At 54.2% G+C, this 115,343-nt stretch carries 112 protein-coding genes (2 of these 112 only partly in view); 24 read left to right on the top strand and 88 right to left on the bottom strand.

The window, feature by feature from the left end; genetic code table 11:
- Positions 1–386: the beginning of a CoA-acylating methylmalonate-semialdehyde dehydrogenase gene (locus ACFSO0_RS16170; protein WP_376881908.1), read on the bottom strand. It extends 1,123 nt beyond the left edge of the window; the window shows 386 of its 1,509 coding nt (coding positions 1–386); its start codon is at positions 384–386; its stop codon lies off the left edge, out of view.
- 162 nt (positions 387–548) lie between these two features.
- On the opposite strand from ACFSO0_RS16170, the gene ACFSO0_RS16165 reads away from it, so the two are divergent.
- Positions 549–2,231 carry a PucR family transcriptional regulator gene (locus tag ACFSO0_RS16165; protein ID WP_376881907.1) on the top strand — a complete coding sequence of 561 codons (1,683 nt, stop codon included), beginning with the start codon at positions 549–551 and terminating at the stop codon, positions 2,229–2,231.
- Positions 2,232–2,292: 61 nt separating this feature from the next.
- Here ACFSO0_RS16165 and ACFSO0_RS16160 read toward each other — a convergent pair whose 3' ends face one another.
- From ACFSO0_RS16160 to ACFSO0_RS16105, 12 genes are all read right to left on the bottom strand, one after another.
- Complete coding sequence (locus ACFSO0_RS16160) at positions 2,293–4,551, bottom strand: S8 family serine peptidase (RefSeq protein WP_376881906.1); 2,259 nt, start codon at positions 4,549–4,551, stop codon at positions 2,293–2,295.
- A gap of 96 nt (positions 4,552–4,647) precedes the next feature.
- Positions 4,648–7,077 carry an AAA family ATPase gene (locus ACFSO0_RS16155; protein WP_376881904.1) on the bottom strand — a complete coding sequence of 810 codons (2,430 nt, stop codon included), beginning with the start codon at positions 7,075–7,077 and terminating at the stop codon, positions 4,648–4,650.
- 197 nt (positions 7,078–7,274) lie between these two features.
- The gene (locus ACFSO0_RS16150) at positions 7,275–7,478 is read right to left on the bottom strand and encodes a hypothetical protein (RefSeq protein WP_376881902.1); all 204 of its coding nucleotides are present in this window, start codon (positions 7,476–7,478) and stop codon (positions 7,275–7,277) included.
- A 42-nt stretch (positions 7,479–7,520) separates the two neighbouring features.
- Positions 7,521–8,579, bottom strand: coding sequence for a Gfo/Idh/MocA family protein (locus ACFSO0_RS16145; protein WP_376881901.1), 1,059 nt, complete (start codon positions 8,577–8,579; stop codon positions 7,521–7,523).
- A 24-nt stretch (positions 8,580–8,603) separates the two neighbouring features.
- The gene (locus tag ACFSO0_RS16140; protein WP_376881900.1) at positions 8,604–9,593 is read right to left on the bottom strand and encodes an ABC transporter permease; all 990 of its coding nucleotides are present in this window, start codon (positions 9,591–9,593) and stop codon (positions 8,604–8,606) included.
- Positions 9,590–11,095: a sugar ABC transporter ATP-binding protein gene (locus tag ACFSO0_RS16135; RefSeq protein WP_376881898.1), complete on the bottom strand. Its 1,506-nt coding sequence runs from the start codon at positions 11,093–11,095 to the stop codon at positions 9,590–9,592. The genes ACFSO0_RS16140 and ACFSO0_RS16135 overlap by 4 nt, the downstream gene beginning before the upstream one ends.
- Before the next feature lie 102 nt (positions 11,096–11,197).
- Positions 11,198–12,211, bottom strand: coding sequence for a substrate-binding domain-containing protein (locus ACFSO0_RS16130; RefSeq protein WP_376881897.1), 1,014 nt, complete (start codon positions 12,209–12,211; stop codon positions 11,198–11,200).
- A 98-nt stretch (positions 12,212–12,309) separates the two neighbouring features.
- Positions 12,310–13,302, bottom strand: coding sequence for a LacI family DNA-binding transcriptional regulator (locus tag ACFSO0_RS16125; RefSeq protein WP_376881896.1), 993 nt, complete (start codon positions 13,300–13,302; stop codon positions 12,310–12,312).
- 210 nt (positions 13,303–13,512) lie between these two features.
- Positions 13,513–14,193, bottom strand: coding sequence for a metallophosphoesterase family protein (locus ACFSO0_RS16120; RefSeq protein ID WP_376881894.1), 681 nt, complete (start codon positions 14,191–14,193; stop codon positions 13,513–13,515).
- A 135-nt stretch (positions 14,194–14,328) separates the two neighbouring features.
- On the bottom strand, positions 14,329–14,655 hold the full coding sequence (locus tag ACFSO0_RS16115) for a hypothetical protein (RefSeq protein ID WP_376881893.1): 327 nt from the start codon (positions 14,653–14,655) through the stop codon (positions 14,329–14,331).
- Positions 14,656–14,662: 7 nt separating this feature from the next.
- Complete coding sequence (gene parC / locus ACFSO0_RS16110; protein WP_376881892.1) at positions 14,663–17,218, bottom strand: DNA topoisomerase IV subunit A; 2,556 nt, start codon at positions 17,216–17,218, stop codon at positions 14,663–14,665.
- A 2-nt stretch (positions 17,219–17,220) separates the two neighbouring features.
- A complete protein-coding gene (locus tag ACFSO0_RS16105) occupies positions 17,221–19,194 on the bottom strand; it encodes a DNA gyrase/topoisomerase IV subunit B (RefSeq protein WP_376881890.1) in 1,974 nt (657 codons plus the stop codon).
- Positions 19,195–19,614: 420 nt separating this feature from the next.
- On the opposite strand from ACFSO0_RS16105, the gene ACFSO0_RS16100 reads away from it, so the two are divergent.
- Complete coding sequence (locus tag ACFSO0_RS16100) at positions 19,615–19,992, top strand: YflT domain-containing protein (protein WP_376881888.1); 378 nt, start codon at positions 19,615–19,617, stop codon at positions 19,990–19,992.
- A gap of 53 nt (positions 19,993–20,045) precedes the next feature.
- Here the strand turns inward: ACFSO0_RS16100 and ACFSO0_RS16095 are convergent, their stop codons facing one another.
- The 5 genes from ACFSO0_RS16095 to ACFSO0_RS16075 all read right to left on the bottom strand — a co-directional run bounded on the left by ACFSO0_RS16095 (position 20,046) and on the right by ACFSO0_RS16075 (position 23,707).
- Entirely contained in the window at positions 20,046–20,348 is a 303-nt protein-coding gene (locus ACFSO0_RS16095; protein ID WP_376881887.1) for a DUF1292 domain-containing protein, read from the bottom strand.
- A 167-nt stretch (positions 20,349–20,515) separates the two neighbouring features.
- Positions 20,516–20,686, bottom strand: a complete 171-nt coding sequence (locus tag ACFSO0_RS16090) for a hypothetical protein (protein ID WP_376881886.1) — start codon at positions 20,684–20,686, stop codon at positions 20,516–20,518.
- A 101-nt stretch (positions 20,687–20,787) separates the two neighbouring features.
- Positions 20,788–21,861, bottom strand: a complete 1,074-nt coding sequence (locus ACFSO0_RS16085) for a TolB family protein (RefSeq protein ID WP_376881884.1) — start codon at positions 21,859–21,861, stop codon at positions 20,788–20,790.
- Positions 21,858–22,421 carry an RNA polymerase sigma factor gene (locus tag ACFSO0_RS16080; protein WP_376881882.1) on the bottom strand — a complete coding sequence of 188 codons (564 nt, stop codon included), beginning with the start codon at positions 22,419–22,421 and terminating at the stop codon, positions 21,858–21,860. The genes ACFSO0_RS16085 and ACFSO0_RS16080 overlap by 4 nt, the downstream gene beginning before the upstream one ends.
- Before the next feature lie 137 nt (positions 22,422–22,558).
- Positions 22,559–23,707 (bottom strand): trans-sulfuration enzyme family protein, encoded by a 1,149-nt coding sequence (locus tag ACFSO0_RS16075; protein WP_376881881.1) that lies wholly within the window; start codon positions 23,705–23,707, stop codon positions 22,559–22,561.
- Between the two features lie 139 nt (positions 23,708–23,846).
- On the opposite strand from ACFSO0_RS16075, the gene ACFSO0_RS16070 reads away from it, so the two are divergent.
- Positions 23,847–24,548, top strand: a complete 702-nt coding sequence (locus ACFSO0_RS16070) for a peptidylprolyl isomerase (protein WP_376881879.1) — start codon at positions 23,847–23,849, stop codon at positions 24,546–24,548.
- Between the two features lie 231 nt (positions 24,549–24,779).
- Positions 24,780–25,409 (top strand): cell wall hydrolase, encoded by a 630-nt coding sequence (locus ACFSO0_RS16065; protein WP_376881878.1) that lies wholly within the window; start codon positions 24,780–24,782, stop codon positions 25,407–25,409.
- Between the two features lie 562 nt (positions 25,410–25,971).
- Here ACFSO0_RS16065 and ACFSO0_RS16060 read toward each other — a convergent pair.
- Entirely contained in the window at positions 25,972–26,736 is a 765-nt protein-coding gene (locus ACFSO0_RS16060; protein WP_376881877.1) for an SDR family NAD(P)-dependent oxidoreductase, read from the bottom strand.
- 104 nt (positions 26,737–26,840) lie between these two features.
- Here ACFSO0_RS16060 and ACFSO0_RS16055 point away from each other — a divergent pair, with 104 nt between their 5' ends.
- Positions 26,841–27,152: a YfhH family protein gene (locus tag ACFSO0_RS16055; protein ID WP_376881876.1), complete on the top strand. Its 312-nt coding sequence runs from the start codon at positions 26,841–26,843 to the stop codon at positions 27,150–27,152.
- Between the two features lie 121 nt (positions 27,153–27,273).
- Positions 27,274–27,723 (top strand): DUF441 domain-containing protein, encoded by a 450-nt coding sequence (locus ACFSO0_RS16050; protein ID WP_376881874.1) that lies wholly within the window; start codon positions 27,274–27,276, stop codon positions 27,721–27,723.
- A 10-nt stretch (positions 27,724–27,733) separates the two neighbouring features.
- Here the strand turns inward: ACFSO0_RS16050 and ACFSO0_RS16045 are convergent, their stop codons facing one another.
- Entirely contained in the window at positions 27,734–28,060 is a 327-nt protein-coding gene (locus ACFSO0_RS16045; protein WP_376881873.1) for an iron-sulfur cluster biosynthesis family protein, read from the bottom strand.
- A 92-nt stretch (positions 28,061–28,152) separates the two neighbouring features.
- Between ACFSO0_RS16045 and ACFSO0_RS16040 the strand changes: the two genes are divergently transcribed.
- The 4 genes from ACFSO0_RS16040 to ACFSO0_RS16025 all read left to right on the top strand — a co-directional run bounded on the left by ACFSO0_RS16040 (position 28,153) and on the right by ACFSO0_RS16025 (position 31,043).
- Positions 28,153–28,293, top strand: coding sequence for a hypothetical protein (locus ACFSO0_RS16040; RefSeq protein ID WP_376881872.1), 141 nt, complete (start codon positions 28,153–28,155; stop codon positions 28,291–28,293).
- Positions 28,294–28,364: 71 nt separating this feature from the next.
- A complete protein-coding gene (locus ACFSO0_RS16035; RefSeq protein ID WP_376881870.1) occupies positions 28,365–29,432 on the top strand; it encodes a DUF2515 family protein in 1,068 nt (355 codons plus the stop codon).
- Between the two features lie 30 nt (positions 29,433–29,462).
- Positions 29,463–30,407 carry a hypothetical protein gene (locus tag ACFSO0_RS16030; protein WP_376881869.1) on the top strand — a complete coding sequence of 315 codons (945 nt, stop codon included), beginning with the start codon at positions 29,463–29,465 and terminating at the stop codon, positions 30,405–30,407.
- A gap of 84 nt (positions 30,408–30,491) precedes the next feature.
- A complete protein-coding gene (locus ACFSO0_RS16025) occupies positions 30,492–31,043 on the top strand; it encodes an MOSC domain-containing protein (protein ID WP_376881868.1) in 552 nt (183 codons plus the stop codon).
- 48 nt (positions 31,044–31,091) lie between these two features.
- On the opposite strand, the gene ACFSO0_RS16020 is transcribed toward ACFSO0_RS16025, so the two are convergent.
- Positions 31,092–31,724: a DUF1444 family protein gene (locus ACFSO0_RS16020; protein ID WP_376881866.1), complete on the bottom strand. Its 633-nt coding sequence runs from the start codon at positions 31,722–31,724 to the stop codon at positions 31,092–31,094.
- Between the two features lie 16 nt (positions 31,725–31,740).
- Positions 31,741–32,856, bottom strand: coding sequence for a DUF3900 domain-containing protein (locus tag ACFSO0_RS16015; RefSeq protein WP_376881865.1), 1,116 nt, complete (start codon positions 32,854–32,856; stop codon positions 31,741–31,743).
- A 112-nt stretch (positions 32,857–32,968) separates the two neighbouring features.
- Here ACFSO0_RS16015 and ACFSO0_RS16010 point away from each other — a divergent pair, with 112 nt between their 5' ends.
- Positions 32,969–33,835, top strand: coding sequence for a serine/threonine protein kinase (locus ACFSO0_RS16010; protein WP_376881863.1), 867 nt, complete (start codon positions 32,969–32,971; stop codon positions 33,833–33,835).
- A 59-nt stretch (positions 33,836–33,894) separates the two neighbouring features.
- Here ACFSO0_RS16010 and ACFSO0_RS16005 read toward each other — a convergent pair whose 3' ends face one another.
- The 3 genes from ACFSO0_RS16005 to ACFSO0_RS15995 all read right to left on the bottom strand — a co-directional run bounded on the left by ACFSO0_RS16005 (position 33,895) and on the right by ACFSO0_RS15995 (position 35,695).
- The gene (locus tag ACFSO0_RS16005) at positions 33,895–34,050 is read right to left on the bottom strand and encodes a hypothetical protein (RefSeq protein ID WP_376881862.1); all 156 of its coding nucleotides are present in this window, start codon (positions 34,048–34,050) and stop codon (positions 33,895–33,897) included.
- Positions 34,051–34,114: 64 nt separating this feature from the next.
- A complete protein-coding gene (locus ACFSO0_RS16000; protein WP_376881860.1) occupies positions 34,115–35,425 on the bottom strand; it encodes a DEAD/DEAH box helicase in 1,311 nt (436 codons plus the stop codon).
- A 126-nt stretch (positions 35,426–35,551) separates the two neighbouring features.
- Complete coding sequence (locus ACFSO0_RS15995; RefSeq protein WP_376881859.1) at positions 35,552–35,695, bottom strand: hypothetical protein; 144 nt, start codon at positions 35,693–35,695, stop codon at positions 35,552–35,554.
- A 123-nt stretch (positions 35,696–35,818) separates the two neighbouring features.
- On the opposite strand from ACFSO0_RS15995, the gene ACFSO0_RS15990 reads away from it, so the two are divergent.
- Positions 35,819–36,877 carry a phosphodiester glycosidase family protein gene (locus ACFSO0_RS15990; protein ID WP_376881858.1) on the top strand — a complete coding sequence of 353 codons (1,059 nt, stop codon included), beginning with the start codon at positions 35,819–35,821 and terminating at the stop codon, positions 36,875–36,877.
- Between the two features lie 115 nt (positions 36,878–36,992).
- Here the strand turns inward: ACFSO0_RS15990 and ACFSO0_RS15985 are convergent, their stop codons facing one another.
- Together ACFSO0_RS15985 and ACFSO0_RS15980 are read right to left on the bottom strand one after the other, a co-directional pair.
- Entirely contained in the window at positions 36,993–38,564 is a 1,572-nt protein-coding gene (locus ACFSO0_RS15985; protein ID WP_376881856.1) for an ABC-F family ATP-binding cassette domain-containing protein, read from the bottom strand.
- 33 nt (positions 38,565–38,597) lie between these two features.
- Positions 38,598–39,455, bottom strand: coding sequence for a hypothetical protein (locus tag ACFSO0_RS15980; RefSeq protein ID WP_376881855.1), 858 nt, complete (start codon positions 39,453–39,455; stop codon positions 38,598–38,600).
- A gap of 215 nt (positions 39,456–39,670) precedes the next feature.
- Between ACFSO0_RS15980 and ACFSO0_RS15975 the strand changes: the two genes are divergently transcribed.
- A complete protein-coding gene (locus ACFSO0_RS15975) occupies positions 39,671–39,820 on the top strand; it encodes a small acid-soluble spore protein P (protein ID WP_376881853.1) in 150 nt (49 codons plus the stop codon).
- Positions 39,821–39,952: 132 nt separating this feature from the next.
- Complete coding sequence (locus ACFSO0_RS15970) at positions 39,953–40,705, top strand: DUF5937 family protein (RefSeq protein WP_376881851.1); 753 nt, start codon at positions 39,953–39,955, stop codon at positions 40,703–40,705.
- Here ACFSO0_RS15970 and ACFSO0_RS15965 read toward each other — a convergent pair.
- The 5 genes from ACFSO0_RS15965 to pdhA all read right to left on the bottom strand — a co-directional run bounded on the left by ACFSO0_RS15965 (position 40,700) and on the right by pdhA (position 45,961).
- Positions 40,700–40,861: a Spo0E family sporulation regulatory protein-aspartic acid phosphatase gene (locus ACFSO0_RS15965; protein ID WP_376881849.1), complete on the bottom strand. Its 162-nt coding sequence runs from the start codon at positions 40,859–40,861 to the stop codon at positions 40,700–40,702. The two genes, ACFSO0_RS15970 and ACFSO0_RS15965, sit on opposite strands and share 6 nt — an antisense overlap.
- Before the next feature lie 129 nt (positions 40,862–40,990).
- Positions 40,991–42,400 carry a dihydrolipoyl dehydrogenase gene (gene lpdA / locus ACFSO0_RS15960; RefSeq protein WP_376881848.1) on the bottom strand — a complete coding sequence of 470 codons (1,410 nt, stop codon included), beginning with the start codon at positions 42,398–42,400 and terminating at the stop codon, positions 40,991–40,993.
- Between the two features lie 6 nt (positions 42,401–42,406).
- Positions 42,407–43,804, bottom strand: a complete 1,398-nt coding sequence (locus tag ACFSO0_RS15955) for a dihydrolipoamide acetyltransferase family protein (protein WP_376881847.1) — start codon at positions 43,802–43,804, stop codon at positions 42,407–42,409.
- An 87-nt stretch (positions 43,805–43,891) separates the two neighbouring features.
- On the bottom strand, positions 43,892–44,872 hold the full coding sequence (locus tag ACFSO0_RS15950) for an alpha-ketoacid dehydrogenase subunit beta (RefSeq protein WP_376881846.1): 981 nt from the start codon (positions 44,870–44,872) through the stop codon (positions 43,892–43,894).
- 3 nt (positions 44,873–44,875) lie between these two features.
- Positions 44,876–45,961, bottom strand: coding sequence for a pyruvate dehydrogenase (acetyl-transferring) E1 component subunit alpha (gene pdhA / locus ACFSO0_RS15945; protein WP_376881844.1), 1,086 nt, complete (start codon positions 45,959–45,961; stop codon positions 44,876–44,878).
- A 314-nt stretch (positions 45,962–46,275) separates the two neighbouring features.
- Between pdhA and ACFSO0_RS15940 the strand changes: the two genes are divergently transcribed.
- Entirely contained in the window at positions 46,276–47,010 is a 735-nt protein-coding gene (locus ACFSO0_RS15940) for an alpha/beta hydrolase (RefSeq protein ID WP_376881842.1), read from the top strand.
- A 4-nt stretch (positions 47,011–47,014) separates the two neighbouring features.
- On the opposite strand, the gene ACFSO0_RS15935 is transcribed toward ACFSO0_RS15940, so the two are convergent.
- Together ACFSO0_RS15935 and ltaE are read right to left on the bottom strand one after the other, a co-directional pair.
- On the bottom strand, positions 47,015–47,206 hold the full coding sequence (locus ACFSO0_RS15935; protein WP_376881841.1) for a hypothetical protein: 192 nt from the start codon (positions 47,204–47,206) through the stop codon (positions 47,015–47,017).
- A 191-nt stretch (positions 47,207–47,397) separates the two neighbouring features.
- Complete coding sequence (ltaE, locus tag ACFSO0_RS15930; protein ID WP_376881840.1) at positions 47,398–48,432, bottom strand: low-specificity L-threonine aldolase; 1,035 nt, start codon at positions 48,430–48,432, stop codon at positions 47,398–47,400.
- A gap of 112 nt (positions 48,433–48,544) precedes the next feature.
- Here ltaE and ACFSO0_RS15925 point away from each other — a divergent pair, with 112 nt between their 5' ends.
- Positions 48,545–48,847: a HesB/IscA family protein gene (locus ACFSO0_RS15925; RefSeq protein ID WP_376881838.1), complete on the top strand. Its 303-nt coding sequence runs from the start codon at positions 48,545–48,547 to the stop codon at positions 48,845–48,847.
- Between the two features lie 52 nt (positions 48,848–48,899).
- Here the strand turns inward: ACFSO0_RS15925 and ACFSO0_RS15920 are convergent, their stop codons facing one another.
- The 3 genes from ACFSO0_RS15920 to yneA form a co-directional block, all read right to left on the bottom strand.
- On the bottom strand, positions 48,900–51,140 hold the full coding sequence (locus tag ACFSO0_RS15920; protein ID WP_376881837.1) for a HelD family protein: 2,241 nt from the start codon (positions 51,138–51,140) through the stop codon (positions 48,900–48,902).
- Between the two features lie 147 nt (positions 51,141–51,287).
- Entirely contained in the window at positions 51,288–51,485 is a 198-nt protein-coding gene (locus tag ACFSO0_RS15915) for a DUF896 domain-containing protein (protein WP_376881836.1), read from the bottom strand.
- Between the two features lie 84 nt (positions 51,486–51,569).
- Positions 51,570–51,923: a cell division suppressor protein YneA gene (yneA, locus tag ACFSO0_RS15910; RefSeq protein ID WP_376883223.1), complete on the bottom strand. Its 354-nt coding sequence runs from the start codon at positions 51,921–51,923 to the stop codon at positions 51,570–51,572.
- Positions 51,924–52,089: 166 nt separating this feature from the next.
- Between yneA and lexA the strand changes: the two genes are divergently transcribed.
- Entirely contained in the window at positions 52,090–52,713 is a 624-nt protein-coding gene (gene lexA / locus ACFSO0_RS15905) for a transcriptional repressor LexA (protein ID WP_376881835.1), read from the top strand.
- A gap of 201 nt (positions 52,714–52,914) precedes the next feature.
- Here lexA and ACFSO0_RS15900 read toward each other — a convergent pair whose 3' ends face one another.
- Positions 52,915–53,400 (bottom strand): DUF456 domain-containing protein, encoded by a 486-nt coding sequence (locus ACFSO0_RS15900; protein ID WP_376881833.1) that lies wholly within the window; start codon positions 53,398–53,400, stop codon positions 52,915–52,917.
- Positions 53,401–53,686: 286 nt separating this feature from the next.
- Here ACFSO0_RS15900 and ACFSO0_RS15895 point away from each other — a divergent pair, with 286 nt between their 5' ends.
- A complete protein-coding gene (locus tag ACFSO0_RS15895; protein WP_376881831.1) occupies positions 53,687–54,349 on the top strand; it encodes a hypothetical protein in 663 nt (220 codons plus the stop codon).
- A 254-nt stretch (positions 54,350–54,603) separates the two neighbouring features.
- Here the strand turns inward: ACFSO0_RS15895 and glnA are convergent, their stop codons facing one another.
- From glnA to miaB, 14 genes are all read right to left on the bottom strand, one after another.
- On the bottom strand, positions 54,604–55,938 hold the full coding sequence (glnA, locus tag ACFSO0_RS15890; protein WP_376881830.1) for a type I glutamate--ammonia ligase: 1,335 nt from the start codon (positions 55,936–55,938) through the stop codon (positions 54,604–54,606).
- 36 nt (positions 55,939–55,974) lie between these two features.
- Entirely contained in the window at positions 55,975–56,385 is a 411-nt protein-coding gene (locus tag ACFSO0_RS15885) for a MerR family transcriptional regulator (RefSeq protein WP_376881828.1), read from the bottom strand.
- 152 nt (positions 56,386–56,537) lie between these two features.
- Complete coding sequence (locus ACFSO0_RS15880) at positions 56,538–57,818, bottom strand: methionine gamma-lyase family protein (RefSeq protein WP_376881826.1); 1,281 nt, start codon at positions 57,816–57,818, stop codon at positions 56,538–56,540.
- An 8-nt stretch (positions 57,819–57,826) separates the two neighbouring features.
- Positions 57,827–59,119 carry a GTPase HflX gene (hflX, locus tag ACFSO0_RS15875; RefSeq protein WP_376883221.1) on the bottom strand — a complete coding sequence of 431 codons (1,293 nt, stop codon included), beginning with the start codon at positions 59,117–59,119 and terminating at the stop codon, positions 57,827–57,829.
- Between the two features lie 47 nt (positions 59,120–59,166).
- The gene (locus ACFSO0_RS15870) at positions 59,167–60,123 is read right to left on the bottom strand and encodes an AAA family ATPase (RefSeq protein WP_376881824.1); all 957 of its coding nucleotides are present in this window, start codon (positions 60,121–60,123) and stop codon (positions 59,167–59,169) included.
- Between the two features lie 186 nt (positions 60,124–60,309).
- Positions 60,310–60,549, bottom strand: coding sequence for an RNA chaperone Hfq (gene hfq, locus ACFSO0_RS15865; protein ID WP_007719110.1), 240 nt, complete (start codon positions 60,547–60,549; stop codon positions 60,310–60,312).
- Positions 60,550–60,578: 29 nt separating this feature from the next.
- A complete protein-coding gene (gene miaA, locus ACFSO0_RS15860; protein ID WP_376881823.1) occupies positions 60,579–61,538 on the bottom strand; it encodes a tRNA (adenosine(37)-N6)-dimethylallyltransferase MiaA in 960 nt (319 codons plus the stop codon).
- On the bottom strand, positions 61,535–62,320 hold the full coding sequence (locus tag ACFSO0_RS15855; RefSeq protein ID WP_376881822.1) for a class I SAM-dependent methyltransferase: 786 nt from the start codon (positions 62,318–62,320) through the stop codon (positions 61,535–61,537). Before ACFSO0_RS15855 ends, miaA begins: the two co-directional genes overlap by 4 nt.
- A gap of 166 nt (positions 62,321–62,486) precedes the next feature.
- On the bottom strand, positions 62,487–64,631 hold the full coding sequence (mutL, locus tag ACFSO0_RS15850; RefSeq protein ID WP_376881821.1) for a DNA mismatch repair endonuclease MutL: 2,145 nt from the start codon (positions 64,629–64,631) through the stop codon (positions 62,487–62,489).
- Between the two features lie 9 nt (positions 64,632–64,640).
- Positions 64,641–67,232 (bottom strand): DNA mismatch repair protein MutS, encoded by a 2,592-nt coding sequence (gene mutS / locus ACFSO0_RS15845; RefSeq protein ID WP_376881820.1) that lies wholly within the window; start codon positions 67,230–67,232, stop codon positions 64,641–64,643.
- A 77-nt stretch (positions 67,233–67,309) separates the two neighbouring features.
- A complete protein-coding gene (locus ACFSO0_RS15840; protein WP_376881819.1) occupies positions 67,310–68,578 on the bottom strand; it encodes a putative amidoligase domain-containing protein in 1,269 nt (422 codons plus the stop codon).
- Between the two features lie 123 nt (positions 68,579–68,701).
- Complete coding sequence (cotE, locus tag ACFSO0_RS15835; protein ID WP_376881817.1) at positions 68,702–69,262, bottom strand: outer spore coat protein CotE; 561 nt, start codon at positions 69,260–69,262, stop codon at positions 68,702–68,704.
- Positions 69,263–69,397: 135 nt separating this feature from the next.
- Positions 69,398–69,841, bottom strand: a complete 444-nt coding sequence (locus ACFSO0_RS15830) for a YlbF/YmcA family competence regulator (RefSeq protein WP_376881815.1) — start codon at positions 69,839–69,841, stop codon at positions 69,398–69,400.
- A 6-nt stretch (positions 69,842–69,847) separates the two neighbouring features.
- Positions 69,848–71,359: a tRNA (N6-isopentenyl adenosine(37)-C2)-methylthiotransferase MiaB gene (gene miaB, locus ACFSO0_RS15825; protein ID WP_376881814.1), complete on the bottom strand. Its 1,512-nt coding sequence runs from the start codon at positions 71,357–71,359 to the stop codon at positions 69,848–69,850.
- Between the two features lie 360 nt (positions 71,360–71,719).
- Here miaB and ACFSO0_RS15820 point away from each other — a divergent pair, with 360 nt between their 5' ends.
- From ACFSO0_RS15820 to cbpB, 4 genes are all read left to right on the top strand, one after another.
- Positions 71,720–72,952: an S-layer homology domain-containing protein gene (locus ACFSO0_RS15820; RefSeq protein WP_376881812.1), complete on the top strand. Its 1,233-nt coding sequence runs from the start codon at positions 71,720–71,722 to the stop codon at positions 72,950–72,952.
- 168 nt (positions 72,953–73,120) lie between these two features.
- A complete protein-coding gene (locus tag ACFSO0_RS15815; RefSeq protein WP_376881810.1) occupies positions 73,121–73,963 on the top strand; it encodes a lipoate--protein ligase family protein in 843 nt (280 codons plus the stop codon).
- Positions 73,964–74,037: 74 nt separating this feature from the next.
- Positions 74,038–75,174 carry an acyltransferase gene (locus ACFSO0_RS15810; protein WP_376881808.1) on the top strand — a complete coding sequence of 379 codons (1,137 nt, stop codon included), beginning with the start codon at positions 74,038–74,040 and terminating at the stop codon, positions 75,172–75,174.
- Between the two features lie 281 nt (positions 75,175–75,455).
- On the top strand, positions 75,456–75,890 hold the full coding sequence (gene cbpB, locus ACFSO0_RS15805; protein WP_376881806.1) for a cyclic-di-AMP-binding protein CbpB: 435 nt from the start codon (positions 75,456–75,458) through the stop codon (positions 75,888–75,890).
- A 184-nt stretch (positions 75,891–76,074) separates the two neighbouring features.
- On the opposite strand, the gene ACFSO0_RS15800 is transcribed toward cbpB, so the two are convergent.
- Positions 76,075–77,154, bottom strand: a complete 1,080-nt coding sequence (locus ACFSO0_RS15800) for a YheC/YheD family endospore coat-associated protein (RefSeq protein ID WP_376881805.1) — start codon at positions 77,152–77,154, stop codon at positions 76,075–76,077.
- Between the two features lie 57 nt (positions 77,155–77,211).
- Between ACFSO0_RS15800 and ACFSO0_RS15795 the strand changes: the two genes are divergently transcribed.
- On the top strand, positions 77,212–77,361 hold the full coding sequence (locus ACFSO0_RS15795) for a hypothetical protein (RefSeq protein ID WP_376881803.1): 150 nt from the start codon (positions 77,212–77,214) through the stop codon (positions 77,359–77,361).
- Positions 77,362–77,405: 44 nt separating this feature from the next.
- On the opposite strand, the gene mnmM is transcribed toward ACFSO0_RS15795, so the two are convergent.
- Positions 77,406–77,966: a tRNA 5-(aminomethyl)-2-thiouridylate-methyltransferase MnmM gene (mnmM, locus tag ACFSO0_RS15790; protein ID WP_376881802.1), complete on the bottom strand. Its 561-nt coding sequence runs from the start codon at positions 77,964–77,966 to the stop codon at positions 77,406–77,408.
- A gap of 112 nt (positions 77,967–78,078) precedes the next feature.
- Complete coding sequence (locus ACFSO0_RS15785) at positions 78,079–78,255, bottom strand: MBL fold metallo-hydrolase (protein ID WP_376881800.1); 177 nt, start codon at positions 78,253–78,255, stop codon at positions 78,079–78,081.
- 53 nt (positions 78,256–78,308) lie between these two features.
- Between ACFSO0_RS15785 and ACFSO0_RS15780 the strand changes: the two genes are divergently transcribed.
- The gene (locus ACFSO0_RS15780; RefSeq protein ID WP_376881799.1) at positions 78,309–79,349 is read left to right on the top strand and encodes a YkvI family membrane protein; all 1,041 of its coding nucleotides are present in this window, start codon (positions 78,309–78,311) and stop codon (positions 79,347–79,349) included.
- 49 nt (positions 79,350–79,398) lie between these two features.
- Here ACFSO0_RS15780 and ACFSO0_RS15775 read toward each other — a convergent pair whose 3' ends face one another.
- The 33 genes from ACFSO0_RS15775 to dpsA all read right to left on the bottom strand — a co-directional run.
- Positions 79,399–80,265 carry a 2-oxoacid:ferredoxin oxidoreductase subunit beta gene (locus ACFSO0_RS15775; protein WP_376881798.1) on the bottom strand — a complete coding sequence of 289 codons (867 nt, stop codon included), beginning with the start codon at positions 80,263–80,265 and terminating at the stop codon, positions 79,399–79,401.
- Positions 80,237–82,015 carry a 2-oxoacid:acceptor oxidoreductase subunit alpha gene (locus ACFSO0_RS15770; protein WP_376881797.1) on the bottom strand — a complete coding sequence of 593 codons (1,779 nt, stop codon included), beginning with the start codon at positions 82,013–82,015 and terminating at the stop codon, positions 80,237–80,239. Before ACFSO0_RS15770 ends, ACFSO0_RS15775 begins: the two co-directional genes overlap by 29 nt.
- 714 nt (positions 82,016–82,729) lie before the next feature.
- The gene (gene spoVS / locus ACFSO0_RS15765; RefSeq protein ID WP_003385776.1) at positions 82,730–82,990 is read right to left on the bottom strand and encodes a stage V sporulation protein SpoVS; all 261 of its coding nucleotides are present in this window, start codon (positions 82,988–82,990) and stop codon (positions 82,730–82,732) included.
- Between the two features lie 118 nt (positions 82,991–83,108).
- On the bottom strand, positions 83,109–83,903 hold the full coding sequence (locus ACFSO0_RS15760) for a TIGR00282 family metallophosphoesterase (RefSeq protein WP_376881795.1): 795 nt from the start codon (positions 83,901–83,903) through the stop codon (positions 83,109–83,111).
- Between the two features lie 140 nt (positions 83,904–84,043).
- Entirely contained in the window at positions 84,044–85,585 is a 1,542-nt protein-coding gene (gene rny / locus ACFSO0_RS15755; protein WP_376881794.1) for a ribonuclease Y, read from the bottom strand.
- Positions 85,586–85,859: 274 nt separating this feature from the next.
- On the bottom strand, positions 85,860–86,507 hold the full coding sequence (locus ACFSO0_RS15750; protein WP_376881793.1) for a RecX family transcriptional regulator: 648 nt from the start codon (positions 86,505–86,507) through the stop codon (positions 85,860–85,862).
- 118 nt (positions 86,508–86,625) lie between these two features.
- The gene (gene recA, locus ACFSO0_RS15745; RefSeq protein WP_376881791.1) at positions 86,626–87,684 is read right to left on the bottom strand and encodes a recombinase RecA; all 1,059 of its coding nucleotides are present in this window, start codon (positions 87,682–87,684) and stop codon (positions 86,626–86,628) included.
- Between the two features lie 170 nt (positions 87,685–87,854).
- Positions 87,855–89,444 carry a DEAD/DEAH box helicase gene (locus ACFSO0_RS15740; RefSeq protein ID WP_376881789.1) on the bottom strand — a complete coding sequence of 530 codons (1,590 nt, stop codon included), beginning with the start codon at positions 89,442–89,444 and terminating at the stop codon, positions 87,855–87,857.
- Positions 89,445–89,451: 7 nt separating this feature from the next.
- A complete protein-coding gene (locus tag ACFSO0_RS15735; protein ID WP_376881787.1) occupies positions 89,452–90,696 on the bottom strand; it encodes a competence/damage-inducible protein A in 1,245 nt (414 codons plus the stop codon).
- Between the two features lie 107 nt (positions 90,697–90,803).
- Positions 90,804–91,379: a CDP-diacylglycerol--glycerol-3-phosphate 3-phosphatidyltransferase gene (pgsA, locus tag ACFSO0_RS15730; protein WP_376881786.1), complete on the bottom strand. Its 576-nt coding sequence runs from the start codon at positions 91,377–91,379 to the stop codon at positions 90,804–90,806.
- Positions 91,380–92,726, bottom strand: a complete 1,347-nt coding sequence (rimO, locus tag ACFSO0_RS15725; protein WP_376881784.1) for a 30S ribosomal protein S12 methylthiotransferase RimO — start codon at positions 92,724–92,726, stop codon at positions 91,380–91,382.
- Positions 92,727–92,836: 110 nt separating this feature from the next.
- The gene (locus ACFSO0_RS15720) at positions 92,837–93,733 is read right to left on the bottom strand and encodes a helix-turn-helix domain-containing protein (protein WP_376881782.1); all 897 of its coding nucleotides are present in this window, start codon (positions 93,731–93,733) and stop codon (positions 92,837–92,839) included.
- A gap of 12 nt (positions 93,734–93,745) precedes the next feature.
- Entirely contained in the window at positions 93,746–94,525 is a 780-nt protein-coding gene (locus ACFSO0_RS15715; RefSeq protein ID WP_376881781.1) for a YmfK family protein, read from the bottom strand.
- A 106-nt stretch (positions 94,526–94,631) separates the two neighbouring features.
- Entirely contained in the window at positions 94,632–94,901 is a 270-nt protein-coding gene (locus ACFSO0_RS15710; protein WP_376881779.1) for a DUF3243 domain-containing protein, read from the bottom strand.
- Positions 94,902–94,990: 89 nt separating this feature from the next.
- Positions 94,991–95,725 carry an elongation factor P 5-aminopentanone reductase gene (ymfI, locus tag ACFSO0_RS15705; protein WP_376881777.1) on the bottom strand — a complete coding sequence of 245 codons (735 nt, stop codon included), beginning with the start codon at positions 95,723–95,725 and terminating at the stop codon, positions 94,991–94,993.
- A gap of 8 nt (positions 95,726–95,733) precedes the next feature.
- Positions 95,734–97,026: an EF-P 5-aminopentanol modification-associated protein YfmH gene (gene yfmH, locus ACFSO0_RS15700; protein ID WP_376881775.1), complete on the bottom strand. Its 1,293-nt coding sequence runs from the start codon at positions 97,024–97,026 to the stop codon at positions 95,734–95,736.
- Between the two features lie 2 nt (positions 97,027–97,028).
- On the bottom strand, positions 97,029–98,324 hold the full coding sequence (yfmF, locus tag ACFSO0_RS15695) for an EF-P 5-aminopentanol modification-associated protein YfmF (protein WP_376881773.1): 1,296 nt from the start codon (positions 98,322–98,324) through the stop codon (positions 97,029–97,031).
- 158 nt (positions 98,325–98,482) lie between these two features.
- The gene (locus ACFSO0_RS15690; RefSeq protein WP_376881772.1) at positions 98,483–98,638 is read right to left on the bottom strand and encodes a hypothetical protein; all 156 of its coding nucleotides are present in this window, start codon (positions 98,636–98,638) and stop codon (positions 98,483–98,485) included.
- A 51-nt stretch (positions 98,639–98,689) separates the two neighbouring features.
- On the bottom strand, positions 98,690–99,883 hold the full coding sequence (locus tag ACFSO0_RS15685; RefSeq protein WP_376881770.1) for a stalk domain-containing protein: 1,194 nt from the start codon (positions 99,881–99,883) through the stop codon (positions 98,690–98,692).
- An 80-nt stretch (positions 99,884–99,963) separates the two neighbouring features.
- A complete protein-coding gene (locus ACFSO0_RS15680; RefSeq protein WP_376881768.1) occupies positions 99,964–100,923 on the bottom strand; it encodes an ABC transporter permease in 960 nt (319 codons plus the stop codon).
- Positions 100,923–101,996, bottom strand: a complete 1,074-nt coding sequence (locus tag ACFSO0_RS15675) for an ABC transporter permease (protein ID WP_376881766.1) — start codon at positions 101,994–101,996, stop codon at positions 100,923–100,925. The genes ACFSO0_RS15680 and ACFSO0_RS15675 overlap by 1 nt, the downstream gene beginning before the upstream one ends.
- Entirely contained in the window at positions 101,989–103,503 is a 1,515-nt protein-coding gene (locus ACFSO0_RS15670) for an ABC transporter ATP-binding protein (protein ID WP_376883219.1), read from the bottom strand. Before ACFSO0_RS15670 ends, ACFSO0_RS15675 begins: the two co-directional genes overlap by 8 nt.
- Before the next feature lie 120 nt (positions 103,504–103,623).
- Positions 103,624–104,673 (bottom strand): BMP family lipoprotein, encoded by a 1,050-nt coding sequence (locus tag ACFSO0_RS15665; RefSeq protein ID WP_376881765.1) that lies wholly within the window; start codon positions 104,671–104,673, stop codon positions 103,624–103,626.
- A 58-nt stretch (positions 104,674–104,731) separates the two neighbouring features.
- Positions 104,732–105,457: a GntR family transcriptional regulator gene (locus tag ACFSO0_RS15660; protein ID WP_376881763.1), complete on the bottom strand. Its 726-nt coding sequence runs from the start codon at positions 105,455–105,457 to the stop codon at positions 104,732–104,734.
- 220 nt (positions 105,458–105,677) lie between these two features.
- Positions 105,678–108,032 (bottom strand): FtsK/SpoIIIE family DNA translocase, encoded by a 2,355-nt coding sequence (locus ACFSO0_RS15655; protein ID WP_376883217.1) that lies wholly within the window; start codon positions 108,030–108,032, stop codon positions 105,678–105,680.
- Positions 108,033–108,162: 130 nt separating this feature from the next.
- Complete coding sequence (locus tag ACFSO0_RS15650; RefSeq protein ID WP_376881762.1) at positions 108,163–108,393, bottom strand: YlzJ-like family protein; 231 nt, start codon at positions 108,391–108,393, stop codon at positions 108,163–108,165.
- Positions 108,390–109,217 carry a ClpP family protease gene (locus ACFSO0_RS15645; protein WP_376881760.1) on the bottom strand — a complete coding sequence of 276 codons (828 nt, stop codon included), beginning with the start codon at positions 109,215–109,217 and terminating at the stop codon, positions 108,390–108,392. Before ACFSO0_RS15645 ends, ACFSO0_RS15650 begins: the two co-directional genes overlap by 4 nt.
- A gap of 131 nt (positions 109,218–109,348) precedes the next feature.
- Positions 109,349–111,055 (bottom strand): ribonuclease J, encoded by a 1,707-nt coding sequence (locus ACFSO0_RS15640; RefSeq protein ID WP_483862243.1) that lies wholly within the window; start codon positions 111,053–111,055, stop codon positions 109,349–109,351.
- A 118-nt stretch (positions 111,056–111,173) separates the two neighbouring features.
- Positions 111,174–112,040 (bottom strand): 4-hydroxy-tetrahydrodipicolinate synthase, encoded by an 867-nt coding sequence (gene dapA / locus ACFSO0_RS15635; protein ID WP_376881757.1) that lies wholly within the window; start codon positions 112,038–112,040, stop codon positions 111,174–111,176.
- A 31-nt stretch (positions 112,041–112,071) separates the two neighbouring features.
- Positions 112,072–113,298: an aspartate kinase gene (gene dapG, locus ACFSO0_RS15630; protein ID WP_376881755.1), complete on the bottom strand. Its 1,227-nt coding sequence runs from the start codon at positions 113,296–113,298 to the stop codon at positions 112,072–112,074.
- 11 nt (positions 113,299–113,309) lie between these two features.
- The gene (locus ACFSO0_RS15625) at positions 113,310–114,347 is read right to left on the bottom strand and encodes an aspartate-semialdehyde dehydrogenase (protein WP_376881754.1); all 1,038 of its coding nucleotides are present in this window, start codon (positions 114,345–114,347) and stop codon (positions 113,310–113,312) included.
- 62 nt (positions 114,348–114,409) lie between these two features.
- The gene (locus tag ACFSO0_RS15620; protein WP_376881753.1) at positions 114,410–115,006 is read right to left on the bottom strand and encodes a dipicolinate synthase subunit B; all 597 of its coding nucleotides are present in this window, start codon (positions 115,004–115,006) and stop codon (positions 114,410–114,412) included.
- Positions 115,003–115,343, bottom strand: partial view of a dipicolinate synthase subunit DpsA gene (gene dpsA, locus ACFSO0_RS15615; protein WP_376881752.1) — the final stretch only. 559 nt of this gene lie beyond the right edge of the window; only the last 341 of its 900 coding nucleotides appear in the window; its start codon lies beyond the right edge, outside the window — the gene reads right to left on this strand; the stop codon is at positions 115,003–115,005. The genes ACFSO0_RS15620 and dpsA overlap by 4 nt, the downstream gene beginning before the upstream one ends.

Genomic DNA, 115,343 nt, shown 5'->3' with positions numbered 1-115,343 from the left:
GTCTCGCCCATCATCAAGGTCGGCATCCCGCAGGCGAACTCGACCATTTCAATTGCCCGCAGCATTTCGGCATGGGCTTCCGGCAAGTTTTTTCCGTTCTCTCGCGTAATCATCTCTGCCAGTTCATCCTGGTGCCGGACCAGCAAGCTGTGAAAGCGAAACATCACCCGCGCCCGGTCCGCTACAGGAGTCTCGCTCCAGCTGGGGAATGCCTTTTTCGCAGCCTGGACAGCTTTGTCCACGTCTTCTTTCGTAGACAGCGGCACGCGGGATAGCAACTCGCCGGTAGCCGGATTGGGAATATCCTCATAGCGGCTGGTCAAAGAATCTACCCATTCCCCCCCGATGTAGTTTTTCAATGGATTGGCAACTGTCGTCATGCTCATTCCTTCAACCCCTTCACGATCATTGTTTGACAATTCCATTTTATCCGAAAATAACGCCTGTCATCACTGGACAAAATGACAATCACTCAGTAGCATGAATCATACAGAATGTAGATTGCCAATGGAAAACATTCCCGATTCGCCTGCAAGGAGGGAGAAACAATGAGCCATGATTGGCGCCTGACCGTATCGGAAGCGATCAGGCGACCCTTGTTTCAGCATGCCGAGGTAGTCGCCGGAAACAGGGGCTTGGGACGGCCGATCCGCTGGGTGCATGTACTGGAAGCAGCGGATTCCTGTCAATATTTGAACGGCGGGGAGCTGATCCTCTCGACTGGCCTCGGCTTTGGCGGGGAGCGGGAAAAGCGTCTCACCTACCTGACCGAGCTGATCCGGCGAAAGGCAGCCGGACTGTGCATGGAGCTTGGTGACTACATCCCGCACATCCCCGAGGATATGCGGGAGCTCGCCGACCATCACGAATTTCCTCTGATTGTCTTTCACCGCCCTGTCCGCTTCGTCGATATTACGCAAGACTTGCACGAGCATCTCATCCATCGGCAAATGCAGGCACTGCGCGACCTGGAGACGTACTCGCGCAGCCTTGTGCAGCTTAGCCTGCAGGCGCAGGGCATTCCGCGCGTCCTGCAGCACTTCCAGGCGGCCGTGCAGACCCAAGTGTTCCTGTATTCGCCGGAAGCTGCGCCGCACTATGTTCCACCGCTGCCTCAAAGTGTACAGGCAGAGCTGACGGAGCTGATGCGCACCCAATTTGAGCGGCATAGCGCAAGCGGAACTGCGACAGCCGCATCGCTTGCGCTGTCGGCAGCAAAGCAGATCGTCTACCAGCCCGTCATGGCTATGGGGCATTTGCTCGCATTTGTCGGCCTCGTTCTCTATGAACGGCAGGCGGATGAGTATTTGCTCCTCACACTGGACAGCACCGTCGGGACTCTGGCGCAGATCATGATGCGGGACATGTTTGTAAAAGAACAGGCACTCGCGACAGAAAACCGGCTGTTCGACGATCTGATCGCGGGCCGCCCCATCCCGGAAGAGCTGATGCGCTCGCTCATGGGCCTTCCGTTGAACGGAAAAACGCCTGCCTACCACACCATGCTCATGTCTTTTCAACGCCCTGCGGCCGCCGCGGACACGCTGCCTCCCCACGACCTGACTGCCGTCTTTCGCTCGGTCATGACGCGGCTAGGCTTTCGCGCATTCGTCCGCTGCAGCGGGAACCGCTTCATGTTTCTTCTCGTCGAAAAACAGCCCGTGGCGAACCCGCGCCGCCTGCTGGAAAAAGCAATGCAGGAGCTGGGCCGCATCAGCCGGCAAATGCTCGGCGCAGATACACAAATCTCATTCGGCATCGGCCGGACCGGCAAGCGATTGGCGGATGCGGCCAGGCATCTCGCTGAGGCAGAGCAGGCACTGGCCTTTCAGCACGACGCACACCGTCCGTTCTTTGCGGATCTCGGGGTGTTTCGCCTGCTTTTTCACATCCCGCGCGAGCCTGTGCTCACCAGCTTCATCCATGATTACCTCGACCCGCTCCTGGAGCACGACCGGGAGCACGGCTCCGCTCTTGTCCACACGCTGCGCGTTTTTTTCGACACGAACCTGTCCAAGCAGGAAGCGGCGGAAAAGCTGTTTATTCACCGGCAGACGCTCTACCATCGGCTGGAGAAAATCGCGGAATGCATCGGGGCGGATTTCACCGAGCCCCATCGGCGGCTGTGCCTGGAAGTCGCGCTGCGCGCCCTCGACTGGCTGGACAGCACCAGCGATGCAGACGACGCGCCGGCAAGCGATCAGGGCGTGGACAGACGAGATGGCCTCTGAACAGTAAATCGCCCGGTCCGCGATCAGGCGCGAACCGGGCTAAAACCTGCAGTCAGCCTATTTATTTTCCAGGGTAGCGAACCGTCATTTTCACCGGGGTGTCGCCGCCCTTTTTCAGTTCGACCCGGACCTTATACAATCCGTTTTCCGGGATGTACACCTTCAACTCTTCCGGGTTGGCTTTGGTTCTGGCGGAGGCTACTTCCTCCTCCTGATTGTTGTAAATGGCCAGATTCACATCGGAGCTTCCTTCCCAGGTAGCGGACACGCTCACTTCTCCAGCTCTGCGCAAGCGAATCGTATATTCGCGGTAAGGCTTCTTCTTGGTGAGCGTCGCCCTGTACATCGACTCCTTCATGAACTCTTGCTCTGGCGGCGCAGGTTCCTCCTCGCTCCACTGTCCGGTAGTCGCAATCGCATACGGCTGCGGGCCTTTCGGGATGTTGTAGCCTTGTACCGTTACCGTGTAGACCCCTTTCGGCGGCTTCTCAATCCAGATTTGCTCGACGTTGTTCAGATTGTCGACCTGATCGTCGTATGGGGCCTCAAAAAAGTCGTTGCCATTCAGCCTTTTCCCGTCCGGCGTTGTAACCGTCAAGTTCAGATCGTTGACCAGCGCCCGCTCTGCGGCCAGGGATGCCGGATAATCCGTCCACGCCAGCGTGATGCTCAACGGTTTGGAATCATCCGACACTTTTACGAAATACGTTTTCTTGTCCTGCGTCTTCAGCCCATTCGTCTCATCCTTGTAGCTCGTATGGATCGCGGAGAGAAGATTGGCGCGTCCGTATCCTTGCAGCCGCATATCCGCACCCAGCTCGTCCGCACTGCCTAGCAGGATCGCTTTGAGCAGCGCCGCGCTCGGTTTCGTCTCGCCTTGCTCGCGCAAATACTGACGCACCTGGGCCGCACCGCCTGCCATGATCGCAGTCGCCATGCTCGTGCCGGTCATATACGCATAACGATCGCCTACGGTCTGATCAAAATTTTTGCCAGGCGCCAGCGAGGAACGGGTCGACAGGATCGAGGTGCCGGGCGCCACGAGATCCGGCTTGATCCGCCCGTCTGCCGTCAGGCCTCGGCTGCTGTACTTCCAGACATCATCCTCATCGTCGGACTGCGATCCGAAACGCGGGCGCTCATTTTCTGTCGCTCCGACCGCGATCACGTTTTTGGCGGTGGCAGGGCTGCCAATCGTCTGGTACCCTTCATCGCCCACGTTTCCTGCCGCCACAAGCGCGGTCATATCGGGATGATCCCACAAAAACTTGTCAAACAAATACGACGTGTAGCTGTATTCGCCCTCGTCATCAGCCCCCCAGGAATCGGAGTGTATCCGTGCGCCGTCTTCGTACGCCTCCTTCAAAATCGTCCTGACATCGGTCACAAGATCCTTGTCTGCGTCTTCAATCGCGTGAAAAACGAGCCTGGCCCCGGGTGCCATCCCTTTGTACTGACCGTCGGATGCAGCCCCTGTCCCGAGAATCGAGCCGGCGACATGCGTGCCGTGTCCGTGCAGATCGCGGGCATCGTCCGGCCTGCCCAAGGCGTGAATGTTTTTGACTTGTCCTTGAAAATCGGGATGCAGAGAAGCTTTGGTTCCCGTATCCAGGCCGGTATCTGCAACGCCGATGATCTCGCCCGCCCCGTCATACCCGGTTCCGGCAAGCTCATCCGCGTGAATGATGGTCGCGGCCACATCGTTGCGCAGCTCGTTTTCCGGTACGGGCACGACCGCAATTACATCATCGGACTGAATCAGTTTTTCCACGGCTTGTCCACTCATCGTAGCGATGGAGATATGTTTGGACTGTGCAAGGGTCCGCACCTCCTGCACGCTCTGCTCCGCCAGGCTGTCCATCGTCCTGCGCATGTTTACGCTGTCGTCGAAACCGATGACGGCCACATCCACCGCCTTCTCTTTTCCAAGAGCGGACCGCAGGGAGGAGGGGACCTTCGAGACTGGCGCAAACGGCGTCACTTTCTCCACAAAGGGGAGCTTCAACAGCTTGTTTTTATTTTGCGGTCGGCCCAGTTTGGCGATAAACGCGAAATCGGGCAAATAATCCCCCAGAGTGACCCCGATGTCTTCGATTTCTTCCTTCCACTCTTCCCGGACAGGCCCGCTTAGCTGAACGACGACAAGCCCGGATTGATCCGCTGCCTTTGAAGTTGCCCCGTCGATTGCTGTCTCTGTTTTTGCCTCAATCTGAATATGGCCTTTGCGCTCTTTCCATTGTTTCGCTTCTGTCGGAACTGCGGTCACCAAGAGCGAAAAAGCGACAGCCGCAGACAGTCCTGCATACCAACGACTCTGCAAAGATAAACACCCTTCCCAACCTATCGTAATATTTTCATTATACTGGCAGAAAGTGCGTTTGAAAAAGGGCGGGGGGAGGAGAAACAGGGACAAAAACTAGTTTTCTGTACCTGTTTCTTCCCGTATCCAGTCGAGGAGCGGCGAAAAATCCGCCCACGTCAATGTCGAAAGCATGCTGTCCGTCCAGTCCGGCTTCGCCACGTTCATCAAGCGGAGTGCCTGCTGCTGCATCGCTTCCTGCAGCAGGTTCTGGCTAAATCGCCCGTTGCCTTCCAGTCTCTGGGACGCCATCGCAGCGCGGAGCTTGTCCCTGATCTGGCGCAGAGCTCCCGCTTCGATGTGATAACCCGCCGCCGTTGCTGCCTGCTCCAGAATGAGGACAAGCTCGTCTGCCGTGTAATCGGGAAACAGCACATATTTTTTGAAGCGGGACATCAGCCCCGGATTGCTGGCAAGCAGCCGGTTCATTTCCATCGGATACCCCGCCAGGACGACAACCAGATTTTCCCCATGGCGGGTCATCTCCTCCACGAGCGTGTGCACCGCTTCCTGGCCAAAATCGTGTTCGCTGCTGCCCAACAGCGAGTACGCCTCATCAATAAACAGGACACCGCCCAACGCTTCCCGCACTTTTCGGCGAGTGAGCGAGGCGGTCTGTCCGACGTAGCCTGCTACGAGATCGGCGCGGCTCACCTGGACGAGATGCCCCCGTTTCAGGTAGCCCGTCTCTTTTAAGATTTGCGCGTACAGTGCTGCCACCGTCGTCTTGCCTGTACCGGGATTCCCCGTAAATATGGCGTGCAGCTCGATCGGACTGCGCTGCATGCCGCGCGCGCCCCTCTCCTGCTGGACGCCGACGAAAGCAGCAATTTTCCTGATCTCTGCCTTTACCTGGTCCAGCCCGATCAGCCTATCCAGCTTCTCCCTGGCCGTATCCCCACCCGTTGCCTGCTCCTCGATTGCGACATCTTCGGGCAGCAGCACGGTGTAGTCTCCCCAGTTCAGCTCTTTTCTTGCGGTCGCCCGCCCTTTGGCGAAGATGGCATCGAGCACGATATTCGTAACCGTCCTGGCATTCCCGAACGTATCGTCTACCTGGGCTCGTTCGATCCTCTGCCGAAGCGCCCGCCGCGCTGGCTCGGTCAAGGAAAAGTCGTTGCGGTGCGCCACGTGATCGGCAATGGTCAGCAGTTCCTCCACACTGTAGTCGGGGAGCAGAAAGTGCCCCGTCTCCGGAAAGCGGCTGTACAGACCCGGATTGGCGAGCAGAAAATGGCGCATTTCTTCCGGATAGCCGGCCAGGATCACGACGAAGCGGCCCGCGTACTCCCCGCTGGTCATCGCGGCGACGAGTGTGTCAATCGCAGCCTGTCCATAATCGCTCCCGGAGCTGTCCGGACGCTTCAGGCTGTACGCTTCATCGATGAACAACACCCCTCCGTCCGCCCGCTTCACGGCATCCATGACCCGTTGCTCGGTCTGCCCGACGTACGCCCCTACCAGGTGAGAGCGGTCCACCTCCACCATCTGCCCACGTTCCAAAAGGCCCAGCTCATGGTACAGACGGGCAATCAGGCGGGCGAGCGTGGTTTTGCCTGTCCCTGGATTTCCCATCAGCACCAGGTGCAGCGGCAGCTCGTCCTGCATTTGCCATCCTTTTTCCTCGCGTATACGGCGATACTGCAAAAATTGTGCGAGCTGGCGGACCCGGTGCTTGATCTCGGCAAGACCGATCAGCCCTTCCAGCTGCTCCAGAGCAGTCAGTTCGCCGGCCTCCGAGATGTTGCTGCTGTCGGCCGAATCGTCCTTTGCCAGCAGTCGCGCTTTTTCCTCGTGCTGACGGCTCAAGGTCCGGATCGTATCTTGCAGCTGCGACAACATCTCGGAGGAGAAAAATACGCCGGACAGCGAACCGGCATACGCTTGCACCCGCTCCGTCAGCTCCTGCAGCAGCTGCTCCCGATATGCGTACAACCTCTCCAGCTCCTGCGCTGCAGCCATCCGCTCGGGATGTTGCAGCCTTGTCGCTGCCTGCAGCGCCTGCGCCGCCACCTCGCGCCATTTCCCGATGTCAGCCATTTCAGAGGCAGCCAGTGACGACAACACTTCGACCGTGCGCCTGCGCGTCATGACATTGTCTGTCTCCCGAATCGTCGGAAAGGCATCCGCGAGCACATGTCCGCGCAATGCGGAAAAATGCAGTTGCAGCTGTCCCTCCCAGATCGGCATATATGCGGGGTCAAGCTGGGCGGCTCGATCCAGCCATTCCTGTGCCAAGGCATGTCCACCCTTTTTATGCATCCGCCGCGCCGCCAATCCCGTGAGCACGACCGCTTCGGCACGGTCCAGCCCTGCAGCAGGCCCCTGATCTCCTCCGCGCTCATCCGGCTGTTCTCCCTGCCTCCGTTGCTCGATCTGACGCAGCACGGCGATCAGCTCGCCTTCTGTGACGTGCTGCATCGCAGCGGGATTCGCCCGCCATTCTTCGACCGCCAAAAGCGGGTCCCGTTCCTGTCGCTTTTGCATGTCTGTTCTGCTCCTCCCGAACCGTTTCATCTCTCCAGTTGTAGCATATTTGGAGAAGCATGAAAAGACGAGGCTTCCGTCAAGGGTCCTTTTGAACCATTACTTCGACACGGCCACAATCGATTTGCAACAGATGTATGTACCGCGAATGAAATGAAAGCGCAGCCCCTGTCCGAGGCTGCGTCCCCTGTTTTCACTCATACGTTGATATTCCCCATTTCCACATCTGCGGAAAAATGAGCGAGGGCGGCGTCAAAGACGTCATTCTCGGATTCCGCCGCGACCTTGAACATCGTAACCACTTTGTTGCCGCTGCGCACTTGCACATTGTACTGCGAATCTCCGTCATACGTGGTGGCAAAATTGTATTCCCTGCCGTTTACATTCATGTTTCGTTCCACAGTGGTCACCTCCTGCCATAGTGTGACCGATACCAGTCTTCCTTATCCATGATTAGGCAGCGTCGATACGGTCGATACGCATCTCCCTGTCTCCGCCGATTCGACCGCCGCCTGGACAATCTCAAGTGCCCGCAGTCCATCCTCGCCGGTGACGACGGGTGGCTCCTGCAGCAAAATGGCCTGAATGAAGGCGTCAATAACACCGCTGCTCGTTTGGTTGTCGTTGGTCTGAATGGCACCGACGTTGTAAGTCCTGCGCTCCCCAGTCGCTTTCACAACCTCGATGTCTGCGCCCGGGGTCGCAAAAATGTTCATGATGCCTTTTTCTCCGTACAAAATGGTGCTGTTGTCCTCATCTCCGTAGTAGCTCCAGCTAAAGGAAGCTGTCCCGATTGCGCCCGATGCCATGCGGAGGATGCAAACCATGTTGTCGCACACCTCGATCCGCTCGCCCCGCTCGTCCTTCTTGTCCAACGCCCCGGCAAAAGCGCTGACCTCCGCGACGTCATCGTCCAGCAAGTAGCGTAGCAGATCGATTTTATGTATCCCCAGATCACCGGCTACGCCAAGCGCTGAGCGGGATTTTTTGAAAAACCAGGTGGAATTTGTCGCGTTGATGCTCCAATATTCTGGCCCTTTATGACCAAAGCTCGTTTTGAACGTGAGCACCCGTCCGAGTTCGCCTGCCTGCAGGAGCGAGCGCGCCATCTGATGAGCTGCAACCAGCCGCTGATTGTGGTCGATCATGAGCACTTTTCCTGATTTTTCCGCCGCTGCGAGGATTTCACGCGCGCCTTGGAGCGTCGTTGCCATCGGCTTTTCGCAGAGGACGTGCTTGCCCTCCTGCAGTGCGCGCGTCGTGATGATATGGTGCATCTCGTTCGTCGAGCAATCACTGATGGCGTCCACCTCCGGATGCGCGACGACCTCCTCCCAGCTGGCTGCGACTCTCCCGCCAAAGCGTTCAGCCAGCCGTTTCGCCCGCTCCGGATTGGGATCGTAGACGAAAGCGATTTCCGCATGTGGATTTTGCGCGTATTCCGGCGCATGTCGCTGGTTGGCGATGGAGCCGCAGCCGATGATACCTACTTTGATTGTCATGGACATAGCCTCCTCTTTTTCTCGTTATTGCGGTTCTTTCTTTTGCAGCAGCACAGCTGCGATGATGATCAGCCCTTTTACCAAGCCTTGCAGGTAAGGGGAAATGTTCATCAGGTTCAGCATGTTGTTCAACACGCCGAGGATCAGGACGCCAAAGAAGGTGCCGATCACTTTCCCGCGCCCTCCCGACATCCGGGTGCCGCCAATGATGACGGCGGCAATCGCGTCCAGCTCGTAGGAAATGCCGGAGCTGGCGGAAGAAATGGAATTCAGGCGAGACGATTCGATGATCGCCGAAACTGCGACGAACACGCTGCACAGCATATACACCCCGAGCTTGACGCGATTCACCCGAATGGCGGACAGAAGCGCCGCCTTTTCATTGCTGCCGATCGCGTAGACGTAGCGGCCGAAACGCGTCTTGTGCATGAGGACGTAAACCAGCACTGTCATCAGCAGAAAGATATATACCGGCACGGCGAGGCCGAACCACTCCGTATTGGCAATCGCGGTGTAGCCTTCCGCTTTCCCCGAGAGGCTGCCGCCTTGCGCAAAATAAAGCACGATCGAGCGGGCCGATGCCATCATGCCCAAGGTGGCGATAAAGGAAGGGATTTTCCCCTTCGTCACCATGAGGCCGTTGAGCGCGCCCACTCCTGCCCCAGCAAGCAAGGCTGCCAGCAGCGCGAGCCAGACGCTCTGCGTCGCATTCAGCACACTGACCGAGAGCGCCCCGAGCAGGGCGAGCACGGCTCCGACAGAAAGGTCGATCCCGCCGGACAGCATGACCATCGTCATCCCCAGCGAAATGATCCCGATGATGGATACTTGCCGCAAAATGTTCGTCACGTTGTTGACACTGGCAAAATGGGTGTCTGCCAGCGACGCGATCAGCACAATCGCCGCAAAGGCAACGACGACACTGTACTCCGACCAGATCCACTGGGCGCGCGACTTCCAGGGAGAAACGGGCGCACGCTGGGGAGCGCCTGGCAGATTGGGCATGTTCGTCATACCGTTTGTTCCTCCTTTTTCGCGCCGGTCGCGTAGAGCATAAATCGCTCTTCGTCGAACTGCTCCCGTGCCAACTCGCCTGTAATCTCTCCCTGGTACATGACCAGCACGCGATCGCACAGCCTCATGATTTCGGGCAGCTCCGACGACAGGACGACGATCGCTTTTCCCTGCTGCGCCAGCTCCGTGATGATCTGGTAAATCTCCGCTTTCGCACCGACGTCGATGCCCTGTGTCGGGTTGTCGAAAATGAGAATCTCCGGTGCGGCCTCCAGCCATTTGGCAAGCACGACCTTTTGCTGATTGCCGCCGCTCAAGCTGACGATTGACTGCGCAGGATCAGCCGCTTTGATGCCGAGCTGGTCACGATAACGGGAAAAGGCATCCGCCTCTTTTCGGCGGTCAAGCAGCAGCCGCTTTTGAAAATGGTCCAGTGCGGCGAGACTCATGTTTTCAAGGATGCTCATATCTTTGATGATGGCGTTTTCCTTGCGGTTTTTCGGGACGAGTCCGATCCCCGCCTCCAGCGCCTGGCGCGGATGACGCAGCCTGTGCACCTGCCCGCTTATCCGAATTTCGCCGGTGTAAGGGCGGCAGCCGAAGACCGCTTCAAACAGTTCGGTCCTGCCGTCTCCAGCAAGCCCTGTAAAGCCGAGAATCTCCCCTTTGCGCAAGGTGAAGCTGATGTTGCGGAACCATTTGCCGCTGCTTGCCTGCCGTACTTCCAGGCAGACCTCTCCGATTTGCGTTGATGCCCTGTCCGCGCTGCTCCCCACCGATTTGCCTACCATCATCCGGGTCAGTTCTTCTTCGCTTGTCGCACAGACGTGCCCGGTTCCGGCGAGTTGCCCGTCGCGCAGCACGGTATAGCGATCGCATACGGCGAGCACTTCTTTCAGCTTGTGCGAAATGTAGATGATGCTGACTCCGCTGTCCCGCAGCGTGCGCATAATTTCCATCAGCTTTTCTACTTCATGCCGGGCGAGGGAGGCGGTCGGCTCATCCATAATCAAGATTTTCGCGTCCGTCAACAACGCCTTGGCGATTTCGACCATCTGCTTGTACGAAGGCTCCAGATCGCGCACCATGCTTTTCGGATGCAGGGACGCCCCCATTTTGCCCAGCAACTCTTCTGTTCGCCTGCACATTTCCTCCACGCGCAAAAAGCCAAACCGGTTGGTCCATTCCGCCCCTAAAAAAATGTTTTCATACACGGACAAGTCCGCCACCACGTTCAGCTCCTGGTGAATAAAGCGGATGCCTGCCTGCCCGGACACGCGCGGATCGGACAAGTGCATGCGCTGTCCCTCGATCCAGATTTCACCCGCGTCCGGCTGCAAGATTCCGCCGAGTATGTTCATCAGCGTGGACTTTCCTGCTCCGTTCTCCCCCAGCAATGCGTGAATCTCCCCGCGGCCAAGCGACAAATCGACTCCCTTTAGCACTGGTACGCCGTTAAATGCTTTGTGTATCCCGTGCATGTGAAGGACATTTTCCGCCATGTGCTCCTCCTGCAAACCGACCATCTGCCCCAAAAAGGGACGGCAACCGTCAGACGGTTCATCATCCTCTGCCGCCCCTCCCTGACATGGCATTTGGCGCGCTTAATAATTCGCGTTCGGATCGTAAAACTTGTCGATATTGTCTTTCGTAACAGGTGTCGCCTCGAGCATCGTGACTTTTTCCGCCGGCGTCTTGCCATTCATGATCTGGGCTGCCAGCCTGACTGCGTCCTTGACCATCAGCGGCGAATACGTGAAGGTCGCCTGCATCAACGGATCGCCGTCCTTGATCAGCTTGTAGACGTCCTTGTGTCCGCCCGCTCCTGTCACGACCTTGATATCCGTACGCTTCGCTTCCTGGATCGCCTGCAGTACGCCCAACGCCATCTCGTCATCATGCGTGTAGACTGCATCGATCTGCGGCTCGGACTGCAAAATGTTTTGCATGACATTGAGCGATTTTTCTTTCTGGAAGTCTCCCGATTGGCTGGCAATCACTTGCATGTCCGGATAGCTCTTGATCGCTTCCCGGAAGCCTTCGCTGCGCATCGTCGTGACAGAGCTCGGCACCCCGATGATCTCCACAATTTTCCCTTTGCCGCCGAGCTTCTCCGCCAGAAACTCTCCCGCGTGGATGCCGATGCCTTTGTTGTCGCCCTTCACCAACGCGGTGAAATCGTCGCTTTCCAGCTCGCGGTCGACGACGATCAGAGGAATTCCGGCGTCCTTCACCTTTTTCGCCACCGGCGTCATCGCAGCGGATTCGATCGGCAGCATCACGATGGCAGAAACCTTCTTGGAGATCAGGTCTTCGATGTCATTCGTCTGCTTGTTCGGATCGGCAGCAGTGGTGATGACGTACTTGAGACTTTCTGCCTTCGCTTCGTCCTCCGCATTTTTGATGACGGCTCCCAGCCATCCGTGGTCAGCTGCGGGAAAAGACATGCCGATGACCTTTTCCTCCGCTGCGGGCGCCGGATTTGGTGCGGCGCTGCTGCCTCCCTGTCCTCCCGCTCCCGAGCTGCCGCCAGCCGACCCTCCGCCGCCGCATCCGGCGAGCGTCAGCATCGCTGAAAGTGCCAAAACTGCCCATTTGCCAAAACGAACGCGCTTCATGCAAGTTCCCCCTCTGTTTTTTATTAGAAACCCCGGGTCTCCCGTCGTGCGAGCGTTTACAGGAAACACGGGACAAAAAACTAAGGCAGGCGGAGTCATTACCCCATCGTAGACTCCCGGATCAATAGTTCGTAATCCAAAACGACGCTCTCCACGCGCTCCCCCGGGGAAGCGATGCGCCTGATCAGCATGCGTGCCGCTTCGCAGCCGATCTCGTACATCGGTTGGGCGACTGTCGTGAGGCTGGGATTCATCATGCTGGCGAACGGAATGTTGTCAAAGCCGACGACGGCCATGTCGCGGGGAACGGTCAGCCCGGCTTCCTTGATGCTGCGCAAGGCGCCGATCGCGAGCGTGTCAGAGACAGCGAAGACGGCTGTCGGGCGATCCGGGAGGGCAAGCAGCGTCTTCATTGCCCGGTGGCCGGATTCAAAATGCAAATCGGTATGGAGGATGTAGCGGTCTTCTACAGGCAGCCCGAATTCGCGCAGCGCACGCAAATACCCTTCCTGCCGGTGCCGGGCGTACAAAAAGCGTTCGTCGGAATTGATGATGGCGATCTTTTTGTGTCCCATCAGCAAAAGATGCTTGACTGCCTTGTACGCAGCGGTCTGGTTGTCGATCGAAACGTACGGCGTCTGGTCCGACTCGCTGTATTCACAGCATTGGATGAGCGGATATTCGTCGCCGAGCTGCCGGATGTTTTCCAGGTCGATCGCCGGGTCCATCGAAATAACGCCATCCGCCATGCGGTTGCGCAAAAGATCGAGATACACTTTTTCCCGCTCCACATCGGAGTCGGTCGTACACAGGAGGGTGTTGTATTGATGGCGCCGTGCCACGTCTTCGATTCCTTGTACGATTTTGGAGTAGAATGGGTTGGAAATACTGGGGACAAGCACGAGCAGCATCCTGCTTTCCGCACAGCGGAGGTTGCGGCCGAGCATGTTGGGATTGTACTGAAGCCGTTCGATGACTTTTTCGACTTTGGCTCTCGTCTTCGGGGAAACAGAGGCATGCTTGTTGAGTACGCGTGAAACGGTAGCGACGGAGACGCCTGCCTCCTTTGCTACTTCCTGGATGGTTGCCATTAGCCTTGGATGTCCCTTCCATTTGTAATCGATTACACTGTAAATATAGCGGAGCAAGTGCCCATGTGTCAACTAATATTTTGAATATTTTTATCTGATAGACTATTACTAAATTCTCGTAATTGTAATCGATTTCAGTTAGTAGATTGCAAGGATACAACACGTTTGTCAGAAGGTCGAGCATTTTTGCCGTGCCTTTGGCTCCGGACTCTAGCGAACGGAATACACTTTCTTGCTCGGCAGCTCCAGGCAGTTGAGCTGTCCGCCAAAGACAGCCCCGCCGTCGATGCCGATGATGTTGTTCTCTCCGAAGTAGACGTCGTGTGTGCCGTGCAAGATTTCCGTCGGGGTATGGCCAAAGACGACCGTCTTGTCTCCCTTGTAGCCTGTGTGGAACTCGTCACGAATCCACATCAGCGTGTACGGGTCCGTCTCGTGCAGCGGAGTCGTCGGATGCACGCCGCCATGTACGAAAATGTAGTCCTCTGTCTCGTGATAGCAGGCAAGGCCGCTCAAGAACGCAATGTGCCGCTCCAATTGCGGGGTCAGCTTCAGAGCTTCGGGCACTCCGCTCCCCAGCCCGCCTGCTGCATGGCCGTAGCTGCCCAGCGTCTGCTGCGAGCCATTGCGGAACCAGCGCTCAATGAATACTTTGTCTTGTTCAAACGACTTGAGCATCATGTGATCGTGGTTGCCCATCAGGACGATGGCACCTTGGGCGTGCAGCTCCATTATTTTGTCCAGCACTCCCTGCGATGCGGGTCCGCGGTCGACATAATCGCCCAATAAAATCAGCTGATCCTTGCGGGGGTCATACTCTGCTTTCTCCAGCAACGCTTCCAGCTTCTTCAACTCACCGTGAATATCGCTGATAACTAACATTCGTTCCATTCTTTGAACCTTCTTTCTCTGGCTCTTCCTCTCTCATTATACGCCGTCCGGCAGGCAAAACCAGGCCAAATCTCGCCACAGGCAAAAACAGCCTTGCCGCCGGCGCACCGGAAGACAAGGCTGTTTGTCATGTGATCAGACAGGAGAAAATTGGGACAAAACGGTTTGCTGACGAACGGATTCCCCATTCGGCAATCGGACGATGAGGACGCCGCTGCCCTCTTCTTCCCCCACTTCCCAGTCGAGGGAATACGCCGCTCGCGCAAACGCGTCGTCTTCGTTTGCGCAGGCAAGCATGGCACGCAGGGTGTCTGCCTTCATCGGCACAGGCACGCTAACGCCTTGTTCACCGGGGATGGACAGCCATTTCGGCGCCTCCTCGAAATATTGGACCGTATCCAGCAGCAGGGAAAGCTGCTGCCAGCTCAAATGTGAAACGAACGGCTCGAACGCTCGTGACATGACCGAATCACTCCTTCTCATCGCCAGCATTGTCGTCGAACAGGCTGAATTGCTCTCCTGACGGTCTCGACTGGGAGCCGCCCGCTGCGGGAGCATCACCCGGGTCTTTCGGTGCTGACTCTTCTTTTCCTTCTTCCGTGGACAAGACGGTTTCAAAGACGACCGCTTTCGCCCCGCCCTCGACGATGGAGCGGCCGATCCCGCCCTGTTCATTCACGGTTACCTGATCCGTGGCGACGAGGCTCCACTCGTTTTGCGACGTCCAGGCGTACATCGTCTCCTCGATGCTGATTGCGATCAGACGGTGAGGATTGTTTTTGCGCTTGCGGATGAGCGTGACGCCTTTTCCTGCGCGTCCTTGCAGCGGAATGTCCGCGATCTTCGTCCGCTTGACCACTCCTTCGGCCGTAAGCAGGCTGAATGGACGGGAATCATCCGTTTCCACCGACAGCATCGTCACGACTTCATCGCCCGGTGCCAGCGTGATTGCTTTCACCCCGCTGGAGGCGCGGCCAGTCGGGCTGACCTCGCTCCTTGGGAAGCGGATGCCCATGCCGTCGCGCGTCGCTCCCAAAATACAACCGTTATCATCTGCGACAAAGGCAGCGGTAAACTCGTCCTGGTCCGACCTGAGCTTGGCCGCGACAAGTGCGCCGGAACGATTCGTCTCGTACTCGGACAAGGCCGTCTTTTTGATCATGCCGAGTCGGCTGACATGGTAGACGTAGAGCGGCTGCTTGAAGCTGTCGACGATCGTCATGCCGACGATCTTCTGCTGCTTCTCGAGCGGGATCACGTTGATGAGGGCGGAGCCGATGTCTTTCCACTTGTCATCCGGCAGGGAATTGACCAGCGTCGCGAAGTATTTGCCGTCCTGGGTAAAGAACAGCGCGGTGTGCGTCGTATTGGTCTCCACGAAGTAGCGGACCCGGTCGCCCTCTTTGACCCCGCAGGTCTCGATGGTGCCGCCCATCGACTTGAAGGAGCGCGGGCTCGTCCGCTTGATGTAACCTTCGTTCGTGAGGGTCACGATGCAATCTTCCGCATTGATCTGCATCGCGATGTCGATTTTGATTTCCTCGATCTCGCCCTGGATTTCCGTCAGGCGCGGCTCGGCGTACTTTTTCTTGATCTCGTTCAGCTCGCTGGTGATGACCTGGATGAGCTTTTTCTCACTGGCGAGGATGGACGTCAGCTCCTCGATCTCTTTTGCCAGTGTTGCCAGCTCCTTCTCCAGCTTGACGATGTCCAGACGGGTCAAGGAAGCCAGCTGAATCGCCAAAATCGCATCAGCCTGCACGTCCGTAAAACCGTACTTCTCCATAATATTGCGCTTGGCGTCAGCACGGTCCTCTGAATCCATGATCGTGTCGACGATTTCCCGCAGGATGGATTTCGCGCGGATCAGCCCCTGGACGATGTGTTCCCGGTGCTGCTTTTTGTCGAGATCGTACTGGGAACGGCGGGTAACGACTTCCTTCTGGTGGTCAATGTACGCCCCCAGCAGTGCCTTGAGGCCCATCTGCTTGATCGTTCCCTCGTGGATCACGTTCATGTTGTAGTTGTAATAGATTTGCAGGTCGGTATTTTTGAACAAGTAGTTGAGAATCGCCTGCACGTCCGCTTCCTTGCGAATGTCGATAACGATTCTGACCTTTTTCAATTCCGCTTCTTTGCGGCCTGTCTCGTCGCGTACCGCGAGCGCCCCCTCGATTTTCCGCTCCATGACAAGCTCGTCAATCTGCGCGACCAGCTTGGACTTCACGACTTCATACGGAATCTCGGAGATGACGATTTTTTTCAGCTTGCCGCCTTTTGGCTCTTCGATGTGTGTCCTGGCGCGGATGATGAACTGCCCGCGTCCGGTTTCAAACGCCTTTTTAATCCCGGAGATGCCCTGGACGATCCCCCCTGTAGGGAAATCCGGACCTTTCACGTACTGCATCAGTTCGTCCAGCGAAATCGACGGCTTGCGCATCTGGGCGACGGCTGCGTCGATGATTTCGCCCAGATTGTGCGTCGGAATATCCGTGGCAAAGCCGACGGCAATCCCCGATGCTCCGTTCACCAGCAGGTTCGGAAAACGGGAGGGCAGGACCGCCGGCTGCTGGGCCGAGTTGTCGTAGTTCGGGATAAACGTCACCGTATCTTTTTCGATGTCGCGCGTCATTTCGTTCGCCAGAGCTGACAGGCGGGACTCGGTGTAGCGCATCGCTGCCGGCGGGTCGGCATCCAGGCTGCCGAAGTTGCCGTGGCCCTGAATCAGCACGTGGCGCATTTTCCACCATTGCGCCATGCGTACCATTGTCTCGTAAATGGCCGAGTCGCCGTGCGGATGGTACGTCCCCATGACAAAGCCGACTGTTTTCGCCGATTTGCGGTACGGCTTGTCATGGGTGTTGCCTTCCTCGTACATCGCGTACAGAATCCGCCGCTGCACCGGTTTGAGCCCGTCCCTGGCGTCCGGGATGGCGCGGGACAAGATGACGAGATTGGCGTAATCGCCGAATCGCTTGCCCATGATCTCCGCGAAGCTTTGCTCGATAATTTGGTTGGACAGCATGCTTATTCATCCTCCCCCATTTCAAAGGTGACGTGGCTTTCGATCCACTCGCGGCGAGGGGGAACTTTGTCGCCCATCAGCACCGTGACGAGCTTTTCCGAATGGGCGAGGTCTTCGAGCTGAACGCGAATCAGCTTGCGCGTCTCAGGGTTCATCGTCGTCTCCCACAGCTGGTCCGGGTTCATCTCGCCCAGCCCTTTGTAGCGCTGCACTTCTGCTCCGCGGCCCGCCTGCTTGAGCGCCTGCTCCAGCTCGTAGTCGCTCCAGCAGTAGATCGCTTCCGACTGCTTCCCGCCCTTGCTCGCCTTGCGCACCTGATACAACGGCGGCTGGGCGATGTACAGATGCCCTGCCGCGATCATCGGGCGCATGTAGCGGAAAAAGAACGTCAAGAGCAGCGTCTGGATGTGGGAGCCGTCCACGTCCGCATCGGACATGATGATGACTTTGTCGAACGCGCAGTTCTCGATGGAAAACTCCTCGCCGATGTCAGTCTCCAGCACTTCCAGAATGGTGCGGAATTCTTCGTTCGCCAACACTTCGGAGAGCTTTGCCTTTTCCGTGTTGAGCGGCTTACCTCGCAGGCTGAACAGCGCCTGGAATTCGGAGTTGCGCGCCTGCTTGGCCGAACCTCCCGCAGAGTCCCCCTCGACGAGGAACAGCTCGTTGCGCTTGGCGTCCTTGTACTGCGGCGGGGTGAACTTTTCCGAGATGGACTTGCGTTTTTTTGCCGTCTTGCCCTTTTTGTCACCGCGCAAGGCTTCCCGCTGCTTTCTCAGCTCTTCGCGGATTTCCGCCGAGCGCAACGCCTTGTCGATCAGCAGCTTGCCGATTTCCGGATTTTCCTCCAGGAAGAAGCCCAGCTTTTCCGAGATGATCTGCTCGACGATCGTCCGCGCCTCTTCGTTCCCCAACTTGTCTTTTGTCTGCGACTCGAACTGGACGTCTGCCATCTGCAGGGACAGGACACCGAGAAAGCCTTCGCGCAGATCATTCCCTGTCAGGTTCGGGTCTTTGTCCTTCAAGTAGCCCTTTTTTCGGGCAAACTCGTTGAAAATCCGCGTCGTCCCGTTGCGGAAACCCGTGACGTGCGTGCCGCCGTCGCTCGTGACGATCGAATTGACGTAGGAGACGAGTGTCTCTGCGTAGCCGTCGTTATATTGAAAAGCAAGCTCGACGTAGACGTTGTCCTTTTCCCCTTCAAAATAGACGATCGGATGGAGGGTGTTCTTCCCTTCATTCAAATAGGCGACATACGATTTCAGTCCGTCCTCGTAGAAAAATTCTTCGCGTTTCTTCTCAGGGCCTCGCTCGTCGATCAGCACCATCTTGAGCTTTTTCAGCAAAAAGGCCGTCTCGCGGAAACGGTCGCGGATGGTTTCGTAATCGAAGCGCGCGCTGCCAAAAATGGCTTCATCGGGCAGGAAGCGAACAGTCGTCCCTGTGCGCTTCGTCGTACCGACAATCTCCAGATCGGTAACGGGCTTGCCGACATGTTCGATCCCTTTTTCGTCGACCACGTATTCAAAGCGCTGTCTATGTATTTTCCCTTCGCGGTGAATCTCGACCTCCAGCCACTTGGACAAGGCGACAACAACAGAGGAGCCTACCCCGTGCAAGCCGCCGCTTTTCTTGTACCCGCCGCCGCCGAATTTACCGCCGGCGTGCAAGGTCGTGAAAATGACTTCCGGGACCGGTCGCCCCGTCTTGTGCATCCCGGTCGGAATGCCGCGCCCGTGGTCTTCCACGCTCACGCTCCCGTCCTTGTACAACGTCACAATGATTCTATCGTTCACGCCTGCCAACGCTTCGTCCTTTGCGTTGTCGACGATCTCCCACAGCAAATGATGGAGACCTCTGCTGCCCGTAGAGCCGATGTACATGCCCGGCCGTTTGCGAACAGCGATCAAGCCCTCCAGTACCTGAATGTCTTCTTCGGTATACGTCAACGTATGAAGTGTGTCTGTTTCCTTCAATCGCGTTCTCCCCTCTACACTGTACAACTTCCCGATGCCCCCCTCCGTTCAGGGAGGCGCTCTTTTTCACGAAGCTGGATTCTTCTTGAGAAGATGGCAATCCATGCCATACAGCTGCTTTTCCTGAAAACCCGACTGCGAACAGCCTGTTTGCGCAGCCGCAAAAAAGCGAACACTTAATCGCTATTTTACCGTATGCTTCCCATTGTATTCAATCCTGGCAACCGCTTGGGGCAAAAAAGCCATCCCGCCCCCAAGCGAGATGGCCCGATTTCCCGGAAGACTGCCGTCTTACAGTGTAGCACTACATTTTCCCGTTGGTCAAAGAGAACTACAAGTTTTTCCATTCATTCCTCCAGTGCCAGTGGGCAACCTAGTAAGGCATCGATTCCTGACGTGAAAAAAGGGGGGAATGCCATCTTGATCAGCGCAACCAAGCCATTCGTGAAATTTCACCGGTACGATGATGAACTTGTCTCGGATATTCAGGCGTTAAATTCGTCCGGCTACCACAAGGACGACATCTGGGTTCTCAAATGGAATCCGGATAAAAACCACTCGAATCAACGGAACAATTTTTATAAATACAGCACCCACTTTGAAAGCGCGGTCGGCGACATCGACAGCAAAGCACACTTCTTCGATAACGGAGGGGAGGAGCTGCGCACGCGCCTGGAAAAACTGGGTCTGACCAAAGACGAAAGCTCCTCGCTCGTCCGCGAGCTGCAGGAGTCCGATTACACATGCCTGCTCGTCGTCCGCGACTTGAAGGACAACATTATCAAAATGAATGATTGACCAAATCAAAAGCCACTGCCTGTAGGCGGTGGCTTTGCTTTTGGGGAGGAAAATTAATCTTTGTCGATCAGTTCGATGCCTTCGAGGACCTCGTTCAGTTTTGCATAGACGGCTTCTTCTTCATCTTCTTCCAGCGGAACCATTTCTCCGCCATCGACCTGGAATACGAAAATGTCTACTTCCTCGTCCAGCTCCTCTTCGCTTTCTTCATCTTCCAGAGCTTCGGTCAAGGCAATATATTCTTTACCGTTCAGGTCAAACAGTGCGATTACCTCGAAATCACCCAACGGTTCTCCGTCTTCATCATCCAGAGTAATGATGTCGCCCAATTCCAGTTCTTTGTTTTCTTCCGACAATGCGTTCACGTCCTTACGATGTTTTTGGTTCTCCATTCCATCATACCGTTTTTTTTCGCCGGAAGCAAACAGGCGAATATCATGTACCCACTTTTTTCACGCGTTTCACGCGGCATGAAGCGTCGCATGAAAAAACAACCTGCCGCCATCGACAGGTTGTCTTTGTACTACTCATTGTATTCCTGAAGAACGCCCTTTTCCAGCAAAAATGCTTCCTCTGCCTGCAGGATGGTAATGATGGCCTCCCGTTTGACGTACGTTCCCGCGGATGCAAGGCGCTTTTCGATAAACCGGAGCATTTCTTCAAAATCAATCACTTGCACTTCTTGTTCGCTCACGAAAAAACCTCCCTTTTCCAACACGCTCTCTCATTGTACACGATTCATGCGACACTTCCAAGCCAAGGCAGTGCGGCGTTCATTGCCCGTTTCTCTGACCGTTATCGTGTCGCCAATGAAACGACGAGTGAATTCGGCGGGCCGTCGCGGTGGACGAGCAGCACTTGTTTGCCATCCGACAACCAATTCCCTCGCACGACTTCATCACCGTACAGGCTCAACAGTTCCAGCTCCCTTTGGCTGACCGGGTCTTTATCGAGCTGGGCTTCCTCCAGCTTGCCCTCGGGGCTCGTATACGTGAGCTGGACGCTGCTTCTCCAGGACGGCCACTCTCCATGTCCCAGCGCCGTCACTTTGCCTGTGCCAAGCTCCAGGACCTGCACATTGCCTGACCGGGTGTACGCCAGATAACGCCCGTCCGGCGACCATTCGGGCTGGGAGCCTTCTGCCATTTTCCATTCCCGGAAGGACACCGTGCTGCTCATCCAGACTTCCTCCACGCCATTTTTCACACGTGTAAAGGCGATCGTCTCGTCATCGGGCGACCAGGTGGGCGAATGGTAGCTGACCTCGTCCTCTTCCTTCAGCAGGCGGCGGCTGCCCTCGCTGCCCCCAACCGGAAGACGTACGATCCAGATGCGTGACCGGGTGCCGACCTGCTCGACGACCGCGACTTGTCCGCTGCGATTCGACCACGACAGGGCGCTGTACCGTCCTTTCGTAGGAGGCAATGCAATGGCAAACGGTCGATTCTTCTCATCCAGCGGGAGGCTGCGAATGACGTCATGCGGCGCTATATACGCCAGCTGACCCCCTGTCGGGTCGATGTCGATCTGCTCTGCCGTCGTCTGCTTCGGCAAAGAAAGCAGGCCTTGCGCCTCCACAGCAAGCACCCCTTTTTCCCACCACGAATAGACGGCTACGCTAACGGCAACGATCACCATGGCCGCTATCAAACGGATGTTCCAGCGGTGCTTCCCCGACTGCGCGATCACTGTGCCTTCCCCGTTTTGCAGCTCCAGTTCCTGCATCCTCTGGAGCAGCTGTTTTTTCAATTCCGCCTTCAGCTGGTGGTTGACCGGAACGGACTGGCGCATGTGCTGGAAGTGAGTGAGCAGGGGGACGACGGTCTGCTCCTCTTTGCGGCGGCGGGGGGAATGATCCTCTTGTTTCATTCGGCTCCCCCCTTCTGGTACAGCTTTTGAAGTTTCAGCAAGCCCCGGTATGAAATCATCTTGATACTCGACTCCGTTTTGCCCAATACTTCGGCTACCTGACTGATTTTGAGATCGGCAAAATAGCGGAGCATCAGTACATCCTTCTGATCCTGGGACAACAGGTCAAGCCGGTCACGGAGCAGGCGGATTTCTTCTTTCGTCAGCGCTTGCCTCTCCGGGTGCCAGGTATCGTCCAGTTCTGCATCCAGAAAATCTTGCTGATCTACCGGCAGCTCCCTGTTTTTTCGCATGAAATCCACGTACGTGTTGTGCGCAATGCGAAAAATCCAGGAAGCGAACGGACTTTTTCTGCTGTATTGATCAAACTTTTCGAGAGCTTTTAAAAAAACGACAGTGGTCAGATCGTCTGCATCCCACGGATTCTGCACGCGGCAACGCAAGTAACGATTGACGCGGTCAAAATATTCGTCATACAGTTCGGTAAATGGACGAGACTCAATATCATCCTCATTCGATAGGGCCGATGGTTGCTCGGAACGCTCAATTGCCACTCCCATTGCGTTTTCCTCCAGCCTGCCGGCATCGCTCGCTGCTGATAAGCGAACCTGCCGGTCAGACGTATTTGTTCGATGCTGGCTATGTTTTACGATTGGACCAGGAAGAAAGTCACGCGCTGCGGGAACAGACTTTCCATTTATTTTCCTAATGCCCGATCCAGTTCGCTGATGATGTCGGCTGCCGCTTCAATGCCGACGGACAGCCGGACGAGGCCCATGGTAATGCCCGTAGCCAGTCGTTGTTCTTCTGTAAAGGCGCGGTGCGAGGTCGTGACGGGATGCGAGACGCTCGTCTCCACACCTGCCAGAGACGGCGCGAATTTGATCCATTGCAAGGCGCGGTAAAAATCGTAAATCTTCCTTTCGTCCTTCAGGGTAAAGGACACCATTGCGCCTTGCTTCTGGCGCGCAAAGAATGCGGTAGACTCCTCTGACGGATAATAAACCGCAGCGACCGCAGGATGCTGCTTCAGGAAACAGGCTACTTCCTTCGCGTTGTCGCATTGCCGCTCCATCCGCAGCGCGAGTGTTTTCAGCCCTCTGGCGGTGAGCCACGCCTCGAACGGGCTAAGCGAGGCGCCGTAATTGACGACGATCTCCCGCGCCCTTGCGATCAGCTCGGGATCGCCGACCAGCACGCCGGAAGTGACGTCGCTGTGCCCCCCGATGTACTTGGTCGCGCTGTGGACGACGAGATCGGCTCCCAGTGTGATCGGCTGCACGAGGTACGGCGTGGCGAAGGTGTTGTCCACCATCACGGTGAGCCCGTGCTCTTTTGCCTGCTTGATCCAGAAAGGCATGTCGGCCACTGTCAGCAGCGGATTGGTGATCGTCTCCATAAACAACAGCTTCGTGGTCGGGCGAACATGGCGAGACAGCGTCTTCAGCTCATTGAGGTTGATGCATTCCAGTTCGATCTGAAAGCGGGTAAGCTCTTTGCTAAGCAAAGCATACGTACCGCCGTATATTTCATGGGAAGCCAGGACATGGTCACCCGGCTTCAGCACGGCGAGAAGTCCAGCCATGATCGCGCCCATCCCGGAGGAAGCGCTCACTCCTGCTTTCGCCCCTTCGAGCGCCGCGATCGCATCGGACAACTCCGTCTGATTCGGGTTTCCGTTTCTCGTGTACAAGTATTCACCTTCACCGCTGTAATATTTCTCTACTTCTTCCAAGCCTTCAAAAGCGAATACCGATGTCTGGTAGATCGGGGTTGACTTGCTCGCCACCTGGCGCAGCGGCTGATGGCCGATATGTACCGTCCTGGTTTCAAATCTTTCTCCCATGCTGATCACCCTATCCTTTTTTCCCCATCATATCATGGCTCTGTGAGTGGAGACTAGGGGATTGGCATTCCCCCTGTCAGATGTGCTATAATTCGGAACCGTACTCCTCTATCAGGAAGAACAAAGGAAGGTGCTTGAAATGAAAAAACTGATATCTACTATTTTCGCTTGTCTGACAGCGATCGTACTGGTTGCGGGCTGTTCCAGCGGCGGCAACGAGACTGCCCCTCCTGCACAACAACCGTCGGCTCCTGCTGAAAATGCTCCATCCAAAGAGCCTGCTCAACCGCCTGGTCCTACCGGCGCGAAAAAGTACGAAAAAGCGCCCGCCATGCAAATTGACAAAAACAAATCGTACCAGGCGAAAATTTCGACAACGATGGGCGACATCACAATCGAGCTGTTTGCGAAAGATGCACCCATCACGGTAAATAACTTTGTCTTCCTCGCCAAAGACAAATTTTACGACGGAATTACGTTCCACCGGATCATCAAAGATTTTATGATTCAGACCGGTGATCCGCTCGGCACTGGTGTCGGCGGCCCAGGGTACACTTTTGAAGATGAGTTGAATAACGGCCATAAATACGAAGTAGGCGTGGTAGCGATGGCCAATGCAGGTCCCAACACCAACGGCAGCCAGTTCTTCATCGGCTCCGGCACAGATGTGGAAGGGCTGAAAAACTCCCCCAACTACACCATTTTCGGGAAAGTCATTGGCGGCATGGACGTCGTACAAAAAATTGCCAGCGCAAAGGTGAAAAAGAATCCGCAAACAGGCGAGCCCAGCACGCCGGAACAACCGATTAAAATCCAAACGATCACCATTACGGAAAAATAAGATGCATCGCAAAAGGCCACTGTTCCAATTTGGACAGTGGTCTTTTTCAGTGCAGGCCCACTTCCGTTTTCAATCCCGAAATGTAAGCATAAGGAAACATTGCAAGCAGCGCGAGTAGTTCCATGGAACCAATTTCCTCTTGAATCTGCGGGACAATGCCCTTAGACTTGCATATGACCCGATTCGCTTCCGCATGTTTTTTGCAAAAAGCGAAAAGGAGTGGTTCCTTACATGATGACACGTGAAGCACGAATGCGATTTTTCTTCTGGATCAACAGTTTTGGTGTATTGCTTTTATGCCTCTTCGTCACACCCACCAGTGCATCAGCCCCCCATCCCAAAGAAGCAACAACTGCCCCTGCAGAAAAACCGATTGCTCCGAAACAAGTTGCTGCAACCAAAACAAAAGCAATCCCGAATACTCCAGATGTAACCACTGTGCGCCAGAAGGTTTCGGTCAGCCGAGACCAGCGGCCAAAGGTGATACGCAACGGTAAAGTAAAAATATCTGAGCGAGATATGGAACTGCTCGCCCGGCTTGTTTATGCGGAAGGCCGTGGCGAACCGTATGAGGGACAAGTGGCAATTGCTGCTGTCGTATTGAATCGGGTAGCGTCTCCTCAATTTCCTCATTCTGTTCGGGAGGTCATTTTTGCTCCCAATGCTTTCTCGCCGGTACAAAACGGCACTCTGACTCAACAGTCAAATGAAAGCACGCGCAGAGCGGTGCAGGACGCCGTTAACGGAGTAGATCCGACCCACGGTTCCCTCTACTTCTTTAATCCGGACACGGCGACGTCCAACTGGGTTTGGTCGCGTCAGCAAACAGTCGTGATTGGCAACCATATGTTCGCCCGATAAGACGACGACTTTCGTTGAAAAAGTCATGCAGCCCAAAATTTAATAATACTTTATTTTTATTTTATCTACATTTCACTTTTCCTTGCTAACCTCTAAATGTAAGCACTTTTTCAACGCATTGAGAAAAAGCCCGATATTCTTTTCTTGAATGACTTATCCGCGTAGACACCGGGGATCACGCATCCCTGTTGACACCAGACATAGTTGGCTCCCGATATGTTTTGGGTGAGAGCAAAACATATTCTTTGGACCAATCGGTATTTTTCTCAATCGCCCCCAACACTTAAGGCATTCCCCTCCGGGAATGCCTCTTTTTTTACCTGGATTTCAAACGGAGAGCACTTTTTGCATATGCGCGACCGGAATACCCAAAGTGCCTGCACGCGCGGCCAATTTCTTTTCCCTGCATCTGCGGATCGACGGACAAACGGAAAAAATACAGACTGTCTTCCTGCTTAGAAAAGCGGACCATGCTCGCCGCCCTGCCTTCCCAGCAGGCAATCGCTGCCTGTTCCTCACCCGCAAGCTGTATGCTGATCATCGGTCCCACCTCTGTATCGACTTAAAAACCGTAGATAGTCATGCCGCCATCTACCGGGATGGTCTGTCCGGTTATGTAGGCTGCTGCGTCGGAGGCGAGGAAAATGGCGGGGCCCACCAGATCTTCCACGTCCCCGATACGCCCGCTCGGAGTGCGCTGCAAAATTTCCTGCACGTACGCCTCGTCCTGGAGCAGGGCTTCCGTCAAGGGAGTGCGGAAGTACCATGGAGCGATCGCATTGATGTTGACCCCGAATTTGCTCCATTCCAAAGCCAGCACACGGGTCATATGGATGAGTCCCGCCTTGCTCGATCCGTAGGCCACTCCTGTGCGCAACGCTACCACTCCTGCTACCGAAGCGATGTTGACGATTCGTCCGTAGCGCTGCTCGCACATGACCTTGCCCGCTGCCTGTGCCATGAAAAACGCCGCTTTCAAATTCAGATCGACCACGCGATCCCAGTCTTCCTCTGTGACTTCCAGTGCTTTTTTTCGCAGGTTCATTCCCGCGTTATTGACGAGGATGTGCAGGCCTCCCAGCGCTTCTGTCGTCTGCGCCACCACTTTGTCTGCAGCTCCTGGTTCGGTCAGATCAGCCTTAATCGGATGCGCCACTTTGCCCATCGCTTCGATCGCCTGTACCGTCTCCTGCAAGTCGTTCTCCGTACGCGCGACAACTGCCACCTGGGCGCCAGCCTCAGACAGGCCGATTGCCAATGCCCTTCCGATTCCTCTGCCCGCTCCCGTCACAATCGCAGTCTTTCCTGTCAAATCAAATCGTGTCAATTGTCCCACTCTCCTTTCTGGAATACCAAATAAAGAGTTCTCCATCCATCGCCATTTCCCTTGTCTTTTGCTACAATATACCTGTCAGGAAAGGAGGCTTGATCGTGCGATTGTACAGTCAAATGACGTTGGCAGAACTACAGGAAGAGATGGAGCGTCTCCGCCTGCAAGCAGAGGAGAAAAAGAACGCGGGAGACGAGTCCCAGTTCAGCATCATCCAGCAAAAATATTTTATGGCCAAATCGTATTACCTGGGTACGGACGAGTTTCGCATCGGCGGGAAATACAGTGTGCCTGAACACGACCAACCGTTCACCATCGATTATTTTAACGGCGTCTTTGCCTGGGGCCGTTTTCCCGGCTCCGAGGAGCAGACCGGATTTCCCGTCGGCATGCTGGAAGATTGGTACGGCTGATTCAAAAAACAAAAAGGGACAGGTGATCGGCACCTCGTCCCTTTTCTTGCGCCCGTGCCGGCACGCGGCACAAGCCTCACGGATATACTATCAAAAAAAACGAAAGCGAGCTTTTGCCTACATGGACTGGATCAACATCACCCTGCTCTTGCTGCTCGCTCTCGGTGTCGTCGGCAACAATGCCACGGTGTCGATTGCCGTGGCGATCTTGCTTTTGCTGCGGTTGCTGTCGCTGGAGCGGTTTTTCCCTTTTCTGGAGCAGTACGGACTTCACGTCGGGATCATCGTCCTGACGCTCGGTATTCTCACCCCGCTGGCAAGCGGAAAAATCAAGCCCGACTCCATCTTTTCGCTCTTTACCCATTGGCAAACCATACTGGCTGTCCTGATCGGCATATTCGTCGCCTATCTGGCGGGAAAGGGCACCTCGCTGATGGCGGAAAATCCGCTGATCGTCACGGGACTGCTGCTGGGCACGATCATTGGTGTGACGTTTTTTCGGGGAGTGGCAGTCGGCCCGCTGATCGCTGCCGGCATTCTCGCTTTTCTATTGCAATTCCTCCCGAAGTGAACGGCGTACTCTAGGTCCAACGCTCCTTGAGCTGAATGCCATACGCCAAAAATTGCTGCGGCGTCACCAACCGAAACCCTTGCTGCGGCCGAAAATCAATGGTCAGCCTGTCTGCGTCGATGTAGCGGACCGTCTCCGGGTCCACGACGAAAGTCATGGCATCCAGTTGAATGACCTGATCGGCCGGTTGGGGTTCGTCCCAGTACAAACTGTAATCCACATCCATATTGCATCCCCCGACAAGTTCGCCGTTTACGCGAATGACTTTGTCCGGGCGGCTTGCGGCAGCAATGCGCTCTGCTGCCTCTGTTGTCAGTACGATCTGCACAAGATTCATCCTTTCTCCTGCTGTGCTTCCCTGATTTTGTATGCATCATTCCTTCCATGATAGCATACAATGCTTGAAAGTAGCAGAAAGGACGATCTTCTATGAACATTTACGAACAAGACGGTATGTTTGTCGCAGAAACCGAGTACCAATCCGAGCATGTGGTCATTTTTGCCGACACATGGGAAGAAGCGAAAGAAAAACTGCTGATTCGGCTTCTCGTCCTGGAAATGATTGGCTGAACAAGGGCGGGTCGCCATCTGGACCTGCTTTTTTCTTCCCACTCTCACTGACACACTGAGGAGCAAACGATATGGCAGAACAGCTGTTTACCCAGGATGAACAGGCGCTGATCGCGACCATCCGCAGACAAACTGCCCTGGCAAATCGCAACAACGTGACACGGACGCAAGCCTACTTGACTTTTTACCGCCAGCACGAAGAGATTCACTGGGCACTGCTTGCCCATCTGGTCTCCCGCAACGGCGGATGGAACATGACGGACCTGCAAGGGGAATGGCTCCCGCTGCTCATGGACGAGCAGGCGATGCGGTCATTTTTTTGGTTTTTGGAGAGGAGCAACTGGCTCATTTTTCACGACGCCTATCCCCAGTTACTGTTGTATGCCGAGATGAAAAAGACCAGTGTCGATCTCACCCATCTGCTTCCTTCCCTTGGCGTCTCTGCTTTCATGGTGCCGTTTTGGCAAAAGCAGCTCCGCGCGCCTTGTCCGCAGCGATTGACCCACGCCTTGATCATCAACGAGCAGCAATATATCGAGCAGCGCCTCATACATAAACCGCCCGCGCTACATCGCGTCTTTGCCACCTTTGCCTACGTAGTACAGTCGGTGCTGTCCCTGTCGCACGTGCTTTTTCCGTACAAAGCCCATCCGACAGACCGCAGGCTTAGCCTGACAGGTTTGAATGTCCAGCATTTTGCCGATGTCGATCAACGCATCACGATCGGCAAGACGCTCTACCATCTCCTTTATGCCGATCCATGCCGCCTGAAGCAAATTCGCCAGTTCGCTTTCCGGATTCCCCACTCGGGCTCCCGCGCCGATTACTGGCCACATCTGTTTACGCCGCGCAGGCCCGATCAGCAGTGCGGCGATGGGCACAGGGAGCGCACATACCGACTGCATCTGGACGGAACCGAGCTGCGGCCGGGGCGACAAAAGCTGTACAGTCCTCCCCTTGCTGCCGCGTGGCCGGACATCCCGCACACGCCTGCAGATGGAACGGACTGGTTCCGCGATCATAAATGGCTGGATGAGGTCGAGAAGCCGGCAAAGCTGCCGCCGATCGACACCGCAGACTATGCGCGCGCCTTGCAATGGATCGAGTACGGCGTCTGGCTCGCCACAGCCCTCACCTAGCCAATCGGGAAATGGAGGGACATTCTCCCCATGGAAATGACGGTGGAAGGACAAAAAGCGTACCTTCTGGCCTGCCAGCTGCCCAGCGGGGCTTTTCGCCTGTCGCCCAAAAGCGATCAGATCAATCCGTACTTTGCAAACCTGGCTCTCATCTCGCTCGTGCAGCTGCGGGAATGGGAGCCGGTTCGCCGTTATGTCGACTGGTACTTGCATCACGTAGGCGAGCATGGCTATATCAACGACTTTCGTCTGAAAGGAACAGAGGAGGTCGATACAGGCAAGGCGGACAGCGAGGACAGCTACCATGCGACCCTATTCAGCCTGTTGGCAGCCTGGATTCGCGCCAGCAAAGAGACGGAGTGGCTCACGTACCGCGGGAAAGAACTCGCTGCCCTGATGCAGGCTGTGGGGCGGCTGCAGCAAAAAGACGGGCTGACCTGGGCGAAACGTTCCTATCGCGTAAAGTATTTGATGGACAACTGCGAGGTGGCCAAAGGGTTCGAGGATGCCGCATTTGTCTTTTCCATGCTCGGCGATGAGGACGCCGAACAGGAAGCCGCCCGTCGCGCAGCTGCCTGCCGAAAAGGCATCCGCTCGATGTACTGCCCGCGGCGCAAAAGCTTCGCCGTCTACGACAATCGCTACCCCGGCTGGCGCAAGTGGTATCCGGACGTCACCTCGCAAGCCTTTCCCATCATGTACGGCTCGGCGCCCCCTGATGAGGCCGCCTCGCTCTACGCGAAAATCACAGAGGCCTTTCCCCATTTCGAGACCTTTCAGACAGGCGATCTGTATCCGTGGATGAGCATGGGGGAAGCCGCTCGGCTGATGGGCGACTGGAGGCGTGTCGAGACGATGCTGTCTACCGCCGTAGATTTGTACATCTATGGGCCGCGCATCCCGTACTGGCTGATCCACGAGTCGGGGAGATTTATGGAACTGTGCCTGGCAAGCGGGCGGGGCGGTGGAAGCTAGCCTGGATAATTTGAGCTGTCTGGATAAAAATGGCTCGCCACCCTTCCCTTCCAGGCGTACAATGGCGTTGGAGGTGTTGTTGCCATGGCACATGGAACCGGAGAAGTCGTAGCCGTGAGTGTCAGCCGCACGCATACGTTCAGCAAAACGAATACTGATGTGATACAGCTGTTGGCAGGACGTGGTGTCGAAGGCGATGCCCACATGGGAGAGACAGTCAAGCATCGCTCGCGTGTCGCTCAGGACCCGACCCAGCCGAATTTGCGTCAGGTGCATCTGATTCATTCCGAACTGTTTGCACAATTAAAGCAGGCAGGCTTTCATGTATCCCCCGGGCAGATTGGTGAGAATATTACTACGCGCAATCTCTCGCTGCTTGATCTGCCGACGGGAACCCTCCTGCGCATCGGCCCTTCCGCTGTGGTGGAGATCACCGGTCTGCGCAACCCTTGTCAACAGTTGAACCAATTTCAGGACGGACTGATGCAAGCGCTGATCGACCGGGATGAAGACGGCCGGCTCATTCGCAAAGCGGGCGTCATGGGCATCGTCCTCGCCAGCGGTCCCGTTCGTGCGGGCGATTCGATCGAAGTGGTGCTTCCGCCGGAGCCCCATCGTCCGCTCGAGCGCGTATGAAAAAATCCGCTTCCTGCCTTGCCGGAGGAAGCGGATCTTTTTACGAATTTATAGCTGCAAGCCGTCCCTCCGCTCGATTGCCGCATGGCCGCCGTGCGAGACGACGAGAAACGGCGTCAGCTCGCCATCCTCCCAGAAAAAGGGGAGGGGGCAGATCGGAACTTCCCCTTTGGAGGCAAAATCGTAGGTCAGACGCGCCAAAAGATGCGCGCCCGCATTCCCATCAAGCTCGGCGACGATCAGCACATCCTGATGGGGAACCGCTACTCCCAGCTGTCCTCCCCGCTTTTGCTGCGCAAACGTTGGCAGCAGAGACGCAAGAAGTATCCGACTGGCTGCGTACCCGTCCGTCGGGCTGATAAAATGAATGCGATTGCCCCCTAGCTCCTGCGTCTTGACCGTATAGGGCAGCGCCTGCAAATTTTCCAGCGCGAGCTGATGCAAATGCTCCTCGCTCCATCCTGCCTTCTCCAGCATGCCCCTTTCGATCAACAGGTAGCCCTCTCCGATGTCCAGCGCATACAAAACAGCGGTCTCTGCCGTATGGGGTCTCGACACCCAGCGATCCGGGTATTTCCGGAGCAACGAAGCGTGCCGCAGCACCGGGTAGATGTTTCGCTCCTGCCCTTGCAGGCTGTTTGCAACGGCTGCTGCCGCCTTTTGCCGCATCACTTTTTCCATCTTTCAACGTTCCTCTCTATTCCCAAGGCGGCCGGTCTTCGTCATCGACCGAACGCGCCGAGGTAACCTCGGGAGCCGCATAACTGCGCGCCTCGATTTCCCGGACGAGATCAGCCAACGCTTTCGGTTTGACAAATTCGACGGGAGACACCCCGCGCTCGAACTGGAGCTGCTCCCCTTCCAGCAGAATTAAATACCGGCCATTCACTTTGGCGATGTGCAGGCTGGTCCCATAGTCCGCCAGCAATGTGCGTACTTGCATATGATCCAGCTTGAACTTCAGCTCTACTTCCGGCTGCCGATCCGTAATGATCTGCATGGCTTCCATCACGGTCTCGTGCTCCCACTTTTCCGCCAGCTCCCGCTTCGGGCTGGCCGCAATCAGCTCAATGGCTTCTTCCTCCCGCTGCCGCTCCTCCGTCGCTTCCGGATATGTGTACTCGATATGCTGTCTGGCGAGCGAAATGACTTCCTCATGGACGATCTGCGTGACCGTCTGCGGGTATTCAATGAAGCGCAGGAACTCCTCAAAGTAACGTGCATGGGAAAACTGATGGATTTTCACATGGTACGGATCGTTCATGCCGGATTCAATCATGTACGGATACATGAGTGACTTCATGTTTTTCGCATTGATCGCCATCCGCACATTCGAGATCAAGCTTTTTTCATCGGTAATGACAGCTGTCTTCTGTTCAAAATCGCACTTCAAAATAAAGACGTAGCGCTCGTCCAACAGCTCCAGACGCGTCCTCACCACAATCAGGACGCCGCCCCGCACCTGCGACGTGCGCAAATACGACTGCAACAACTCCTGACAAGGCTCCTTGCTCTCGCCGGAGGTCTCGGCCGTGAGCAAGCGTTGCAACAGCGCGTAATTCGGATTGGAGTCCAGCGGATGTCCCGGCTCCAGCACAAACTGCCCCAGCTTGGTGGGAGTGCCCTCCGTCTTCGGATTCAGCTCTACCTTGCGCTTCGCGATGCGGGCGAATTCACCGTCCAGAAAGTCGCGCAGCTCGCTTTTCTCATATTCGTCGTGGTTCAAATACCGCGTCATTTTGACTTGTTTCGTGCCATCCTCCTGCGGCTGCTCGATCAGGCAAAAGGAAAGCCAATCAATGATAAATTTCATCGCTTGTACCGCTCCTATCTGCATGTAACGAATCGATTATAGCAAACCTCGGGAAAAAGGGTCAGCCATTTTTGCCAATCGTGGTAAGATGGGTGCAGGGGGGGAGCATACGATGCGGAACAAATGGATGGCGTGGTGGAACGAGACCTTTCGCGACCGGCCTTACCCGACAGGGCGGCAGATCGACCACTACCGGATTGACAAAGTGCTGGGGATGGGCAGCTACGGCATCGCCTATCTCGCGACTGACCTGACCTGCGGCGAGCAAGTGGTGCTCAAGCAGGTGAAACCCAGCCTGCGGCACTCGCCCAAAGGGGAAGCGATGCAGGCGTACGAGCAAAAGGTGCTGGCCTCTCTCTCCCACCCCCGCATTCCGCGCTGGCTGAAATCTTTTACATACAAGCGGGATTCGTTTCTCGTTATGAACTTTATCGCGGGGCCGACCCTGGAGGAAGCCTTGTTTGAGCAAAAAGTTGTCATGGACGAGCGTTCAGCCGCCTTGCTGATGCGAAAAATCGGGGAAATCGTGGCGCAACTCCACGAGAATCAGGTAATCCATCGGGACGTGCGCATCCCCAACGTGATCTGGCACGACGGCGAACCATATCTCATCGACTTCGGATTGGCCCGTTTCATCGGGGACAGCCCCACCTATGCGGCCGACGCGCTGTCCGCCTACTCCGTCGAAAAACAGCTGAAACGGGAGGTGGCACCTTCGAGCGACTTGTACGCCCTTGGCCACTTTTTCCTCTTTTTGCTCTATTCCGGCTATACCCCGCAGGACGGAGAGCCAGAGCGGAGCTGGGAGGAGGAATTGACGCTGTCGCCGGCCGTTCGCCAGATGATCCGCCGCCTGCTGCAAATCGATGAGGCGTATCCGGATGTCCGCAGCTTTTTGGACGATGTAAGGCGCTTTATCGCAGATACAGATTCAGGCGATTCCGCCGCCCACCCCACGGAGCAGCCAACTAAGCCCTGACAGCAAAAGAGCAGCGCAGCCGCAGTGATTGTTCCTGCAGCCGCCCTGCTCTTTTCGTTTCATTCGGAGATCGGCTCGTTTTTGGCCTTCTCTATTTTTTCCTTCAGCTCTCCGGCTTCCCGCTTCAGCGTCTGCCGCTCGTGCTTGCTCAACACTTCTCCTCCTACTGTGCCATTCACCAACAAATCTTCTTCGTACAATCGATCTTTGCGCATGAAAACCTCCTGCAGACAAGAGTGGTTCTTCTTCCTTGTCTACTTTGTTCCAAAGCCGCGTTTCTTATGTACGCGATTTGCGATTTGCAGAGGCGGACGGTTTGGCTGCAGACGGTCTGCCGGCAGCCGGTTGCGGCTTCCCTTGCGGCGCAGCGGCCTTTCCTTGGGACCTGGCAGTCTTCCCCCGCGAATGGGCAGTCATCCCTTGCTGCTTGCCAGTTTTCCCTTCGCCCTTTGCCATCGGGCGCGGGTCCTTTAGTGCCCCGTGGGACATGATTTTTTCTGCGATCGCAAGACCTGTCTGGGATGCAAACTTTTGAAGAATAAAACGCTCCTTGCCAGTGATAATGGAAAACACCAGCCCCGCACGCCCCATGCGTCCTGTACGTCCGCTGCGGTGCACGTACGTATCGACATCGGTGGCCGGGTCAAAATGAACGATGCATTCTACCTCCGGAATGTCGATCCCGCGCGCAGCCACATCTGTCGTGATGAGAACCGGGAAAACGCCGTCGCGGAACTGCTGCAGCGTCCGCGCCCGCTCTTCCTTGGCCGCGTCGCGGTGCAGCAAGCGGCACGGCAAATGGTGGTAGTTGAGCTTGGAGACGATCTCGTCCACCTTCTCGATCTGGTTCACAAAAACAATCGACGAACGCGCGTTGACCAGCCGCAGCAGTCGGCGCAGTGTGTCCACTTTTTTGCGCGGATCGCTGACCAGATACATATGGGCGACGCCAGCAGCCCCTTCAGGCGCGGCGGCGCGAACGACGGCAGCATCTTTCGTAAACGCTTCGGAAGCCTCCACGACGCCAGCTGGCAGCGTAGCGGAAAAAAGCAGGCGCTGCGTATCGCGCAAGGTGCGCTTCATGACCTCTGCCACAGGCTTGCCGAAGCCCGCGTCCAGCATGCGGTCCGCCTCGTCCACGACGACTGTTTTGACCTCGTGCACCTTCAGCTTGCGTTGGTCGATGAGCTCCAGCAGCCGTCCCGGCGTTGCGACCACGAGCACCGGCTTCTTCTTCAGGCGTTCGATCTGGCGCTTGACATCGACGCCGCCAATGATCGGCGCCACGGCATGCTCATGAGTCGGCAGCAGCCGCTCCGCTTCCCGCGCAATCTGCATGACCAGTTCATGCGTCGGAGCCAGGACGATGGCTTGCACGTCTTTGCGCTCCAGGTCGATTTTGGTCAGCAGCGGCAGCAAATAGGCGAATGTCTTGCCCGTCCCGGTGGGAGATTCGACCAAAGCGTCCCGACCTTCCAGAATGAGCGGGATCGCTTCCGCCTGAACAGGCGTCGGCTTCTCCATATTTCGTTCGCGCAACAACTCTACAAGCTGCGCGCGAATGTGTAATTCAGCAAACGTGGTACTCACAAAAACCCTCCTGGCGTGAAAAATCTTGCATTGGGTTAGCTTACCACACATTTCGCCCGAGGGAAACAGAGGATGCCTTAGGCAGACAAAAGCAGGCGAAATCCGGTCGGACTTCGCCCTTCACGATTAGCCGTTGTTGGAATCTTTGCGGGTCTCCTGTTTCTCCTGCAGGTCGTGGCGATCCCGGCTGGTCGTTTGGTTGCGTGTGCCTTTTGGCCCCTGCTGGTAAGCCTCTATTTCCTTTTGGAATTGTTGATCGAAGCCGCGCACATGGCTCACCTCCTGATGGTATTCTGCCCGCATCAGACTTCTGTTATTTCCCTGAAACTTTTTACCTATTTTAACGTCCTTTTAAGTAACGAGTATTTTGATGAAATGGCAAGGTGAGTCTTCATGCAAACATTATCCCGAACACAATCCTACAAGCGCAGCAAGCGAAAGGCAAGGCGGCCGTGGCGTCTGGTCAAACGCCTGCTCCTTGTTACATTTTGCACGTGTGCCTTTTTCATTCTTGGCGGCATCGCTTTCCTGTTTGGCACCGAGAAGGGCGAGGATCTACGCGAATGGGCAGCCGGAACGCTCCTCACCACGCAGCACGACTACTGGGCCCCGTATACGTTTTTACCTGCGGACAAGCTCAATGCGCTAAAAGAAGAGATCAAACACCCGGAAGTCATCAATTCGGAGAACGATCCGGAAGCGGTGCCTGCCGTCAAACCAGTCGCCGATCCCTTGCCCGAGAAGCCAAAGGAATTGGTTGACATCGAAGAAATCAATGTGAAAAAGGACAATTACTACTTCAAAGGCAAAATCATGTACATCCACGATCCAAAAAGGGTCAAGCTGCTCGTCACGAACCGCACAGATCGCGGGGACCTGCTCGATGAGTTCGTCAAAAAATCGAATGCAATCGGGATTGTCAACGCCAGCGGCTTTTCCGACCCAGACGGCTACGGAAAGGGGGCGAAAGCGTACGGCGTCGTCATCCACGACGGCAAAATTTTGCAGCGCTACAACCCCAAAAGCGGCGAGACTGCCCTTGGTATCACTTATGACGGCAAGCTTGTTACCGGCAGCTACACAGCAGAAGAGCTGGTAAAGATGGGCGTACGGGATGCCATGAGCTTCCGTCCGCAGCTGATCGTAAACGGAAAAAACCTGTTTACGGACAAGCCCGCCCGCAGCTGGGGCATCCAGCCGCGGACAGCGATTGGACAAAAAGCAGACGGAACGATCCTGTTCGTCGTCATTGACGGACGACAGCCCGGACATTCCATCGGCGCCAGCATGAATGATCTCGCCGAACTGCTGGAGGAACGGGGCGTCGTAAACGCCATGGCGATGGACGGCGGGTCCAGCTCCATGATGCTCTACAAAGGGGAAGCGATCACGAAAACATCCTGCCCGTACTCCCGCGGCCGTTTCCTGCCAAACGCCTGGGCTGTTATCTGATCTGCGCGATGTGATTGGCTGACCAAGCGTATGCCATGCAATGAAATAACTGTACAAAAAACAGGCAGCACACAAATTCAGTGGCGCTGCCTGTTTCCAATCTTCCTTTTTCGCTTTACAGCCTGATCGGCGTCTTCGCTTGCTCCAGGCTCCATTTTTCTACATCCCAAATCTGGGTCACCCAATCCTCGTAAAATTCCGGTTCATGGCAGACCAACAGGACGGTGCCTTTGAACTCCTTGAGCGCGCGTTTCAGCTCTTCCTTGGCGACGACGTCCAAGTGGTTGGTCGGCTCGTCGAATACGAGCCAGTTGCTCTCGCGCTGAAGCAGCTTGCACAGACGGACTTTTGCCTGCTCTCCCCCGGAGAGGGCGTTCATGTTGCGGTTGATGTGCTCGTTTTTCAGGCCGCAGCGGGCGAGTGCTCCGCGCACCTCGTGGTTGTTCATCGACGGAAATTCGTTCCACACTTCTTCCAGCGCCGTGATCGGCTTCGGCTTCACTTCCTGCTCGAAGTACGCCGGGTGCAGGAAATCTCCCCGCTCCAGTTTGCCGCCGAGCGGTTTGATGACGCCGAGCAGCGTTTTCAGGAGAGTCGATTTCCCGACCCCGTTCATACCGACGATTGCCACCTTCTCGCCGCGCTCCAGCTTGACGCTCAGTTTCGGCAGAAGCGGATGGGTGTAGCCGATTTCCAGATCCTCGGCTACCACGACGAAGCGGCTGCTCGCCCGCGACTCCTTGAAAATAAAAGTTGGCCTCGCCGCCGTCTCCGGCTTGTCGATGCGCTCCATCTTGTCGAGCTGCTTTTGCCGGCTCTTGGCCCGTCCCGTCGTCGAAGCACGCGCCTTGTTGCGGGCGATGAAGTCTTCCATGCGGGCGATTTCTTCCTGCTGCTTCTCGAACGCGTCGATGTGCTGGTTGCGCTTCATCTCTGACTGCGCCAGGAAAGACTCGTAGTTGCCGGTATAGCGGTTCAGCTTGGTAAATTCCAGATGGTAGATGACGTTGACGACCTCATTCATGAACGATGTGTCATGGGAAATCAGGATGAAGGCGTACGGATAGTCCTTCAAATAATTTTTCAGCCAGACGATATGCTCTTCATCCAAATAGTTGGTCGGCTCATCCAGCAGCAGGACCGTTGGCTGCTCCAATAGCAGCTTCGCTAGGAGTACCTTCGTCCGCTGGCCGCCGGACAAGGCTGCGACATCCCGATCCAGCCCAATGGCACTCAGCCCGAGCGCATTGCCGATTTCCTCGACTTTGGCGTCGATCAGGTAAAATCCGCTCGTCTCCAGCTTATCTTGAATTTCCCCCATGCGCTCGAGCAACTCTTCAAGTTCTTCCGGCGATGCTTCCGCCATCTTTTCCCCGATGCTCATCAACTCGGCCTCTTGCTCCAGTAATGGGAGGAAAGCATCCTTCAGCACGTCGCGGATCGTCTTGCCCGCTTCCAGCTTCGTATGCTGATCCAGATAGCCGTACTGAATCTTGGGCATCCACTCGATGCGGCCGCTATCCGGGATGTTCTGTCCGGTCAAAATGCCCATCATCGTCGACTTCCCGGTTCCGTTCGCCCCTACGAGACCTACGTGATCGCCCGGTTGCAAGCGGAAAGACACATCACGAAACAAAATACGGTCCCCAAAACCGTGGGATAAATTTTCTACAATCAAAACACTCATGTTCTTCCTCCTGATCTGTCTCCTCTGCGAGGTTTACAAATGAATTCTCTCAAAAAAGGTCGGGTGATAGCGCTCAAAATAACTATCCCCTGTCAAAATTAATTGATCCAGGCGCATGCGCAAATCCTGGAGCGTAATCCCTTCCATCGCCACGTTCAGGATCGCGGCGCGTGCCAGCAGGCGCAGGATTCCCACTTCCTCGGCAAGCGCTTGGCCAAACACTTTACCGCTATGAACAATCTCCGAGCGATGATTGTACGATTTTTTAATCAACTGTGCAATTTTTTCCCGCTGCTTCAGAGAATCTCCGAAGTAGTAGGCCATGCGCAGCCGCAGTTTGTAGGTGATCTCCCCTTTTTTGCCGTCAGGGACGAAGAGCGATTCCAGACCGATCCACAGATCGAGCAGTTGATCCTCATAGCTTTTCTTCTCCAGCGACAGCGAGTAACGGCGAAATGCCAGCTTCGGCAACTCTCGCTCCAGCAATGCCAGAAAGATGCGCTGCTCTTCCTCGCGAAACATATATTTTGGGCCGTCCAGCGAACGCTTCAAATACGTGATTCCATACAAATTGGCTTTGGCCGTAATGACATACGGAATGGAGCAAATGCCTTCCCTGGACGCGAGGTTCAGTTTGTTCTCGATTTCTTCAATCCATTCCCGGTCCTCGGTCAATCTCATCTCCGGATAATCGCCCACGAGAAACAGGCTGGTCAGATCCACACGTTTATCGAACATGCGCCGGTTCTCGTCCATCTCGTTGCGCAGATAGCGCGATGCAACCTGATACGGCTTTTCTGCACCCGAAATAAGCGTGTATGAATTGGGCATATCGATCCGGACCGGCTGCGGCGTTGTCGAATTAAAGACAGGTGCGATCAATAGTGGCATAGATTTTCTCCTTTTCACTCGGGAAGCCGTTCAGATGGTTGTACCTTCGTGTTTACATAATATACATTATGTAAGACTATCTTGTGCGTGCCAACCTTGTTTTTTTGCCAATCGCCGAGGACATGCTTCCTTATAGAATACCAGTTTTTCCTATGGTTCGTCATCCTTTGATTGCGCCAAACTAGGAAAAGTTACAGATGGAAGGAGCTGTTTGCATGGAAAAGGACCACATATTGGACGAGAATCCCCATCAGACCTATAATAATGAAGCAAGAGGCATCGAACAAACCGGTGAACCGCTGCCTGGCTCAAAAAAAGTGAAGCAGCAGAACCACAGCCGCTCCATTAAAACTCGTGAAGGCTAATCGGTGAGAAATCCCCTCGGCTCTCTGCTGGCCGGGGGGATTTCCTTTCCTGATTTTTACATCAAAAAGATTGAATTGTCCCACAAGGATGCTCTATGATGAAGGCAGTATTCTTGTTGGAGGTACATAACGATGATGACCATTTCACTACCGATTTCTGGCCCGCTGTCCCATGTGATCAGCTACAGCGTGTCTCCTTTGTACGAGTTGGCAGCTAGTTTGCATACTCTCGCTCAGCCGTCTCCCCCTGCCCTGTTCGCCGATTGGGTCGACGGAAAATTGTCTACCCTGCGTGCAGCTAGATTGCTGAAGGACTGGGAGTACCTCCTGCCGCTGTTTCGTTACGGAATTCCCGATTCGTTCGACCCGTTGCAGACGAAAGGAGTCATGGCGGTCGATGACCAATACGAATATTTCGTCACACTTCCAACCGAAACATTTGTGCGCAGTCTTCTCCCTCAACTGGAGGCATGGAAGGAGCATCATCCGGCTCCGCCAATTGCTGCTGACCTGCGCGAAGATACTGACTATGTGAAAGGCCGCTTCAGCCTGTTTATTTCCTCCTACTGGCAGCTGTCCTTTGAGAACAATTGGGAAGGGATCGCTCCGCTCTTTGTTGCGGAGGCAGAAAAAATTCACAATGCCGTACAATCAAAGGAAAGGCTTCTCGCCTACCTGCAGACGCTGTTGCCTGAAATCCGCTACGATGCGGAAACAAACAGCTTCTCCTGTCCGGCGCCTGGCCCCGATTGTGAAGCACAGCATCTGATCTTGTATCCGAGCCATTATTACTTTTCCGCGCCGACACTCACGAAAAAAGGCATGAATGCGCATCTGCTGTACTCGTTTGTATCCCCGTTTCCATCCACCAAAAACGCCCTATAAAGGGCGTTTTTCAAGTTGCATATGAGCGACGATCAACTTGTCCAGTTGCTGACTTATCCTGACGATTTCAGGGTCAAGAAAATTGTAACCTGCATCTTTTGCTGCTCGTTCCAATTTGCTGCGCAAGTCATCAATCATCTGATTGGTAATCTTCATGCTGCCGACCCCCCACCCAACTACAGTCTCCCACTATTTTACATGATTAAAGTACCTGTGGAAAGGGGAGCTGTGGGAAGAAAAAGCCTTGCACCTATGATGGCACAAGGCTTCTGTTGACAACGGCTGTTATTTCATGACATGGATCGGATGACCCAACGCCAGTTCAGCCGCTTCCATTGTTACTTCTCCCAGAGTAGGATGCGCGTGAATGGTCAGCTCGATATCTTCGAGCGTCGCTCCCATTTCGATCGCCAGTCCGATCTCTGCGATGATGTTCGATGCTTCTGCGCCCACGATTTGTGCGCCCAGCACGAGGTTGGTTCCCTTTTCCGCGATCAGCTTCACGTAGCCTTCGCCGGCATTGACGGACAGCGCGCGTCCGTTCGCTGCAAACGGGAAACGTCCCACGACGTAGTCGATGCCTTTTTCTTTTGCTTCTGTTTCGTTAAGACCGACGCTAGCGATTTCAGGGTCGCAGAATACGACAGCCGGGATCGCTTTGTAGTCCACTTCGGAAGGATGGCCCGCGATTGCTTCTGCCGCCACTTTTCCTTCGTAGGATGCTTTGTGAGCCAGTGCCGGACCTGCCACAATGTCGCCGATCGCATACACGTTCGGGATGTTGGTGCGGCCTTGTTTGTCTACGACGATCAAGCCGCGGTCGGTCAGGTTCATGCCGATGTCGCGTACGCCCAGCTCGTCCGTATTTGGACGGCGGCCTACGGTCACGAGGATGTATTCCGCCTCGATTTTGACTTGCTCGCCTTTGACTTCAGCGGTGACGATTACGCCGTTCTCGGTTTCTTCCATGCCTTGGGCGAGTGCTTTGGTATGGATGGTAACGTCCAGCTTCTTCAGCTTGCGCTCAACCAAGCGAGGCATGTCTGGCTCAAAGCCCGGCAAAATATGATCTGCGCCTTCGAGGATGGTCACTTTCGTCCCGAACTTGGCGAAGACGGTACCCAGCTCGATGCCGATGTAGCCGCCGCCGATGACGACGAGGCTCTTTGGCAGCTCGGTCAGGTTGAGTGCATCCGTGGAAGACAGCACGCGCTTGCCAAACGGGAATGCAGGCAGCTCAATCGGACGGGAACCGGTCGCAATGATGCAATGCTCAAAGCGGTAACGGTTCACATCGTAGCCGTGGAATACACGCACTTCGTTTTCGCTCACGAACAGCGCTTCTCCAGGGATGACCTGAATTTTGTTGCCTTTGAACAGGGAGCTGACACCGCCGGTCAATTGTTTGACGATGCCGTTTTTCCACTCCTGCACTTTGGCGAAATCCACTTTCACATTCTCCATGGTAATCCCCATGGATGCAGTATGTTGTGCGTGCTCATACGTATGTGCTGCATGGATCATCGCTTTGGACGGAATGCAGCCTACGTTCAGGCATACGCCGCCCAGATCTGCTTTTTCCACAACCGCAACGGATTTGCCCAGTTGGGCGGCACGAATGGCCGCCACGTATCCGCCTGGACCTGCACCGATCACAAGCACGTCTACTTCTGTCGTAAATTCACCTACTACCATCGCTTATTACCCCTCCATGACGAGCAGTGTTGGGTTTTCCAGCAGCTGCTTCACGTAGTTGACGAAACGTTGAGCCGGCTCGCCATCAACCAGGCGGTGGTCAAAGCTGAGAGACAGGTGCAGCATTTGGCCAACCACAATTTCGCCGTTTTTCACAATCGGTTTTTCGCTGATTCGTCCTACACCCAAGATCGCCACTTCCGGATGGTTGATGATCGGAGTGAAGAACATACCGCCAGCAGAACCGATATTGGTGATGCTGAAAGTAGAGCCTTTCAACTCGTCTGCCGTTGCTTTGCGGTCGCGGGCTTTCTTCGCCAGTTCGCTGATTTCGCCAGCGATTTGGAAGATCGATTTGCTGTCCGCTGCTTTTACGACAGGCACGAGCAGACCGTCATCCGTCGATGTGGCAATCCCGATGTTGTAGTATTTTTTATAGATTACTTCTTGTTTTTCATCGTCGATCGATGCGTTCAGTTCCGGGAACTTTTTCAGACCGGCTACTACCGCTTTGACGATCATCGGCAAGTAGGTCAGTTTCACGCCGCGCTCTTCAGCCAACGGTTTGGCGTCTTTGCGCATGGCCACGAGCGCCGTTACATCCACTTCGTCGAAGATCGTCACGTGCGGAGCAGTATAAGCGGATTTCACCATTGCTTTTGCAATCGCTTTACGGATGCCTTTGAGCGGTACGCGCTCTTCCAGTTCGCCAGCTGCAGACGGCGTGTAGTGAACCGTCGGAGTTGCCGCCGCTTGTGCTACCCCTGTTGGAGCTGCAGCTGCTTCTGGTGCTGCAACCGCTGCATCAGCCGATACTGCAGTTGCTGCGGAGACTGCAGGTGCCGCGCCGCCCGCTACGAAGCGATCGATGTCTTCGCGCGTGATGCGCCCGAGTTTGCCTGTGCCTGGTACGTTCGCCAGCTGTACGCCTTTTTCGCGAGCGTATTTGCGTACGGATGGAGTCGCGAGTACATGCTTACGGTCAATTGGTGCCGCTACTGCTGTCGCTGTAGCTGTTGCCATCGGCGTTTCCAGCGACTGGTTTGCATTCGCGCTCACTTGGGAGCCGATGTCGCAGCCTGGCTCCATTTTGTCTGCCGGTGCGGAAGCTTCAGCCGCAGGCGCATCGCCGTGACCGTGGTCTGGCAGGTTCGGAACATCGCCTTCCACTTCAAAGTCGATGAGCGGATCTCCGACTACGGAGACAGTGCCCTCTGTCACTTTCAGCTCGAGAACTTTCCCTTTTACAGGCGATGGCACTTCTACTACCGCCTTGTCATTTTGCACTTCCATAATGACTTGGTCTTCTTCTACGGAATCTCCCGGCTGTACGTGCCATTTGACGATTTCGCCTTCATGGATGCCCTCGCCGAGCTCCGGGAGTCTGAATGTAAAACGACTCACGATATCTCCTCCTTATACACACTTCGCCGTATTTTGCCTAAAGAAGGCGGAAAGCTCTCATCTTTCCGCCGATTAAGTCAGCTTTGCCTAGAAATCAAGCACTTGGGTCAAGCCGTCCACGACGCGCTTCACGTCCGGAAGCCAAATGTCTTCTGCTTGCGCGAACGGATAAACGGTATCCGGCGCGGTGATGCGCAATACTGGCGCTTCCAGGTGCAGGATGGCACGCTCGTTGATTTGTGCGATGATTTCCGCTGCAACGCCGGACGTTTTTTGCGCTTCCTGCACGACGATCGCACGGTTGGTTTTCTTCACGGATTCCACGATGGTATCGATATCAAGCGGGCTGATGGTGCGCAGGTCGATGACTTCTACCTTTGCTCCGCGCGCTTTCTCGATTTCTTCTGCAGCTTTCAGGCTGGTGTGCACCATAGCGCCATACGTGATGATGGTCGCGTCCGTACCTTCTTTCACCACGTTCGCTTTGCCGAGCGGGATGGTGTACTCGCCTTCTGGTACTTCTTGGCGGAAGGAGCGGTACAGCTTCATGTGCTCCAGGAATACGACCGGATCGTTGTCGCGAATTGCGGAGATCAACAGACCTTTTGCATCGTACGGGTTGGAAGGGATAACTACTTTCAGACCTGGTGTTTGCAACATCAAGCCTTCCAGAGAGTCCGCGTGCAGCTCAGGTGTCTTCACGCCGCCGCCGAACGGGGAGCGGAATGTCACTGGGCTGTGGAAACGTCCGCCGGAACGGTAACGCATACGAGTCGCTTGAGAAGCAATTGCGTCGAATGTTTCAAATACAAAACCAAAGAATTGGATCTCGGCTACCGGACGAAAGCCATTGATCGACAGACCGACAGCCAGACCACCGATACCGGATTCCGCAAGTGGAGTGTCGAATACACGTTGCTCGCCAAATTCAGCTTGCAATCCTTCTGTCGCGCGGAACACCCCGCCGTTTTTCCCTACGTCTTCCCCGAAGACAAGGACGGTCTCATCGCGTTTCAATTCCACGCGCATTGCGTCCGTAATGGCTTGAACCATTGTCATTTGTGCCATGGCTTATTTCGACTCCTTTGCCAGGTATTCTGCCTTTTGTTCTTCCAATGCTGGCGGCAGTGTCTCGAACATTACGTCGATCAGTTCAGATACTTTCATTTTCGGAGTCTCGTCCGCTTTTTTGATCGCATCTGCGACTGCTTTTTTCGCTTCTTCAATCACTGCTTCTTCGTCTTTTTCATTCCACAGGCCTTTCGCTTCGAGGAACTTGCGGAAGCGGATCAGCGGGTCGCGCAGCTCCCATTCGCTTTGCTCTTCGCTTGTGCGGTAACGGGTCGGGTCGTCACCCGCCATGGTATGCGGGCCATAACGATAGGTCAGCGCTTCGATCAAGGTTGCGCCTTCGCCATTGATGCCGCGCTCTCTCGCTTTTTGTACCGCATGGTAAACAGCCAAAATGTCCATGCCGTCTACGCGCTCGCTGGCAATACCAGCCGCTGTCGCTTTTACGGCGATGTTTTCAGATGCCGTTTGCTTTTCAAACGGCAGGGAAATCGCATAGCCGTTGTTTTGGGAGAAGAAAATGACAGGCAGCTTGTACACGCCTGCGTAGTTCATCCCTTCGTAGAAGTCACCCTGGGAAGTCGCACCGTCACCGAAGTAGTTGATCGCAACGCGTTTTTCGCCGCGCAGCTTGTAGCCCATCGCCACACCGGTCGCTTGTGTACATTGCGCTGCGATGATGATTTGCGGCATCAAGACGTTTACGCCTTCTGGAATGCGTCCGCCTTCGATGTGTCCGCGGGAGTACAGGAATGCCTGATGCAATGGGAAACCATGCCATACCATTTGCGGAATGTCGCGGTAGCTAGGCAGGATAAAATCTTCTTTGGAAAGAGCTGCTTCGGAACCGATCATGCTCGCTTCCTGACCTGCTACCGGTGCGTAGAAACCCAGTCGGCCCTGGCGGTTCAGGCTGATCGCGCGTTGGTCCCATACGCGGGTAAATACCATTTTGCGCATCAGTTCGCGCAGTTCATCATCGGAGAGATTCGGCATCAAGTCAGGACGAACAACCGTACCGTCCGGAGCAAGAATTTGCAGCGGGGCGTTGTTCCCTGTTTGTTCAACAGCAGTGGTTACGCTCATCACATTCACCTCGTCACTGGATTAAAGGGTCCCAGGATCTCGCACGCTTCTCACGGACGACTGTCCGTTCAGTCGAGAATCGCGAAAGCTGCCGAAGGATACCCTGAAAGAAAAAGAACAGCTGGAACTTACAGGAAAGGGCTTACAGATCCTCCTGATTCCACCCTGTTATACTGCAGACAAATCGTCTGTTCAATGTGTTATAGTATTGATATTACAGGGTTTATTTCCGCTCTGTTATCATTTACTATATAAGCTGTATCAGTTTATTTCAAGGACTTCTTTGCAAAAAAGCAGATTTTGGTGGTGAGAAAATGTCCGAGTATGTAAAACGAACGATCATAAAAGAAGAAGTGCCCAGCATCCACGTGGACACTCCCCGCTCCGTCAAAGTGTACCTGCCGCCCGGCTATAACGAGCTTCTCTCCTATCCTGTCGTCTACTGCCAGGACGGAAACGACTTCTTTACGATGGGCCGAATCGCGACCATCGCCAATCAGCTCATTTTGGAGGAAGGCATCGAGCCGTTCCTCATCGTCGGAGTTTCGGTAGAGAGGAGCAAGCGCACGAGCGAATACTCGCCTGTCGGATCGCGCAATGCGGCGTACAAGCGGTTTTTCATCGAAGAGCTCGTCCCGTTTATCGAAGAACGCTATCCGGTGCGGCGCGATCCCGCTTCCCGCGTGCTCGCCGGCGACTCTCTGGGCGGAACCGTGTCTTTGCATCTGGCTTTGGAGAGGCCCGACGTCTTTTCGCAAGTGCTCGCGCTGTCGGGCGCCTTTTTCCAGCCTACGCTAGACGCACTCGAGCAGACCGACAGCTTGTCCTGGCTCGACATCTGGATGGTTGTCGGCCTGGATGAACGCGCGGTGGAGACGCATATGGGCACCTTTGACTTCGTGCAGTGGAACCGTGCGGCAAAAACAATTCTCACGACCAAGCAAGCGACGTTGTCTTATCGGGAAAAGCCGGGCAACCACGTCTGGGGCCTGTGGCAAAAGGAGTTGCCCGACGGCCTGCGCCACTTCTTCCCTGCGCCGAGGTTGTAATTTCTTACAAGCCGTTGATTTCTTTAATATTGGCGTATTCGTAATAACTTCCATCGACCAGGTAGATGCCTTCGTGGGTGGCTTTTTCAATTTCTCCCGCCACCTGCCGAGCATCGCTCAACACGAGATTGACGATCTTGCTCTCGTCCCGCTGCATTTGACCTTGAATTCGCTGGCGATCTCTGGTCGTTATCATGGTCATCCCTCATTTGCCCTAGTTTGGATAGCTATAGTATTTCTTTGGCACTACAGATTTACACACCGAAACAGCCCCGGGCAGATGCGCGGGGCTGTTTTATGTCTCGTTGCCGATTAGCGGATGCTGTTTGACCGTCTTTTTGCGCCCCGTTTACAAGCGTACAGGTCGGAGCCTCACTGTTAACGGGCTTAAGATACGCGATGGAGCAAAGCTTCTACTGTGTCAAGGGCGTGTTTGACATCTGCTTCCGTAATATGGCGGTGTGTCGTAAAGCGAACGACGTATTCGTCAAAGTCAGTTGCGTAGACGCCCTGCTCGGCCAACAGCCGCAAAAAATCGACCGCTGTCTGCCCGATGGCGTCCGTTTTCACCAGCACGATGTTGGTCTCGACCGGCTCGACCTCCAGCGAAAGGCGGCGGAAGCCTTCTGCCAGCTGCTCGGCCCGCTCGTGGTCTTCCGCGAGCCGCTCCGTCATTTCCGTCAAGGCGATAATGCCCGGCGCCGCCAAGTAGCCAGCCTGGCGCAGTCCGCCGCCGAGCTTTTTCCTCCACCATCTCGCTTCTTCGATAAAAGCTTTGTCCCCGGCCAGGATGGAACCGACAGGAGCGCTCAAGCCTTTGGAGAGACACACTTGAACAGAGGTCGTATACCGGCTAAGCTCGCGGACATCGACACCCAATGCAACGGCCGCATTAAACAACCTCGCGCCGTCTAGGTGGACAGGAATGCCGTGTTTTTGCGCAACGTCGTAGACACCTTTCATCTGTGCGGGAGAAATGACGGCTCCTCCCGCGCGGTTGTGCGTATTTTCCATACAGATCAGCTTCGTGCGGGGAAAGTGAATGTTGGTCGCCTGGCGAATCGCCTTTTCCACATCTTCCGGACGCAAGGCGCCGCGCACGCCGGCCAGGGTCCGGGTCTGCACGCCTGCGAGCGCCGCCATCGCGCCTCCTTCGTAATAAAAAATATGGGAGTCAGCCTCCACGATCACTTCATCACCATTTCCGCAATGCGTCAAGACGGCGACCTGGTTGCCTTGCGTACCGCTGGTAACAAACAGGGCAGCTTCCTTGCCCAATCGCTCTGCTGCGATTTCCTCAAGACGGTTGACGGTCGGGTCCTCCCGGTAGACGTCATCGCCCACCTCTGCCTCGGCCATTGCCCGGATCATCGAATCTGTCGGTTTGGTAACGGTGTCGCTGCGCAAATCAATCGTTTTCACGGTTTCTCTTCCCTTCATTGTCACGGATCTGTACACTTTCCACATTGCAACCGGAATTACCTCTTTGCTAATATGGAGGAGGTACATACACAAATGTTAGGAGACCTGTCCAATGAACGTGAAAATCACGCGCAATGCAGCGAAACAATTGAAAACGATCATGGAGCAAGAAGAAGACAAAGAGTTGAAGCTTCGCGTCTACATCACACATGCTCACGGCGACCATGCGCATTACGGTCTCGCGCTGGACAAACCTACCGCAGAAGACGAAGTCATCTCCACAGACAAAGAGATTGACGTCATTGTGAAGAAGAATGAACCATTGTTGGACGGGATTATCCTCGATTACCTGTACTTGCCGGAAGAGGGCTTTGTCATCACCAATCCTTCCAAAGGAAATACCGGCGACCACTAAAAAGGAAGAAGCCCCTTGCCAGATTGGCAGGGGGTTTGCTTTTAGAAAGGACTTACGCCCGGGTATATAGTTCGTCAGGCAGCTCTTGCAATAGCGCCGGCACGCTGCCCTCGATATGCGTCATGACCAGCCGGTGCACAGGGCGTGTCATCGCCACATAAAGCAGCTTGGCATCCCGTTCGGAGTCCGAGTACAATTCAACGTCGATTAAAATGACCACATCAAATTGCAGCCCTTTGGTCAAAAAAGCCGGCATGACGGTGACGCCGCCTGGAAACTGGCTGTCTTTGCTGCTAAGGAGTGTAAGCTCAGCGACTTTGTCCTGCAACCCTTTGAATGCTTTTTTGCTCGCCCCAATTGTCTTGGTGACGATCGCAATCGTCTGGAAGCCGCTTGCCTGGAACGAAGCGACGCGTTCGGCCACGTCCTGCCACAGCTCGGTGCGAGTTTCAGCGATGACCATGACAGGCTTTTCTCCGTGACGCAGGACCGGCTTCGCAAGCACCGTCTCGGGAAGCTCGATTTGCCGCAGCACTTCATTGGCGCAGCGCATGATCTCAATGGTCGAACGATAGCTTTGCGACAAAGTGTAATAGGCAGGCCGCATCGTTTGAAAAACGCCCGCAGTCAGCTCCTCCCAGGCGTGAATGCCGCGGTACGAATGAATCCCTTGGGCAATATCCCCGACGATCGTCAGCGACTGATTTTTCGTCGCCAATGCAACGACTGCGATTTCCAGCGCGCTCAAGTCTTGCGCCTCGTCGATCACGGTATGGTCGAAGTGCTCCGCTTTGCTCATCCCTTCGACAATGTGCTGCAAGTAGAGCAAAGGAGCAATATCCTCGGTCTCCAGCCGCTCCTCGGCAAACAGGGCGCGGGAAGATTGGCAGACATCACGCAAGACTGCATCGTCGACTTCGTGAGAGACCAGTTGCCGCAGCAGGCTCTCCTCCGTCATCAATTCCTTGTAGGCAGCAAACACATCGAGCTGTGGAAAGGAAGACATGTACTGGTCGAGAATTTGCTCCAGCATCTTTTCAAACCTGGCCAGACCCTGTTTGTCCAAATCAATCTTCATCTCTCGCAAATGCGCGAACATCTGCTTGTTCATTTCCTGCTTGAGATGCTTGCGCAGCGCATCCAGCCTGCGTTGGTACGGCAGGTTGGCAAATTGCTGCAGAAAGCTCTGGCGGATGAAATCGCCGCTGATCGTAAAGACTTGCTTGGTTTTGCTGTATTGAAAGCTCAGCTTTTTGAACGGAATCCTCGTCTCGATGACGAAGCGGATGTACTGCTCCAGCGCATCCTTGCACGCAAGCGAGCCTTTGAAGCACAGCCTGTTGCGCGCAAGCTCCTGCTCCCGCACGTCCTGTCCGTCTTCAAAAAACAGCGAAAGCGGTTTGTCCGGGCTAAGGATTCTCCAGCCCTTGGGCAAAAGCGGCTTGACGAGGCGTGCAGCCCAATCTACGAAGGTCGATTGCTGGACATCATCCACGCCCAATTCCGGCAAGACGTCCGAGATGTACGTAAGGAACATCCGGTTAGGTGCAAACACCATGAACTTTTTCGACATCATCGTATCCTGATAGTTGTAGATCAAATACGACAGCCTGTGCAGCGCAATGGTCGTTTTTCCGCTGCCTGCTACCCCCTGGACGACGATGGGGCGTTCTTTTTCTGCCCGGATAATGTCGTTTTGCTCCGACTGGATCGTCGCCACGATATCTTTCAGACGGCTGTCATTGGTCTGATTGAGATTGGCCGCGAGAAACTCGTCGATGAAGCCTTCCTGCAAGAAATCGTCGGGATCGCTCATTTCCCGATGAATCGTTTCTTTTACCGCTCCGTCGTAGATCCCTGTGATTTTCCCGTTTTCGATGGCAAAATTGCGCTTCAAGGTAACTTCCCCACGCACAATTTCTCGTCCCATCCGGTAAAAAGCATCCTTACTTTCCCCGGAGTAATACAGACTGGCAATTGGCGCCCTCCAGTCCACGACGACCGAGTCAAACGTGTCACTGCGCACAATCCCCCGTTTGCCTATGTACACCTGATCGAGTTCGTATACTTCGTCTTTCAGAAAATCAACCCTGCCAAAGTAAGGCTTCTCGCGCCCCTGATCTTCCAGGTATCGCAAGTCTTTTGCCTTTTTGGAATTCACGACCTGCTTTACGTAATCGTCCGTCGCTTCCCGAATATCCTCGCGCAATTGCGCGATTTCCCTGTCGATGATCGCGATCGTTTCATCGAGCTTCTTCTGTTCCTGTTCGTAATCCCGATGCTGGGTACTCATACCCGTCCCTCCCCTCGTTCCTCGCTATCAAACGGCTGGCTCCACTGACAGCCAAGCAACATGTAACTCAAACCCGCTCCCCGATTTCGGAATAAAAAGACATCCCGGCGTCAAGCAAGGATGTCTTTGTTATCAACACATGATATCTTACTGTTTTCGGTCATTTTCTTCAAGGTCTTCCACATAGCGGATCGAATCCAGATTCGCCTTCAGCGACATCTTTACGGCGTCGATATACTTTTGGCGAAGCTGCTTTTGTTCGAACCTTTCTTCATCGGTCAACCCGGATTCCTTGGATTTTTTCGCCAATTCATTAATCCGCTTGATTTCTGCATCAGATACCACGACCGGTTCCTCCCCACCTGTAAGTAATGCCGCTCCATTATACCACAACATGTACACGACGCAAGCAGATCGGACACCCGCCCCTCACTCGGCAGCGGCTGCAAGCGGAATCTTCAGGTTCTGCCCGGGATAAATGATCACGCTCTCCAGCTCGTTCGCCTCCCGGATCGCCGTCACAAGCTCAGCCACATCCATGTGCGCCTCTTCCTGATAACGGGTCGCCAGCCTCCACAGGCTGTCTCCTGCCCGCACCGTAACCTCTTTTACCGGCAATGCCTCTTCAGTGCCAGAAGCAAACACCAGTTCGGTCAGCAAGTAAAAAAAGAGAGCGAAGGTGGCGAGGAACAAAATCGCATGACCTCGAGTGATCCCCAATCTTGCGCGGCGAAGCGGCTTTTTCTCGACTTCCTGTTTCTCAAAGCGGTTATGTACAGTCATGACAGACACATGAATCCCTCCTGCAAACGTACGTTCTGTTTTCTTGTTTCCATCATAAAGGAGAACGTATGTTCATGTCAACAAATAATCGAACTTATGTTTGTCGAACGCAAGCTCCCATGGTATAATATAGGAAAACATGTTCGAGAAAACCGAGGTGTCTTCTATGTCAAAACTATCAAATCGACAGCAGGCTATCATTGATTTCATCCGGAAAGAAGTGCGCGACAAAGGATATCCGCCTTCCGTACGGGAGATCGGAGAGGCTGTCGGACTTGCATCCAGCTCTACCGTCCACGGACACTTGGCTCGCCTGGAAAAGAAAGGCTTGATCCGCCGCGACCCTACCAAACCTCGCGCAATCGAGCTGTTGTCCGAGGATGACCGCTTCCAGGATGATTTTGAAGATTCCGTGGTTCGCGTGCCCGTCATCGGGAAAGTCACAGCCGGACAACCGATCACCGCGATTGAAGATGTAGAAGAGTACTTCCCGCTTCCGGAAAATATTGTTACCTCGGACAAGGTGTACATGCTCCGCGTCTCCGGAAACAGCATGATCGAAGCTGGCATCCTCGACGGTGATTACGTGATCGTGCGCCAGCAGAACGTTGCTAACAACGGGGATATCGTCGTCGCCATGACAGATGAAGACGAAGCTACAGTCAAGCGCTTCTTCAAAGAGAAAAACCACTTCCGCCTGCAGCCGGAAAACGCGACGATGGAGCCGATCATTCTGGACTCTGTCACCGTTCTGGGCAAAGTCATCGGCGTCTACCGCCTCATCCACTAATCGCATAAAAAGGAAAAAGGGCAGCTGAGGCTGTCCTTTTTTCTTTGAAATAGACGTGGCGATTTTGTTATTTCCGTCAATTATGCAAACGCCGTCACTTTTATCTAGGTCCACGACCTGTCACAAAGTCCGTTGGCGTTTTGACCAGCCGCCGCGCGACTTCCTGCCATCGCCGACACAGCCGCAAACTTCCGGCTGTCCTTACATCGCCAGGAAGAACCAGATGATCATCGTCACCTGCAGCACCACTTTGACCACGGCGCTGCCAAAAAACCCGACCAGCGAGCCGAAGCCCGCCTTGATCGCCCGCTCCAGCGGCTGCTGTTGCACGAACAACTCAACCAGGACGACGAAGACGAAGGGCAAAATGATCATGCCCAGCGGCGGGAAAGCAAAAATCCCTATCAGAATACCGAGAACTGCCGCCAGCGAAGACCATTTCGAGCCGCCGTATCTCTTGACGAAATACATGTTCGTAAGCAAGTCCGCCCCGTATAAAAGCACGCTCATGGCCGCCATTCCCCACCAAAACGACGCAGGCAGCTCGGACCCCGGTTCCGCGATGAAAAACTGGTAGAGCAAAAATCCTCCCCACAACAATATCGTATCCGGCAACACCGGGAGAAAAATGCCTGCGATGCTTAGCACGAACAGTGCCGCGACAAGAACCCACAACAAGATTTCCACAGCCACCCCTCCTCTTTGTAAGGTATACGTGTGACGCTCGGTTTCGTTGCAGCTTCATCTGCAATCGAGACATCCCCACAAACGGACTTTGCAGAACCCGTTGCCACAGTTTCGGGATGTAGAAAGTGTATACCGTCGCACTCTGTCATCATCCAGTTTCCAACCGTTTTTACTTACGCGAATGACTCATCCCTCATAGAGTAGTAACCATTTTTTTCTTACGCGTATTTTTGTCCAATCTTTCATCGCTCTATCAGAATATGTTATCGCGTGGAGGTGATTCAAGTTGAGTAAAGAAAAAGCGAAGGAGAAACATCTTGACATTCCCGCAAAGGAAACTTCGTCCAACGAGCAGTATAAACAAGCCTACGCAGATATGACCGATCTAAATGATGCCGCAAGCGCTTTTTTCCGAATCCCGGTTTTTTTCAGCCATCAGAACCTGTTTACTCTCGGACCGCCGCAGCCCCCGTTCTCTCAGGAGCAACAATTTATCATCCGAATGTTCAAGGAAATCAAGAAGGTACTTCTGTTTCCCAGAACGATCCCGAATACCGACCAGTACCCGAATACTACCCTGGAAAATATCCGCACGATGATCAACTCCAGTTACGGTACGGCAGCGGCTCTACTGAAGCCAACAAGGTCAACTGCTCAAGGCGAACCTTATTCCCCTTTCTTGCAGATTGAACCTGCAATGGCATACCAATACGGACTTCCATTGCTTCTGGTTAAGCAAGATACCATTTCAGCAGGAGGGATTTGGGGTGATGTGGGGCCACTTGCTCCTTTTACTCCGCTCATATGGTTCTCTTCTTCCGGGGTAACAGTGGATGAGTTCTTTGACAGCGTCCAGTGGAAGGAAGCATTGCAGAACTGGGCAGGGCAAGTGAGAAGTGGTTACTTTATTCAAACAGGCCCTGAATTTAAGTATACCTGCAACGACTAAACGAAATGCAACGAGTCAATGCGATGGAAATGTTCGACCGTCCCCGGGTTAATCCCGGGGTATTTGTATTGTGAATATCTCAGAAGTTTACGACCACATCACCAAGAAAATAGGAAGCGATCACATGAAGCACATATGCAATAAGATATTCGATTGAATTTGTGGGTGCCGCCAAAACGACCGATACTTTTTTGACTTCACCCACAAAAGCGAAAAAACCCCTCGCACCAGACGGCACAAGGGGTCAACGCTTTTTAGTAAGTGTTCATGTACTGCTCGCGCTCCCAATCGTGGACGCGTGTGCGGAACATATCCCACTCGATTTCTTTTGCTTCGATGAAGTGCACCAGTGCGTGCTCGCCCAGGGCTTCGCAGATGACCGGGTCTGCTTTCAGGCACTCGATCGCTTCTTTCAGCGTAGCTGGCAGGCTGTCGATGCCGTTTGCTTCGCGGTCTTGCTCGTTCATCACATAGATATTGCGGTCCACTGCCGGAGGAGCCTGCAGCTTGTTTTTGATGCCGTCGAGACCTGCTTTGAGCATGACAGCCAGAGCCAGGTACGGGTTTGCAGCCGGGTCCGGGTTGCGCACTTCGATACGAGTGCCCAGGCCGCGGGAAGCCGGGATGCGGATCAACGGAGAACGGTTTTTCGCAGACCAAGCCACGTAGCAAGGAGCTTCGTAACCAGGAACCAGACGTTTGTAGGAGTTTACCAGCGGGTTGGTGATCGCTGCAAAACCGCGTGCGTGCAGCAAGATCCCTGCCAGGTAATGCTTCGCTGTTTCGCTCAAACCGAGCTCGTCAGACTCATCGTAGAATGCGTTGACATCGCCGCGGAAGAGAGATTGGTGAGCGTGCATACCGGAACCATTTACGCCGTACAGCGGCTTCGGCATGAAAGTCGCGTGCAGGCCATGCTGACGAGCCACTGTTTTGACAACCAGCTTGAAGGTCAGGATTTGGTCTGCTGCTTGCAGAGCATTCGTGTATTTAAAGTCGATTTCGTGTTGGCCTGGAGCCACTTCATGGTGGGAAGCTTCGATTTCAAAGCCCATTTTTTCCAGCGTCAGCACGATATCGCGGCGGCAGTTTTCACCCAGATCAAGAGGAGCGAAGTCGAAGTAGCCGCCTTGGTCGTTCAGATCAAGAGTAGGTTCGCCTTTATCGTCCAGTTTGAACAGGAAAAATTCTGGCTCTGGACCGACGTTGAACGCGGTAAAGCCCATTTCCTCTGCTTCTTTCAGGACGCGCTTCAGGATTTGGCGAGGGTCACCTTCAAAAGGAGAGCCGTCCGGCATGTAGATGTCACAGATCAGGCGAGCCACTTTGCCATGCTCGTTGCCCCATGGGAATACAACCCATGTGTCAAGATCCGGCACCAGGTACATATCGGATTCTTCGATGCGAACGAAGCCTTCGATCGAGGAACCGTCGAACATCATTTTGTTGTCGAGGGCTTTGGGCAGTTGGGACAGAGGGATTTCAACGTTTTTGATAACCCCCATCAAGTCCGTAAACTGCAGACGGATGTATCTTACATCCTCTTCTTGTGCCAAACGCAAAATGTCTTCTTTTGTGTACTTGCTCACATTTCTCTCCTCCTGTCTCTAGGTAAACATTTTATATCAGTGGAAGAAGCGGGAAAGCTCTCCACGTATCAATGCATCCTCGCCGTAGCGGGAGGCATTGCGATACATGATCTGTTGCTTCAGCAGCTGGTGCAGGTCTTTTTCGGTCATTTCCTTGCGTTTTGCTTCGGAAGTCACTGTGATTTCAGAAGGAGTCTCGACAGGCATCTGCATCTGCAAAACTTGTTTGATGCCGGCAATGTTCAAGCCCTTTTCAATCAATGCCTTGATTTCCAGCAATCGATCCACATCGTTGAAAGAGAAAAGCCGCTGTTTCCCTTCGGTGCGGGCTGGCCGAATGAGTTCGTTTTGTTCATAGTAGCGAATTTGCCTCGCAGTAAGATCTGTCAATTTCATGACAATCCCAATGGGAAAGAGGGCCATATTCCGACGAATGTCATCACTCATGACTTGTCCCTCCACAATTATTTTCCTCACGCTCTATTCTATGCAAGAGAACATTCCCTGTCAACAGATGTCAGAAAATATTACGTGTCAAGGGACAAAAAAAGCAGCGAAGGGGGCATTGGACCTCCCTGCTGCTTCTCTTCTTCCATGCGTCAAGCGCCCTCGGGTATATCGAGCAATCCTTTTTCCAGCAATCCGTTCAACGCCGTTAAAATTCCGACTTTCACGTGGGAATATGTCAGTCCACCTTGCACGAACCCGAGATAAGGCGGACGAATCGGGCCGTCTGCTGAAAATTCGATGCTCGCTCCCTGGATAAACGTACCCGCTGCCATAATGACCGGGTCCGCATAGCCGGGCATCTCGCTCGGATATGGCGTCACGTGCGAATCGACAGGCGCTGCCTTTTGAATACCTTGGCAAAAGGCGATGAGCCGCTCTGCGGAGCCGAATGCGACGGACTGGATAAGGTCCGTGCGCGGTTCATGCCAAAGCGGGTTGGTCTGGAACCCGAGCCGCTCCAGCAACGCCGAGGAGAACACCGCGCCCTTCAAGGCCTCTCCCACCACATGCGGGGCGAGGAAAAAGCCTTGGAACATTTCCAAGAGCGAGTAAAGCGAAGCGCCTCCTTCCGCCCCGATCCCCGGAGCCGCCATCCGGTAGGAAGCAAGCTGGACGAGCTCCTTGCGTCCCACGATGTACCCGCCAGTCTTGACCAGGCCGCCCCCAGGGTTTTTGATGAGCGAGCCAGCCATGATGTCCGCGCCTACGTGCAGCGGCTCCTGCTCCTCTGTAAATTCCCCGTAGCAGTTGTCGACGAATACGATTACGTCGGGCTTCATTTCCTTCACGAGCCGGACCATCTCCCGGATTTTGGCAATGGTAAAGGATGGCCGGTCCGCATAGCCGCGCGAGCGTTGAATTCCGATCACCTTCGTCTTGGGCGTGATGGCATTCGCCACCGCCAGGAAGTCGATTTCTCCTTCCGGTGTCAACGGCACATAGCTGTAGCCGATCCCGTAGTCTTTCAGGGAGCCTTGGCCTTCTCCGCGGACGCCGACGACTTCCTCCAACGTGTCGTAAGGCTTTCCGGTAATGTAGAGCAGGTCGTCGCCCGGGCGCAAAATCCCGAACAAGGAAATGGCGATCGCGTGCGTGCCGGAAATGATGTGCGGACGCACGAGAGCGGCCTCTCCCCCAAACACGTCCGCGTAGATCGACTCCAGCGTGGCGCGGCCGGAGTCATCGTAGCCGTAACCGGTCGACGGCGCAAAGTGAAATTCATTGACTTCATGCTTTTGAAAGGAACGCAGCACGCGCAACTGATTGGTATCGACGAGCGCTGCAATCTGTCTGTGCCGCTCCGAGATCATCGCTTCCACTTCCATTACAAGTGGCCGGAGCTTCTCGCCGTGCGAAAAATAGTGAAACATCAGCTATCTTACCAACTCTCTTCTGCAGTCTCTGGTTTGTCCAGGAGGAAAGGAGCGATCCGTCCGTAAATCGGATGGTCGCGGTTCACGCGCACCGTTACACGGTAGGACTCTTCCTCTTCATCAAAATGCTGCTGCATCTCGACACCTTCGCGATGCAACAGCGACAAAATATCGCCGCGCTCGACCGGAACTTTCAGCACCATTTCCTGGAAAGATTCCAGCGCGTACGACTCGATCCGCTTGAGCAGACGCTTCTGATCTTCCGGGCGCATCGCCGAGATCAAAATCCACTCATCCGCCGGCGGCAAATACGTGCCCTCGGACATGAGATCCGCCTTGTTGAACACGACGAGCTGGGGGATGTCGTCTGCTTTCAGCTCGCGCAAGATCCGGTCTACCACTTCCATGTGAATTTGCAGATCGGGGTGGTGGCTGTCGACGACGTGCAGGATCAAATCCGCTTCCTTCACACCTTCCAGGGTAGAGCGAAACGCCGCGATCAGACTGGTCGGCAAATCCTGAATGAATCCGACCGTATCTGTCAGCAGCACTTCCAGCCCCGAAGGCAGAGTGAGCTGACGGGTGGTCGGATCAAGAGTAGCGAACAGCTTGTCTTCCTGGAGAGTGTTCGCATTCGTCAGCTGGTTGAGGATCGTGGACTTGCCGGCATTGGTGTACCCGACCAGCGCGACCTGAAAGACGTTGTTCTTTTTGCGTCTCTCCCGATGCAGCTGGCGTGTGCGTACCGTGTCCGCCAGCTGCTGCTTCAGCTCACTAATCCGCCTGCGGATGTGACGGCGATCGCTTTCCAGCTTGGTCTCACCAGGCCCCCGCGTCCCGATCCCACCGCCGAGACGGGAAAGCTGTTTTCCCTGTCCCGCCAGTCTGGGGAGCAGATAGTTGTACTGCGCCAGCTCCACCTGGATTTTCCCTTCGCGCGATTGTGCGCGGCCAGCGAAAATATCGAGGATCAACTGTGTCCGGTCGATGACCTTGCAATCGAAGAGCCGGTCCAGATTGCGGGTCTGGCTCGGGGAAAGCTCGTCGTTGAAAATGACGACATCGACGCCCAGCTCCTCTGCACGTTGGGCAAGCTCATCGATTTTTCCGGTCCCCAAATACCAGGCAGGGTCAATCCTGTCCCGGTTTTGCGTGATGACATCCAGCACTTCCACGCCAGCCGTGTCAGCGAGCTCTTGCAGTTCCTCCATCGACAGGCGCATGCGCTCTTCATCACGATTATCCAAAAGGCAACCGACCAATATGGCGGTCTCCTTCTTTTTGATCAGATCGTTCACCGATTCACGCCCTTTCATCCCTATCATACCACATTTTCCCGCATTCGTTACGAGGCGGCCCAGACAAAATCCTCCGGCTGCAAGGTCATGATATCGTCCCTCGTCAGCTCCTGCACAGCCAGGAGGCGGACAGCCTGCTTGCGGATCGCTTGCTCCAGTGCGTTGCGCACGTACCGCGCATTGCTGAAATTCGTCTCGAACACATCCTGGCGCATCCGGGTCAAATGCTGCCGCAGCTTTTCCCGCGCACTCGCGGACAGGCGGTACTCCTTGCCTTCCAGCAGGCTGTCGGCGATCCTGACCAGCTCATCCACCGAATAGTCCGCAAAATTCAGATGGATGGGAAAGCGGGAAGGCATCCCGGGGTTCAGCTCCAAAAACGCCTCCATCTCCTCCGTATATCCGGCCAAAATGCAAATAAAGTCGTTCCCATGGTCTTCCAGAGCCTTGGTGAGGCAGTCGATCGCTTCCTTGCCAAAGTCTTTCTCGCCGCCGCGGGCCAGCGAATACGCTTCATCGATAAACAAAATGCCGCCGAGCGCCTTTTTGACTAGCTCGCGAGTCTTTTGCGCCGTATGCCCGATGAACTCGCCCACCAGGTCGGCTCGTTCCACCTCGATCAGATGCCCTTTGCTTAATATCCCCATTTCCCGAAATATTTTCCCGAACAAACGGGCTACCGTCGTCTTTCCGGTCCCCGGATTTCCTTTGAATACCATGTGATACACTTGCTTCTCCAGCTTCAGCTGATGCTTCTCCCTTTCCTTGTTGATCCGCAGCAGAGCATGAATTTCATACATCAGCTTTTTCGCTTCCGAAAGCCCGATCAATCGCTCCAGTTCATCAAAGGCCGCCACCACATTGCCAGGAGCAGTCGTGCGCACGCGATCAGCCAAAGTCTCTGGCTGCTTGACTCGCTCCGGTCTGTGAAACACTACCTGGATTCGGTGCGGTGCCTTATCCTCGATCGTATCGACTGAAGGTTGATATCCCGACGGTTTCACATGCGTTCACCTGCCTCTTGGTCATACATTAGTATACTCATGAACCAGGTAAACCTGCCCTAATTTTTTCCCCCACACGTCAAACGGGCAAAGGAATCGCCTTTCGCGTCCTTTGCCCGTTTTCTATGCCCGTGATGAAAGCCTGGATGAGCCAGCTCCAGGCATTTTGTCCGATCGCGATTCGGTTTACTGCTGGTTGTTCTCTTGCGACATCAGAGAGACAGGGCGCTGCGGGGTAAACGTGGAGATCGCATGCTTGTATACGAGCTGTTGTTTGCCTTCGCTATCAATCACAATCGTGAAATTATCGAATGCTTTAATGTAGCCGCGCAATTGAAATCCGTTCACCAGGTAAATGGTAACCGCGATGTTTTCTTTCCGCAAATGATTCAAGAACGTATCTTGAATGTTGATCGTCTGTTTCATGTTCATTACCCCCTAAAAGGACTTGTATGTTATATATTCGGCAATTGTTGAAACTTTCCTGCCAATATTTGCTTGATAGTTTGCACGTTGTTTGACCTCTCTGCCGGGTCTGTCATGTCAAACCACTGAATTTCAGGCATGCGGCGGAACCAGGAGAGCTGCCGTTTGGCAAAGTGGCGTGTTCGCTGCTTGATGTCATTGATCGCCTTTTCCAGCGTGATCTCGCCGTACAAGTACGGGATCAGTTCTTTATAGCCCAATCCTTGCATGGAGATGAGCGTAGCATCGTATCCGCGATCCAGCAGCTGTCTCACTTCTTCTACCAGCCCGGCCTCGATCATCAAGTCTACCCGATGGTTAATGCGTTCGTACAGCTTTTCCCTCTCCATCGTCAGGCCTATCATGACCAGGTCGTACGGAGAATGCTGCGCCCGCAGCTGAAAGTCGGACATTTTGTACCCGCTGCACTCGTAGACTTCGAGCGCGCGGATCACCCGTTTGACGTCATTCGGATGCAGCCGCTCTGCCGTGACGGGATCGACCTGGGCCAACCTGGCGTGAAGCGCTTCCACTCCTTCGGTATTTGCCAGCTTCTGCAACCGTTCGCGGAGCTCGGGATCGGATGGCGTCCGGGAAAATTGAAAACGGTGGGTTACCGATTCTATGTAGAGACCTGTCCCTCCCACGATAAAGGGCAAATGCCCGCGCTGATTGATTTCCGTAATCAGCCTAGTGGCACTTTCCTGAAATTGGGCGACAGAATATTCGTCACGCGGTGAAATAATATCAATCAAATGATGCGGTACCCGCGCCAACTCTTCGGGCGACGCCTTTGCCGTGCCGATATTCATTTCACGGTAGACTTGCATGGAGTCACCGGAAATGATTTCTCCCTGAAACTGCTCCGCCAGCTCCAGGCTAAGTTCCGTTTTGCCTACGGCTGTAGGACCGATAATGACAACGAGCTTTTCTCTCTCGTGCAAGGTCACTCCCCTCCACCTATCTCTTTGTAGCTGTACACGACTTGCTGGCCGCGAGAGCGAAGCGGGGTAAAACCCAGCCGCTCGTGGAGACGGCCTGATTTTCCTTCTTTTAAGACCACCCGTTTTTTGGCTACGCGCATTGCTTCTTCAACCGCTTCGAGGCGCAGCGTCTCGCGGTTGGCGTACTCGCGGACACCTGCGATCCCTGTCGAGCTCTGGACGGTCACCTCGAACATCGGATCAAAATAGACGACGTCGACAGATTTCTCAGGCATTCCCTTCAGAACATCCAGATGGTTTCCGCAGCGAACCTCGATGCGTCTCATCGCCTGCTGCAAAACAATGTCATCCGACGACCAGCGCTTGAGACCATCTTCGACCAAAATGGCCAGAACCGGTTCGGACTCAATGCCGATGACGTGCCCGCTTTCACCTGTCGCATGGGCAAACACGATCGAGTCGGCCCCAAGTCCCATGGTCGCATCCACGACACGATCGCCTGGTTGAATTTGGCAAGCAACGAGCATAGAATCAGTATCGCCGCGCACCAGCCGCTTTATACGAAAGGCAGAAGTGTTCGGATGAAAAAAGAACGGCTTTTTTCCCGGCACTTCCAGACGGGCGCCACGGGCAGATACAACCAGCACTTCTTCGTCGCCATGCCGTCTCCGCAATTCCATCAGTGACAAATCTCCTCGCGGGACGACGGCCAGTCCAAACCGCTTGGCCAGTTCCGCGGCGTGGCACAAGGTTTCCGTGCATGGCTCAAGCCCGGTAGTAATGATCATGTGTCGGTTCCTTTCCTTGTGTGTTCGTCCCAGATGGACGGAAACTCTTTTATTGTACGCAGGATTAATTTGGAGAGTCAAACAAATTCTTTGATACCGAAGCAGACCGCTCCTTTACACAAATATCCCCAGGAAATGTCCTGAGGATATGCGGCGCACGCCTGGATTACATGACCCGTTTGAACATTTTTTCCAGATCGTAGCTGCTGAAATGGATGACGATCGGTCTGCCGTGCGGACACGTGAACGGACTGGTCGTCTGGCGCAGCTGGTTCAGCAGACTTTCCATTTCGGCATGCGTCAAATAGCGGTTCGCTTTGATCGAGGCTTTGCACGACATGAGAATCGCTGCTTTTTCCCGCATCTGAACCACGTTTGCCTGCATGCTCTCTCCCGCCTCCAGGACGAACTGGATCAGCTCCTCAATCACTTCGATTTCCGCCCCTTCCGGAAACCAGTGCGGATGCGCCCGGACTATAAAGGTGCGCCCGCCGAACGATTCGATCTCCAGGCCAAACGACTGCAATAGCGGCAAGCGCTTTTCCAGCTTGCCGGCTTCCGCTGTGGTCAACTCTACCGTGTGCGGAAACAGCATGATCTGGCTGGATACGCTCTCTTCTTCGAGCTTCGCCATGAAATATTCGTAAAAGATCCGCTCCTGGGCGGCGTGCTGATCGATCAGGTACATGCCCTCGTCGTTTTGGGCGACGATGTACGTCCCGTGCACTTGTCCGACCGGGTACAGCAGTGGGACGGCGGATTCTTCTTTGTCCGAATCTGCTGCTCCCGATTGCTGCAGCTCTCGTTCGGTTTGCTCCCTTTCTGCTGGCAAAGTCGTCATCGCGGATGGCAACGGTGCGCTCATCCCCTGTGATAGACTTGCTGCAGCATTTGCTGACGGAATCGTCTGTTGATTCTCGAATTCGTTGCTACTGGCCACTCTTTCATCAATTTGTCCGTTCTGCACGGACATTTCTGCAACTGGGTGCTTGCCGGATTGCATATTCTCCAAAGAAGTCGTGCCCTCGTCAGCCGTTCGCACCGATGGTTGAGTCATGCCGCTTTGCTGGTCGGCTTGGAGGTAGCTCGCCATTGCCGGTTCTTCTTTAACCACAGCCGCCTCTTGTGCGGCTGGCAGCGCATCCGCCTGCTGGGTACGCACCTGATCTTGCTTGGCCATCCACTCGCGCAAACGCGGGGAAGCATCCAACGAGGGGGAAAGCGTGGCGGCGGGCTTCGGCAGCTGCAAATCGAATTGCGGTTGCACAACCTGCGTCACGACTTTTGCTTTTGGCGCTGTCGCCATCGGGCGGACGATGCCGAGACCTTGCCGCAGCGTATCCCGCACCGATTGCTCGATGGCGCTGCACAGCTCGTCTTCCTTGCTGAAACGCGCCTCCAGCTTGGCCGGATGGACGTTGACGTCGACGAGTGTCGGGTCCATTTCGATCTGGAGCGCGACGATGGGAAAGCGTCCAATTGGCAGAAGCGTATGGTAGCCGCGCATGATCGCATTGTTCAGGGCGAAGCTGCGCACGTAGCGGCCATTGACCAGCGTCGACAGGTAAGCACGGTTGGCGCGCGTCACCTCGGTCTTCGAGACGAAACCGCTCCAGCGGAAATCGAGCGTCTCCCCGGAAACCGGGAGCAACAGCTTGGCGACCTGCACGCCGTAGATGGCTGCCATGACGTGCAGCAGCTTTCCGTCCCCAGATGTCTGCAGGAGCGTCTTGCCGTTATGCGTCAGCGTAAAGGAAATCGACGGATGGGTCAGCGCCAGCCGATTGACGTAATCGGAAATATGACCGACTTCCGTGGCGATGGACTTCATGTATTTCAGGCGAGCCGGCGTATTGTAAAACAGGCTGCGCACGCAAACTTCCGTTCCTTTGGGCGCCGCTACGTCCTCAGCCTCGCCGAGCTGCCCGCCTTCGTTGGTCAGGCGCGTACCGACCTGGCCGCTGGAAGGATTGCTGATCAGCTCGATCCGGGAAACCGCAGCGATACTGGGCAGCGCCTCTCCGCGAAAACCGAGTGTGCGGATGCGGAACAGGTCGCGGGGAGAGCGGATTTTGCTAGTCGCATGGCGCTCAAAGGCGAGACGGCAGTCCTCCCGATCCATGCCCTGGCCATCGTCGACGATGCGGATCAGCTCGAGACCACCCTCCTCGACATGCACTTCAATGGCGGACGCCTGGGCGTCGATGGAGTTTTCCACCAGCTCCTTCACGACAGAAGCCGGACGCTCCACCACTTCCCCGGCGGCAATCATATTCGCGAGATGTTCGTCCAGCACTTGAATTTTGCCCATGGTCTCCTCCTACTTCCCGTTTGCCTGCCCTTGTTTCAGCTGTTGCTTCCAGGCGAACAGCTTCATCATCGCGTCCATCGGGGTCGTCTGGTTCAAATCAAGCTCGCGCAGCTCGGCCAAAATCGCCGTTTCCTCGTCCGACAGCAGCGGAGCCGCTTCTTCCTTGACCGCTGCCACGGGTGCGGTCCAGAGCATGTCCAGCGACATTTGCACTTCTCCTGCTCCTGCGCCGCTCCCTGCTTCCAGCCCGGCGAGAATGATGCGCGCCCTCTCGATCACCCATGTCGGCAGCTCTGCCAATTCTGCCACGTGAATCCCGTAGCTTTTATCTGCCCGACCTTCCTCGATCTTGTGCAGAAACAGCAGCTTGCCGTCCCGCTCCTCGCACCGCGCATGGACATTGACGACGCCGCGCATCGTCTCCTCCAGACTGGTCAGCTCGTGGTAGTGCGTGGAGAAAAGCGTCTTTGCCCCGATCTTTTGGCAAATGTACTCGATGACGGCCTGCGCCAGGGCCATTCCATCGTAGGTAGACGTCCCCCGGCCGATTTCGTCCAGCAAAATCAGGCTTTGCGCGGTCGCCTTTTGCAGGGCGTGCTTCGTCTCCAGCATCTCGACCATAAAGGTACTGTGACCGCCGACGAGATCGTCTGCCGCCCCGATCCGCGTGAAAATTTGATCGACGAGCGCCAGTTTTGCCGACTTGGCAGGGACGAAGCAGCCGATCTGCGCCATCACCGTGATGAGGGCGATTTGCCGCATGTACGTGCTCTTCCCTGCCATGTTCGGGCCGGTAATCAAGAGGACCTGACGCTTCTCCTGGTCCATCCGGGCGTCGTTTGCCACGTATTTTTCCCGCTCTAGCACCGCTTCGACGACAGGATGGCGACCGTCGATGATCTCGCACTCGCCCGTCTCCGTCAGCTCGGGCCGGGCGTACCCCCGCTCATCGCTGACGGTCGCAAAAGACTGCAGCACGTCTACAGCGGCGATGCGCTCTGCCAGCCCCTGCAGGCGAGGGATGTGCCGGGCCACCTCCGACCGCACAGCGATAAAGAGCTGATACTCCAGCTCGATCATTTTCTCTTCCGCTTCCAGGATGAGCGCTTCCCTCTCTTTCAGCTCCGGCGTGATGTAGCGCTCCGCATTGGCGAGCGTCTGCTTGCGCTCGTAGCGGCCGGCCGGGACATTGGCGATATTCGCTTTCGAGACTTCGATGTAATAGCCGAACACTTTGTTGAAGCCCACTTTCAGCGAACGAATGCCCGTCGCTTCCCGCTCGCTCTGCTCCAGCTGGGCAATCCACGTCTTGCCGTCGCGGCTGGCCGAATGGAGCTTGTCCAAATATTCATCGTACCCGGTGCGGATCATCCCGCCCTCCCGCACAGAGATCGGCGGATCGTCGACCAGTGCGGATTGCAGGAACTGGACGATATCCGCACAATCATCCATCCCGGAAGCGAGATCTTCCAGAACGGGAGACTGTGTCAGCGCCAGCAGCCGCTTCAGCTCCGGAACTGCCTCGAGCGAGTAGCGCAGCTGCAGCAGGTCACGGGCGTTGGCATTCCCATAAGAGATGCGTCCTGCCAGCCGCTCCAGATCGTACACGCGGTCCAGGCAGCTGCGGACGTCGGACCGCAGGAGCAGGTCTCCTTTCAACGCCTCCACCGCATCCAGCCGGGCTTGCAACTCGTTTGCCCGCAGCAGCGGGCGCTCGATCCATCTGCGCAGCAGTCGTCCGCCCATGGCGGTTTCCGTCCGATCCAGCAGCCAGAGCAGCGATCCTTTTTTGCTCTTGTCCCGGATCGTCTCCGTCAATTCCAGATTGCGCCGGGAAAAGCTGTCCATCTGCAAATACTGTCTCGCGTCGTAACGTTTGATCAGGCGCATGTGGGCAAGACTGCGCTTTTGCGTTTTGCCGATGTACGAGAGCAGGGCATTGACCGCTGTACGCATCACAGCATCCAGTTCTCGGGCTTGCTCCTCGTACTGGGTGTCGACGGCGAATGCATCAAGCTCGCGCGGCTCCATCACGGTATGCGGAAGGGCCGTTTTCGGGATCGCGGAAAGGCCGCAGAACACCAGTTCCTTCGGGCGGTACTGCAGCGCCTCGTCAATGACAGACTCGCCGCTTCCGACCAGCGAAGTCACGTACATTTCCCCTGTACTCATGTCGCAGGCGGCAATCCCTGTCCGTCCGTCCAGCTCCGCCACGGCAGCCATGTAGTTGTTTTCCTTGTCCGTGAGCCACTTGCCTTCCATCATCGTCCCGGGTGTAACCACGCGTGTCACTTCACGTCTGACTACACCCTTTGCTTCTTTCGGGTCTTCCACTTGCTCGCAAACCGCGATTTTGTAACCTTTTTTCAACAGCTCCGCTATGTAACCGTCTGCCGCGTGATGGGGCACGCCGCACATCGGAATTCGCTCGTCCACGCCGCCATCCCGGCCCGTCAGTGTAATTTCCAGCTCGCGCGAAGCCAGTACGGCATCCTCAAAAAACAGTTCGTAAAAGTCGCCCAAGCGGAAAAATAAGAAAGTATCCGGATAATCTTTTTTGATCGCCAGATACTGTTGAATCATCGGTGTATACCCTGCCATTGTATTCTTCTCCTAGCCTACCAATCTCGACAGTAATTATAACATGTTTCGCAAACAATGTTGAATGGAGTCGCCTGCTAGACAAGTCCCCATGTCTTCCGCAAATCTACCGAGGCAGGCCATTTGTCGTGCATCAGCAGATAGGAAAAATAGCGGTCCAGATGCACGCGGGAGAGCGTGTAGCCAGGCAGCTCCGACAGCTCTTTCCAAACTCTCCTGACGTACGGGATGAGCGCGGATTTCTCCCCGCGGTAGTACGCCTTGATCAAAGAAAGCTGCAAATGAGGAGCAGCCTGCAATTGCTCCGCTGATGTGACGACCAGGCGGGCCAGGTGAAAGAGACCCCGCGTGACATCCGGATGCACGAGCCAGCTCGGCAGAGTTCTGTACTCGAAGCCGTACTCCTTTTCCCGCACGTCGCCCAAAAAACCGTACCGCTTGCGGCGCATCAGGCAGCCTTCATCCTCGACGAGCACGAGCGGCATGGCCAAATACGCATCCAGTTTGCGGCGTAAAGAATAGGTCGGGGTCACTCCGCCGAAGTGAATGTGTCCGCCGATCGGATAACCAGCGAACGGCATCCCGCCTGCCACCCATTCCAGCGCCGGATTGCTGATCTTTTTGCCAGCCAACTGCAAGGCATCCCTTACGTGAAAAAACAGTTCATCCGGATCTTCGGAGGGCGCTGGCCGAAGCTCTGCCACCGGATGCTGATGCATGGCCAGCTCTTCCCGATAGCGCGTCGTATCGCAGCCGACTGTTCCGTTTACTCTCAAATAGTCAGAGGCGAGTGCCATGCTCCCGTCCGGCTTGCGAAGGGCAAATTCGGGATCGGCACCCAGTGACGCGAGCTGCTGCTTGTGGACAGCCATCTTCGCTTCCCACCATTGCCGTGCTTTTTCCAGATGATGATCGGCGGAGTGCATCGGCCAATCCGGATCAACCCGCACTACCTTGACCCGGTGCGCAGATGCCGCCATGATCGTTACTTGCCCCGCATCGACCCCTGCAGCGTACAGACTACGGGCTGCTACGTTTTTCACCAGATTGATCTCCGGGTCCTGCGAGGGGAGAGGCACCTTTTCCAACTCCGGCTCTGCCAGCCGCTGCAGCAGCCATTGCGGGCTTTCCGCGCTGCGCTCGATCTCCAGTACATGGTCCTGATACAGGCTGATCCGGTACGTCCGCCATCCCGGCGGGGCGCTTTTGCCCGAAGTGACCGGAATGCCGCTCAAGCGAAGCAGCCATCTTCCCACTTCCGGCTTGCGCAAATACTCAACCGCTTCCTTGGCGTTGGCAGTCATCGGCTGCAGCAGTCCGCCGTCCTGTTGTTTGCGTAGAAGCATACCATCCACTCTCCCTCGCTGATCTTCTGTATCTTATGTAAACGCCCAGAAAAGAGTGTGCAGGCAGCTGCCGCCCCCGCATTGCCTAAAAAAAGAAAAAAAGAGGAGATCGTTCTCTCCTCTTTAGTCAAGCTCATCGAGCAATGTGGCTGAATCGAAGTCATCGAATTCATCGCTATTCTCTTCGTAGTCGCCAAGCACATGGAAATCTTTGTCGTCGCAATTATTGCAGACAACGACGCAAACTTTCGTTTCCCCAATGATTTCTACGGCAAACTCGCTCTCTACTTTGACTGTAATCGTGCCTCCACCACTCAACTCGGCTCTGACGCACTTCGGCTGCTCCACGGCGCGAGCAACGATTTCCAGATCGCCTCTGCAGTTTTTGTCGAAGAACGTTAGCGGAACGAGTACGGAGAACTTGACAGTTTCCCGCTTGACTTCGGTTTGCGTGTTATTTGCAAACGAGAACCACAGGTTGACGTCATACGTACCAGATACTTCAACCGCGTCTCCGACTTTCTCTGCCTGGAAGTTCGTGTTTATAATCCAGCATCCGAGGATCGTCGAAGGAGTTTGCGACGGTATGATGGTGTGGGTGGTAGTAGAAAATTTATGGCCTTTACCGCAGACAGCTTTCGCGATGAGTTCCCGGCACTGTAGATCTTTGTCTGTACCCGACATTTCGTTACCTCCTCCATACAACGTTTCTGTACATTTGTATGCAGGGCATTCGGCTAGGGTGCAAACACCCACCCGATTTTAGGAAAAGTCGCGCTGCGGCTCATCGCGCCTGTCGTCAGCCTGATTTCGCCTGTCCTAGGAGCAGCAGCCGCCCTCGCGTTTTTTCTCAGGGCCGCCGCCTGTCTCTCCCGTCAGCGGATTTCCGCCCGTATCCAAAATAATACGTTCGGAAACCGTATTGGTGATGACATGGGTCACCATCTGCAAAAGGTCATTGACGTCGATCTGCGATTGCTTGAATTCCGTCACGATCGGGATAGAATCCAGCTCTTCCTGCAGCTTGTTGAATTCTTCTTCTACTTTTTTCACCAGCTCCGGCTTGTTGATGGACTCAAACATAACCAGTTGCTTCTGTTTTTGCTTTAAGGCGTCGATCAGATGTTGGACTCGCTCGTTGTGCTTGATCTGCTGTTCTGCCCGCTTGTAGAAGTCCACTTCGCTCGTGCGGGAAATCATCGTCGCCAGCTCGCGCGCTTTGTCCAAAATTTCTTTTTGTGTGTACAGGTTCGTTTGTTCCATCTCTCTTTACACCTCGACAGTTGTGACGATCTCTCCGTGGAGTGTCCACGTTTTCGCGTCTGTAATTTTGACATGAACATATTGACCAATCAAGGATTTGTCTCCCCGGAAGTGAACCAGCTTGTTGGTCCGCGTGCGGCCTGCCAGCACTTCCGAGTTGGTTTTCGACTCGCCCTCTACCAGTACCTCCAGCACCTGGTCCTGCAGCTTTTTGTTCTGCTCCAGCCCGATCCGCGCCAACACTTCGTTCAGCCGGTACAGCCGCGCCTTCTTCACTTCCATCGGAACGTTGTCTTCCATGACGGCAGCCGGCGTGCCTTCCCTTGGAGAGTAGATGAAGGTATAGGCAAAATCATAGCGGACTTCTTCGACCAGGGAGATCGTCTCTTCAAATTGCTCATCCGTCTCTCCCGGGAATCCGACGATGATATCGGAGGAAAGAGAAACGTTCGGAATGGCTGCCTTGATCTTCCGCACCAGTTCCAGGTATTGTTCACGCGTGTATTTGCGGGCCATGCGCTTGAGAATCTCCGTAGAACCTGACTGCACGGGCAGGTGGATTTGCTCCACCAGATTGCCTCCCTTCGCCAGCACTTCGATCAGATGGTCGTCGAAATCGCGCGGATGGCTGGTCGTGAAGCGGATTCGAGGAATGTCGATTTTGCGAATTTCGTCCAGCAAATCGCCAAATCCGTACTTGATGTCTGCAAAGTCTTTGCCGTATGCATTCACGTTTTGACCGAGCAGCATGATTTCCTTGAACCCTTGGCGTGCCAGGTCGCGCACTTCGGCGATCACGTCTTCCGGACGGCGGCTGCGCTCTTTCCCGCGCGTATACGGGACGATGCAGTACGTACAGAATTTATCGCAGCCGTACATGATGTTGACCCATGCCTTCGTGTTGCCTTCGCGGATTTTCGGCATGTTCTCGACGATGTCGCCTTCCTTGGACCATACCTCGATGACCATTTCCTTGCTGAACATGGCATCGCGCAGCAGCTCCGGCAGGCGGTGGATGTTGTGCGTCCCGAAGATCAGGTCGACCTGCTGGTAGCTTTTGAGAATCTTGCTTACGACCTTTTCTTCCTGCGACATACAGCCGCAGACGCCTAGAATCAGGTTCGGGTTGTTGTGCTTGAGCCGCTTCATATTCCCCAGCTCTCCGAATACCTTGTCCTCCGCATTTTCCCTGATCGCACAGGTGTTGAACAAAATCACATCTGCGTCTTCGATCTCCGCAGCGTGACTGTATCCCATCTGTTCGAGAATCCCGGAGATCGTCTCCGAGTCGTGCTCATTCATTTGACAACCATAAGTGCGTACGTGGTAGCGTTTTCCTTTGCCGACCTCGCGCATGTCTTCCGGGATGGCAAAGTCGTAATGGACTACAACATCTTCCTTCCCCCGCTTTTTCGCCTCTTTCAGGGAAGGGGCTTGAAAATATTTCGCATAGTCTTCCGTCGTCTTCGGAGACTTTCCGGATTTTAAGTCCAAAGTCGCCTCTTTCGTATCCTTCATGATGTATCACCTCAACTGGAATCATTATCTATAGTCGCCAATACACAATTATAGCATTTTGGGCGATTCATCGCTAATGCATAATAAGGCAAAATATGCACAAAGCCGCTATGTATGCCATTCCTCGCTGATGGTCTTCCAGGTCTGCCCAGCCGGCGGCATTTCTGGTTCTGCTCTTAAGCCATTGGTTCTCCCCCGCGCTCCTTCAAGCAGGTATTTGTTCCCGTTTTCCGGCGGCTCATCCCGGACCTGCCGCCTAAATTTTCCAGAAATGAGTGCCTTCCTTGCAACTTTCTTTGCCCGACCGTCGTCTGAATAACAGCCAAACACAATACACGATTCCAAGTAAGGAGGTTCAACATGAGAAGAGCACTAGCCCTGTTTGTATCGGTGTTGCTGCTTTTGACGGCGGTTCCCTTCGCGAGCGCTGCCAACTCCTCTTTCTCCGACGTCCCGCGCAATCACTGGGCGTATAAAGAAATTACAGAGATGGCGGAGAAGGGCATCATCGCAGGGTATAACGATCGCACGTTCCGCCCCAACAATCAGGTAACTCGCGCCGAATTTGCGAAAATCATGATTGCTGCAGCCGATGTGGACATCGAGAAGCGCTCGATTTCCCAGACCTTCAAAGACGTGCCGAAATCTCACTGGGCGTTCTACTACGTGGAATACGCCAAACCGTATCTGACTGGCTACAAATCAGGCTCGACGTACACGTACAAGCCAAATGAAGCCGCTGTTCGTGAAGACATCGCCGTTGCTCTGGTCCGCCTGCTCGGCTACGACAAAAAGTACAACGCGGATTTGAACCAATTGAAAAAATTCAAGGACGATGACGAAATCTCTCCGGCTCTGCGCTCGTACATTGCGATCGCCATTCAAACCAACCTGATGCAAGGCTCCAACAACTACTTCCGTCCACAAGACCCGATCACCCGCGCGGAAGCAGCATCCCTGCTCTATCGTGCCTTGATCGAACGCAAAGACGGCGATGAAACCAAGGTCATTTTCCCGGCGCCTGAAGACCCCAAACCGACACCGATCAGCATCCGTGACACTTTCAACACGACCGATCTGAAAAACTGGCTGCCCGACAACGCCACTGGCTCCTGGGGCGTCATCAACAAGCAGGCGACCGCTGTCTCTGTCGACAAAGACCTGGACCATTACCTGCTTCCGCTGAAGTGGGACGAATCTGACAAAGTCACGCATTATGAACTGTCGGTTGACGTGAATGTCTCCGGCACAGACGGACTCGGCGGTTTGTTCTTCAACGGCAAGGACGGAAAGGCAAACGTCGTCTTCCTCCAGAAAGACCGCGTCGTTCTTGGAAAAGTAAACAATGTCAACGATGACAAGGTCGACTGGATCGCATCCGGCTCGTATAAATTGAAATCGAGCAACCGTCTAACGGTCAATGTCGATGGCAGCTCCGTATCCATTTACTTGAATGGACAGTTCCTGTTCGCGCAGCAGCAAGTCAAGCAGGAAGGAACGAAACTGGGGCTGTACCTGCAGCGCGAAGCGGCCAAGGACACTCCTCGCAAGATGACGTATCTGGACAATTTCTCGTTCCAGGAAATCAAGTAAAATCAAAATATCGGCCCGCCCGACACGATTCATCGATGTGTCGGGCATTTTTATACATAAATGAAGGAAAGCATCATTTTCCACTCTGAAAAAGGGCTCCGAAAGCCTAGAAATGGACGCGGTTCAGATGTATAATGGTAGCGATTCTTGTCCGGTTAGGAGCTCGCTATGTCAATTACTATCAATCAACCGTTCAAATGGATGGACTCGGGTACGTACCAGGGCAGCCCGCTCGAACCGCTCATTCGCGATGAAGCGTTGGCTTCCGGCATGCGTGATCAAAACGCGACGCCTGTCATTCACCTCTGGGTGTACGATCAAGCGCTGTACCTTGGTCGCCGCGATGCGAAACTACCCCATCTGGAGAGCGTGCTGCGCCGTTTTGGACAGGCCGGCTTTGGCTGTGTGCTGCGCTCGTCAGGAGGCGCATGCGTCCCTCTGGATGCCGGCGTTTTGAATGTAGCCTGTCTGTTGCCGGATACGACGATCTCGATTGATTCGTTCTTTTCTCTGGTCGCCCAGATGCTCAAAGTCGGCTTGCGCGATTTCGGGACGATTCAATTTGGCGAAGTAGCCGGCTCTTATTGTGCAGGAGAATACGATTTTTCCATCCACGGCAAAAAAATCGGGGGCATGGCCCAGCGCCGTACCCGCTACGGCTCGATCTTGCAGCTTTGCATCAACGTGGACGAAAGACCCCGCGGCGAGTGGATGGAACGCTTTTATGAATGGGCTGGACTGGAAGAAATGGAGAGCCACAAGCCAATTCCGCGGATTGAAGCGGCGACGGTTGGCAGCATTGCCGGTTTGACAGGGGCGGCTGTGACAGTAGATGAGGTAAAAGCCCGGCTGCTTGCTGCCATCCGCACACAATGGCAGGTTTCACCTGCTCCATTTTCAGTGAATGCAGAATTGCGTCAGGAGGCCGAGCAGCACCTGGCTTCACGCCTGCAACTGTTTTCCTATACAGCCAAACAACTTGCTGCACCTGATTGGAAGCTGCCTGAATAACGGCCTCGTTCTTTTTGACGGGGCTGACAGGCTTTTGTCCGATAGGTGCGGCCTGAAAGAATAATGGAGGACTTATGAATAGCAATCGAAAGGGGACGTTTCAGGATCTGAATGCCCTTTTTGTGTTTGGGGCTTGTACGGTACTGATTATCCACATCCTTGGGTTTTTCATTGAAAATCAGGGGGACTATCCGTGGGATGGGGACATTGAAGCCATCTCCCTGATATTGCTGCGATTCGGACGCTCCCTGTTCATCTTTGCAACAGGGATGCTGCTGTTTTACTGGCATCAAAACAAGCAAATGGACTGGACCAGATTTTGGCGCAAGCGCTGGCGGGTCATCGTTCTTCCTTACATCATTTGGACCGCGATTTTCACAGGCTTTCAGCTTCAGACGATCAATCCGGTCCTACTCGCAGGCCCGTTTTTTCACAGTTTGTTTACGGGCAGTTCCTTTTATCACCTGTACTACATTCCGCTCTATTTGCAATTGAACGTCCTGTTCTTTTTGACAAAGTCGCTGATCGAGCGGTACATGTCGATGAAAGTGCTGGTCGTGCTGTTTCTCGGCCAGATCGGGCTCTATATGCTGTACCAAGCCTTGTTCGTCGACTCGCTCTGGTCCATCGACTGGACGGCAAATGTTTTTCTGAAGCTGATCCAGCATAGCTATGTCGCTGGTCAAAACTATTTCTACATGTATATTTTCACGTTTTGCCTTGGCGCTTACGCAGGTTTGAACGTGGAGAAATGGCGTCTGTGGACACATCGGCTGCGGCTCGTCTCCTTTGCAGCAACCATTGTCTCGGCGGCATGGATCATGCTCCGCTATTTGAACGGGAGCAAAAGCTATGCAGAAAGCCTCAACATTTTTGATCCGCTGTACCTGTGCTACACATTGAGCTTTCTGCTCGCCTTTTACTCGATCTCCCGCTATTTGGGCGCTCTGCCTCGCCTTGGTCAATGGCTGTCCCGCCTGGCCAAGCAAAACATGGCGATCTACATGGTCCATCCGCTGATCTTGTTCCTGCTGGAAAGCTACGTCATTTTCCGGCTCGACTGGTCCACGCCGCTCATCATGGTGGCGATGTTCGTCATTACGCCGCCGCTCTGCATTTTCTTGTATGAGCATACGCTGATTTCACACTGGACGCGAGGAGGACGACCCAAATCCAAGCCCGTCTACCGGATGGAGGCGCACAAGGCTTGACCATTGGCGGCCTTTCCTTCAAACTCCTAATGTAAAACGGCACTCGATCTCGCATACTATTAGCAGGGACAAATGTTCCACACCTCGATTCATTACCCGGCAAGCCTGCCGGGCTTTTTCTTTTTCCGGCCGCGCAAATGCCAATCCTGCAACCGCGGGGCAGCGGTGCGATGTTTTCCGAAATGTAGCCCTACCGCTGAAACGCAGCTTACGGTATCATAGAAGTGAACCACAGGCAGCTACTTCGCTGCCTTAGACGACAGAAAAGGTGGTGGAACCAGATGAACCAGGATATCCCATTGTTGCATACATCCATCAAAGACCTTATCATTGCTTCCACGAAAGTCGCTCACGTCCAACTGGGCAACTCGATTGAGCACGCGCTGCTCGTCCTGCTCAAATCCGGCTACTCGGCCATTCCCGTACTGGATCATCAGTACCGCTTGCATGGATTGATCAGCACCAATATGATTATGAACAAGACGTTGGGCCTGGAACGCTTTGAGACAGAAAAGCTGTCCGAGTACACCGTCGATGAAGTGATGGACACCAAAATGGCGCGACTGAAGTACACAGACGATTTTTTGAAAGCGCTGGAAGTCTCCATCAATCACCCTTTCATTTGCATTGAAGATGACGAGCAAATTTTCCAGGGGATTCTCACCCGCAAATCCATCCTCGCGCTGGCCTATCGCCATTTCCGCAATCTGCCCTAACGGTTACGTGAGCCGCCGATCATAACCTGCTTCTTACAAAAACGCAAATAAAGAACGGGTGCGCATGCCTCCGTTCTTTCCTTACCCTGGTTGGACAAGACCTGCTCTGCCGCCGGTTCGCCGCGTGCCAGTACCATTCCTCGCTTCCCTTGACTCTTGTTTCGTCAAACTCCCGCACACTCCATCAGGCAAGCTGCTTCCTCGGCTTCTTCCCTTCGCGCAGCAAGGTTTGTGCGTACTCCAGCGGATGTCGGTACGTCTGCTTGAACATCTCCTTTTCTCCCGCTTTGTAAAAGGAATAACGCTGATCCCGCACGTTCACCTCGATCAGATACGGGTTCCCTCTGTCATCGACACCCATATCCATGCCCAGGTCGGCAAGAGAAGGAAAATGCTGCGCGTACTGCTTCGCTATCTCGATCGCAGCTTTCCGGATGCGCTCCATCGTCTCCTCCTGTTCTTCCGGAGAAAAGGTAGGCGCAAGGGCTGTCGTCAAAGGGACGGCTTTCCCGCCGCGCGACAGATTGCTCAATTTGTTTTTCTGGTTGGCGACTTTGGCTACCATGCCGCTGACCGTCCAGTTCCGCTGCCCATTCCGCTGTACGGACACGCGAATGTCAAACGTCTTCCCTTCGTACCGGGCCAACTGGACCCCCTGTTGAATCAGGAAACGTTTGCCCCCGACCCATTTGCGCACGACCTGCAGCAGCCGGTTCAACGACATCGTCTGGCGCTGTCTGGAGGCGATGAAGTGATATTCCTTGCCGTGCCGCTCGATCCGTGCCACGCCAATACCTACCGAACCGACGGCAGGCTTGACGTACACGACCTTGTACATCTCCAGAAACTGGCGAAGCTGCTGGGTAGAATACGGCACCGTATGCGGCAAATACGCGCGAAGCTGGGGGTTTTTCCACAGCATCTGGTGGACCTTTCGCTTATCTCGCACCACCAATCCGTTGAAGACGATCTTTTTGCGGCTCAACCGCCGGATAACCCCCCTTGCTCTCGCATCTCCGGTCAAGACCCGGTTATGAATGACGCGCGGTATTTGCACCACACGGGGGACCAGCCTGCTGCCATTCCAGAAATACCCGTGGACCTTTTCCTCTCCGGCAAGCACGTGGAACGGGTGGAAGAAAACCGGCTCCAGACCCATCTCTTTCCCGATCTTGACATAATAAGGCAAACGCTCGTATGACTTGGCTCCTTTGATTCCTTTCTGGATAATGCCCCAATCCAACATAATGCCGATTCTGTTCACATCGATCCCCCTTGCTGCATTCCTCAACATAAGGTATGTGCCTTGGAAGCAAGGGGCGTGCCTATTTTTGAAAACGACACGATTCACCGTTCTTCTGCTCTCGCTGTCGCAATCTGCGCTTGCCCGGGAAAAGAGCCTGCCCGTCAATTGTACGAGCGGCTGCCGTGCCTGATCCCGCAGCTTCTTCAGACTGCGCTGCGTCCGTAAATTCGTCCGCTCCTTTGCCTAACTCTTAGCCTCAATTCCTTGCCCTATATTCCTCTGCGTTCGATCGCGAGCAAAAAGGGAGCGTGGTTTTGCTGGTTGATGTACTGATACTTCAATACCAAATAGTCCATCTGGCTTAACGTCTGGCAATACGATTCCACCGCGTCCTTTTCCACGCGTCCTGCCTCGTGCCCCCAGTAGATCATCACCGTCATGATGCCGCCGGGACGCAGTACACGCAGACCCGACTCAATCGCCCGAATCGTGCTCGCTGCCTGTGTCGTAATCGCCTTGTCACCGCCGGGCAAATACCCCAAATTGAACATAATCGCCCCTACCGGCTCATCGACGGCTTCGATCTCCTCGTGACTCGCCAGCCGCATGTCGACCCAGCCAGCGACTCCTTCCCGCTCCAGCCGCTCTCTCGTCTTCTCCATCGCCAGCTTCTGAATGTCATAGGCGATGACTTTGCCGCGCTCCTGAACGAGTTGGGCGAGGAACAACGTGTCATTGCCGTTTCCCATCGTTGCGTCAATGACGGTCTCTCCGACCTGCACTCTCTCCTTGATCAGCTTTCGCGCGACCTCCAAAACATTTGGAAACATTCTTCGTTCTCCTCTCTATGTAGACACATGAAGTGAAAGTTATAGCCCGATTTGCAAGCCAATCCTCGCTCCCGCCGTATACGCCGCTGCTTGCCTGCGTACTTCCTCGGGGTCATACTTGTGGAACAGATGGGTGATTAAAAGCGAGCGGCACGCATGCGCTTCGGCCAGCTCGGCCGCTGCCGCAGTCGAGCAGCAGGCGGACCTTGTCTGTCTCCACGAGATACCCGGGGGTAGCTCCTCCTGGCCCCGGATAGGGAGATTGACAGCCCGGAACAGTTATGCGCATATTCGGATCACTCCAGTTCATAGGATGAAATAAGATGGGACAGGAGGTCTGAGATGCAAGGATCATGGAAAACCGCATGGCAGATCGCTTTTACGTATATCGGGACAGTCGTGGGAGCCGGATTTGCTTCTGGCAGGGAAATTGTTGAGTTTTTTGTACAATATGGGACGCAAGGGCTCGCAGGAATCTTGCTCGCGACCGCGTTGTTCACTTGGGCGGGCACGCGCGTCATGCTCATTTCCTATCGAATTCAGGCGGATTCTTACCAGGATGTCAGCACGTACTTGTTTGGCCATCCGTTCGGAATGGTGTTTAACAGCCTACTGTTGACTGTACTGCTCGGGACTACCTCCGTCATGCTCGCCGCCACTGGTGCGATCTTTTGGGAATCGTTTCAGCTTCCCTCTCAAGTAGGCATTTGGATCAGCATGTTGATGATTTTCGTGGTGACACGCAAAGGACTGTTTGCCATCCACCGCGTCAACAGCATTTTTGTCCCCACCCTCGTTGCGTTTACGCTGCTCGTCTTTTTGTACACGCAACCATGGAAAGATCCCATCCTCATTTCCGAATCGCCTCGGGCGTGGGCATGGCTGAGCTCTCCCTTATCTTATGTTGCCTTAAACGTTTCGCTTACACAAGCGGTTCTTGTGCCAATCGGCAGGCACAGCACGAGCGAAAAGCCGTTGATCGCAGGCGGAATCATCGGCGGTTTGGGGATCGGCCTGCTGCTCATCCTCGCCTATTCCTCGTTAGCCGTGGAAATGCCGGACATCCAGCACGCGGAAATGCCGATGATCGCCTTGCTTCACGGGGTGGGTCGCGGAATTCCGCTGTTATTTTCCTTGCTCGTGTACGCGGAAATTTTTTCGACACTCGTTGCAAACGTCTTCGGTCTCGCCGAGCAGCTGCGCCAGGTCACGCATCTGCGCGGACCGACCGTTCTCTTCGGCATTCTCATCATTACCTATTTCATCAGCTTTATCGGCTTCAGCTCATTATTGCGCTTGTTGTACCCGCTCTTCGGCCAGCTCGTTGTCTTTTTCCTCGTCATGCTGTTCTACCGCCAGTGGCGCGGCCGCACCTTGTCCTGAAAAACCACAAAAAACCTCTCCCGAAACGGAGAGGTTTTTCATCGAAACCTTACGCAAATTCAGCAACAAGTTTATCGAAGTCTTCTTGAGACAGGCGAATGTCTTGTTTTGCCAAGCCTTCTTCTTTGAAGCCTTTTACGAGAGACTCGTAAGACTTTTGCTCAGTGTCTTGGTAAATCAGACCAGTGATCAGGCCTTTGTATTGCATGGAAGTGGACATTGCCTTGATGCGGTCATGAGGATCGTAGCCTTCGATCGTTTCTACAGGCACGATGTTCTCTTTGAACCAGTCATAGGTGTTCACTTTGTTGTAGGTTACACAAGGGCTGAATACGTTGATCAGGGAGAAGCCTTCGTGCTGGATACCTTTTTCGATCAGTTCAGTCAAGCCTTTCAGATCGCTGGAGAACGATTGGGCGACGAACGTTGCACCAACGGACAGCGCCAGTTCAACTGGAGAAATGGAAGACTCGATGGAACCAGACGGTGTAGACTTGGTCACGAAACCAGTCGCGGAACGCGGGGAGGTTTGACCTTTTGTCAGACCGTAGATTTGGTTATCCATTACGATGTAGGTAATGTTCATGTTGCGACGGATAGCATGTACAGTATGACCCATACCGATTGCAAAACCGTCACCGTCACCACCTGCTGCGATAACCGTCAGTTCACGGTTTGCCATTTTCACACCTTGTGCGATTGGCAGGGAACGTCCGTGAATACCGTGGAAACCATAGCAGTTGATGTAACCGGAAATACGACCGGAACAACCGATACCGGAAATAACCGCCAGATCTTCAGGCTCCAGACCTACGTTCGCAGCAGCGCGTTGAATGGCTGCCTGGATGGAGAAGTCACCACAGCCCGGGCACCAGTTTGGCTTAACGTTATTTCGAAACTCTTTCATAGTCGCCATGTTTTACCAGCTCCTTCACTTCAGCGTAAATTTCTTTCGGTAAGAACGGATTTCCGTCATATTTCAGCACGGACTCGATCTTCTCTGCGTTGCCTACGTGCTGCTTGAGAAGGTTTGTAACTTGACCTTGGATGTTGTGCTCGACGACAACAACCTTTTTCGCTTTTGCTACAAGAGCTGCCATTTCCTCAGTCGGGAATGGATGCAACAGGCGAATTTGGGCATGGTTAACCTTCACACCCTCTTGCTCCAGGCGAGCTTTTGCTTCCTGGATCGTACCGATGGTGGAGTTGATACCCACTACCAGAACGTCAGCCTCAGCATGCGGTGCGTCGACGGTTACAGGGTTTTTGAAGTTTTTCAATACCCCGTTCAGCTTGCGCATACGTTTTTCCATTTGCGCTTTACGGTTCGCAGCGTTCTCAGATGGACGACCGGTTTGGTCATGCTCAACACCGGTAACATGGTGCAGACCGTATTTTTGGCCAGGAATGACGCGAGGAGAAACGCCGTCTTCTGTCACTTCATAACGTTTGAACAGGTCGTTTTGCTCTTTCTCTGGCAGTTCTTGTCCAGCGAGCAGTTTGCCGCGGCGGATTTCTACTTTGCTGTAGTCGAAAGGCTCGACCGTTTGTTTACCCAGCGAGAGAGTCAAGTCAGTCAGCAAAATAACTGGCACTTGATATTCTTCCGCAATGTTGAAAGCTTCAACTGTGTCGTAGAAGCACTCTTCCACTGTGCTTGGAGCCATTACCACTTTCGGAATATCACCGTGCGTACCGTAAATCATAGCATTTACGTCGGATTGTTCGATTTTGGTTGGCATACCGGTGGAAGGACCGCCGCGTTGCGTGTCGACAATCACCACTGGCGTTTCTGTAATACCAGCCAAACCGATTGCTTCCATCATCAGGGACAGACCAGGACCTGCAGAAGCAGTCAAGGAACGAGCACCGGCAAAGTTTGCACCGATCGCCATGGTGATCGCAGCGATTTCGTCTTCTGTCTGGATAACCGTACCGCCGAATTTCGGCAGCTTTTTAATGAGGTATTCCATTACTTCGGAAGCTGGAGTAATCGGATAAGCAGGCATGAACCGGCATCCTGCTGCAACTGCACCAAGAGCAACGGCGTCGTTACCGATCATGAACAGTTGTTTTTGCGGAGTTGCTTTTTCGAGCTGGAATTCAGGCAGTTGGCCACCCGTCAGCTCTGTCACGTAATCGAAACCGCGGCGAATCGCTTCCATGTTCTTTTCAACCACTTTTTCGCCTTTGCGGAGGAACATATCTTCAACGATGTTGCGGTAGCTTTCCACCGGAATACCGAGAATCGCGCTGGAAGCACCGATCGACACCATGTTTTTCATCAGGGAAGTTCCCAGTTCATCAGCAATCTCAGTGAGCGGTACAGTCAGGAAGCGAACTTGCTTCAGACCGTCTGGCAATTTTGGATTGAATTTGCCATCCGCAATGATGATACCGCCTTCACGCAGTTCGTGCGCATTGAAATCGATTGTCTCTTGGTCGAAAGCGACAAGGATGTCCAGATCGTCGGAAATCGCGCGCATAGGCGTTGTGCTCACGCGGATTTTGTTGTTCGTGTGTCCACCCTTAATCCGGGAAGAGAAGTGACGATAGCTGTACAGATGGTAACCCATCCGGTTCATCGCCATCGAGAAGATCTCACCAGTACTCTCGATGCCCTCCCCTTGCTGTCCTCCAACTTTCCAAGAAAGTTGACTAATCATTCAGATTCCACCCTTTCAGTGACTGTGAGAAAAAGCAGCCCATCCTACCGTGAAAATATTGATAAGATGTGACAATTCTGTGCATAGACAGTAACATTGTAGTCCTGTCCATCTAAAATTGCAAGTGCTTTTACTCAACTTACTTTTGACCTGAATTTTAATGTTGAACTTGGTTCATTAATATATCTTCATGTAACATTGTAGCACGTTTCCGAAAACACGCAACCCGTTTCCTTGCACAAATTTGATTACTTCTTCCTTTTCTTAACGCAACAGCAGCGCTTCTAATAAAAGAAGGTAATCACCAGCGCATGCACTGTCGCATATACGCAGCATCTACAAACAGAATAGCCCCTTTCTGTCTCTTTCATACGTAATCGAGCAAATCTGCCCTGGAACGGAGCAAGCGAAACGGATCGTTTAAGCCGCGCCCGCGTATCATTCGTACTGCATGAAAACGGCATCCAAACGGCTCAGTTGCGGAAACGAAACAGGCGAGAACCTGAATAGTTACATTCCCACTTTCCAGATCGTCAAAACCTGCCAGCAACTCCTCCTGTATGGTCATCAAATTCAGGTGCCTGCCGCAATTTCTTCAAAACGTCACCGTCCGATACTCCTTCCGCCTTTCATAACCAGAATCTCCTGGAGACAAACGAAAAAACCTGTTCATTCGACGAACAAACAGGCGGGTCAAACGGTGTTCATTTTTGATTATCTGGGTTCTACGATCAATTTGATTGCGGTACGTTCTTCGCCATCAATCACGATGTCGGTAAAGGCTGGAATACAAATGAGGTCAACTCCACTCGGCGCTACGAACCCTCGTGCGATAGCTACTGCTTTCACTGCTTGGTTAAGCGCCCCAGCGCCAATCGCTTGAATCTCGGCGGCCCCGCGTTCGCGAAGCACTCCGGCAAGGGCACCAGCAACGGAATTGGGGTTAGACTTTGCTGAAACTTTTAATACTTCCATCCTTTTGAACCTCCCGTCTGATAGGAATCCTGTCATCATTAGAATGTTATTCGCATAACCCCCAAAAAATTCCTGCTATTTGTCATGAAAGATTCAAAAAATTCTAATCTTATTCTTATTATTCCATAAACGGATGGTCGGAGTCAATTCGGATTCGCTCCAATTTTTTCGCGCGCCCCGTCGCTTTGTCGAGCGTAATCAATACGGCATTCAGTTGGGCCGGGTCCGGCGCTACCTCGAAGCGCACAGGCAGCTGGGTCAAAAATTTCTTGATCACGGCCTCCCGCTCCATCCCCAAAATGCCATTGCTCGGACCGCACATCCCGACATCACAGAGGAACCCCGTCCCCTGCGGCAAGACGCGTTCATCGGCTGTCTGGACATGTGTATGTGTTCCAACGACTGCGCTCACTCTCCCGTCCAGATACCACGCCATCGCCTGCTTCTCGGAAGTCACCTCGGCATGAAAATCGACAAAAATGTACTTGGTCCGCTTCTTCGCTTGCTCCACCAATTTGTCTGCCATCTTGAACGGGCAATCCAATGGGGGCAGAAAGGTACGGCCTTGCAGATTGATGACCGCGAGCTCCCCCTCTCCTTGTTTGATGTATGTAATCCCTTTGCCAGGGGCTCCTTCCGGAAAGTTCGCCGGCCGGATCATCCGCGGTTCGTCGTCAATGAAGTCAAAAATCTCTTTTTGATCCCAGGTGTGATTGCCCAAGGTTATCGCTTGAACTCCCTGTTCAAACAGTTCCTTGGCGATCTTTTCGGTGATGCCTCTTCCGTGTGCGGCGTTTTCTCCATTGGCGACCACAAACGTCGGCTGGTATTTGCGCTTCAAAAGCGGCAAGTACGTCTTTACCATCTCTCTGCCCGGCGATCCCATGATATCTCCAATAAACAACAGCTTCATTTCCCATCACCTCATTGCTAGTATACACAACGGAAAAGAGATATGGAAAAGAGCGGGGAACAATCCCGAGGTGCAACTCCATTCCGCTGATTCCTTCCCGTGTCCTTGATGAAAAAAAGTAAAGTGGCATTTACGCCACTTTACTTTGCATACTCTACCGCCCGTGTCTCACGGATGACCGTAACTTTGATATGCCCCGGGTAGTCGAGTTCATTTTCGATTCGTTTCGTGATATCACGTGCCAAGCGTGTCGCTTCTGCATCATCAATCTTCTCAGGTTGTACCATTACGCGAATTTCGCGCCCTGCTTGAATCGCATAAGACTTCTCGACTCCATCGAACGACTCAGAGATCTCTTCCAGTTTCTCCAAACGTCTGATATACGTTTCCAATGTCTCACGGCGTGCCCCTGGACGAGCAGCAGACAACGCATCCGCGGCTCCTACCAGCATAGCAATAACGGAAGTTGGTTCTGTATCGCCATGATGCGATGCAATACTGTTGACCACCACGTGATGCTCGTTGTATTTCTTGGCCAATTCCACGCCGATTTCCACGTGGGAGCCTTCTACTTCGTGGTCGATCGCTTTTCCGATGTCGTGCAGAAGACCGGCGCGTTTCGCCAGCTTGACGTCTTCTTTCAGCTCGGCTGCCATCAATCCCGCGAGGTGCGCGACTTCCATAGAGTGCTTCAGCACGTTTTGGCCGTAGCTTGTACGGTAGCGCAAACGTCCCAAAATCTTGATCAGGTCCGGATGCAAACCGTGTACGCCTGTCTCAAACGTCGCTTGCTCTCCGTATTCACGGATGCGCTCGTCCACTTCACGACGCGCTTTCTCTACCATTTCCTCGATTCGCGCCGGGTGAATACGGCCGTCCGCAACCAGCTTATCCAAAGCGGTTTTGGCGATCTCCCGTCGAATCGGATCAAAACCGGAGAGGATTACCGCTTCCGGTGTATCGTCGATAATCAGGTCGATACCCGTCAACGTCTCCAGCGCGCGGATGTTGCGTCCTTCGCGACCGATAATCCGCCCTTTCATTTCATCGTTCGGCAATGTCACGACAGATACAGTCGTCTCTGCTACGTGATCAGCTGCACAGCGCTGAATGGAGGTCGTAATGATTTCGCGAGCGCGTTTGTCCGCCTCTTCTTTGGCCTGCGTCTCAATTTCCTTGATCATCACAGCCATTTCGTGGCGAACCGTATTTTCCACGTCTGTCAGGATGATATTTTTCGCTTCATCCTGCGTCAGACCGGAAATACGCTCCAGCTCGGAAACTTGTTCTTTATATAAGTGCTCTACCTTGCTTTGCAGTTCTGCGATGGCCCTGTCGCGCTCGTTCAATTCTTCTTCCTTGCGCTCCAGCTGTTCCATCTTGCGGTCCAACGATTCTTCCTTTTGCAGGATTCGACGTTCCTGGCGCTGGATTTCGTTGCGCCGCTCGCGCAGTTCGGTTTCCGCTTCGGAGCGAAGCTTGAATACTTCGTCTTTCGCTTCGAGAACCTTTTCCTTTTTGACGGCTTCGGCGTCCCGTTTCGCTTCTTCTACGATCTGTCTCGCAGCTTCTTCCGCGCTAGAGATCTTCGCTTCCGCAATGGATTTGCGTGTGAAGTAGCCGGCGCCCGCACCGATGAGCAGAGCGATGAGCACAATGACTACAGTTAGTATAGCGTCCATAGGTTTTTCGTTTCACCTCCTTAATGTAAAACATCTCCCCGCTTTCCAAGCATTGTTTTTCATGGAGTGCCGCTGTCGTTTTCAATCCTCGGACATTCGACTAAAAAACAAGACCGATTCGACTCGGTCCGCTGAATCCGCACTCATCGCACGGGTGTTCAGTTGTACCACAGGCAATGAGTGAGAAAAACAGCGAAAAGTTATGATACACCAAGTAAATACAAATCTATTTTATTATTTGTGAACAAGAATTGTCAAGATCATGCAAATGGGGTCAACCCTGCTCGCCCGTCATTCGGCGCAATTCGCCCCTGATCTGTTGCACGACACCGCCCGAAAATCCTTTGCGCATCAGCAATGACAAAATTTTCCGCTCATCGTCCCGATCAGGTGGCCCCTGCAATCTCCTCACTTTTTTCTCAACCAGCGCTCTCGCCGCTGCCAGTTCATCCTCTCTGGTAACCGCTCGAACCGCCTCGTCCGCAATCCCTCTGTCCACACCTCGCTGTTGCAGCTCCATCCGCAGCATGTACGAACTGCGCGGCTTCAGCCGCAGCCTCTCCTCCACCCACTGCCTGGCAAACGCCTCATCATTGATATAGCCCTGCTCCTGGCATTTGTCACACACCTCTTCCGCCACATCGGGCAAAAAGCCCTTCTCCAGCAAATACGCGTGCAGCTGGCTTTTCGTCCTCGGCCGTATTCCCAAATACCGCAACGCCCCCAGATACGCCTTGTGCTTTTCCTCCGCCACGAGCACTTCACGATAAAACGCCTCGTCCAGCTCCGTTCCTTTGAACAGATTGTACTTGACCAAAATATCTTCGTGCACCGAAAAGGCATACTCGTCATTCAGATCGATGTGATAGCGCTGCTTCTGCTTGTTGTCCCGATGAACGGCCGTGATTACTCCGCTTTTCACGGCTTCCCCTCCTTTCCTGACGTCTTGTTTTGTCTATCGGCTTTGTTTAGAAAAAATAAAGCTCCCATCAGCGGCAAAACAAAACAGCCTATCTCGTCGACAGGCTGTTTACGCTCGATTAGTCTAGCTCAAAGAGTGGTTCTACATCCTGCTCAGGATCGACGACCGCTTCCGATTCTGGAATCGCACCCGGGTTCAGGCTGAAATACTCGCGCACTTTCGCTTCAATCTGAGCCGCGACATGCGGATTCTCTTTCAAGTAGAGCTTGGAGTTTTCACGTCCCTGGCCGAGGCGCTCATCGTTGAAAGAGTACCAGGCTCCGCTCTTTTGCACCACGTCGATCTCCGAACCGATGTCCAGGATGCTGCCCTCTTTGGAGATTCCTTCGCCGTACATGATGTCTACTTCGGCGACTTTGAACGGCGGAGCCACTTTGTTTTTCACGACCTTGATCTTCGTCTTGCTGCCCATGATGTCGTTGCCTACTTTGATCGCTTCCGCTTTGCGGACATCGAGGCGAACGCTGGCATAGAACTTGAGCGCGCGGCCGCCAGGAGTCGTTTCCGGGTTGCCGAACATGACGCCGACTTTTTCACGCAGCTGGTTGATGAAGATGGCAATCGTCTTGGACTTGTTGATCGCGCCGGAGAGCTTGCGCAGCGCCTGGGACATCAGGCGAGCCTGCAGACCTACGTGGGAGTCTCCCATCTCGCCCTCGATCTCTGCTTTCGGAACCAAGGCTGCAACCGAGTCTACCACGATGATATCTACAGCGCCGGAGCGCACCAATGCTTCCGCAATTTCCAGAGCTTGCTCGCCGGTATCCGGCTGGGACAGCAGCAGTTCGTCAATGTTGACGCCCAGCTTGGCTGCGTACACAGGATCAAGCGCGTGCTCCGCATCGATAAACGCAGCTTGTCCACCTTGCTTCTGTACTTCCGCGATCGCGTGAAGGGCTACCGTTGTTTTACCGGAGGACTCTGGGCCGAAAATCTCTACGATCCGTCCGCGCGGGAACCCTCCTACTCCAAGTGCGATATCGAGAGCAAGCGCACCGCTGGAGACGGTGGAAATTTGGACGTTGGCAACTTCCCCCAACTTCATAATGGAACCTTTACCGAACTGCTTTTCTATCTGACGCAATGCATTTTCCAAAGCTGCGCGACGATCTGACAAATGGTACACACCCTTTCACATTCGCTTCTGTTTTGCTTGATTCCATCATACATCGAGACAGAATGGTTTGCCAAGTATTTTTTGCGAACAAATATTCGCATCATAAAAAGACAGCCATCCGCCCATGCTGCTGGCGAGATGGCTGTCTTTGGTTTGCTGGCAGGTACTGCCTAAGAGCGCTTGGCTCCGCGCGGCTTCGCCGGCTCCAGGTTGATCCGCTTGCCGTTGATGCGGGTCTGGCGCAAAGACTCGTATACGAACGCCGCGACATCTTCCGGCACTTCCACGAATGTGAAGTTCTCGAAAATGTCAATGCGGCCCACGGCTTTCCCCGGAATGCCTACGGACTCGGAAATCTCGCGGACGAGATCCTGCGGCTTCATGTTGGCATTGCGGCCCACGTTCAGGAAGAAGCGCACCATGCCTTTTGCCGCGCCTGTTTCGCCGAAGTTGTACGCTTCCACCTCCTGGGTCTGGCCTGCTTCGCTGTGGAAAGCAAGGTGGAGGGCAGCCGCCGCGACTTTCTCCGCCGGATATTGAGCGGCCAGAGATTCCGCCACTTTCTGGTACATATCTGCGATCGCATCGCTCTCCAACAGGCTGGTCAGTTGCTCACGCAGCTGTTCCTGCTTGCGCTCCGCCACTTCCTCGAGGGAAGGAACGTTGCGGGATTGCACTTGCGCTTTTGTCTGTTTTTGAATGAACATCATCTGTCTGACTTCGCGCGGGGTCACCAAAGTCATGGCAATCCCTTTGCGGCCTGCGCGTCCCGTGCGGCCGATGCGGTGAACGTAGCTTTCCGAGTCTTGCGGAATGTCGTAGTTGATTACGTGCGATACGTTGCCCACGTCAATCCCGCGCGCAGCGACGTCTGTAGCGATGAGGAACTCGATAGATCCTTCGCGGAAGGCGTTCATGACTTTATCGCGCTGCGCCTGGGACAGGTCTCCGTGCAAGCCGTCAGCCAAATACCCGCGCGCTTGCAGGACCTCCGTCAGCTCATCTACACCGCGCTTGGTGCGGCAGAAAATAATGCCCAGCTCGACGTCCTCGCTGTCCAGAATGCGGCAGAGGCTCTCGACTTTATTGCGGTCGAACACTTTGTAGTACACTTGCTCGATCAAAGGCGCCGTCACTTCTTCGCGGCTGACCGCGATCGTCTGCGGCTGCTTCATGTAGCGGGTTGCCAGGCGCTTGATTTCAGGCGGCATGGTCGCCGAGAACAGCAAGGTCTGACGCTCCTGCGGCATTTGCGTAATGATCGTCTCGATGTCCTCGATGAAGCCCATGTCCAGCATTTCATCCGCTTCATCCAGAACGAGGGTATGTACATGATCCAGCTTCAAGGTTTTGCGGCGCAGGTGGTCCATGACGCGGCCCGGCGTCCCAACGACGACTTGCACGCCCTGGCGCAGCGCACGGATTTGATGGCCGATCGATTGACCGCCGTAGATCGGCAGCGTGCGCACCTTGTTGTATTTGGAAATGCGCAGCAGCTCGCCCGCTACCTGGATTGCCAGCTCGCGGGTCGGCGTGAGGACGATCGCCTGCACGCGGTTCGCCGGGCTGATCTTTTCGATGAGCGGAATCCCGAACGCAGCGGTTTTCCCGGTACCTGTCTGGGCTTGACCGATCAGGTCTCCGCCCTCCAGCACTTTCGGAATGCAGGCAGCCTGGATCGGCGATGGTTCTTCAAAGCCCATGTCATGGATGGCTTGAAGAATGGATTTATGTAAAGGAAAATCAGAAAACATCGTCATGAATACGTCACCTTTCTTTTTGCATTTGCAGCGCGTAAAACAGCGCGAATTTGGCGGCGCGGCCAACGATCGCATGCCTTCTACCCGCGAGGCGCAGCTCTTTCACCACCGTTGACGAACCTTCAGCCGCAATCCCGATGTAGACCAGCCCGACTGGCTTGCCTTCAGACGGATCGGGACCGGCTACTCCCGTCACTGATACTCCATAGGTGGAGCCCAGCTTTTCTCTTACATGCTCTGCCAGCAGCTTTGCCGTTTTTGCACTGACCGCCCCATCCGTATGGAGCACATCTGCCGGAACTTCCAAGACTTGATTTTTGACTTCATTGGTATAACAGACAACGCCTCCGCGGAACACAGCAGAACTGCCCGGCACAGAGGTGATGAGCGACGCGACGGTGCCGCCCGTGCAACTTTCTGCACAAGCAATGGTCTCGCCCCTCCTGGCCAGTTCCTGAACCAGTACCTCATGCAGGGAAGAATTTTCCCCCGTGCCGTATATGTACTGCCCGACGCGCCTGCGAATCTCTTCCTCCACCGGCAGGATCAACGCTTCCCCTTGTTCTGTCGTCGCCGCTCTTGCCGTGACGCGCAGCGTGACCTCGAACTCCTTGGCGTACGGAGCAATCGTCGGGTTGTCCTGCTTTTCGATCAGATCGATCAGTTTCTCCTCCAGCGCCGACTCCCCAATGCCATAGAAACGGAAAACGCGGGAATGGAACACCTGTTTCTCCGGCAACAGCTCCGTCAGGTACGGCAACACGTATCGCTCCACCATCGGATACAGCTCGCTCGGCGGTCCAGGCAAGAGAACAAATGTCGTCCCGTCATGACGGATCGCCATTCCCGGCGCCATCCCGTAGTCGTTGGCAAAAACATGGCTGCCTGCCAAAACCAGCGCCTGCTTCCGGTTGTTCTCTGTCATGGTAATACCGCGTTGTGCAAAGAAGTCTTCGATGTGCTTCATGGCCGGTGCGTCCGTCACCAGTTCGACACCGACATGCGCCGCCACTGTTTCCTTGGTCAAGTCGTCCTGCGTCGGTCCCAACCCTCCTGTGAAGATAACCAGGTCAGAGCGCTCCGCCCCCAGGCGAATCACCTGGTCAAGGCGTTCCGCATTGTCGCCTACGACCGTATGGAAATATACACCAATGCCAATGTCCGCCAGCTTTTGCGACAAAAACTGCGCGTTCGTATTGGCGATTTGCCCCAAAAGCAATTCGGTCCCTACCGCGATGATCTCCGCTCTCATCCTTCTCACCCATTTTCATCAAGAGTACAAAAGCCTCTAAACTAACAGTCTATCATCGTAGGACGCATTGGAGAAGAGCCTTGTGAAAAAAGAGACCAATACCCGCATTACGAGTATTGGATAACGTTGCGATTCTTCGCAAAGTAGTCGTACCCGGAGTAAATCGTGATGATGACCATTGCCCATGTTGCCACTTCGTCGAACGGAATGCCGAGAAATTCAAACGGAAAGTTCCGTATCATTACGGCCGTAATTGCTACAATCTGCACCCACGTCTTTATTTTACCCAGTGCACTGGCAGCAATAACCTGTCCCTCGGCTGCAGCGATCAACCGCAGACCCGTCACCGCGAACTCCCTGCTGATGATGACAATGGCAATCCACGCTTCCAGACGTTGCATTTCCACAAGCGAAATCAATGCCGCCGAGATGAGCAGCTTGTCGGCGAGCGGGTCCAAAAACTTGCCGAAATTCGTTACGATCTTCCGCTTCCGGGCAATGTATCCGTCGAGTCCGTCCGTACTGGCTGCGAGGATAAACACCAGAGCCGCAATCAGCTCGTTAATTGTCATCGTCAGGCTGCCAATCGTAAAAGTCCCGATGTTGTAACGCACCAGCAGAAAAAACATAACGACCGGCACCAGGAAAATCCTGGCGAGGGTGATGCGGTTGGCGAGATTCACCTAGACTACCTCCCCAGCTAAATCGTATTCAAAGGAGTGCGTGATCTTAACCTTTGCGATTGAGCCCAGTTCCCCCTTAAAACCGGAGACGAACACTTCACCGTCAATTTCCGGGGCATCGTATTGCGTACGTCCCACGTAAATGTCATTGTGTCCTTCATACCGTTCGATCAAAACATCCAGCACCTGGCCGACAAAGCGGCTGTTGCGGTCGCCGGCCACCTCCCGCTGAATTTCCATCAGCAGGTTGGCACGTTTTTCCTTGACTTCCTCATCCACATGGTCCGGCAGGCGGGACGCTGGCGTGTCGTCCTCGTTGGAATACGTAAATACGCCAAGGCGGTCAAAGCGGATGTCTTTCACAAATTCGCACAGTCTGTCAAAATCTTCCTCTGTCTCTCCAGGAAAACCGACAATCAGCGACGTCCGCAAAGCGACATCCGGCACCTGCTCGCGAATTTTCGCGACGAGCGCGCGAATATCGGTCTGACGGCCAGGACGGCGCATCTTTTTCAGTATGTGATCCTCCGAGTGCTGCAGCGGCATATCCACGTATTTGCATACTTTCGGGTTCGTTGCAAATGTGTGAATCAACTCATCCGTAAAGAAGCCAGGATATGCATAGTGAAGGCGAATCCACTGGATGCCCTCGACTTCAGACAGACGGTTCAATAGCTCTGGCAGCATCAGCTTGCCATCGTAGATATCTGTCCCGTAATTGGTGGAATCCTGCGCAATCAGGCTTATTTCCACAATCCCCTGTGCAGCGAGGTGACGCGCCTCTTCCAGGATGGATTCGATAGTCCGGCTGCGAAATCCTCCGCGCATCAAGGGGATACTGCAAAAGGTACAGGCGTTATCACAGCCCTCTGCAATTTTAATGTATGCAGAGTAAGTACCTTCCTTCACTTTCCGCTTTACTACATCTTCATACGTAAAAATCGGATTGCCCACATAGATCGGGCGCTTTCCTGCGAGCGTCTCTTCGATGATCCCTGTAATCGACATAAAATCGCCTGTTCCGACAATGCCGTCTACTTCGGGAATCTCGTTCAAGATATCCTCTTTGTAGCGTTGCGTGAGACAGCCTGCCACGACAAGCGATTTGAGTTTGCCTGATTCCTTCAATTCAGCCATGTCCAAAATCTTGTTGACCGATTCTTCCTTGGCTGCATCGATGAAACCACAGGTATTGACGATGACCACGGTTGCTTCCTCGGGATTGTCAACCAGTTCATAGCCTTTTTCATCTATCAGATGGGCCATCATGTCTGAATCGACGAGATTCTTTTCGCAGCCCAATGTTACGATCGCAACTTTTTCTCGCGCGCCTACCTTCTCTGCCATCTTTTTTCCTCCAATTGGTCACACCAGCCCAGATTACACCTATCCAGTATAATATAAGCGAAAAGTAGTGTCAAAAGAGACAAAAGAATGAAAGGCAAGCGAATGCTTGCCTATTGGGTCACTGCCTCTTTCATTTTGAGCACAATATTGGACGGCATGGACTTCATTTTGGAAGTATCCACCACCACGCCATTTACCGTCAGCTCGACTGTCATCGGCTTGCCCAGACGCACGTACGCCGACTTCCCGAGCTCAATGGTTTTTTCCTCGCCTTTCTTCAGTTCTCCTTCTTCCACGTATTTCTTTCCTTTGCCTTCGGAGACGCCAAACCAGCTGCGATCGTCCTTGACCTTCAGCTTTACGGTCATCTTCTCGTCTCCCTGCACGGCGAAGTTGTACATGGAACCTTGCTGCGACTCGAATGTAATCGTCGTCTTCGGTGCTTCGGTGACCTGTTCGGGTGTTGTGACCGGATCAGGCGTCGGGGTGACGCTGGCAGGAGGGTTCGGCTGTTGCGCGATCGGCGAGGCAGCAGCTCCGCCGCCGTTTCCGGGAGTGACGATCTCCGCTCCCGGATTGACGCTGCTGCCCGGAATAGGCTGTGTCATCGTGCCCCCGTTGCTGTTCACAACGGCTATGTAAATGACGCCAATGATCAAGGCAATAAACAGGACGAGCAAGGTCTTCGTAACCCAGCGGCCTGCCTGCAATGGACTATTGGTCGATGCCACCCGGCGACGGCGCAGCCTCTCCACCTGTTCAGTCGGCGGCTGGGCCGGCAAATCGGATTGGAAGTGACTCATGATGTGATTTGGGTCGAGACCAACGGCTTCCGCATAACTCTTTATAAATGCACGCGCGTAAAAGTGGCCGGGAAGTACATGAAAATGGCCCCTTTCAATGGCTTCCAAATAACGCTTCTGGATCTTGGTGATACGTTGGATGTCGTCGAGCGTGATTCCTTTTTCCTCGCGGGCCCTTTGTAGTACTTGACCGAGCTCAGACACAGCTGACCCTCCTTAATTCATTCCAAAATTCTCAAAGCCGCGATTGTTGATTAATTCATAGGTAATTTCCTCTTCCGGATGATGACGCAGTTCAATAATGTAATGAAAATCAGACAGCTCGTACTCTGATTCCCTTACAAAAATATCCGGGTGCTCAATAATTTTCGCGGCCGGGAAATTCATGATCTCCCGCAGCAAGGTGTAGTGCTTTTCCGTCGAACGGAGCGTAGACACAATTCCATCTATCAAATATACATGATCGGGAGACATTTCATCAATGGCCAGCGAGCTTCTGACTGTCTGACGCAGCAGAGTCGAGGAAATAAACGTCCAACGCTTGTTGGCCGAGACGCTGGCCGCAATCATCGATTCTGTTTTGCCGACACGAGGCATCCCGCGAATCCCGATCAGTTGATGTCCTTCCCTTTTCAATATTTCCGCCATGAAATCGACAAGCAGCCCCAGCTCGTCGCGGACGAAGCGAAACGTTTTCTTGTCTTCGCTGTCGCGCTCGATATACCGGCCGTGGCGCACAGCCAGGCGGTCCAGCATCGTAGGCGGACGCAGCCTCGTTATGGTTATGTTGTCCATTTTTTGCACAACATTGCGCAAAACCTCTATTTTTTCATCGTCGTCCGTCAACAGAAGCATGCCGCGACGCATCGTATCGACGCCGTTAATGGTCACGATGTTAATGTTCAACATCCCCAGAATCGAACTGACGTCTCCCAACAGACCTGGACGGTTGCGCGCAATTTCGTACTCCATGTACCACTCTTTCTTGGCTTCCATACGCATTCCTCTCCGACACAGAATTATCTTCTTATGTAGTATATCACGTTCCCAAGATTCGACAATCCGAGAAAAGAAAAATCCCCAAAATAGGGGATTTGACAGGCTAATTGCCTCGGCTGATGTTGTCGGGATCTTGCACCAGCTTGACCATCAGGGAAGCGAGGGCTTGCTGTTGCTGCTGGTCTCCCGCATCCCAAAGCTGTTTGAGCAAGCGCTCCTGGTCGTTTTTCGGATCGACCTGCTCTGCCAGGTAGTTGCCAATCTGGTAGGCTACATTTTGCAGCGTTTCGCTTTCCATGCCTGCCTGTTTTGCCTGCTCTACTCGCTCACCGAGAAACTCTTTCCAGTCACGAAAATTGTCAAGAACGGACATGTGGAAATTCCCTCCTTAAATACGTTGCGAACAGATTTGCTGCCCACACACAGGTAGAATTCCACCAAAAGCCGTGTTTTATGCAGTCGTCAGGTGTACCAGCCGCCGTTCGGGGAGATGATCTGACCGGTCACGTAGCTCGCTTCCCGGGAAAGCAAAAAGCGGACGACAGACGCAACTTCGGCAGGTGATCCGAGACGGTTCGCAGGTATTTCCTCCGCAATCGCCGCAACCTCGTCCGGGGAGAAACGCTCCATCATCCCGCCGGCAATCGCACCGGGGGCAACCGCATTGACCGTGATTCCGTTGGGAGCGACCTCTTTCGCCAGCGCCTTGGTGAACGAATTGACAGCTCCTTTGGTCAGCGAGTACAGCACTTCGCAGGAGCCTCCCGTCAAGCCCCAGATGGAGGTAATGTTCACGATCCGACCGTACCTCTCGCGCAGCATCGCAGACAGCCCCGCCTGGCTGACCAGAAAAGCGGAGCGTACGTTGGCGGCCACAAGCTCGTCGAATTGAGCCACCGTCACATCGGAAAAAAGCCCGACATGATCGACGGATGCGTTGTTGACAATGAGCAGCGGCGCGACGGGAAGCTGTCCAAACATTGCCGCGATCTGCGCCGGATCGCGCAAATCGGCCTGTACGGGGCTTGCGGGTACGCCGAGCTGCTGGCAAAGCTGCAGGAGCCCTGCCAGTTTGTGTCCGGATTGATGATAATGCAAATAGAGCGGGACCCCCGCGTGAGCCAGATTGGCTGCAATCGCCTGCCCGATTTCACCGGAGGCCCCCGTCACTAGCGCCCATGGCGTCTGTTGATGCATGTTGTTCACTACTCCTGTGGCGAAGCGGAACGAACGATCGAAACGGCTATCTGTTCAGGGACAAAATGCTCGTGCATGCGTTTTTCCACATCTTCGCGCGTGATTGATTCCAACGTCGGCACTACAGAAAAAAGGTCGTTGCCGTTGAACTTGAAGCTGGTAAACTGGTTGGCAATAAATTCGACGGAGTTCAGGGAACGCAGGAAGTTGCCGATTTTTTTGCGCTTGGCCCGCTCAAACTCGTCCTGATCGATGCCTGTTTGCTTCATCTGTTCCATCTCGGCCCGAATCGTCTCTACCAGCCGTTCGGGATCGGGCGTATCGCCGCCGATGATGGAGTACGCGTAATCCTCTTCACTGCTGTAGTCAAAATCAAAGCTTTCTGTAATCAGCTCGCTGTCGTACAGCCGCTCGTACACGCCGGAGCTGGTGCCAAACGCGATGTCCAGCAGCAGCTTCGTAGTCAAATCCCGTTTCAGCAAGGCTTCTTTCGTCAAGCCGTTCTCGCGCTCCTTGATGCCGATCATGCATTTCGGGAGGCCGACTGCCAGATTCGCTTCGATCCTGGCTTGGGCTGGTTCAGGCTGCTCCTGCGGAAACAGACGGGTAATCTGCGGTGCCGGCGGAAACTCTTTGGCAGCCTGGTTTTCGCGGATCAGCATCATGATCGCTTCCGGATCAAACGAGCCTACGACGAGCAGCAACATGTTGGCCGGATGGTAAAAGGTCTCGTAGCACTGGTACAAATATTCCTTGGTAATGTGGGAAATTGTCTCGATCGTCCCGGCGATTTCAATGTTGATCGGGTAGTCTTTGTACAGTGCCTTCAGCAGGTTCATGTATACCTTCCAGTCCGGGTTGTCGTCGTACATGGTAATTTCCTGCCCGATGATGCCTTTCTCCTTTTCGACGCTCGCATCCGTAAAATACGGTTCCTGTACATAGTCAAGCAACAGATTCAGGTTGTCGTCCAGTTTGTCCGTGCAAGAAAACAGGTACGCCGTCCGGTTGAAGCTCGTGAAGGCGTTGCAGGAGGCCCCGTTTTTGCTGAATTCGTGCATGACATCCCGGTCTTTTTTCTCGAACATCTTGTGCTCGAGGAAATGGGCGATCCCGTCCGGCACATGGATTTCCTCGCCGCTTCGGGTGCGGAAATGGCTGTCGACAGAACCGTACCGCGTCGTAAAGACCGCATACGTCTTGCTGAAGCCTTGCTTCGGTACCAGAAACACCTGCAGGCCGTTAGCCAGCGTCTCTTGGTAGACGGTTTCATTGACCTGTTCAAATTTCGTCGTCTGCATCGTTACGCCTCTCCCTTCTTGTCGCGCAGCAAATAAATCGTGTCGATAGCTACTTTGTCCGCCACTTTTTTGATGTCTTCGATCGTCGCCGTATCGATGGCTTTCAACAGTTCGGCCAATGGGCGTTTGCGTCCGCTGATCAAGCCGTTGTACGTATATTCGATCATCCCGCGCGCACTGTCGAGCAGCTCGCGGAACTGATTGGACAACGTCGCGCGCGTCTGGTTCAGCTCCTCTTCGGTAATGTTGCCCTGACGCATCTGCTCCATCTGCTGCTTGATGATCTCCACAGCCCGGGAATATTTGTTTACGTCGATGCCTGACATGATCATCATGATTCCTTTGTGACTTTCCAGCCGGGATACGGCATAGTATGCGAGGCTTTCTTTTTCCCGTACATTGACGAACAGCTTCGAGTGGGGAAAGCCGCCGAGCACCCCGTTGTAGAGCAGCAGGGCCGGATAATCGTCATCCTTGTATGTAATATTCGTCCGGCAGCCGATGTTGAGCTTGGCCTGATTGACTTCCAGCCGGTCGATCACTTCCCGTTCTTCCGCAGGTGACTTCGATGCGTTGCCGACCGCAAGTTCCTTTACTTGCGTACGTTGCAGCGGAATATGCTTTGCGATAGCTTCTTTGACCGTCTGCAGCTCGACGTCGCCGACCACGAACATGTTGATCGGATTCGTCGCCGTGATCTCCTGGAAGTAGCGATACAACTCCTGTCCCGTAATGCCCGGCAGATCTTTCACCCTGCCTTGCACGAGCAGGGAAAACGGCTCGCCCTTGCACATTTCTTCCGTGACGCGCTGGTTGGCGTACTTCATTTTGTCGTCGATCAAGCTCTCGATGCGCTTGCGGAGCGTTTCCTTTTCCTGCGTGACGTACTTTTCCAAAAATGCGCCATTTTCTACATATGGCCGCGTGAGCATATCCCCGACAAACTGAATCGCTTGCTCGAGCAGCCCGTCCTCTTGCGACAAATACTTCTCGTTGGGTACTTCCATGTAAATCTGCAAAATTTGCCGCTCGCCCTTTTTCGTGACGTCTACGTCAAAGATCGCCCCGTACAAAAAATCGAGATGGGCGCGCAGCAGCTTTGTCTCCGGAAAGCGCGCACTCGCCCGCTTCATGACCATCGCGAGCAAAGCCGTCTTTGTCACGGTCTCCTCCGACAACGCCTGTTCGATCATCGTCACGATCGTGGTCGTCTTGAATTTGCCCGTCGGCAAGATATGTACGTTCATCCCATTGACCTGGGTGCTTTGAAACGCGATTTCCGCTATGTTGGCACTCATCGCTCATTCTCCCTTCTCCATCACGTACTCTCCTCTATTGTAACCAAATGACAGGCCATCAAGCATGCGAAACTTCAAGCGGGTGTGCATTTTGCCGCCGGGTTTGAATGGGCAACCCCGCAAGGCATAAGAAAAAGGAGCCTGTTCGCTCCTTTTTCTCACAAATCGCTATAGTCCCATTCCGTCCGCTCGTCCGGGATCATCGTCTCCTCTACAAATCTCCCGCAATCGTCGGACAGGCAAAGCATGCCGTCCAAATAATCGTCGTGAAATGGCAGTCCGTGGTTGCCGCCGCAATAAGGACAAGTCCACATGCAAAGACCTCCTCTTGGTGAAAAAGGATTTACTCTGCCTAGTGTGTCCCATTATGAGAAGCGGCTTTCCACTTTTTTTTGCTCCCAGCAGCGCAAATAGTAATACGGATCAATCGCTTTGCCGTCGCTGTTTTTGTAAAGACCGAAGTGAAGGTGCGGCTCGAACATCCCGACCGTCCCCATGCCGCCGTATCCGGAGTCCCCGACGAAGCCGATCAACTGGCCTGCCTGAATCGTCCCGCCGACCTGCAAGCCGGGAACATACGCGCTCAAATGGGCGTAGTACAGCCGGTAGCGCCCTTCCTTGTCCGTAATGTTGATGCGCCAGCCGCCATACGTATTCCAGCCGATCCGATTGATCGTGCCGTCCGCTGCGGAGTAAACCGGCGTTCCTTTTGGCGCCATGATATCGATCCCTTCGTGGCCGCGCACACTGCCGTTACTGCTTTCCGTCCACTCCCGGTCAGAGCCGAAGCTGTCGCCATACGGCTCATACCAGCTACTGTCAGAAAAAGGAAATAGGTAACTGTCGTCCAGCAAGCGGCTGTCTTGGACCTCTTTGGTCAGCGGATGCTCCGACCTTTTGGCATCTTTCGGCAAAAACAGCAGCTGGTGCACCTGCAAATCTTCTGTTATCAAGTTGTTGTTCTTCTTCAAAGCCTGGGCGGTCGTATCGTGCTGCCGGGCAATCTCGCTCAACGTGTCGCCAGGCTGCACCACGTACGGGTTGCTCGTATACGGAATGACCGCAGCGATGTTTTCCGCGGGTTTGGTCTGAATCATCGCTACGCCCGCTAGCTCATCCCACTGTACCTGATACCCCAAGGACTCACTCACAAAACGAATCGGCACCACTGTGCGCTGCTGGACGAGTTGCGCAGGCGCATCCATAGTCACACGTGCACCGTCCACGAATGCCGTCCGACTGTCGACAAGCAGGACAACCCGTTTCCCATTTTCCGTCACGGTTACTTGCCGCGCAGAAGCATCATAGTTGACATTCGCACCGGTCGACTCCGCAATCACGCGAATCGGCACGAGCATGCGCCCGTTCTGGCGCAGCGGCGACACATCAGCAGCGATCCCTTTCCCGTCGATCACAAGAGAAATGACGGGCCCCGGCTCTGAAGCTGCGCTGACAGACGTCAGCCCTGCGCCGCTCGCAACAAAACCTGTCCACAACAAAAAAGCGCCCAGAACGCTTGTCCATAGACGATTGCTGTTACGATGCAAACAGCAGTTCATCCAGATCCCTCCCCGTACAATCTTGCACAAGAGATTATCGCACAGAGAAAGAACAAGCTTCCAGACGCAAATTATGTCAACTAGCGAGAGCCTGTATCGTACGGTTTGCCCAACGCTGCAGGCGCATTCGAGCGGCCTACCAGCCCAGCCATGACGAGAATCGTCAACACGTACGGCAGCATGAAAATGAATTCGGTCGGTACATACTTGGTCAATCCGAAGATTTGCACCAGCGACTTGATCGCTTGCGCTACCCCGAAGAACAGCGCCGCTCCCATCGCCCCGGCCGGATGCCATTTCCCGAAAATCAGGGCGGCGATGGCGATGAAGCCTTGGCCGGAAACCGTATTGTGGGAAAAGTTGCTGGTCGTCGTCAGCGAGATCGTCGCTCCACCCCAGGCAGCGAGCACACCGCTGATCATAACGGCTGTGTAGCGCATTTTTTTCACGTTGATGCCCACCGTGTCCGCTGCGCGCGGATGCTCGCCGACTGCCCGCAGACGAAGACCGAATGGCGTTTTGAACACGAGGTACCAGGTGACGAACACCATGATAAAGGCGAGGTAGCTGGTTGGGTATGCCTCAAAAATGGCGTGGCCCACATAAGGAATATCGTGCAGCACCGGAATGCTCCATTTACCGAATACGCTCGTCAGTGTTGTCGTTTGCCCTGCCCCGTGAAAAATGATTTTGGTCAGGTACACAGACAGACCTGCTGCCAAAAAGTTGAGGGCAACGCCGCTGACGGTCTGATCCGCCTTGAAAGTCACGGAAGCGACCGCGTGAGGCAGCGCGAAGATCGCCCCGGCAATCCCGGCCGCGAGAAAGCCGATCCACGGCGCTCCAGCCGCAAAGGAATCCTGAAAAGCATAGGTGATGACAGCGCCGGTAAAGGCCCCGATGATCATCATGCCTTCGAGCGCAATGTTCACGACACCGGATCGTTCCGAATACAATCCGCCAAGCGCCGCAAAAATCAAGGCAGTGGAAAACACGATGGTGTCATGAACGAGGTTGCTAATAATTAATCCCCAATCCATCAGTTTCCACCTTCCTTTTTCTTCTTCATGATTGGTTTCACAAAAATCGATACGATGCCATGTGCAGCCACAAAGAAAATGACAGAGGCGATGACGATGCGAATCAGCTCAACCGGTACACCGGCCCCGAACTTCATGCCCGCCGCACCGAATGTAAGAATTCCGAACAAGATCGCGCCAAGCACGACCCCAAGCGGCGTATTGCCGCCGATCAACGCCACGGCGATCCCGTCAAAACCGTACCCTGGCTGGGCCGTCATGATCGCCTGGTAATGGAAGACCCCCAAAATTTCACACGCACCGCCAATACCGGCGAACATGCCGCCGATGAACATCGCTTTCACGACATTGCGGTTCACGTTCATCCCTGCATATTCGGAAGCATGTGGATTCAGACCAACGGCACGCAGTTCATAGCCGGTTTTCGTTTTCCATAGGACAATGTAAAAGAAAATAGCTGCAAGTACAGCAAGCAAGGTGCCCCAATGCAGACGCGCACTGTCGAACATGTCAGAGAGCCAGCCGACCGTAATGGAAGCCGAGTCGTGAATCATTTCGGAACGCTGTTGGCCCGAAGGCACGAAAAAGGCATTCATTACCCAGTTGGCCAAATACAGCGCCACCCAGTTCAGCATGATGCTGGTGATGACTTCATTGACTCCGCGCGCTGCTTTCAGATAGCCGGCGATAGCGCCCCACAGGCCGCCCGCTACCGCCCCTGCAATAATGGCGAGAGGGGCGTGAATGTAGGCAGGCAGATCCAAAGATACCCCGACTACCGTAGAAGCAATCATCCCGACGATGAATTGCCCTTCTGCCCCGATGTTGAACAGACCGGTCCGAAACGCAAAAGCCACGGCAAGACCTGTGAAAATGAGCGGAGTAATCTGGCGAATGGTTTCACCGAAGTTGTATGCACTGCCAAAAACTTTTTCGATGAGCGCCACGTACGCCTGCACCGGATTAAAGCCGCCTGCCAGCATCGCGATGGCACCGGTCACCAGCCCCAGGACGATCGCGACAAGCGGGACGAGAAACGACTCCTTTGTAAATACCGCTATGACCCTATTCATCGTTTCCCCCTCCTTGCATCCGTTTTCCTCCAGACATCATCAAGCCAAGCTCCTGTTCGGACGTCGTCTTCGCATCGACGATTCCTACGATACTTCCCTCGTAAATGACCGCAATCCGATCGGACACATTGATCACTTCATCCAGTTCCAGCGAGATCAACAGAACTGCCTTTCCTTTATCCCGCTGTTCGATCAGTCTGCGATGGATAAACTCGATCGCCCCTACGTCCAGACCGCGCGTCGGCTGTGCGGCAATCAGGAGGTCCGGGTTTTTGTCCACTTCCCGGGCGATAATCGCCTTCTGCTGATTCCCCCCGGAAAGCGCCCGTGCAGGGGTATGAATACTCGGCGTGCGCACGTCAAACTCTTCGATGAGTTTGGCCGCGTGCTTGTCAATGGCGCCATAATCGAGAAAGCCGTTCTTGTTGAACGTCGGATGAAAATACGTTTCCAAAACCATGTTCTCGCTCATGGTGAAATCCAAAACCAGTCCACGTTTATGGCGGTCTTCCGGAATGTGCGACAGGCCCGATTCGGAGATGCTCCGCGGCGGCTGATTTGTGATGTCTTTCCCATTAAGAAGTACGCGCCCGCTCGACGCTTTACGCAGGCCTGTCAGTACCTCGATCAGTTCGCTCTGCCCGTTGCCGTCGACACCCGCGATCCCGAGAACTTCCCCTGCCCGTACTTCCAGGCTGAGGTTGTTTAAGGCATTTACGCCGCGATTGCCCATTGCGGTGAGATTTTCCACAGCAAGAATCGTTTGTTTGGGCTGGGACGGCTGCTTGTCCACGCGAAAATTGACTTCGCGTCCCACCATTTTCGCCGCCAGATCGTCCGGATTCGTATCCTTGACCAGTACAGAATCAACGACTTTCCCTCTGCGGATGATCGTCACTGCATCGCACACCGCCATGATTTCCTTCAGCTTGTGCGTAATCAGGATGATCGTCTTGCCTTCTTTTACCAGGTTGTGCATAATTTCGATCAGCTCGTTGATTTCCTGCGGCGTCAGTACGGCTGTCGGCTCATCGAAAATGAGGATGTCTGCCCCGCGATAGAGCGTTTTCAAGATCTCCACGCGCTGCTGCATGCCCACGGAAATGTCCTGGATTTTTGCTCGCGGGTCCACTTTCAGCCCATACTGAATGGAAAGCTTTTCTACAGCTTCCTCTGCTTTCTTGATATCTATCTGCAACCCGTTTTTCGGTTCGTTTCCTAATACGATGTTTTCTGTTACCGTAAAAGTTTCTACCAACATAAAGTGCTGATGAACCATGCCAATGCCGAGCTCGTTCGCTACATTGGGGCTTGTGATCTTGACCGGCCTCTCATTGATAAGGATTTCACCTTCATCAGGTTGATAAAGACCAAACAGGATGTTCATAAGAGTCGACTTGCCTGCGCCGTTCTCGCCGAGAAGGGCGTGAATTTCCCCGTGTTTGACGGATAGCGAGATGCTATCGTTCGCGATGATCCCTGGGAAACGTTTGGTAATTCCTCGCATTTCAACAACAGTCTTTACCGGATTCAACCATGTTCCCCCCGTTTTTGTGGGTCTAGTTCAAAGGTAAAGAACAAGGCTAGTTGCTCGAACTAGCCTTGTCCGTGTGCAGCTTCGATGTAATTATTTTTCAGGTACTGTGATTTCGCCTTTGATGATTTTTTGCTTGTATTCATCAACGAGCTTCAGAACGTCTGCCGGAACGTTTTTGCTGGAAGTATCTGCGAGACCCACACCGTCTTCAGCCAGGCCCAGCCATTTGATGCCGCCTTGGAATTTGCCGTCGATGAGGTCTTTGGACACACGATAAACAGCCTGGTCTACACGTTTCACCATGGAGGTCAGGGTGATGTCATCGCCGAAAGTCAGGGACTGGTCTTTGTCTACACCGATTACCCATACATTTTCGCCTTTTGCTTTACGGTCTTTTGCTTCGTTGAATACGCCGTCGCCAGTACCGCCGGAAGCGTGGAAGATGATGTCGGCGCCTTGGCCGTACATTTGGGAAGCGGTGGATTTGCCGAGGTCAGGTTTGTCGAAAGCGCCTGTGTACACTTTGATAACTTGCACACTTGGGTCGACTGCTTTCACACCTGCTTCAAAGCCCACTTCAAAACGTTTGATTACCGGGATTTCTACCCCGCCCACGAAACCAACTTTTTTCGTTTTGGTCATTTTCGCTGCAACTACACCTGCGAGGAAGGAACCTTCATGCTCTTTGAACAGTACGGATTCCACGTTTGGCGCATCTACTTCAGCGTCGATGATCGCCATTTTCGCGTCCTTGTTTTCGTCAGCCACTTTTTTCAGGTGGTCACCCATCAGGAAACCGATTCCCCAGGTCAGATCCCACTTGTCTTTGACAAATTGGGTCAGGTTTGGCACGTAGTCCGCATCGCTGGTGGATTGAAGATAGTTTACGTTTTCTTTCGGGAGATTCAGGTCAGCTTGCAGTTTTTGCAGACCTTCCCAAGCGCTTTGGTTGAAGGAGTTGTCATTCACACCGCCAACGTCTGTTACCATACCGATTTTAACGGTAGGAACTGCGCCGCCAGCCGCTCCGCCTTGAGAAGCTTGGCCTTGAGGTTGTGCTTCTGGTTTGTTGCCACACCCAGCCAGTACCAGCGACAGACTGAGAGCTGCCACAGACAGCACGGAAAGAACTTTCTTCATTTGAGAATACCCCCTGTTATTAGTTGAATGAAATTGTTGAGTGAGGTCTCCCCCACAATTACAACCGTCTCCGCACGACGTGGAAGTGAATTTTGTCGGCTCTGAAGTAGTTATGGGAATAAAGCACAGGCCGTTCACTCTCGTCGTAGTGAATCTGTTTCAGCAAGAGAAGTGGCGTAGATTTGTCGCATTGCAACAGGTTGGAAACCTTTTCAATGTAGCCCATGGGAACAATCTCGGCTACGGCGTATGCAATGCGAAGCCCAGTCACACTCTCCAGCCATGTAAAGATGGACTCTCCTACTTGTGAGTAGCCTTCTGGAACCAGACGGGCAGGGATGCGATCCACACAATAGACCACAGGTTCTCCGTCAGCTGTACGAATGCGCTCGACGGTCAGCACACCTTCGCCCGGATTCAGCGACAGCTTCTTTCGCTCTTCGTCCCCGGACTCGCCAAAGAATGTCTTCAGGATCATGGTTCCTGCCGAATATCCTTGACGCTCAATCGCATCCGTCACACTAAAGAGTTCCCCAATCCCGCCTGAAAAAACAGGTTTGGAATTGATAAAAGTGCCTACACCGTGCCGACGGATGACAATTTTTTCTTCTTCCAGAAGGCGGAGCGCCTCGCGGAGTGTCGCCCTGCTAACGCCTAACTGTTTTGACAGTTCAGCTTCGGAAGGCAAACGCTCGCCAGGACGCAGTTGACCAGATTCGATATCTCCCTTGATCTTATCCATCACCAAGAGACAAAGTGATCGAACATTCCCTTTGATGCTCATGTCATTCACTCCTGCTGTCCATTAACCATCCCAACAGGTAGGACGTCAGACCTCTGATACGTATGGGAAACGACACAACAATTTCCTTCAATCTCGTAAAAATTTTAACCTAGCGGGCGTGTATCATGCAAGCCAAATATTTTGAATACGTGGGGAAAATCATAAACAATGCCATGACGACACGCCCAGTAGGTAAAACTGCTCCTGCGAATGACTTCGATCAAGAGATATTGCTTTCGATCGAAGGCCGCGGGAGCCGCACTTCTCTCGGCTTGCTGCCTTCATAGGGGCCAACCACGCCCTGCGCCTCCATCATGTCGATCAGGCGGGCGGCGCGGGTATAGCCTACGCGCAGGCGCCGCTGCAAGAGCGAAGCCGATGCCGTCTGTGCTTCGGAGACGATCTGCACGGCTTGCTCGTACAGTTCGTCATCGACGACGGGAGCCTGTTCTTCCTGCACATCGCCCGGGATCATTTCTTCGCTGTAACGCGCTTCCTGCTGTTCTTTGACAAAGAGAACTACTTCTTCTACTTCCTTGTCCGAGACGAATGCCCCCTGAACGCGAAGCGGCTTGGACGCTCCCATCGGAAGGAAGAGCATGTCGCCTCTTCCCAGCAGCTTCTCGGCGCCTCCCATGTCCAAAATCGTCCGCGAGTCCGCCATCGAGGATACGCCAAAGGCGATACGGGACGGGATGTTCGCCTTGATCACACCGGTAATGACGTCAACAGACGGGCGCTGCGTGGCGATGATCAGATGGATACCGGACGCACGTGCCATCTGTGCGAGGCGGCAAATCGCATCTTCAACCTCTCCGGGCGCAACCATCATCAAATCTGCCAATTCGTCTACGATAACGACGATATACGGCAGCGGCGCTCCTTCTGCCTGTGCATTGTACATCTCGATATTGCGGCTGCCTGTTTTGGCGAACAGATTGTAACGGCGTTCCATTTCCGCCACAACCTTTTTCAGGGCGACCGATGCGCGGCGCGGATCGGTCACGACAGGCGCCAGCAGATGAGGGATGCCGTTGTAGACGTTCAGTTCGACCATTTTCGGGTCGACCATCATGAGCTTGACCTCGTCCGGCTTTGCCTTGAACAGAATGCTCATGATCAGCCCGTTGATGCAGACGGACTTTCCGCTTCCCGTCGCACCAGCCACGAGCAGATGGGGCATTTTCGACAAGTCGGCGACGATCGGCTCGCCAGAAATATCTCTGCCCAAAGCGACCGTGAGCTTGCCCGGCGCATCCTGATAGGGAGGCGATTCCAACACTTCTCGCAAGGAAACGACCGCCACCTCCGAATTGGGCACTTCAATGCCAATCGCGGATTTCCCCGGAATCGGCGCCTCGATGCGAATGTCTTTGGCAGCGAGAGCCAATGCCAGATCATCCGTCAAGCTGACGATTCGGCTGACCTTCACCCCTGTCGCCGGCTGGACCTCATAACGGGTAACTGCCGGGCCGCGATGGATTTCGGATACAGTCGCGTTCACTCCAAAGCTTTTCAACGTCTGGACGAGCTTGTTCGCATTCAGCGTATGATCCACGTCTTTCCCCGCACCTGTTGTCCTTGGCCGCGAGAGCATTTGCAGGCTCGGCAGCTCGTACGGCATCGCGGGATGGGCTCCCTCCTCCGTTTCCAGCGTGCCGAAGATTTCTTCCTCCCCTTCCAGGGAGAATGTAATCTCTTGCTTCGGCGCAGGCTCGCTCTTCGCCCGACTTGCCTGAACCGGCTGCTCCTGTTCTTCCATGGCGATCCGGTCCGCAAAGTCACGAATGACAGGGGCGACCTTCACTTCCTCCGCTGGAGAATAGCTGTCATGCATGTCGTGGATCACCGGTACGACAATAGCGGCGTCGGCTTCAGCCGCTTGCTTCGCCATGTGAGCTTCCCGCGCCTCTTTTGCCTCCTGCCTGCGCTTTTCGCTTTCCTCCTGCAGGAGCTGGACGGAATCCTTGACCGTTTCTTTGGCTTTTGCGTACATTTGTGCAGCTTTGTCACGGAGGGTCAACAAAATATTGACGTAGGAAAGATTGAACAGGAACATGATGCCCACCAGAAACAGAAACACGATGATGATGCCAGTTCCGATTGTCCCGACGAGGCTGTTGCAAATGGCGAAAACAAGCGCTCCAGCCATTCCTCCCCCGACGCCGGTCGTCGATACTTTCTGGCTATGGTCGAGCCAAAGTCTGTCCCAGGTGACGCGGATGATGCTCTGCTCGGCGAATTTGCCGTCTGCCGTCACTTGCTTGTAGAGGATGAGGTGGTCCCACGTAAACACAGCGAGCGCGATGAGCACAATGCCCAGCACCCGATAGGTCAGCCGCGGCATCTTCCGCGTGAACATCATGTGGATCGCCATTCCGATCAGCAGCACGGGGATGGTAAAATCCCAAGACCCCGCAATGAAGCGGAATAAAAAGGCGAGGACGTTTTTCCCCAGCCATCCGCTTTCCAAAAGCCCGATCAGCGACAGGACGATCACGATCAACCCCAGCAATTCTATTTTGACAACTGAGGCCAATGCCGCTTGCGACTGTTCTCTTTTTCTTCTACTCAGATGGCACGCCTCCTTTTGCCGATTTTTTCAGATATGTACTGCAAATGGGAAAAAGGCAGCCGTCTGCTGTTCGGCTGCTGTTCGTACATTTCTAGTATAACACAGGAAATTCATAGAAATACAGGACTTCTTAGGTGTTCCATTCCGGCTGGAAGCGAACGGTCTGGCCTGGCGCGTATTGCGGCTTCAGGTAATCCTGGGGGTCCGGGCTGATCAATCGCACAATCCTGCCTTCAAAAGGGCCCGTCTGTTCTACCAGCATCGTCGCATGTCCGTGGACAACCTCCTTCAGCTCTTGCTTTTCGACCACATCCATATTGGCGAAGACGATCTCCATCGGCATAACCGAGTATAAAATCATTGCAGCACCTCGTCTCGCCCGTTGCGAGCCTTTTCGATCAGCTCGTTCAGCTTGTTCAACGCCTTGCCCAGTCCGCCGACCTCATCGATCAGCCCGTATTTGACCGCATCGGCTCCGATCACATTCGTGCCGATATCTCGCGTCAATTCGCCTGTTCTCGTCATGAGTTCGCGGAATTGCTCCTCCGTAATCTTGGAGTGTCTGGCGATGAAGCTGACGACGCGATCCTGCATCTTATCGAGATACTCAAACGTTTGCGGCACGCTGATGACAAGCCCTGTCAAGCGAATGGGATGAATCGTCATCGTCGCGGTCTCGGCGATGAACGAGTACGTCCCTGCTACGGCAATCGGAACCCCGATGCTGTGCCCGCCACCGAGCACCAATGTGACGACCGGCTTGGACAAGGAAGCGACCATCTCCGCGATCGCCAGTCCCGCTTCGACATCTCCCCCAACCGTATTGAGGATCACAAGCACTCCCTCAATCTTTTTGTTCTGTTCGGCTGCGACCAACTGGGGGATGAGATGCTCATATTTGGTCGTCTTGTTTTGCGGCGGTAACTGAATATGTCCTTCTACTTGCCCGATGATGCTCATACAATAAATATTGCTTTCCAGCTGGGGCACGTTCGTCTGTCCCAGTTGCGTAATGGATTCGAGCAGCTTTTTCTTGGGATCTTCAGGTCCAGGCGCTTCCCCGGGCGGGGGGGCAGACGGCTCTTGCTCATCAGCAGGTCCGCGCTGCGGAGTGCTTTGCTTGTTTGTCATGGCACTTGCAAATGGCGGCCGATTCAAAAAATCGGTGAATGGTTGCTTTGACATGAATGATCCTCCCTCACTTTCCTCTGTTAGTATGGTTGTGCCGAGGGAAAAACATGCGCCGTTGCCAATCAAATGCAAAAAGCCGAAAATCCGGCTTTTACGCTGGATTCTCGGCTTTCCAAGAACACTCTCTACACTTCCATGATAATCGGAAGGATCATCGGACGGCGACGCGTTTGTTCATACAAGTAGCGTCCCAACGCCTCTTTGACGTTATTTTTGAGAGAAGACCATTCATTTACGTTTTCTTCCATGCATTTGACAAGTGTTTGGGTCACTATGCGATTTGCCTCATCCAGCAATTCTTCGGATTCGCGGACATAGACGAATCCGCGGGAAATAATATCTGGACCGGACAAGATCGTGCCATTTTGTTTACTGAGTGTAACGACAACTACCAGTATTCCATCTTGAGATAGTAATTTGCGGTCTCTAAGCACGATGTTTCCTACATCACCAACACCCAATCCGTCGATGAGGACATTGCCTGCATGGACTTTTGGACCGTAACGGGCTTTGCCGCCGGAAATTTCCACCGTATCGCCGTTATCCAGCAAAAAGATGTTTTCCTGGGGCACTCCCACCTGTTCCGCCAGCAGCGAATGGGTCTTCAACATGCGGTATTCGCCGTGAATCGGGATGAAATACTTCGGCTTCATCAAGTTCAGCATCAGACGCAGTTCTTCCTGGCTGCCATGACCGGAGACGTGGACGGTTCCGTTTGGTCCATGGCCGCCGTAAATGACTTCGGCGCCGATGCGGGATAATTGATCGATTGTGCGCGCCACGTATTTTTCATTCCCGGGAATGGGAGTGGCGGCGATGATGACGGTGTCGCCTGGAAGGATGTCAATTTTCCGATGGGCGGATCGGGCCATTCGCGTGAGAGCAGACATCGGCTCTCCCTGGCTTCCAGTTGACAGAATCGCCACTTGTTCAGCTGGCAATTTGTTGATTTCGTCCGTATCAACAATCAACCCTTCCGGTACGAAAAGGTAGCCGAGCTCGCGGCTGATGTTGATGACGTTTTGCATGCTCCTGCCTACTACTGTCAGCTTTCGGTTGAATTGGGCAGCTGCATCCACGACTTGCTGAATGCGGTGTACGTTGGATGCGAAGGTAGAGATGATGATGCGGCCAGTGGCTTTACTGAACACATCTTTGATCGCAATGCCGACGGAACGTTCCGATCCGGTAAAACCGGGCCGCTCGGCATTGGTACTGTCGGACAACAGGCACAACACGCCACGGTCGCCAATCATTGCCATTTTGGCAAGGTCAGCAGTCTGGTTGTTGATCGGCGTCTGATCAAATTTGAAGTCCCCCGTGTGGACGATATACCCTTCCGGTGTATCCAGGCATACCCCGACACAATCCGGGATGCTGTGGTTCACGCGGAAAAAGGTCGCTTTCATCTTGCCGAGGACGATCTCCGAGTCACTGTTGATCAAAACGCGCTTCGTGTCATTTAGGATGCCCGCTTCCTTCAATTTTGCATCGATCAGTCCCAGGGTAAGTTTTGTCGCGTAGACCGGTACATTCAGGTGCTTCAGCACATAGCTAAGACCCCCGATATGGTCTTCGTGTCCGTGCGTTACAATAATCCCCCGAACCTTGTCGCGATGCTCCTCGAGGTAAGTGATATCCGGAATTACCATGTCAATTCCCAGCATTTCTTCCTCCGGGAATTTCAATCCGGCATCAATCACAACGATGTCATCCTCGGTTTGTACCACGTACATGTTCTTCCCAATTTCGCCGACTCCGCCCAGGGCGAAAATGAGAACAGAGTGATTCGACTTTGCCAAAACGTGTAACCTCCTATATTTAGTTGTCATGTCCACTCAATAAAAACCGCCCCAAATCACTTACATTCATTATACCCGAAGTGAAAACATGAACACAAGGAAAAAGAGCCAATCCCGGCGGGGAATGGCTCTCCTTCTTTCGCTATGATTAATCAAGCAAGGAATGTACGAATGCTTTTTCCTGTTCGGTCAGCTCTACCAGCGGCAAGCGCAATCCGCCTACCTCTACACCCAGCTTCTTCAGAGCCGCTTTTGTCGGCCCTGGGCTCGGATAAGCAAACAGTCCTTCAAACACGGGCAGCAGTTTGCGATGCATGCCGGCCGCTGCCACGTGGTCGCCCTGCAGGAACGACTGGATCATCTCTGTCATCTGACGGCCGACGACGTGACTGGCTACACTCACAATGCCGACGCCCCCGATCGCGAGTACCGGCAATGTCAAGCCGTCGTCCCCGCTGTACAGCTCAAAGCCTTCAGGAGCATGCTCGATGATTTTGGCCATTTGCGACAGGTTGCCAGACGCTTCCTTGATGCAGACCACGTTGGGCAATTCTGCCAGACGCAGCGTAGTCTCTGCGGTCATGTTCACCGCGGTTCTGCCCGGCACATTGTACAGCATCACAGGCAGTTCAGAAGCTTCCGCCACTGCCTTGAAGTGCTGGTACAACCCTTCCTGCGACGGCCGGCTGTAGTACGGCGCAACTACCATGACCGCATCTACGCCAATCGACTGGACGGCCTGCGTAAACTCCACACTGGATGCGGTATCGTTGCTGCCTGTTCCCGCGATAATATGGCATTTGCCCTTCGCATACGCGACAACGTGCTTAAACAGGTCCAGTTTTTCCGACCGGGACAAGGTAGGAGACTCCCCTGTTGTCCCGCTCACGACGATCCCTTCACTGCCGGTTGCCAGCAAATGATCAATGAGCCGCTCCGTCTTTTCGTAGTCAATCTCCAGTTGTTCATTGAACGGTGTCACCATAGCGGTGACCAGTCGCCCAAAACGTGCCACTGACTTCCAACTCCTCTTCTCATTGTCGATCTTACATGTGGTGTGCGTGCAGGTTGAATTGTTGGTGAAGTGCGCGAACAGCTCTGATCATATCCGCCTCGTGAACCAGTACCCAGATCGTCGTATGGGAGTCTGCCGATTGCAGGATTTGGATGTCTTCCTGCGTCAGCGCTTCGACGATTTGTGCCATGACGCCGGGGACTCCCGTCATGCCTGCGCCGATCACAGACACTTTCGCGCAATGCGGCAGCAGCTGGGGCTCATAGCCCAGCTCCGTCAGCAGACGGGCCGCTTTTTCGCCCATCTCGTCATGGACGGTATACGCGACCCCCAACGGATTCACATTGATAAAGTCAACGCTGATATTGTTCGTCGCCATAGTCTTGAATACTTGCAGTTGGGTGTCGTAGTGGCCTTCCCGGTTTGCCACTTTCACCTGTGTAATGTTGGGAACGTGGGCGATTCCCATTACGACCCGGTCATAGACAGTTTGCCCCAGTTTGCCAATTTCCAGCATAGTGGTAACCAATGTCCCAGGGTCGTCCGAAAACGTCGAGCGCACGCGAATCGGCACATTCGCCTGCATCGCGATCTCCACCGCTCGCGGATGAATCACCTTGGCTCCGAGATGAGCCATATTGCAAATTTCCGTATAGCTCACCATCGCCAGAGGCTGCGCTTCCTGTACGATCCGCGGGTCTGCCGTCATGATTCCTTCCACGTCGGTGAAAATGTCCACCATCTCTGCCTGCAAGGCAACTCCCAGTGCCGTCGCGGTCGTATCGCTTCCTCCGCGCCCCAGCGTAGTGATCTCCCAATCTGCTGTCCGTCCCTGAAAGCCTGGAACGATGACAACGTTGCCTGCTTCCAGTTCCTTATGGATGCGGACGGGATCAATCGACAAAATCTGTGCATTGCTGAAATCGTCGCTGGTGATGATGTTTGCCTGGCCGCCCGTGAGAATCGTCGCCTTGATACCACGCGCGTTCAGCATGCTGCACATGACCGTTGCCGAAATGATTTCACCCGTATGCATCAGCATATCCATTTCCCGACTCGGCAGTTGGTTCCCATTATTGCGAATCAACTGTAAAAGCGTATCGGTCGCATAGGGATCGCCTTTGCGTCCCATTGCCGATACGACTACGACGAGGGAATAGCCTCCCTCCATCGCCTTTTCTATATGGTAGATAGCCCGATTTCGGCATTCTTCTGTCGCCAGGGAAGAACCGCCGAACTTCTGGACGAGAATCTTCACAAACCTCTCCCCTATGCTCTTGCTTTGATGAGTTCTTCCGCGATTTGAACCGTGTTCCATGCCGCGCCTTTGAGAAGGTTGTCAGAAACGATCCACATATGCAGCCCGCGAGGATGATGGAGATCGCGACGCACACGGCCGACAAATACGTCCAGTTTGCCTGTGGCATCGGTTGCGAGCGGATAGCGCTGCTCTTCCGGCACGTCTACCAGAACGACTCCCGGAGCGTTGCCCAGCAAGGACTTGACTTCTTCCACATCAAAGTCTTGCTTCAGCTCGACGTACACGGACTCGCTGTGCCCGTAAACGACCGGAATGCGCACGCATGTCGCAGACACCAATACGGTATCATCACCGAAAATTTTCTTGGTTTCATTGACCATTTTCATTTCTTCATAAGTAAACCCGTTATCCGTGAACACATCAATTTGCGGGATCGCATTGAACGCAATCTGATGATGCACCGGCAGCTTGCTTACCGGCAGCACCTTGCATTCCGGTTCCTTGCCATCGAGCACATCGCGGCTTTGCTGTTGCAGCTCGTTGATGGCGGATTGACCCGCACCGGACACAGCCTGATACGTCGATACGATAATGCGGTCAATGCCATAGCGATCATACAAGGGTTTCAGAGCGGCTACCATCTGAATTGTGGAGCAATTCGGATTCGCAATAATTCCTTTGTTCGCGAGCGCAGCTTCCATGTTAACTTCCGGAACGACCAACGGAACTTCCGGGTCCATCCGGAATGCGCTGGTATTGTCGATTACGACAGCACCGTGGCGCACAGCGTGGGGTGCCAATTCCTTGCTGACTGCCCCGCCAGCACTGAACAGAGCAAAATCGACTCCTTGAAAGCTGTCTGGCGTCGCTTCTTCGAGGACGATTTCTTGCCCCTTGAACATCACCGTTTTGCCGGCGGAACGTCCGGAAGCAAGCAGCTTGAGTTGTTTAACCGGAAAATTGCGCTCTTCCAAAAGGCGAACCATCTGCTGTCCGACCGCACCGGTGGCACCTACGACAGCGACATTGTAAGTCTGATTAGCCATCTCTTACTCTCCTCCTAATAGCGAAAAACAGGTTGGTTGAATTTGTGTTTCATTGTCGTTTGTCAGTAGTTGAATCTTTCGATGAGCAAGGGTTGCAATTGTCGCCCTTCCAGTGCCGCCTCACATGTCTCCAGAAGAAGCTCCATGCGGGCTACAAGCGAATTCGGCTTTTTATCCGGAGCATCCTGTCCGAACGGGACGAAATAGATATTTTTTGCAGCCAACAGCTTGGCAATATTGGCCGCATTTAATCCCAGACCATCGTTGGTCGAAATCGCGATGACCAGTGGACGCAGATTGCGCATGGTAGCCTTGGCAGCCATCAGCACGGCGCTGTCGGTAATGGCGTTCGCCAGCCGGCTTGTCGTGCTTCCCGTGCACGGCGCGATGATCATCGCATCCAGCAGCTTGGAAGGGCCGAGCGGTTCCGCCTGGGGAATCGTCGAGATCAACTCTTCTCCCGTAAGCTCCTTGAGCTGCTGCTGCCAGCTGGCAGACGTGCCAAAACGCGTATCAGTCGTCATAACGGTATTCGACACAATCGGGATGACACGCGCTCCGGCATCCACGAACCGCTTGATTTGCGGCATCGTTTCCTCCAAGGTGCAGTGCGATCCTGACAGGCCAAAGCCGATGGTTTTCCCTTGCAGTTTACTCATGATGACTCCTCCCTGGTTTTCGATTGCTCCGCAATGAGACGAGACAAAGTTTGAGCGAGAATTTGTCCTGCGGTTTTAGGTGCAACGATTCCAGGTAATCCAGGAGCGAGAAGCGCTTTGATGCCTCGTCTTTCGGCATAACGAAAATCGGTGCCTCCCGGCTTGGAAGCCAGGTCCAGGATGAACGCCGATTGGGGCATTTGAGCGATCACTTCAGCAGTGAGCAATAATTGCGGGACGGTATTAAAAATAAAATCAGCATTCGTCACTTGTTGCTTCAGTTCGCTTATATGGAAGGGAGTCATTCCCATCTCATAAATGCGTGCCAAGTGTTCCT

This window comes from Brevibacillus sp. GCM10020057, from assembly GCF_042683565.1.
In the GTDB taxonomy this organism is placed as follows: Bacteria; Bacillota; Bacilli; order Brevibacillales; family Brevibacillaceae; genus Brevibacillus.
Note: the sequence above shows the minus strand (reverse complement) of the source record. Positions and strands in the feature narration are given on the sequence as shown.

Excerpts from the sequence above, each read along its gene's own strand:
- ACFSO0_RS16165 (WP_376881907.1), top strand. The coding sequence starts at position 549 with ATGAGCCATGATTGGCGCCTGACCGTATCGGAAGCGATCAGGCGACCC.
- ACFSO0_RS16155 (WP_376881904.1), bottom strand. The coding sequence starts at position 7,077 with ATGCAAAAGCGACAGGAACGGGACCCGCTTTTGGCGGTCGAAGAATGG.
- ACFSO0_RS16145 (WP_376881901.1), bottom strand. The coding sequence starts at position 8,579 with ATGACAATCAAAGTAGGTATCATCGGCTGCGGCTCCATCGCCAACCAG.
- ACFSO0_RS16140 (WP_376881900.1), bottom strand. The coding sequence starts at position 9,593 with ATGACGAACATGCCCAATCTGCCAGGCGCTCCCCAGCGTGCGCCCGTT.
- ACFSO0_RS16135 (WP_376881898.1), bottom strand. The coding sequence starts at position 11,095 with ATGGCGGAAAATGTCCTTCACATGCACGGGATACACAAAGCATTTAAC.
- ACFSO0_RS16130 (WP_376881897.1), bottom strand. The coding sequence starts at position 12,211 with ATGAAGCGCGTTCGTTTTGGCAAATGGGCAGTTTTGGCACTTTCAGCG.
- ACFSO0_RS16125 (WP_376881896.1), bottom strand. The coding sequence starts at position 13,302 with ATGGCAACCATCCAGGAAGTAGCAAAGGAGGCAGGCGTCTCCGTCGCT.
- ACFSO0_RS16120 (WP_376881894.1), bottom strand. The coding sequence starts at position 14,193 with ATGGAACGAATGTTAGTTATCAGCGATATTCACGGTGAGTTGAAGAAG.
- ACFSO0_RS16115 (WP_376881893.1), bottom strand. The coding sequence starts at position 14,655 with ATGTCACGAGCGTTCGAGCCGTTCGTTTCACATTTGAGCTGGCAGCAG.
- parC (WP_376881892.1), bottom strand. The coding sequence starts at position 17,218 with ATGCTGTCCAACCAAATTATCGAGCAAAGCTTCGCGGAGATCATGGGC.
- ACFSO0_RS16085 (WP_376881884.1), bottom strand. The coding sequence starts at position 21,861 with ATGAAACAAGAGGATCATTCCCCCCGCCGCCGCAAAGAGGAGCAGACC.
- ACFSO0_RS16080 (WP_376881882.1), bottom strand. The coding sequence starts at position 22,421 with ATGGGAGTGGCAATTGAGCGTTCCGAGCAACCATCGGCCCTATCGAAT.
- ACFSO0_RS16075 (WP_376881881.1), bottom strand. The coding sequence starts at position 23,707 with ATGGGAGAAAGATTTGAAACCAGGACGGTACATATCGGCCATCAGCCG.
- ACFSO0_RS16070 (WP_376881879.1), top strand. The coding sequence starts at position 23,847 with ATGAAAAAACTGATATCTACTATTTTCGCTTGTCTGACAGCGATCGTA.
- ACFSO0_RS16065 (WP_376881878.1), top strand. The coding sequence starts at position 24,780 with ATGATGACACGTGAAGCACGAATGCGATTTTTCTTCTGGATCAACAGT.
- ACFSO0_RS16050 (WP_376881874.1), top strand. The coding sequence starts at position 27,274 with ATGGACTGGATCAACATCACCCTGCTCTTGCTGCTCGCTCTCGGTGTC.
- ACFSO0_RS16045 (WP_376881873.1), bottom strand. The coding sequence starts at position 28,060 with ATGAATCTTGTGCAGATCGTACTGACAACAGAGGCAGCAGAGCGCATT.
- ACFSO0_RS16040 (WP_376881872.1), top strand. The coding sequence starts at position 28,153 with ATGAACATTTACGAACAAGACGGTATGTTTGTCGCAGAAACCGAGTAC.
- ACFSO0_RS16035 (WP_376881870.1), top strand. The coding sequence starts at position 28,365 with ATGGCAGAACAGCTGTTTACCCAGGATGAACAGGCGCTGATCGCGACC.
- ACFSO0_RS16030 (WP_376881869.1), top strand. The coding sequence starts at position 29,463 with ATGGAAATGACGGTGGAAGGACAAAAAGCGTACCTTCTGGCCTGCCAG.
- ACFSO0_RS16025 (WP_376881868.1), top strand. The coding sequence starts at position 30,492 with ATGGCACATGGAACCGGAGAAGTCGTAGCCGTGAGTGTCAGCCGCACG.
- ACFSO0_RS16020 (WP_376881866.1), bottom strand. The coding sequence starts at position 31,724 with ATGGAAAAAGTGATGCGGCAAAAGGCGGCAGCAGCCGTTGCAAACAGC.
- ACFSO0_RS16015 (WP_376881865.1), bottom strand. The coding sequence starts at position 32,856 with ATGAAATTTATCATTGATTGGCTTTCCTTTTGCCTGATCGAGCAGCCG.
- ACFSO0_RS16010 (WP_376881863.1), top strand. The coding sequence starts at position 32,969 with ATGCGGAACAAATGGATGGCGTGGTGGAACGAGACCTTTCGCGACCGG.
- ACFSO0_RS16005 (WP_376881862.1), bottom strand. The coding sequence starts at position 34,050 with ATGCGCAAAGATCGATTGTACGAAGAAGATTTGTTGGTGAATGGCACA.
- ACFSO0_RS15990 (WP_376881858.1), top strand. The coding sequence starts at position 35,819 with ATGCAAACATTATCCCGAACACAATCCTACAAGCGCAGCAAGCGAAAG.
- ACFSO0_RS15985 (WP_376881856.1), bottom strand. The coding sequence starts at position 38,564 with ATGAGTGTTTTGATTGTAGAAAATTTATCCCACGGTTTTGGGGACCGT.
- ACFSO0_RS15980 (WP_376881855.1), bottom strand. The coding sequence starts at position 39,455 with ATGCCACTATTGATCGCACCTGTCTTTAATTCGACAACGCCGCAGCCG.
- ACFSO0_RS15975 (WP_376881853.1), top strand. The coding sequence starts at position 39,671 with ATGGAAAAGGACCACATATTGGACGAGAATCCCCATCAGACCTATAAT.
- ACFSO0_RS15970 (WP_376881851.1), top strand. The coding sequence starts at position 39,953 with ATGATGACCATTTCACTACCGATTTCTGGCCCGCTGTCCCATGTGATC.
- ACFSO0_RS15965 (WP_376881849.1), bottom strand. The coding sequence starts at position 40,861 with ATGAAGATTACCAATCAGATGATTGATGACTTGCGCAGCAAATTGGAA.
- lpdA (WP_376881848.1), bottom strand. The coding sequence starts at position 42,400 with ATGGTAGTAGGTGAATTTACGACAGAAGTAGACGTGCTTGTGATCGGT.
- ACFSO0_RS15950 (WP_376881846.1), bottom strand. The coding sequence starts at position 44,872 with ATGGCACAAATGACAATGGTTCAAGCCATTACGGACGCAATGCGCGTG.
- pdhA (WP_376881844.1), bottom strand. The coding sequence starts at position 45,961 with ATGAGCGTAACCACTGCTGTTGAACAAACAGGGAACAACGCCCCGCTG.
- ACFSO0_RS15940 (WP_376881842.1), top strand. The coding sequence starts at position 46,276 with ATGTCCGAGTATGTAAAACGAACGATCATAAAAGAAGAAGTGCCCAGC.
- ACFSO0_RS15935 (WP_376881841.1), bottom strand. The coding sequence starts at position 47,206 with ATGATAACGACCAGAGATCGCCAGCGAATTCAAGGTCAAATGCAGCGG.
- ACFSO0_RS15925 (WP_376881838.1), top strand. The coding sequence starts at position 48,545 with ATGAACGTGAAAATCACGCGCAATGCAGCGAAACAATTGAAAACGATC.
- ACFSO0_RS15920 (WP_376881837.1), bottom strand. The coding sequence starts at position 51,140 with ATGAGTACCCAGCATCGGGATTACGAACAGGAACAGAAGAAGCTCGAT.
- yneA (WP_376883223.1), bottom strand. The coding sequence starts at position 51,923 with ATGACTGTACATAACCGCTTTGAGAAACAGGAAGTCGAGAAAAAGCCG.
- lexA (WP_376881835.1), top strand. The coding sequence starts at position 52,090 with ATGTCAAAACTATCAAATCGACAGCAGGCTATCATTGATTTCATCCGG.
- ACFSO0_RS15885 (WP_376881828.1), bottom strand. The coding sequence starts at position 56,385 with ATGAGTGATGACATTCGTCGGAATATGGCCCTCTTTCCCATTGGGATT.
- ACFSO0_RS15880 (WP_376881826.1), bottom strand. The coding sequence starts at position 57,818 with ATGTTTCACTATTTTTCGCACGGCGAGAAGCTCCGGCCACTTGTAATG.
- hfq (WP_007719110.1), bottom strand. The coding sequence starts at position 60,549 with ATGAAACAGACGATCAACATTCAAGATACGTTCTTGAATCATTTGCGG.
- ACFSO0_RS15855 (WP_376881822.1), bottom strand. The coding sequence starts at position 62,320 with ATGATCATTACTACCGGGCTTGAGCCATGCACGGAAACCTTGTGCCAC.
- mutL (WP_376881821.1), bottom strand. The coding sequence starts at position 64,631 with ATGGGCAAAATTCAAGTGCTGGACGAACATCTCGCGAATATGATTGCC.
- mutS (WP_376881820.1), bottom strand. The coding sequence starts at position 67,232 with ATGGCAGGGTATACACCGATGATTCAACAGTATCTGGCGATCAAAAAA.
- ACFSO0_RS15840 (WP_376881819.1), bottom strand. The coding sequence starts at position 68,578 with ATGCTTCTACGCAAACAACAGGACGGCGGACTGCTGCAGCCGATGACT.
- cotE (WP_376881817.1), bottom strand. The coding sequence starts at position 69,262 with ATGTCGGGTACAGACAAAGATCTACAGTGCCGGGAACTCATCGCGAAA.
- ACFSO0_RS15830 (WP_376881815.1), bottom strand. The coding sequence starts at position 69,841 with ATGGAACAAACGAACCTGTACACACAAAAAGAAATTTTGGACAAAGCG.
- miaB (WP_376881814.1), bottom strand. The coding sequence starts at position 71,359 with ATGAAGGATACGAAAGAGGCGACTTTGGACTTAAAATCCGGAAAGTCT.
- ACFSO0_RS15820 (WP_376881812.1), top strand. The coding sequence starts at position 71,720 with ATGAGAAGAGCACTAGCCCTGTTTGTATCGGTGTTGCTGCTTTTGACG.
- ACFSO0_RS15815 (WP_376881810.1), top strand. The coding sequence starts at position 73,121 with ATGTCAATTACTATCAATCAACCGTTCAAATGGATGGACTCGGGTACG.
- ACFSO0_RS15810 (WP_376881808.1), top strand. The coding sequence starts at position 74,038 with ATGAATAGCAATCGAAAGGGGACGTTTCAGGATCTGAATGCCCTTTTT.
- cbpB (WP_376881806.1), top strand. The coding sequence starts at position 75,456 with ATGAACCAGGATATCCCATTGTTGCATACATCCATCAAAGACCTTATC.
- mnmM (WP_376881802.1), bottom strand. The coding sequence starts at position 77,966 with ATGTTTCCAAATGTTTTGGAGGTCGCGCGAAAGCTGATCAAGGAGAGA.
- ACFSO0_RS15785 (WP_376881800.1), bottom strand. The coding sequence starts at position 78,255 with ATGCGCATAACTGTTCCGGGCTGTCAATCTCCCTATCCGGGGCCAGGA.
- ACFSO0_RS15780 (WP_376881799.1), top strand. The coding sequence starts at position 78,309 with ATGCAAGGATCATGGAAAACCGCATGGCAGATCGCTTTTACGTATATC.
- ACFSO0_RS15775 (WP_376881798.1), bottom strand. The coding sequence starts at position 80,265 with ATGGCGACTATGAAAGAGTTTCGAAATAACGTTAAGCCAAACTGGTGC.
- ACFSO0_RS15770 (WP_376881797.1), bottom strand. The coding sequence starts at position 82,015 with ATGATTAGTCAACTTTCTTGGAAAGTTGGAGGACAGCAAGGGGAGGGC.
- spoVS (WP_003385776.1), bottom strand. The coding sequence starts at position 82,990 with ATGGAAGTATTAAAAGTTTCAGCAAAGTCTAACCCCAATTCCGTTGCT.
- ACFSO0_RS15760 (WP_376881795.1), bottom strand. The coding sequence starts at position 83,903 with ATGAAGCTGTTGTTTATTGGAGATATCATGGGATCGCCGGGCAGAGAG.
- rny (WP_376881794.1), bottom strand. The coding sequence starts at position 85,585 with ATGGACGCTATACTAACTGTAGTCATTGTGCTCATCGCTCTGCTCATC.
- ACFSO0_RS15740 (WP_376881789.1), bottom strand. The coding sequence starts at position 89,444 with ATGACGATGTTTTCTGATTTTCCTTTACATAAATCCATTCTTCAAGCC.
- ACFSO0_RS15735 (WP_376881787.1), bottom strand. The coding sequence starts at position 90,696 with ATGAGAGCGGAGATCATCGCGGTAGGGACCGAATTGCTTTTGGGGCAA.
- rimO (WP_376881784.1), bottom strand. The coding sequence starts at position 92,726 with ATGGCAGAGAAGGTAGGCGCGCGAGAAAAAGTTGCGATCGTAACATTG.
- ACFSO0_RS15715 (WP_376881781.1), bottom strand. The coding sequence starts at position 94,525 with ATGGAAGCCAAGAAAGAGTGGTACATGGAGTACGAAATTGCGCGCAAC.
- ACFSO0_RS15710 (WP_376881779.1), bottom strand. The coding sequence starts at position 94,901 with ATGTCCGTTCTTGACAATTTTCGTGACTGGAAAGAGTTTCTCGGTGAG.
- ymfI (WP_376881777.1), bottom strand. The coding sequence starts at position 95,725 with ATGCATCAACAGACGCCATGGGCGCTAGTGACGGGGGCCTCCGGTGAA.
- yfmH (WP_376881775.1), bottom strand. The coding sequence starts at position 97,026 with ATGCAGACGACGAAATTTGAACAGGTCAATGAAACCGTCTACCAAGAG.
- yfmF (WP_376881773.1), bottom strand. The coding sequence starts at position 98,324 with ATGAGTGCCAACATAGCGGAAATCGCGTTTCAAAGCACCCAGGTCAAT.
- ACFSO0_RS15690 (WP_376881772.1), bottom strand. The coding sequence starts at position 98,638 with ATGTGGACTTGTCCTTATTGCGGCGGCAACCACGGACTGCCATTTCAC.
- ACFSO0_RS15685 (WP_376881770.1), bottom strand. The coding sequence starts at position 99,883 with ATGAACTGCTGTTTGCATCGTAACAGCAATCGTCTATGGACAAGCGTT.
- ACFSO0_RS15680 (WP_376881768.1), bottom strand. The coding sequence starts at position 100,923 with ATGGATTGGGGATTAATTATTAGCAACCTCGTTCATGACACCATCGTG.
- ACFSO0_RS15675 (WP_376881766.1), bottom strand. The coding sequence starts at position 101,996 with ATGAATAGGGTCATAGCGGTATTTACAAAGGAGTCGTTTCTCGTCCCG.
- ACFSO0_RS15670 (WP_376883219.1), bottom strand. The coding sequence starts at position 103,503 with ATGCGAGGAATTACCAAACGTTTCCCAGGGATCATCGCGAACGATAGC.
- ACFSO0_RS15665 (WP_376881765.1), bottom strand. The coding sequence starts at position 104,673 with ATGAAGAAAGTTCTTTCCGTGCTGTCTGTGGCAGCTCTCAGTCTGTCG.
- ACFSO0_RS15660 (WP_376881763.1), bottom strand. The coding sequence starts at position 105,457 with ATGAGCATCAAAGGGAATGTTCGATCACTTTGTCTCTTGGTGATGGAT.
- ACFSO0_RS15650 (WP_376881762.1), bottom strand. The coding sequence starts at position 108,393 with ATGATTTTATACTCGGTTATGCCGATGGAGATCGTCTTCGCCAATATG.
- ACFSO0_RS15645 (WP_376881760.1), bottom strand. The coding sequence starts at position 109,217 with ATGTCAAAGCAACCATTCACCGATTTTTTGAATCGGCCGCCATTTGCA.
- ACFSO0_RS15640 (WP_483862243.1), bottom strand. The coding sequence starts at position 111,055 with ATGACAACTAAATATAGGAGGTTACACGTTTTGGCAAAGTCGAATCAC.
- ACFSO0_RS15625 (WP_376881754.1), bottom strand. The coding sequence starts at position 114,347 with ATGGCTAATCAGACTTACAATGTCGCTGTCGTAGGTGCCACCGGTGCG.
- ACFSO0_RS15620 (WP_376881753.1), bottom strand. The coding sequence starts at position 115,006 with ATGAGTAAACTGCAAGGGAAAACCATCGGCTTTGGCCTGTCAGGATCG.